Here is a 115,343-nt window from a genome sequence, read left to right as displayed (position 1 = left end):
ACCTACACCCTCGCTATGAGCGGCAACTGGTTGCTGAGCAAAACCCTTGTCAAAACGAAAAATCCGGCAGGGACTATTGGCGTCGCTTTAAAACTGGGCCCGAAAGCGTCGCGAATGGTTGCCAGGGCTTTACCGGTTATTGGCAATGTCGTTGCTATTGTCTCTGGTTTTCTTTCGCTGAACGGTAATGTCGAAAACGCCGATGCGGCAAGCAAGGCTGGCAACCACAAACAGGCGACCCTTTTTGTGGCAATGATGAGCCTGGATTTGATGACGCTTGGCCTTGATGTGCTCAGTACGGCGCTGGACTTCCTCTGTCCACAGCTGGGTCTGCTAGTGGACCTGGTCAGCACACTGCTGGGCTTCGTGCAGACTGCCCTGGCGGCACTGATGCCGCCACCTAACGCCAGGCAGGATTTCGAGGCTTTATTGGCGGGCGACGAATTCAAGAAATACGTTGACGGCAAGGCCGATCAATTTGAGAAAGCGGGCTACAGGAAGTTTCAGCTCTTCCAGGACGCCAGCGATTTTCTTGATCAGGATAAGTATGAGGATAATCTTGAGTCATTGAAGATATCTATTAGCCGAATTCTGAATGGTAAAAGAGACAAGGGACTTGCTCTTGAAGATAAGCTCAACCTCAGGCGAGTGCTGAGTGGGACGTCTGAGCAGGACTATATGTATGGTGAGAAAGGTTACAAGATATTTTATGGTCTGGGTGGCAATGACACCCTGATCGCTGACCGGGGGGAGCTTTATGGCGGAACAGGCCATGACCAGTTGATCCTTAAGAAAGGTAAAGCAGAAGGAGGCCGCGGCCACGATATTATCCGGATCGAAAAGTCAGGGACGGCGTTTGGGGGCCCCGGTAATGACAGGATCTGGATCGGCGATTCAGGGAGTGCCTATGGCAACCGAGGTAATGACGTCCTCTATCTGCAATATCGCGGGAAAGGCTTTGGCGGACCCGGTGATGACACTCTTTTTGACGGCGCGCTACAGTCCGGCGGCGCTGATAATGACCGGCTCGTAGATGGCCTTGGCGATATCGAACAGTATGGCGGTACTGGCAATGACGTGCTGCAACCGGGTTTAGGCAGAGGAAACATTAGAGGGGGGTATGGAAAAGATACCCTGGTTTTGCCGGCAGAGGTCAGGTTTCCTTACTCCAGAATCAACAACTTCTCGCAAAAGGTTAAGGGTTACCATTACCTTCGCAGGACAGAATCCCGGGCATTCTTCGAGGTTAACTTGGAACAGGGACGCTGGCGTAACCATTTTGCTGAATACCTGCAAGACCACAACCTTAAACGCCTTGCGCCGGATGGCAGGGAAACAGGGGGAACAACCTCTCTTCTGCTCTTTCGCATATCGGAGCGCAGTTTCAGAACCACCGCATCCACCCCCGACGAGGATCTGAATCCAAAGAAATTATACATTGCCCCGCTGTCAGAAATAAAAGCTGACTACCTGCGTGAACAAGACGACAAAGTATTGATATCTGAACATTTACTGACGGGGTACGATCAAAAGCACACAGGCGTAAAACGGATTTCTGATCAGTACAGCAGCCAGACCTTCTATTACGCTGGGAAAATCCTGTACAAATTCGCCAGCAACTGGAGAGGACATACACAAAGAGGTCATGTCTATTTTTCGAATCAGGGCATCTACCTGAAATCAAACGAGGACGTGTATTACTTCAGCAAGCAGGGACTGATAGAACGCAGCAAAAGAGACCAACCCAATGAGCCCACCGTATTTTACACAACCCTCTGTCAGCTGCTGGAAACCGGGGGGACAATTAGCGGTATTGAAAATGTGGTGGGTTCGAAGCAAGGTCTGATAGTAAGGGGAACCGCCGAGCCCAACAAAATTTATTTGCGGGGGGGTAAAAATGTAGCCCATACCCTGGGCGGGAATGATGTTGTCAGTGCTGGCGATGGCACCAACCTGATCCACCTGGGGACGGGTGATGACCTGGCGTTGTTGGGTGAGGGCTCGAACGAGGTGTATGGAGGTCCTGGCAGGGATACCGTTTCTTACCGTCTTAAAAAAAATGGGGTCAGGCTGGACCTCAGCCACCGGAACCCGTCTGATTCGTCGACAGGGCAGCATCTGGAACAGGTAGAGGTCATTCAGGGCTCCCCGAGCAATGACAGGATCTGGGGAGACCACGGCAATACCCTGTTCGTTATCACCAACGGCACCAATGTCGTGGATGTCCGGGGCGGGAACGACACGGTGGTCGCCAACGGCGGAGAAACCTCTATCCGGTTGCGCAGCGGCTTTAACAGGGTGATGCTGGGTGAGGGCTGGCATGAGGTATACACGGGCACTCACTCGGACATCATCTTGCTGCGTCGTGGCAGCGATCTGGGCAATCACAAAATTCACGCTTATCAACACCAGAAGCCTGCAACAGGAAAATGGCCAGTCGTGGTCGTCCGTTGGGAAATAGCCGGTAACTCTTGTGAGCACCGTCAGAAGGCCAGTTTGACGTTTAATCCCTTTGACCAGAGCCTGAACCTGCTTTTTGACGCTCAAAAGCCTGATGAGCATGCGACATTTGTCTTTCATACCCCCGGCTTATCCGACTTCAACACAGTACAGGTCAATACTTGTATTTACTGGGACGACGTGGCGGGCAAACAACCTTCCCGGTCACTGACCGGGGCTCTGACAACCCTTAGGAACACTACCCTCTCGACTCGTGTTAATTCAGGCAGCAGAACATGCCGGATCACAAGAGTAGTGGATGACTATGCCTTTACCCAAGAGGAGATGTTGGCATTTTTAAATCGCTACCCTGAAAAACCGGTAGGTCAATTCCCCCGGGATCAATGGCGTCAAAAGACTGAGCTGGAAAGCCTTGCCGATGAAGGAAAAACCCTCGGCGCTGGCCTGCACAGGATTGCCAGCCAGGAAAGCAATAATATCACGCTGGTGGTTGAGTTTGGTTTCGCCTCTTCCAGATGCAATCCAGGCAGTGGTGTTTTACGGAAGCTGACGTTTAAGCTGAATCAACAGCAGGTGCTCACTGAAGGTTCTGATATTTTGCGGAGTCTCTCTGTTGTGCCCCAGGGTCTTGGTTTGTTGGAGTTATGGCACACACTGACTTTAACATTGTTTGAAACCGGGGCAGACGGTCGCAGAAAACAACATGGCCGCCCTCAGGTGATACCGGGATTCAGGAAGGCGCGCCAATATACCTCGTTGTCTAAATGGACCGAAATATTCCCCGGTCAGCCAATGGCCAAAACCCTGAACATGCTGGAGATGGATTATACCTTCGAGACTCCTTTTATTCGCAAATGCAGTCCCTCCCCTTTATACAACAGCTCGGTGATTATGCCGACGGTTCACCTTGACCTGTCTTCAGACTCATACTCTGGCATCCCCATTATTATTGGCGGCCCGGGCAATGATCAGCTGACGGGCAACCCATCCACGGATAACGTGTTGCTGGGCATGGGAGGTGATGACCGGTTGCAGGATATGGGAGGCAATAACCTGTTCACGGTTGGCCTGGGTAATACGACAGTGATTACCGGCGGAGAGGGACACAACCAGCTGGTACATGACAAGTCTGCCGTCGTTTATAGTACCCGGCTCTTGCGGCGAAGCTCCAGAAGTCTGACCGCCAAGGTGACCCTCTTGAAGTATCAACTGGATGGCATGACCGTCAATGTGACAGAGGGCATCATAAAGACCCGATGGCGAAATACTGACTCAACCGGCAGCTGGCGCTATCACCAGACCCTATTCAATGCTATGGACAAGATTGCCGGGACCTCCGGAGATGATAGCTACTTTGGCAGCAATGGTACGGATATTTTCAGCACCGGGGGTGGCCTGGACAAGGTGAGCATGGGGGACGGAGACGACCGGGTCATCATTGACGCCCCCTGGCAGAAGGGTACCTCGCTGGACGGCGGTAGCGGTGCCAATACACTGGTCTTTGATTTGTCGGTGAGTCGTGATGTGACGGTCGACCTGAAGAATGGTTTAACGGTCGATCACTTTATCCTGGAGGACACCGGGAAGGGCAACATAAGATTTTCCGGTGATGATAACGATAACGTTTATGTGTCCAGAGGTGCCCTGCGCAGTTTTAATGGCCAGGGAGGGGATGACTACCTTTTTGTTCTGAAGCTGCCCGCCTATATCCATTTTAACGGTGGTCCGGGCAAAGACACACTGGACTTAAGCCAGGCAACCCTTGCCCCGGAATTTGTCCGGCTGAAACTGTCGGTGCAAAAAAACTCAGTGCGCCACTCTTGTCCTGTAAACGATACGCAACCCTGCTCACCGGATATAAACATCAAAAGTCGTTTGTTCTTTACGTTCCGGCTGCCCGGATCGCAGGTCACCTATCAGACATGGGATTCCACGGTCAGAAATTTTGAGGTTTTCAATGGCCCGACCAGCGACGATTTTTTCGAAATCCCGGCCCTCGCCGGACTCACCGTCGATGGCAAAGGGGGCGATGATACTTTCATAATTTCCGCTGCCCACATCAGGGGCAATAGTTCAATCACCACCACCATCGGGGGAACAGGATACAACCGACATTATGGTAGCGAAGACGCTGACCGGATGGTGGCGAACCTGGGCCCGGACCTGCTTTCTGGTCACCTGGGTCCGGATACTTACGTTATCCACGCCCAGGCCAATGGCACCCAAATCATAGACCGGGACAACGGGAATAGCCTGATATTGCATGGGGTACAACCGGAAAAGCTGGACTGGCGGCTGACCGAAAACTATACCCTTCTGGAAGTAAACAACGATGGACAAATATTTTTCAGCATCGATTTACGGCACGTTCCCCATTGTGTACGCGAAGACAGCAGTCTGGTTACCGGGCACTTTATTGACAGTCTGGAGCAGCATATTTGGCACCTGACAACGATTGATCCGGTCAGTAACGAAGCCAGAGTTCTGACCGGCCAAAACCTTCGGAGTTACTATCACTCCAGGCTGACTGTTGACAATCGGCTGGACAGCACTTACCAGCTCAGCAATATCACGGCATCGGTGCATGGCGGGCCAGGTGATGACGTGTTCTTCATCTCGGGTACGGTCAAGCCGGAGGCCGGGCTGTTCGGAGAGTCGGGAAATGATATTTTTCATCTTAAAAGCAGTGGTGCCAGCGTATATCCCGGCCCCGGCAATAACCTTGTCAGCCTGGAACTGGAAAATTCTGAGAAAGATGGCAAAGAAAATGGCACGGTGAAGCTGTTCTTTGACCCCTCTTCGTTTAACCGGGTTCAGCTGGAAGGTGTCAGCCTTACGGATTTGCAGGCAGCAAGCTGGCGTCCGCTGGCTCAGCGCAATACCACTGACAGTAGTGACCAGGCTCCTTGTCCAGCCGGCTTATCCCGCCTGCTGCCGCCTCCGGTCACTGGCGGCAGTTTTATCCTGGCAACCTGGATTCGCCAGGACTTGCCCCTCGGCGGGCTAACACGGGCCGGGAGCACGCTGATTCATTTTGCCGATGCTGACGGCTCTGATGCCATCAGCTTGAGCCAGAAACCTGGTGGGCTGGAGATCAGGCTAACGAAGGGCGTCAGGGTCTTTCATAGAAAGGTCATGCCATTTTTTACCTCCCCCCGTCAGCACCTGGCTATGACAATAGATGACAGTGGGTTTCTAACCATCTACCGGGATGGCCGGGTTGTTTTGGAAACCGAGGCCCTCAGGCCACGCAGAAAAATTCGGGCGCTGAACTGTTATGCTGTTGAGAAACTGGTCATCAGTCGGCATCTCCCGTCGCCTGAAGGCATAAACATGATGGCATCCGGTATCAAACATCTGGTGAGGATGGGCAATTGGCAATACCCTCACCTCTTCTATGCCAATGATTGGCCAGACAGTCTGGAGCTGGATGACGGGATTCTGGATAACAAGCAATTCATCCGTCAACGGCTGAAATCTGGCTATTCACTTTTGCATGAAAAAATCCCCGAACATCAGTACCTGATAGATGAAGAGAGCACCACTTACTACTTTGCTGGCGATGACTTCTCTAACACTGACCCATGGGTTCTGGCAAACGCCACTGGCACGGCTGACCAGCTCGAGGTTAATACCCATGACTGCCAGACATTGCACTATCAAAAAGCAGGCGGGGATCTTATCCTGACGGTCTCGCCAAATACTGGCCTGCTAAAAAACAGCGACAATAGCGCTGAGCCGACAAACTCCAGCCAGAGCCTTCGGGTGCAAAATTTTTTCAGCAAGGAAGGCGAGACCATTGAGCGCCTGATCGTCAATAACAAGGTGCTAAACATGAGTGAGGTGCTTGCGCAAGTCGACGCCCCGCAGTCAAATGGCAAACGCCCACTGAATGAGAGCATCCCGGAGGATGCATTGGCTGCTCAGAGTGGAGGCAACGGAACCCTGTCTCTTCTAAACAGGATCATTCGCCGGGGGCAACGGCTGGTTAAATACCTGGGCAGTCTGGCAGGAGTTGAGAAAGACGACGTTGGAGCAGGTGAAGCGGACAGTGAACAACCCGTGGTGGTAAGTCTGAATGACACAAAACTGAACCAACACTACCAGCGCCTGGTTCAGGAGATCAATGCCACGATGGGCAATCGCAGTGGCGAGAGTCCGTCGTATGTGCCGACGGCAAGTGGCAGAATAATTCAGAACCTGACGACGCCGGGAATATAGACGACGGAGGTTAATTAATAAAAATTAAAAACCACTGTCGCTTTTTAGCAGATTCTGGATGAATTAATTAGAACTATTGTCCTTTGAGAACTCTAAAGTCGAGCATGATATCAAGGTTTAGCAAGTAATACCTGCTGGAAGACAGGTATCCCCCGAGTAAATTTTGGCTAATGAGGAAGCCTGCCTGATGGGAGCGGTATGAATCGAGAGGTTCACGTACTGTTCTGAGAGGGGCTGGCGGGGAAGTTCCGCCGGTCTACTCACCAGGTGAAACCCCCGCCAACAACTTTGCACCCCCCTCACCAACTGCTATCCTCAAACCTCGAACAAAAGTGAAACTCAGACCTGCTGGCCGACTTATCCCCAGGGATGGGGGGTATCCACCAAGCGCCTGGAGCGCGACTGGGAGGGAGCGGTTGATGGCTGAAGAATGGTATCCGTTTAATGGAGTGAACATTATGAGTAATTTATACGAAACTGATTATCACCAGTGGTTATCCAATCAGGTAGCCTTGCTGCGAAATCACCACTTTGACCAGTTGGATTTAGAAAATCTGTTAGAGGATTTGGAGTTGGGCATAGAATCAAAAGTCGATAATCTTGAACGTTTTCTAACCAATCTTATTCTCCATTTACTCAAGTGTGATTATCAAACAACAGTATTAAGAGATTCGGTTGCCACGGAAAGGGTTATCAATGGGTGGCTGAACTCTATTGATAATGCAAGGCGTGAGATTAATAAGTTAATGCGGAGGAACGCTTGTTTAGAAAGACGGGTTGAGGGTGCTTTGAATGGTGCTTACCCAGATGCCAAAGAGGGTGCTATCGGGGAAATGAATCGCCATATCCCCACTAAATACCCAAAACTGGACAACAGCAGCTTCCCTGATACCTGCCCATGGTCTTATGAAAAGCTAATGGAAAAAGGCTGGTATCCCCTTAATGGAGTTGAACTCTAACCTTTCTGGCGCTGCTCCATTTTGACTCGCTCCCATGCTTTTAGGCCCTGCGGGTCCCAGCGTGGGAACGAGGTAAAAAAACCACTGTCGCTTAACCCAGGAAAGGGATAGTCCGATCCGCCAGACTCTTCATCCAAGTCCGGTTTTATATTCGGTTTCCTGACGCACAACCTTGAGCATGGCAACCGTCTCGCTTTTTACTGGACTTGAGACGGTTGCTTTTAGCAGATTCTGGATGAATTAAGTAGAACTATTGTCCTTTGAAAACTCTAAAGTTGAGGATGAAGTATACCTCAATTTTGCAGCTCAGTAACCACAGGGGGTTGCCGCTCAGAGTCACTTTTCGTTCCGTTGGTTTTCGAACTCTCAATTTTATTTCGAATCAATGAAGAAGCTTCTTCATTACCAATGGACGTTGCCAAGTCTAAAACCGACTCATTATTGTTATCCGTTAATTGTAAATCTGCACCTTTTTCTATTAAAAATTCTATAGCTTTTTGATTTCCATAACGTAAAGCAACATGTAGAGGTGTCTGTCCTTCATTATTCTGGATATTTAAAGCTGGCTTGTATAAACGAATGAATAATACAGAAGCTTGGTCAAGACCCATTTCTAAAGCAACATGCAAAGGCGTATTACCGGAAAAATCTTGCATATTTTTATCGAAAGACAGGTAGGGATCATGCTCATAAAGTGTTTGAAGAAGTTCTGCGTGGTCAATCCCCTGCAAAACAAACATCCGATGGATAATTGTATGAAATATTTTATTTTCTTTAGGTAAAGTATTATGCCATGTAATCGGGCCCAGAGCTCTTACCATTTTCAATAGCCCTCTTTCAAAGGCAATATCTAAAGGTGTTCGGCCATCTTGCGCACGAATATTGGGGTTGGCAATTTCATCTTTATGTTTATCTTCATTCAGTAGATAATCTACAATTACCTGATTTTCCAGTTGGACTGCAAGATGCAAAGGCGTGTATCCAAGGCCGTTCATTATATTAATACCTGCTCCTGCTGACAAAAGAATTTCAATCATTTCCATATCGTTATTCTGGATTGCATAGTGCAGCGAAGTATTACCTTGGTCGTCCTGTGCATTAATTTTTATCAAACCCACTCTTATTAGAAGCCTTACTACAGAATATGAATTAGCAAGAACCGCCTCATGTAAGACAGTTAGACCTGACTCAGTTTGAACGCAAAACTGGTCCATTGTATCAGGCATGCATGGTTGATAGAACTTAAACCCATGATGTAGACCTCTAATTAGCAAACCTTCCATAAGGGACTCACTATTGAAATTTGCGGCAATATGAAAAAGTGCTGACACTTCATCTTGAGAAATCGCAGATTTCCAGTCTAATAACACTTTTATTGCATCTTGTGTTCCATTAATAGCAGCAAGGTACAGTGGTGTAAATCCATAATTGTTGGATCGTTCCTGGCTAGCACCATTACTAAGAAGTAAAGTCACGACTTTAGTGTTCCTTGCCAATACTGCTAAGTGAAGAGGTGTATTGCCTTGAGAGTCTTCTTGATTGATAATTCTCAATCGTTCAGAAATACGAGCTGGGCTTTCTATCAATAGTTTTACAGCTTCAGGATAATTGTTAATGATTGCTAAGTGCAGTGGTGAGTGTTGCTGATTGTTAAGTATCTCTATATCTGCCCCCGCATTCAAGAGTGCTTCTAAGGTACTTGCGTCCCCCTGTGTTGCAGCTACATGCAACAGCGTATTTCCAAAGGAATCCAATTGATTAATTAAATCCGGAGAAGCATCTAACAGGTTGCCAACTTCTTCAACGTTCCCTTGGCGAACCTCATTTTGCAAATGTGTAAATAATTGCTCTTGCTCAGCGCGATCGGCATCAGTATTAACTTCAGGGTTATCAATAACGGAAATATCAGGCATAACTACAGATGAATCAGGAGGCATGAATAACAAGCTTGTTTGCTGTCTTGCTGCAAAGTAGGATGGAGTTTTCATGTGAGAAGAACCAAGTAGCGAGCAAAACATGGAAATTGTAGCTGATCAAAAGTAGTACCAAGGTTTTTCAAAATAGTTGCTGGCAAAGCATTGGATCAAGAGCCAACGTCTGCGCAGACTTTACCGGGACAGCCTACGCGAGTGTGAAGTTAGACACGATTCGTCGTGCATCCATGGTGACGGCGTAGATAAGAAACCCCGGTCATAACTGACTTGTGGTACCTGGGGAAATCTCTGTTTGGCACCTTCTTCAATAGATACAGTAACTTGGTCGTTCATCTGTTTTCCCATGACCAGATGATGCAGGGTAAAGCCGAACTGATCCTGCAATACGCAGACTCTGAGGCCAGGCTCTACAGGGGTTCCAGCCTTACCTTTGCTGATCCATTCGGTATGACGTTCGAACAATGAAAAAATCTTCTCATTGATACAACCCCAGTGACCAATGCTCTGGGGGTCATAGCCTCTCTGGCCATATTGTTGAATCTATAGCCTGAGTGATTCACCCCCTCGTTTAAAAGAGGCTGTTGCAACGCCCTCGCCCTCTATATGAGCGGCTCAGGAGTCATGGCTAATACCCTGAATAGCAGCACTAAAGAGAGGATTGACAAAAAGATCCGCCTGTTTTCTTGCAACACCATAATCATATTAATGGAAAACTATAAACACAGCGTCCAGGCTTCCTACCGACTTTTCCAAGGAGTCCTGAAAATGATCAAGTTGCAGCACAATTCGGCTCTGTTCATCGCTCCTGTATTTCTGTTACTGCCCCTGACCACTCAATCTACACCCGCTAAAGCGTCAACAGCCCACATAGAAATTAATGATGCAAAAGACCTGGGCAAGATTGGTCGAGAATATCCACTGAACGGTACCTATCAACAGACAGCAGATATTGTTGTCACTAAAGACTATCAATCCATTGGCAATGATACCCACCCATTCACCGGGGAGTACTATGGGCAGTGCCGTACCATCAGCGGCCTGTCTGACTGTTTTATTGACACTCTGAAAGGCAGCATCAGGAACCTTCACTTTACTGGTGCCAGTATAACTTCCCAGAACACGACCGGGTTAGCAGCCTGTGTTGTTGATGATACTGGCACAGTCAGTAATATCTGGGCGAAAGATGTTCATATTCTCACCAATGGTGATAAAAATTACGCTGGCATCGGGGGGGGGGCAGGTAAAAGGAACGGTTGGCAACACCACGGCGGTGAACAGCACGGTCGAAACCTCGGGCAGACTTGCACACGCCGGCATCGGGGGGGTACGTTACAGGTACGGTTGGCAACACCACGGCGGTGAACAGCTTTATCAATGGCAATATAACGAATTCTGGATCTATCTCCAATGATCAGCTTCTTTGCCAAAAAGCCGACCTACGTGTGTTAACAGCCAATTGCTCTTCGAGAACTGAATTTCTGGATGCGCTGGATTTTTCGAATAGTAATGCTTGCCCGGTAAATGCCGCTACAGTGTCAACAGACACTAAAGAGTCAACAGCCACTTCAGCGTCAAGAGCCGCTAAAGAGTCAACACCCACTAAAGCATCAACACCCATAGAAATTAATTATGCAGGAACCCTGGGCAAGATTGGCCTACATCCCGACTATCCAATAAACGGTACCTATCAACAGAATGCTACTGCAGCTCCTGCTAATGCTACTGCAGCTCCTACTACTGCAGCTCCTACTACTGCAACTTCCCCTCCAAGGAAATTATGCAGCTCTCTCAGAGGTCAAACGACGGGGGTTCAAAAACGGCTAATCGACGACAGTGATCTTGTCAGGGAACGACATTGCGATGTTCTCAGTGCCGACCCTGCAGATGACTTAAGTGAGTTGATAAAACAGATTCCTGATAACACTGTTATCTTGCTTTCCTCCAAAACAACTTCTTCAACCGTTGCCCTCGTGACAGGTAAGCCCACTGTTGAATATCTTATCGCCAATGCAATCGTTTTGAAGAGCGGTCAGGACATCATCGGGGCTGCTGATGACGGTTTTGAAATTGTTATCAAGCTTCATGATAACTTTACAAGTAGATACATGATCGGAGTTGGCGTTCAGTACGATGACAAATTCAATTTTGGAGAAACAGCAGACAATCATATAAAACACATTACTTTCCAGCCAACCGGAGTTAATCCAGGTACTCAAACTCACGTTATTGTCCACACAAGCTGCTATTATGGGGCACTATCTATAGAGAACAACGTTTTTTATCTCCCTGTCTGGGCCGCAGTTAACATTCATTGTTCTGCGAATCTGGATGCATCCACCAATGATTTGCACACGGACCCAGGCTTACGTTTCGCTAATAACAAGGTCATTGGTGAAACCATCCACACAACAAAACTCAGTATGATTCCCGAGGAAGCAATATTCATTAATCTTCGCAACATCAATAACCTGTCAAACAAACTCGAAATAATTGGTAACGCATTCCAGGGCAAAATCTCGGAATTGGCTCAGATTGCAATTGGATCCGGAAGCAATATTAATATCTTCAGAAACACTGCTGTTATTGATAAAACAATACAGCCTCCCATCAGTTGGTGATAGTAAGCCTCACTGGCTTTGCCCTTGTTCATTACACAGCAGTCGTCACCGTGCAGCTTTCCGGAGAAAAAAGGTTTGCGTACCATCAACGGCCAGCAGATAGTGGTTTTTAAGGCGTCCAATGCGGAACTCGAACTTCTGCAAGTGCCCGGAACGCTGGAATCGTGAGAAGGGTATTTTATAAGGCTTTTGAAACCAGTGTGGAGAAACCGGGTCAAGAACCTCTCGCTCAGCGAACTTCGCGCACCGGCCATAACCTGTCCTGCCGGAACTAGAAATCAGACACAGGGAAAAAGTAGACAAGTTGGATTGTTTGTCAAATATAAGGGTGTCTTTTTATTTGCTCACTCCAGGCTGACGGTTGATAAACGACTGGATGGCACTTACCAGCTTGGCAATATCACAGCACCAGTGCATGGCGGGCCAGGTGATGACGTGTTTTTCTTCTCAGGTACTGCCAAGCCCGAGGCCGGGCTGTATGGAGATTCGGGAAATGATATTTTCCACCTTAAAAGCAGGGGTGCCAGTGTCCACCCCGGCTCTGGCAATAACCTTGTCAGTCTGGAGCTGGAGAATGCAGAAGAAAATGGCGCGGTAAAGCTCTTCTTCGCCCCTGCTTCGTTTAACCGTGTTCGAATGGCTGGTGTTAGCCTCGCAGATTTGCAGGCGGCAAGCTGGCATTCGCTGGCTCGGCGTAATGCCACTGACAGCGGTGATCAGGCTCGTTGCCCCGCCGGTTTATCCCGCCTGATGCCACCTCCGGTCACTGGCGGCAGTTTTATCCTGGCCGCCTGGATTCGCCGGGGCCTGCCGCTGGGCAGGCGAACACGGGCCGGGAGCAAACTGATTCATTTTGCCGCAGCTGACGGCTCTGATGCCATCAGCTTAAGCCTGAGATCCAGGGGGCAACGGCTGGTTAATTACCTGTGCAGCCTGGTCGGAGGTGAGGAAGGCGACGTTGGAACGGGTACAGCGGAAAGTGAGCAACCAGTGATGGCAAGCCTGAATGATACGGAACTTTACCAGCACTACCAGCGACTGGTTCAGGACCTCAGTGCCCTATCGGGCAATCGCAGTGGCGAGAGCACGTCGTTTGTACCATCGGCAAGCCAGGGAATGATACAAAACCTGACGACTCCGCTACCTTCGACTACGATGAGTCAGGGTTGAAAAACTCAGAAATCATTAACACAGTGATATTACTGATAAACGACATCTGTTGCATTACTCAAATTGGTCTTGCCCACTGTCGTACTTCGGTAGAATTCATTACAGCTCAGGAGAGCTTCCTGCATGCCCGCCAATCTAACTGATACAAATCCTCTCAATTCTACTCCCAAAAGGCAGTGGTTCAAGACCAGCGATGGCTGGTTTTACCCGGCCATTGTTAATACCGATATTTTTAGCATCAGACTGTCAACGGATCAGGCCAGCCCCGGATCAGCCTTTGCCACGCCAGCACACATCAGTACGGTCAGGACAGCCATTGACAGAGCCTTCTGGTTAATCGAGCAGTCCGGTTTTTTTCCCCACTATTTACATCGGAATATCAGTATTATCCTGTCTGACTCTGATTTGCCGGGTCAGAATATCTTTTATGACGACGATGGCGTTACATTGTTAATCGGGCAATCGCTCGGAGCTGACCAACTCGTTGCCAGGTTGCTGAAAAATATGGCAATGGTCGTTTATGAAGCCTGTGACCCCAATAACTTCTGGTCAGAATTTCAGGCTCGCCAGCATGGTTCCGCAGAAAATAGTGGTGGTTTAATCCCGTCTCCCATCAGCCAGACTGATGACGTGGTTTCCGCTATAGCCACTCAAACACAGCTCGACTTTATCTCTGAAACCCTGGCTGCCAAATGGTTGAATCAGAAAGTATCACCGGTTTCACTCTATTGGCTGGAGTCTTTGCTTCCTGATCTGTTCAATGCCCCAAAAAATCCTGAGAAGCCGCCAACTCCTCTAAGTGCCCAACTGCAAGCCAGACACTGGCATTCTAAAAACGATCTTAGTCAAACACTTGCCTGGCTCAAAAGCGAGGAGATCGTCCCAACAGGCAATGTTACCAGACCAGTGCCTGACAGTTATTATGCTTTCACACCCGTCGCGCCTCTTTTGCGCATCGACGAGACAATAGCCTGTCCTGCTTTTGGCGATGGTTACCGCACCCGGGTTAACGGAACAGAAATAGGCATCAGGGTATACCCCCAGGGCGACGCCGCTCCGCCACTGCGACTGGTCGACATCACCCTTGATGTGGAAGGCTACCATTCACTCGGTTACAAGGATCCGGCACAAACGCTCCAGCGGCTGGTTTTTGACCTCAAGAAATTGGCAGGACTGTTTCTATACGGTGGTTTTAACCGGCAATTGCTGACTTTTCTTCACGGACTGCAGATTGCCAGTGATCCGGGTGGCCCGGATAACAAGGTCCCTCTTATCAAGGCAGAGTCCGACCGATTGTTTATTGACAGTGACGCAACCTTCACAAACGACAGTCAGCCACTGATTCGTCTGGGGGCCGCTGATCTTTCCCGGCACTCTGACGAGGCTCTTGGACACGGACTGTCATCCCTGTTGGTACCTGCATGGCGAAAAACCCTGACCGACAATGCCGTGGCTGTGGCCGGTATTGAACAGCTCTGGGGAATCACTGACAACAGGCTGAAAGCACTGCAACCGCATTATGGGCTTGATGAACGCTACCAGGCCCGGCAATGGCCACCAGAGTCCGGCGATCTCTACCAGCGACTGGTGTCAGGCCAACGCCATGATCTCAGGAAACGGGGCGGCACAGCGGAAGACTTTGTTGATGCCGTCCGGGAACTTTATCAGGGTGACGGGCTGGCGCCAGCACTTGCCAGCGTTATGGGAGACTGGCAAGCGTCAGCGGAGAGTAACCGTACAGGCGGGGAAATGGCGGATTTGCTCAAGGCCATCGAAACCGTTTACGACGAACAACCGTTGCGCAGTGAACAATGGTTTTTCCGCAGGGCGCTTGATGACAGTCTGGACTGGCTGATCGCCCGAGATCCCAACAATACGGCTCTGGCAAATCTTCAGCGCCTGAAGAAAAATGACGAAGCACAACAGGATGAATACGACGGTCTGGCCGAGCCGGAGTCGCTCTTAAACAACGGCACCAGCAGCGTTCGGGGCAGATTCCTTACCCTCAAAGCTCTGGGTGAGAGAGTAGGAGTTTACCTGACGCCTGACTACCTGACCCGTTCCAGTAACCAGACCCTCGGCAGTGACCTGTGGCAACTGGTGGATGCCAGCGACCTGTTCAGACACCGGTTGAACAATACCGATGCGTTAAGGATGTTGGCGGGTAACCTAACGATCCCGATAAGACCTGACACCCTTGGTGATATACACGACCAAGGTTTAATGAAAGTCTCTCCCGATGAGCGTAACAGGACGATCCCCGGAGAGTATGTCAGTTTAATTATCCCCGGTCGCAATGGTGCATTACCCGGCAGTAAGTCCGGTCCGCTGACCTACCTGCCGATCAAGCATAGTACAAAAAATGATACCGTTAATGATCTCGTACAGGTTAACCAAACAACCAATAATGATACGTTCATACCGGTTAACCAGACAACCAATGACGGCACATTCACGGTCATCCATTTTGATCCGGACGAGGGAGACCTGCCCTATGGTTTCGGCTGGCTGTCAGGCCATCTTTCGTTCTTTTACCAACTGGGGGAGGCATTGCGGCTGGCCCTTGGGCTGGCACCAGAAGAAGATGCCAATGCGGCCAAAAACCGGATTCGTGCTGAGCTTGATTTGCCACGGCACTATCCCGGACAGGACAAACTGCCGTTACCGGTAGTGAACCCCCGTCAGGTAATGGTCAAAGACACCCTTCCCGTTGAGGTAAGGTTTAATCAAACGACAGAGACAGACAACAGAAAGTCCATGCGTCTGGCGGTAACCGGACACGGCTCTCTGGGGCGTCACGTGGAACTGACGGCAGAACCTGACGGGAACGGCAGCTATCGCCTGCAACTGGCGTCCATTGGCACAATGACACCGGTTAGCACAATGACTCCGATTGGTGGTCTGCAGCCGCCCTTCCATTGGCGCTATCCCACAATCACCGATCCGGCGGCAGCTCGCAGGGTTCGCCGTTCCGATACGGATCCTGCTGAAGGTTCAGCACCGAAATCAATCGGCCAACTGATTCCTGACGCCAAGACGTTCAATAAGGAATTTGGGCCGTTATTAGGGTATCACCGCGTTATGAACGCAGACCTTAACGCACGTTTTGAAGACCTGCTCTCGTCTTTTGTGATGCTTGATAGCCATCGCCATAAGAATGAGCCATTGACATTTGTTTCGGTATTAAAGGTCTCCGAAAAACTCGTCAACCTGATTGGAACTTACCCGCAGGTAACCGGTGTAAAATTTGCGCAACTGGCTTCAGACATCTGGAGCTGGTTAGAAACCAACCTGGATACAGTCCCTTCGCAGCTGCATTTTGTTAGCGTTAACCCAACTGATAGGGAGCTGAAGCGTATCCGGACATGGATTTTGGCCAATTCAGAATCCGCTTTAAGAATAAACCTCTGGTATGACCCCAAGGCAATGCTCGCCGGTGTACTTAGGGAAGCGCTCAAAGAATCAGTGACCAGTAAATTGACCGGCCAACCCAGTCCCGGTAATCCGTCCGATTTTGAATCGAATTTACTGAAAGACCTGATGAATTTACAAGATGAGGCCTGGCAAGCCATAAAACCAAAAATAGAACAGGGCCAGCAGTTTGATCAGGCGGTGAAGGATTTTCTGGTCAGCCGACTCAAGTACCAGACGGACGTTGACAAAAAAAAAGAACAACTGCAAAAACCCTTACGGGAATTTGCACAGGAGATACAGTCTGCTTATCCCAACGCGAAGTTCACCTTAAAAGATATTAATGATATCTGGAGCGATGGTTACGGGAAAGACGGTAAGGATGCCGAAAATTACTATTACAGAGAACTGGGGTTGCGTAATCATGAGCCTGCGGCTAATGCACTGGTAAAACTGAGGATTATTGCCAGTGTTGGTGGCGTTTATTCTGACACGTCGCTTACGCCTGCATTTAATGAGGATCTTTTCAAGGGGCTTGATGATTCAAACGTCAGCAATGCGGATTGGAGCAGGGTAAGGGCAGTACAGACCCAGCTGGTCGTCCAGCGGCTTGGCAAAGAATTCCTTCCTGATAACCAGGATCCCGCCATTACACAGAAGATTTCAGACGATATCGCCTGGTTAGGTGAAAAATACCCCAAGTTGAAGAGCGACATTGAGCGGCGTCTGGCGGCTGCTGATCCCTCGCAACTGTTTAAGCCTTTAGAGAAAATTCAATTCATACCCTATCAGACCTACCTGCCATCAAAAAAAAATCCGGGTTTATTTTTTGCGGCAAAACCAGAAAATCCAAGCATTCAGTTTGCTCTTAACACGCTCTTATTACAATACGAAGAGATTGATCGATTTCAGTTGTACCGCTTGAAAAATTGGCCAGATGCCCAACAAAAAGAATTGTACGTAACCAGTCACAAGGTTGATGGGAGATTACCTTATTATCGATTCGGAGGTGTACAAAGGTTTACGAAAGGCTATCAAGTCTTCAATGGTAATCAGGCTCTGAGGGAAAGCAAAGTTTTAATGAATTGGACGACAGGCTTCGAAGCTTTAATTGATGCTCTTAAACTTTCTGACGGAGCACGCTTTACCATTGCCAGCGAAGCGGTCGCTGGCCTGGTCCAAGAAGACGATATCAGACGCTATGTGTACACCGCTCCACAAAAGCATAGCCAATACAGTCAACAACTGGTTATCCAGATGGAGCCTGGCGATGCTAACCCAATTAGCAAGGCCAGTCGCTACCTGTTTGAAAAATATAAAAACCGCCAACAAACCAGAGAACAAACCAGAGAAAGTTACAACTCAATCCGTTGGCTGGTCATTGGCAGCGATCATTGGTCAGATGGTGAGACCGGTGCAAAGGTTAATAATGCCGACATTCGCAGATTTCTGGACGGTGATAGCCGGATTCATGTGGTAGGTCTGGGCAAATCCAGCGATGGGACATTTACCCTGAGCGGTCAAAGCGCGTCAGATCTGTCTAAAAAAATCAATGAATTGACCGGTGATACGCCGGTTAAAAGCATCAACCTGATTGGCTCAGGCATCGATAACGATGGGCATGTCAGCGATTATCTGAAAGAAACCCTGACAACCACAAAAACCTCGTCAGTAACTGCCCGGGACGGTCTTTTGAGAGTCGATATCTGGGGTCGCCTTTGGGTTGGCCTGCTTTCGGATACCGGTCTGGTAACCTGGTCACTGTCCGACAAATCTGACAAACTGAAAGCAGTGCGCAAGAGTGACGGGAGCGTCAAAGTTGAGCGTTTGCCTGAACAAGACCTGCTCGCTGAAAGCTCTGTGGGATTACGACAAATGTCGTATGTTTTGTCACAGAACAGCGGGTTACTGGGGCCCGTCAATCCCGATGATGCAATACCGACTCTGGCGATGTTCCAGCGCAGCCTGAAGCCCCGTCTGGGTATGCTTGGTTCGTATGATTTAGCGTCGCTGGAGAAAAAAATTGAACAATTTGACCAATCTCTTCGCACGGATGGAACCGCCCTTGAAAAATACGGCCTTGTTTATCAGATGCAGGAAAACCTGCCCAAAACGTTTGTGGGTGAAGGAGCAGTCCCCTACCTGAGCGCCACAATAAAGCAGTACCTGCTGGATACTTTGGTTGAGGTACCTAAAGAGTTTCACACTGTCTGGATTGGTCCGCTCAAAAAAGGTGTTGGAGACTATCTAAAGATCTGGGTTTCACAGTTTCCCTCCTGGTCCATGACGCTCTGGTATGATCCGAACGCGTTTTTAGCCCACGTACTTGCCCGGGAAATGCATAAAACGGTTGCCGCTGAGAAAATACCCGCATCATTCCTGAAAAAAGAAAATGTCAGGGATGAATTTGTGGAACGCTTGAATGAGCTGCAAGATCTGGCCTATAGCACTATAAAAAAAGGCATCGCAGAGGGTAAATCCTTCGACGACATGGCAAAGACGTTTTTAGTCAACCATTTGAGTATGGATCGAAGTGAATTAGAGAAAATAGAAAGTGAAAGCCTGAAGCAAATCAAGGCGCTGGAGGACGAGATAACCAAGCTTAAGGGCAGCTCTGAACCCGCTAAATTCAGGCTGGCAGACATCAATCAACTCTGGCAGACAGACGATCAAGCCAGCCTGAAAGAGTGGTACCAGAAAGAAGTTGCACTCAGGTGGATTTTAGCCGCTGCATCAGATTTGGTAAGAGTGGAAGTACTTGCCAAAAATAAGCAAGCCACAGATAAGCAAGGAGGGGGGGTCTATTTGGATGTTGATATTCTACCTGCTTTTAACAAGGAATTGTTTAAGCACATTAGTTTTCCGGAAAAATTTTTCTTTGACGGCGGTTGGGTCGGTCCGGCTTACCCCATTAACCATGCAATTCTTAATTATCTTTCCCAGGAAGGGCCGGAGCAGCTGCTTTTTGACAGGACACCTGATCCTGAACGCGATAAATACTATGACAGAGTAAGGGAAGAATACCCTGATTTTGTTAAAGCAATCGAAGAAGCCATAGCTAATCACGGCGAAAAACCTCTTTTTGTCTTCCCGGATTCCCTCAGGGTTATTCCTGGTTCAGTGGAAATAAGATTAAAGTATGAAGACAACATATTCGCCAATAATAACTTGATTATCGCGCCACCTGACAGTGAGGTTCTCAATGAAGTTAAGCAAAATATCCTAAGACGTTATCAATTGATTGAACGTTTACATATCGATAAACCATTGGATATTTCCGATGCAGATAAAAACAAACTTGTAAAATCAATCAGTAGGGAATTAAATATTCCAAGAAAAACTGCCAGCACCTATTTTTATTATCGCAGAGATGGAATACTGCGTGATTCCAGATCGGCGATGTATATATCCGGGTCCCGTGTGTTTACAGAGATCACCCGGAGTTATATGTCTACTTTTTTTTCAAGAAAAGACATTAATGATCTTGACGAACAATCCTCTTTCATGCGAATCAATCCTTTATCAAAGATTGATTTAACCAGTGTCGATACTGATGAAAGTCCCAGTAGCTGGGTACCCGATGCTGATAAAACCCAGCGTTATGCCCTGATCGCTGAGCAAGACAGCCATTACAAAAACCAGGTCATTCTGCAACTGGATGACAGCGACAATGAAACCAAAGCCAGCTTATATCTGGCAAACAAATACGAGCCCGATTTCAGCCGCCATATAATTCTGGATTCTGATGGTACCCTGTTCGACCCGGATACAGGCTTCAACACTGAGCTTGAAGAATTGCAAGCTGACTTTATTAAAGACGACACCCGCATTATTGTAGTTGGCCACGGCAGTCAGGTTCCGGGAGATCCGGGGGAAAGAGACGGCTCCGACAAGTTTCTCCTGGGCGGGAAAACAGTTGAGCAACTGGCCGAAGTAATCAAGCGCATAAGCGGTGAGCGGTTTGTCAAAACGGTCAGCCTGGTGGGTTGTGGCGCGGATGCCGGTGGGGAGCATTTCCCCGTGGAAGGTTTTGCCAGGACTCTGTTTGCTGCAATCCGGACAAAACGAATCACTGTCCGTAACGCCCTGGTGGCGGTGGATGAGTTGGGGCGCAAATGGACCGGCATGCTGCCCGCCGACGGCGATGTGCTCTGGTCACAGTCAGACCCTCACGTCAAGCTGGTACTTGAGAAAGACGCCCAGGGGCAGTTAATAACCCGCAAGCTCCCGGTTGCAGAAGGGGTGGTGAAAAAACTCCGGAATTTGCCCGTTTTGCCCACCGGCAGGGATTATGTTCGTCTGGGTAAAGAGAGTGACCCTGATTTCCAACAAGCCAAACGTTTACTGCTTGAAGCGATTATCGAAAACAATGGCAGGCAGAAACTCTCCGATCTGATTGAGGATTACAACCGTCGACTCTATCAAAACACCGGTGATAACCTTTCTCCTTACCAGTTGATGCCTTTGCCGACTGCCGATGTCGAACTCCCTGTTGCCCGGGCCGGGGCTTCAAAAGAGCTTCAGCCACAAGAAAAACGTCAGATGAGCGCCTTTGTCCGCGCAGACTCAATCGGTGACCCGTTTTCCGGGGTGGGTCTGGTGGCCTATGGCGATCCCTTTGCCCGGGAGAATTTTTTCCGGACCCAGCAGGCGGGGTATCAACTGGCCCGGAAAGTCGCAAACCCGCCATCCAAAGAGATGACAGCATTGTTTACTCGCCTGTTGCTTGGGTCTTTGCAGGACATTGTCGCACCTGGTGGCAATGACATAGACCCGTTCCGGATCTCCAGCCCTGACCTGATAGCTTCAGTATTCGAAAAAGATGACCTGCTTGCCCTCTCGGTCCGACGGTCACAAACTAACTTTTCCGACTTGAGCGATTGGTATATCAAGTCTCTGAAAGATTTGCTGGGTCACTATCTGACGGACCAAGCAGACAAAAAAGTACTGAGACTGAACGCCAGAAAAAGGAGCGAACAGAGAAAGTCGCTGCAAGCAAGCCTTTCCCTTGGGATTAACAAAAGGCTGAAGCACGATCCTGATGGCGATTTCAGTTTTACTGATCCTGTGTCTCTGGCCAGTGGCGAGGCGTTTGATAGCGACAAACACAACAAGTACCTGCCTGTTGTCACCGACCTTTCGGGTGAAACTTATGTTCTGGTGGACGTGCCAGAGAGCAAGAGCCTGGCTTTTCCGGATAATCTGCGCAATACCCTGTCTATGCTTCAGTCCTCTGGTCCGCTTGGGTCGCGTGATGCCCGGACACTGATCAATACCATTGAGTCAGCCTTTACCCAACACTCAGACTCCCTGGCAGGACAGCAGCTTGATGAAAAAATAGACCAACTGCCGTTGGCTGATGTAGTCACACTGGCCAATGAAGTCATTAACATGGACACGGAGCCTGATGCTCTGCGAAGCCTGATACGAAGACTGTTGCTTCGTCTGGTGACCAACGCAGAAAAAGCCCTGGACACTGATCAGAAACCCGATCACCAGGAGAGGTTACTGATCGCAGAATTACTCGCCCTGGCCCCCGACGAAAGGGTCTTCATCGTTGAGCTCCCACCTTCAGGAAGCCGTCATCGCAAGGTTTTTCTCGACGATTTGATACCTGTCGACAAGCATCAGCGTTTTACCGCGCAAACCACTCTGGGGGCTCGTTCACCCCTTTTTTTCTCGACCATCCAGCACAGAGCCTATCGCTCTCAGCTGCGTGAGCTGTACAAACTGGATGGAACCCTAGATAGGCTGAAGCCTTTGCTTCGTTATTTCAGCAAACCTAATGAATTCGTCGATGCCCTTTTGGCCTGGCGCAAATGGGAGATAGAGACTGGTTTTGTCGCAAGAAGGGTGCCCATTAGTGTTCGCCCGGAACAAGACCGGTTGCTCGCGGACAGTCGGGTAATTGTCCTGGATTGGGAAATAGCCGGGCCTTTCCTCCAGATTGGATTGAAGGATGTAGAGCATTATTCGTCTGATGCCAACCTGGCCCGGGTGATGACCCAATCCTACGGAATGGCTCTATTCCTGCAACTGCGGTTAATTGGGGCAAACCCATACATTCTCAACAGTGCTTCGGAGATATGGCAAACACAATTCTATAGTGATCCTCTTGGTGAGTTCGGCTTTGACAACAGTATGACAATGCGGCGGTTACCGGATCCCGGCGACCCGCTTTATCGTGAACTGGTCCTTGATAGCAATGACCATGGGCTTAAGTTTGCCGAGGGTACTGTAGATGATTTCCGGCAGGCACTGGAGGTATTGTTTGAGGAAGGAAATCTCTCCCGTTCGGTCAGAAACGTTATTCGTCACCTTGCAAGAGCCCCGGTGGGCTCTGTTTGTACTTTTTCAGAAGGTCTGGTTAAAGTACACGCAGAGTTCTGGAAACAGATGCGGGATTCACAACTGAGGTCTGCACTGCAGTTGCAGGACCCGGATTACCAGATGTTAAAACAACGAATAGCCAGATCTGGTTTATCCGCCAGAAACAAGAAAAGGTTATTTGCAGATCTGGCTAATATTGAAAACCCTTCAGGCAAAACGTTTTCTCATGACACGGACGTCTATAGCAGTGAAATAAAGGAGAACAGCCCCGGAATTATTAGTGAAGTGACACCGGATTCCTATGGCGATAAGGGTTCGGTTTCGAAGATCGCGATCTTGTTCTCTGCCCGGTTTATCAAACATGTTCTTGAAAACAATGCTCTTGAAAACAATGTTCTTGAAAACAATGATCCAGAAAACAATACTCCTTCCAAACAACTGTTTTCATTACGCAATGAGATTATCAAAACCCTTCGATTGCTCAGAACCACCTCTGAATTCAAGGCTTTTTCCGACACCCTGGCAGAGGATCAGAGCCAGGTCTTTGGTGATCTCCGGGCTCTGGTGAATCAGGGCGTTATTGATGGTTCTTTCGGGACAGGCTTCGACCAGGCCAAAATACCCGACTCTGTCCGGCTCTTACTGGTCATTACTCCTCCCGATCCATCCACTACAAAAACGCCACAGCCGGTTCTGGTTGATAATACCGGTTGTATCCTGAAAGTGGATCCGAGCCAGTATTTCACCGAAGATAAAATGCTGGTTGGACACTATCAAAGTTTCTCAAGATCAAGCCTGATAGCAGGTTATATTGTTGCATCAAATCGGCTGAAAGGTGTCAGCAGCGATTTTGAAACTATTCGAAAAAGAATTCTGCCTGAACTTGGCATTAAGGGATTACAAAAAAAGAGCAAAACTCCAGAGACCCGTCGGGACGATTATAGAGGACAGATCGGTCTTGAAATAGAGAATCTCATCACAAAAGTGGATGCTGAAGACGGCGAATTGCTTGCACGCAGTCAATCAAATGCTAATGAGCTTATTAACCCTGATTATCCTGATATGCTCCTGTCTACGGATATCCATGAGGGTCGCTCTATCATTGAAATCATTACCGGGCCCAAACCGCTCTCGGCTTATCTCAGTGAATCCTCAGCTTTATTTCAGGCGACCAAGACAATGGTCTCTGTTTTAAGAAAAATACCTGAGGGTGGTTATACCGTAGGCGATTTAGTTAGGGCTTATAATGACGAGCTACTTGGCAATAACCCCAGAGGTAATTCAGAAGATTTCAGGTTGCTCACCCTTGATGAATATAGAAACAGTCAAGTTTCATTGCTGCCTGACATGATGGAGGCAGCGATAGCGGCAGAAGCACAGATACCGCCTTATCGTATTCATGTCAATATTGGGGTCGATCTTGGTTTGATTGGGGATATTACCTCCTATATTCCCAATCTTTTTGTCTCAAAGACAAAAGACATATTAAGGAAAGTTTTTCATTGGTGCCAGTATAAGGCCTCTGTCATTTCAGAAAGACTGAACCTGAATTCTGACTTGCTGAAATCCATGTTTACCATGCATTTGTACAAGCAGGCATTAGACAGTTCAACCGACAATTTTATGAGGGGGAAAATGAATATTCCAGGTACCCCTATCAATAAAATAAGAGGATTACTGAGACTGGGTACCGCTGATTTTTTAATGACTGTCATCTCCGATTCGGAGGCCGCCCAACTTAAGTCAGCCATCCAGAATTACGGCTGGCAGGCCTTTACTTCGTTGCTGCAGGAAACGGTCAATGAACTGGCCACGGTGGGATCTGAGGCTGAAGGGCTTGGCAGGGCGTGGAAGGTTCCCAAACAGCGATTGCAAGTCAGGTTAAAATTGCTGTTCACCGACCTGTTGGATCATCGTGTCGAACATGGGAAGATGGTTATCCCCCCTGGTGATTTCTCAGGTTATTTCGAATTACCCCAAGGCGAAAACAAAGGACCGAAGCTGGGTTACATAGATGTCATAAGTCCACTCTCAAGACATGATGTCACTTATTATGTCGATGACGAGGGTCAAGAGCATTTCCTCGGTACCATGGAGGTTCGAAAACTCTGGCCCAATCTCGAAAACATGGCTTTTTCCCCTCCCGAGCCTTACACGACTTCGATTATAAAGTCCGTTCAAACCCCGGGGTTACTGGGAGCAGACCCGGAGATTGACGGGGTTTTTTTAACAAAAGCCCAATTCCTGGTCAAATCTGAAAGCGAAACTCCGGATTACCAGCGTTGGGTGAAGCAGTCCATCCTCGACCGTCTGGGTCAACTCAGCCACGCCAGGCTCAAGCATGTAATCCGCACCTTCGTCAACCGTCTGCAGGAAACCCAGGACACAATCCAACAGGACAAATTGGCCCGGTTGCTGCTGACTGCCAATCTAAGGGCAATAACCGGCGGGCCGGCAGGATCAGCCTGGGACACTCTGGCGCAGTTGCAAAAAATGCAGTTGCAAAAAATAGTCCCGGTGGATTTTCAGCGGGTAAGCCAGGATCAACGGCTTCCTTTAGCAACCACTGACAATCAGGCCCGCCGGAAACAGCTGGCAGAGCTTTTTCTGCCCATTGAGTTTTATACAATCCTGGACTTGTTTCCTGCTGATGAAGGTAAAGCTTTTATTATACCGGTGCTTAAATCGGGGGAGATACTGTCCGGGTACGGAATCTCTCTGAGTCGTGTGTTTCAGGAAATAACGATTGTCTTTAACGCCCAATGGCACTCGTACCAGAGTCGCCTGAATAACAATCCGCTGACCCTGACAGTGGGTACAAAAGACTCGCTGCTTGAACACCGTAAAGCGGTTTCCATAGGAAAGCTGTTCGCCATAGCCCTGTTAAATCATCCCGATGTCGCAGTGCTCAAGCAGGCCCAAAAAGCATTGCGGGCGACCTGGGGGTTATCAGCAATCATCACTGGCCGCAGTTATGGCCTGAGCAAAGGACTGACACTGGCTGCTTTGCCAGACCAGCAAGCCCCCCAAGACAGTAACAGCAAGGTGCAAACGGGGCCTGCTCCACTGGTGCAGCTTACCGACATCGGGACGGTGATAAAAGACAGCGCATCGGGCCGGATCATCCTTGAAAAGATAACCGACACTGTTCCCAGACCTGCCGGATCGGACAGCACAATGCACGAGAGTCCGACAAAGGTCAATGGCTCACCATTGACGACTCTGAAATGGCTTGGTGCCGAAGGTCAACCGGGATTGCAATGGCTATCGGCCCCGTTGTCTCTGGATGAACTGGACACCCACAGACTTTCTCTGGAAGCCGACTTTTATGGGAACCCTGAAGGGCAGTCCATTGACTGGACAAAAACCACCGGCGGGGCAGACACCGGAATCATCCTGAGGTTTCCCTTTGAGAATCTGGATACGCCGGTGTTCGCGGCACTGTTTGCTGACAGTGACAGCCCTGAAGGAGAAAGGCTGCTGGCCAGCCTGAAGTCAGCCAGAGTTATCGCGACAGCGGTTATCCCCCCGGCCTCAGGCGATAACAAGGCAATCCATGCTCAGTTAAAATCGCTATTTACCCTGTTATTGTTCCGGCTGTCGGGGGACGACGACTCTCACGAAAAACCCCTGTTTCCGGGAATAAGGCTGGCAGATTATATCCATACCTACCTTTCCGACAGTGCCGTTGCCGCACTCAGTGGCTACATTAAGCGCGTTGGCCTGCAACAGGTCAGCAAAGAACTGGCAGCGAAGCTCACTGTCCTGGCCCAGCGGGATACCCCGGACCTGCAGGCAAGCGTCAGGATCAGAGACCTGCTGGGGATGGCTCTGGATTACCGCCTTGCCAACGGCGCCGGGCTGCTGCCCGGCACGCTGCCGGACGAGTACTCGCTGCCCCTGAAGGATAACCAAAAATCCAGGGAACTCTGGACTGGCCGGATGTCAGCAGACCGCACAGCGCGACCTGTCGCCAAAAACGCCGATGGCCATTATCTTCTGGACCTGGCCCTGCCGGGTCAAACCGGCATGGTGAAACGCCTGTTTCCGGGAACCCCGGCAACCCCCGATAACCTCCAGAGCCGCCTCAGGCTGGCTTTGCAACCAGACCGGCTTGGCCATGATCCGGAAATTACCCGTGCGTTTCTTGAACTGGCGATGTCCAGTGTGGGTAAAGCCGGCTGGCCGTGGTTTTCGGAACACTTTTCCTCATTGCCCCAATTGCAGCGTTTCGCAGTGGTGGAAGCCTTGGGTCAATATCGCTTGCAGTATCCGGAGGAAGATATTAAGCAGCTGGCCCGTGTTCTTACCAAAATCCAGCTGGCTGAGGTGAACAGGCAGATCAGTCAGGATGATCAAGCCGGGACACCGCCGGCTTTTCGCATCAGGAGTGTGCAACCCCTCGCAGATGGAAGCCATCGCTTCAAGCTGGTGACCGACGCGGGGATTATGCCTGTCCTGGCTGACTCTCTGGAGCCAGTGACCGGACTGTTGACTCAACAGCCATCACGCAAACCGTATCCGCAATGGATGCTATTGTCGGCCAGTTCACACAGCAGCCAGTTCCCAGGGGCATTTCTGGATACACACCACAACGAAAGACTGTACCGACAGGCCTTGCGGAACAGCCAGCTGGATCCCTACCGCTACCGTTACCAGCATGATGTCGAGCGGTTTATTAGAATTTTCAGTGATTTTTCACCGGACATCTATCGCCAGCGATTCCAACAGCAGCACTCGCTTGACCTCAGTGTCGGCCTACCTGTTCACTGGCAGTTAAATCCCCATATTATCTTGCAGGCGTCCCGGTTGCAGGTCGGTGATAGCGCTGTAACTATTGAGCTTGGGATGAAGGATAACCCTTCGCTAAGACACGGATTATTTGACTCAGTCGTCAGCATGTTTTACGCCATAGGTCTGGCCAAGAGTGTAGAGGCTGTTGATACTGCCCTGTTCCAGTCTGGCTGGCCTGAGGAAGCCGGGCGACTGGGTCAACTGGGCAACACTATTGGTTATGATTCTGTCCGGCAATGGGATTTCCTGCCTGCGGCAATGAACCGGGATTCAATTGCACTTTATCCTGACCCCGCTGGATCATCCATCACTCGGGAACAAATTAAACAAGAGGTGACATGGCTGTTCAATCAGAAGTCTGAATCATTATCATTGAGACTTGAAGCGCTCTTTGAGTGGATTCAGGGGCATCAGAATGACCAGAGTATTCAAACCTTTACCAGAGCACTCTATGAGTTTGAGCGCGACCTGCCTGATGGTGAAAGAACCCTGTTCAGGAAGGCTTTCACTGATCAGCAGATCAAATTACTGAAGGATGTTCTGACGCAGCAGGCCCCTCACCAGTGGGAACTGATTGACTACGTAGACACACTTAAAACAACGCCCGATTCGCAGGCCCCAACCAATGCCAGCGGGTTTGCTTCATCGGCGTACTGGCTGATTGAGACTGACAGCGACAGTGACAGTGACAGTGACAGTGACAACGACGGTGGCAGGAAGTTGAGGATTGTCATCTGGGACCCTGAGGCGCAAGACAACAAACGCTGCCGACGTGGGGTCGACGGGTGCAGAACTCGCCTGCTATCAGCAGAAAATCTGGCGGACCGCCCCTTTTTGGACATTGACAGCACGGATATCAGTAACACCGATACCAACAAACCTTATTACAAAGTTGAGTTCCTTAACCACAACGATGAGCTGTACCGGGTGCTCAGGCGCTCAGACAAGGATATCACTGCCACCCCCCTGGGCCAGGCTTCCGTTTATGACAGCATCCACGATAGCAACGACTCCCCAGCTGAGCGGGTGTTTTCAGACCCAACATTGGCCACCACGTCGGTGGCGGTCAGGCGTTCCGATGGCAAGGTTTATCAGCTGATTTCGGAAGCTGACGGTCACTACCGGGCAGTGAGTTTGCAATCCGGAGATAAGCTGTTAGCGTCGTACGACAGTAACAGTAAAACCCTTATTCCGGTACTGGAAAAAAACGACCATGGAAAGACGATTTATGGCGTGAAACTGGACGACGCCGCCGCAGGGACAAACGGGCTATTCAAACTCACCCCGAAGGAATCGCTGAAGGATCAGTTAGCCGCCGCCCGCCACTGGCTGTCAGCAAGCAGTTCCGAGCTACGGACGCTGACGGGCACAGACGACAGGATAGCTGTGATCCTTCCTGCCGACTACCGCCCCGGCCAGAAACTGGCGAATCAGGCCGAACGGCTCTTGTCAGAACTGAGAGTCTTTGTTGCCAGCTCCGCCGGACAGCGTCTGGTCAATGCCCTGGGGTTCCCCGGCAGCTTCATCAAACCCGCCACTATGACTGAGCTGGACAGTCAGCTGCTGCCCGGTATGAAGCCCCCTGCCCCTCTCAGGCTGGTGATCAGGTTCGGCAAACAGGCTCTTGCTGACCGGGTGGTACCCTATCGCTCCGGGGACAGCGGGGACACCAGTGGCAACCGGCTTGTGGTGCTGAAGGTTGACCCGGCGGTGTTGACCGGGCAACGCAGTTCCACCAGTAATTACCTGGGGGCATTGGCCTCTGTCCTGAAGGATTTATGTCGGGCAGCACTGACCAGTACTGACCAGACGAACTCACCAGCCATCGCCATGAGCTGGTTGCAGGGAACCAAAATCACCAGTGACCAGACGCTGCTGCAACTGGAAAACCAGCTTCGTAAGCAGTATGGCCTGCTGCCTGTGCTGGCCACGGCATCAGCCCATACCCCTGTTCAGGAGGTCACCTCAGCGGGCGGGATAACGACTGTGAAAAACCGCCATCGGGTCCGCATTGCCTATCAAGCCATTGCTGAGCCTCTGTCCGGCTTTGGCCGGCTGCTGGGGGATATGGAAACCCGGCTACTGTTTCAGCGGGTTCAGTACCATTGCAACCAACGGGTTGACCGGTTATCCGACGCTGGTCGTGCAGGGCTGGGAAACCTCCGCTCACTGTTAACGCAGCTGGCCTGGAGTGGGCTGGTCAGCCAGCGCATGGTGACATCGCAGCCTGCACTGCTGGCTGATCCGGCGGACGTGGTCACAGCCGTGCTTGATGACAGTGAGCTGAAAGCACTGGCCGGGATCAACAACCTCGCCGGGCAGCTTGAAAAGGTGTTGACCGATGCTCTGAAAGACCGACGGGGCATCGCCTTCACAGCGGCAGAACAACAGGGATTATTGCGCTGGCTAAGCCGTGCAGAGGCGGTTCTTACGGACGCACAGGCCGTGCGCAAGGAATGGGCTGACCCCGGACAACTTCCCCTCGCTGCGGATTCCCGCGGCAATGTACCGGTCACCACTGGTAACCGAAAAACCCTTGCCCTGACCAGCACCGGGCGGCAACCGGTCACCCGGCTGAATGATCAGCCTCTCATTGCTATTGAAAGCCAGAACGGCCCCCTGTCCGCTCCGGCAGGCGATGAGCTTAGCGGTTTGCTGGCCCTGTTGAGACAGGAGTCACCTGACAGCCCGCAGGCTGTCGCTGCTTTAAGGACCGAGCTTGGTTGGGCTCCAGCAGTTACCGACCCCGACTATTACCGGGACGCGATCAAGCGTACTCTGTTATCACTGTCCCCACAGCAGGTCAACAACCTGGACGACACCCTTGTTGATGTGCTCAAAAAGCCATCCCTGACCGACGGTGAGTCGCTGCTGGCAGAGTATTTTTTTCACCGGCGGCTCAGGGGGCTGGAACCCACAGACCCAGCCGGGTTGCGGGCGGATGCCCTGCGGGCCAATAAATGGCTTGATCTCCTGCAAAAAAATCCGCCATTGCTTCCGGGACCCGGCTGGGAGCCCCCGGCTTTCACCCTCGATACCGGGTTGGGCCGTTACCAGGCTCAGGTTCAAACCAAGGACGGGCAAAAAACGTTCACGCTGGGTCGCCGGGATGACCTGGCTTTTTCCAACCGGGGGCCCGGCTACACCCTGACTCACAGCGAAGGCGACCGCAAGCAGGTCTTTCGCCTCCAGCTTCCTGATGGCTGGCCAGACCGTCTTTTGCCGATCAGGCTGGTTGTCCACATGGAGTTTTATCGCAAGCTGCAACGCAAGGGCAGAATTGGCAAAGAGCAATTACAGAACGACATTCAGTTCATTGCCCGGGGGATGGGGGAGCCTCGTCTATCGCAGCTTCTTCAGGCGCTGGTGCAACCCGTCAGGGATGCAGGCATTGCCGATATTAGCCCTTTTAAAATAAAAATCAGCCCCAGGCCGCTCTGGCCGTTGGTGGACAGTCGTGTCGAGGTGAGTGAGGAAAACAGTGCCCACGCCCTGTTATTGCTGGGCACGAAGAACAGGAACAGGCCATTTATTTTCCGGGAAACCCTGACCAACCTGGTGGGTGCCAGTCTGTTGAAGGCCCTTGAAGGTGGTGGAGGGTCGCTGACAGCCTTGCGCCAGCAGGTGCGCCAGCAGTTCGGGATCAACACCGCGACACTGCCTGACAAGGAGTCGCGTCCCTTGGGACTGACCCGTCAATACGCACTGACTCTGGCGGTTGACCCTTCAGGCACAAGCCTCTATCGGCAACTGGTCGCAGGCCATCATAACCTGCTGTTAGCCAAAGGTACGAAAGCCGATTATCGCCGGGCATTGGCGTATTTAGAGTTGCATGATAAGACCAGGATTCAGGCAATAAGGGATAGCCTTGCTAAAGGGGAAATTACAGCCAGTGACCGTGAGAAAAAACTTTTCAACGAGGTTGTCAATGATAAACAATCCTCAGCGCCGCCCCTGGTTCCAGATGGCTCTGATAATACCATTGCCTCCTACAAGGCCTTGCCCTCCACCTCCAAGCTGGTCAACGTGGATTACCGGGCCCTCTGGAGCGTCGGTTCCGGTATAGAATCCCTGCTCGACGCCAGACTGCTGGGGTTAAGTCGGGCGGCGGCAGAAAATTTCCTGTCCCAACAGATAGAGGTCGCTAAAAAGCATTTCAGACTAAAAGTCGTTGCCAGCACTTACCTGAAGTCACTGCTGGTTCATTTTATCTACTGGAAGATGGAGCAGGTTCTGGGTGACACCGGCCAGCCAGCCAGCCGGATACACTTGGGAGTGACCGATGCGGTAACGACCATACTGCCTGACGGCGATATCGATGACATCGCAAAACTGATGTACGTTGATCTTTGGTTGGAGATAAATACGCCAGAGAGTCCGAGGATATCCACTCTCGTCGCATTGGAAAAAGCCTGCACTTTTGTTGCCCGGGGACTCGGCTGGAAGTCTTTTGACACTGGCCTGCTGGCCAATCTGAAGCAAGATGTGGACACCGTATTCCGTAAGGCGGTAGCACTGCGACGGCGCGTCGGAAGGCCGTTCCAGTTGCCTGTTAATCAACAACCGGACGCCCGGGGTAAAGAGCCCACGTCTGTGCAGGCTTTAGCGGGGCAGGATCAGATCATTGAAACCTTCGCCAGCAGCCCTCGTTATGCGGTTATGGCGGATGGTAAAAGGCGTTATCTGAAAATAACTCCGGCGGGCCCGGGCAATCCTTTCCCGTTCATGTCACCCCAGTCACAGGATGGCCTGAAGAGGCTGTTATGGCGGCCTCTTAATCCGGGCAAAAACGCTGCAGCCACTCAGGCTTACCTGTCACAGCTGGCACGCCATTATGAGGCTTTTAGTGAACTGAAGGACATTAACATGACCGGCCAGGTCAATGGCGTTATTGACAAGATGGACCATGTCACCCGGCAGCAGTTTGCCGATGGTTTCCTGCACTATGCCCGGCAGTCAGCCATCCCGGCAGGTCTGGCTGAAACCATCGCCGGGAAGTTACTTGCGGCAGAGGTCAGCGCCCTGGGTTCTCTGCCTGAAACGATTTCTACCGGGCTTTATCAGCGGCTCAACGGGCTGCTGAACCTGACCGGGAAAAAGGAATTTTCACTGACCTCTGGCGACCTGAATATTCGGGTGCTGACCAATCCCTCAATCACCGCCGATGCCTCCTACCTGATGCCTGCCCAAGGCACGCTGATGCTGGGCAATGGTGACCCTGACAGCCCGCTGACCGCCGCCGCAGCAATGGCTCTGCTGCAGGCATGGGAAGCCCGGAAACCGGAGGATCAGGCAAAAACATTCCTGGCCCTGCATCAGAAGCGAATCCGATTGCCAAAGGGTGTGGAAAGCCTGTCACCAGAGTCGCTGGTCAGCGAGTTCACGGTTAAGGAAGGCAAGCTGGCACTCTCCGGCCTGCTGGAACGTCTGACCAGCTTTATCGGGCTGGCGAACGGACTCAAGCGGGAGGGCTCCTCCGGAGCCCTTAATCTGGCCAGAAAGATTCGCCAGAACGTCGCCGACGGCGTTGCCGCACTCAGGCGTGATATTGATTTTGGCCAGATGGCTGAGCTGGTTGATATCACCGAGCGTGATTTTAGGAGGACCTTGCAGGCACTGGACAAGACCGGTTTGCCAGCCGGTCAGGCCACAAGACTGCCTGATGCAAACTGCGTGCTGTGCGACGGCTCCGGACCGGTCAAGACCGCGATGGCCCTGATAGACCGGGTCAGCAGTCACCTGGATGCTATTGAAGCCAGTGATCGCTTCACCCATGTCAAACAGAGTGCCGGTGACAAGGGGTTGCTGGCAGACGCCTTCCTGCTGCTGGAACAGGGACGTTTTGCGGCGGTGGTCACCGAAGACATTATGGACAGCCCGGCGTTGCGCAAGGAGCTTCTTGAACTCTTACGACAGACACTGGCGCAAAAGCAGGAGCTGAGTCCGGAGCAAGTCATTGATCGGGTGGCCACTTTGCTCAATGACTCGGGCTACAGTGTCGACGACACCCGCTTTGTCAAGCAACAGCTGCTTGGCAACCCGGAGTTCATGGCGAGCCTGCGGACCCGAAAAGGCCAGGTCGAGGATGGCCCTGAGCCCGGCAGCCCGGGTGACAACAGGCTGGGAGGCGGGTCGAAAAAAGTGCAAGGGAAGTTCATGCGCATGCTGGATAAGCTGGATCGCAGTACAAAATTCAATGCGGGCAGGGTGATGTTCGGCGGAGCAAGTTCCGTCTATGGCCTGGCCATGGCCTCGGTGTCACTGAATAACCTGGCAAAATACGGAGACGAGATGCCTGCTGGGGCCAGGAACATGGCCTATGCAAGTGCGAGCCTGGGCACCGTCAATTCGGTCTACGGCATTACCATGAGCGCTAACTGGGCGCTGAGCAAAACCCTGGTCAAGACCAACAATCCGGTAGGGGCCATTGGCGTCGCGTTAAAGCTGGGCCCGAAAGTGTCACGAAATGTGGCCAGGGCGATACCCGTTATAGGCGGTGTCGTTTCGGTGATGCTTGGCGCTTCTTCACTGGTCTCCAATGCCAGCAGCGCCGATGCGGCAAGAAAATCTGGCAACCATAAACGGGCGGCTATTTTTGGTGCAATGGCCGCTTTGGATGCCATTACCATTGGCCTTGATGTTCTCAGTACAGCGCTGGACTTCATCAATCCAAAGCTGGGTATTATTGTGGACGTAATCAGTCAACTGCTGGGTTTTCTGCAAACGGCCCTGGCCGCCCTGGCGCCGCCTCCCAACGCCAGGGAGGATTTCAGCGTTGTACTGGAGAGCGATAAATTCAAGGAATATCTTAATGAACAGGCCGCTCACTTTGAGAAACAGGGCTACCGGTATTTTGTGCTCCACCAGGATGCCACGGGTTGGCTTGACCAGGATAATTACAAGGAGAACCTTGAGACGTTGAAGAAATCCTTTCTCCGGTTTTTGGATGGTAGCAAAGGAGACAAAGGGCTTGCCCTTAATGATTTTACCAACGAAAGGCGAACCACAAGAGGAACGTCGCTGACGGACACCATGTACGCCGAGAAAGGGTTCAAGGTGTTTTATGGGCTGGGTGGTGATGACATCCTGATCATTAACGAGGGAGAGCTGTATGGCGGTACAGGCAACGACCGGCTGATCCTGAAAAAAGGCGTGGCAAAAGGGGGCAGTGGCAATGACGATATACGGATTGAAAAGTCAGGTTCTGCCCACGGGGACAGTGGTGATGACGTTCTCCGGATTGAAAAGACGGGTACTGCTTACGGGGGCAGTGGCAACGACATTATCCGGATTGAAAAATCAGGTACGGGTCACGGTGACAGTGGCAATGATGTTATCTGGATTGGGCACTCAGGTAAGGCTTATGGGGGATACGGGGACGACACTCTCTACCTGTCAAAGATCGGTGGCATTGGCTATGGCGGGCCAGGAAACGATCAGATTTATTACGGCAAATCCCAGTATGGCGACTCGGGTGATGACCGGCTTATTGACAAGCTCGGCGCAGTCGACCAATACGGTGGTACAGGTAATGACCGTCTTTCGCCGGGGTTAGGCTATGCACGGCTTTTTGGCGGACCCGGAGATGATACGCTTGTCCTGCCCAGCTTCTCGCTTCCTGTTTTCAGCCAGGGACCAATAATAGGCAATTTCACGGCTCACTATAGTGTTGGTCGTTATACCTTGGGGCTCGGTGAGCAATCATCTAAAACCTCGGGTATCAAGTTTCACTACCGTCATGATTACTCTAAGCCATTAGTCTGGGTTGACTTGAAAAACGGAAACTGGCTTAACCGTTTTTATCGTTATCTCGACTTTCAGGGGTTGGACCGCGACCACCCGGATAGCCAGGAAACAGGCAAAAAATCCGTTTTCGATGTTTTTCATGTATGGCCTTTCGCTAAGTCATCGATGACTAAGGAATTGATGAACCAGCTCAGACCCGACGCCAGTCACACAGGCATCAATCGAATTTCTGATATTTACGGTAGGCAGCCTTACTTTTACCTCGGCAAAGTTCCGTACGGCAGCGCGCGAGAGCAAGTTCACCTCTATTTTTCGCTCAAAGGCGTTTTCGTGATGAAAGCCGACCGTTCCCTGTTGTTTTTCAAAAAGGACAGCCTGCTCAGGGCCAGTGAAAGTAACAAAGCCATTAAATTCTTCGCCACCCTCCTGGACTGCCTGGTGACCGGGGGCCTTGTTCAGGGTATGGAAAATCTGGTGGGTTCCGAAGACGGCTCAGAAGTTTACGGGACTGACCAGCGCAATAACATTTATCTCAGGGGCGATGAAAATAGTAACAACATAGTGAATGCGCGAGGTGGTGACGATTTTGTCTATGCCAGCAATGGCACAGACGTAATAAAACTGGGGGCGGGCAATGACCGGGCGGTGTTGAGCGATCAAAATGCGGTGCACGGTGGCCCCGGCACAGACACCATTTCCTACGTGGTTCGAAAGGAAAATCTTTGGCTGGATATGACCAACCGGGATCCGTCATCGGGAGAGGTGGTGACCGGTGTCGAGGTCATACAGGACTCCCCCCAGGATGACAGGATCAAAGGAAACCATGAGAATACGGTTTTCATGACCACCGGTGGCACCAATATCCTGGACGCCGGAGGTGGTAACGACACGGTCATCACTAACGGCGGAAAGACGTCTGTCTGGCTGAGAAGCGGTTTTAACTCCGTGCTACTGGGCGATGGTCACCACAAGGTTCACACGGGCATTCATGCCGACTCAATCAGGGTGAGTGGCAACAACCTTGTTAACCAACAATTTTACGTCCACAAACCTCAGGAACCTTCGACAGGAAAATGGCCGGTCCTGGTCATCCGCTGGGGACGATTTGGTGCCGGGTGCATCCGGCAGCACAAACAGCTGGCCAGCCTGACAGTCAACCCGTTCAGCGAGCGCATGGATCTGGTTTTCAGCAAACAGAACCCCAATGCTAACGTCACTCTGGACTTTAACACCCCCAATATCCCGTCTGTCACAGTCAGCCAGGTTAATACCCACTGGTACCGGGAGGATTTGGCCAAAACGGGCCGCTGGCAGTTCATTGACGGGGATGTGATGAAGCTGGGCAACACGACCCTAACTGGTTTTGATTCAGGAAAAGATGTTTGCAAGGTCACCAGGGAAGTGGACACCCATACCTTTTCCAGAGCACAGATGCTGGCATTTTTGAATCGCTACCCCGGAAAACCTTTAGGTGAATTCCAGTGGCCTGACAAGACTGAGCTGGAGAGCCTGGCTAACGAAGGAAAAAACCTGGGCGCCGGCCTGCACCGCATTAGCAGTGAGGAAAGTAATAATATCAGCCTGGGTATTGAGTTTCGTTTCGACTCTCCCAGTTGCAACCCGCGTACTGGTCCTTTACGCAAGCTGACCCTGAAGCCGAACCAACAACAGGTGCTCTTTGAAGGCGTAATCCCGGAAGTGAAGAAGCGGGTCATGTCCTTCATGAACGAAGATGCCATTATCGCTTTTAAAGCAAATCACACACTGACTTTAAAATTGGTTAACACCCGTGCAGACGGTCGCAGGCAGCATCTTGGCCGCCATAAGGTATCAGAAATAAAACCGGTCTCAAAACAATGGGACGAAATGTTTCCCGGTCAGCCAGTGGCGAAAGCCTTGAGCATGTTGGAGATACATCATACCTTTCACAGGAATACGACTTTTCTTAAGCTATGTGAAGCCTCCAGGCCGTTTACCAGCTCTGCGATCCTACCGGGTGCTCACCTTGACCTGTCTTCAGACTCACACTCTGGCGTTCCTATCATTATCGGTGGTCCGGGCAATGATCGGCTAACAGGTAATCCCGCCACGGATAACATATTGCTTGGCAAGGGAGGGCGCGACATTTTGAAGGATATGGGTGGCAACAACCAGTTTATTGTCGGCATGGGCAATACCACCGTGATGGCTGCCGGAAAGGGACACAATCGGCTAATACACGACAAGTCTGCCGTACTTTATGGTGCCCGGCTCCTGCACAAAAGCGCCAGGAATCTCAGTATCAAGGTCGTCTCAACGTATGAGCTGGATGGGATGAGCGTCAATGTCACGGGGGGGATCGCACAGACCCGATGGCGAAATAAGGAAACGGACAGCTGGCGTTATCACCAGACCCTATTCAATGGCATCAGCCAGATTGACGGGACTTCGGGAGATGATACCTACTTTGGCAGCAATGGTACGGATATTTTCAGCACCGGGGGCGGTTTGGACAAGGTGCACATGGGGGGCGGAAACGACCGGGTCATCATTAACGCCCGCTGGCAAAATGGTACTACCCTGGACGGCGGCAGCGGTGCCAATACACTGCTCTTTGATTTGCCCAGCAGTCGTCGTGTATCTGTCGACCTGAGAAATAGTTTAACGGTCAGGAACTTTATCCTGGAGGACACCGGGAAGGGCAGGATAAAATTTTCCGGTGACGATAAAGATAACATTTATGTGTCCAGAGGTTCTCTGTACAGTTTTAATGGCAGGGGAGGAGATGACTACCTTTTTCTTCTGGAGCAGCCGAAGGTCACCCATTTAAACGGTGGTCCGGGCACCGACACGATAGATTTCAGCCAGATGACCATCGAGCCGCATTTTGTCCGGCTCAATCTGTCTTTAAGAAAAAAAGCAGTGAGCTTTGCCTGTTATGCAAGCGATTCGGGATCCTGCCCTCCTGATAAAAACGTCAAAGGTCATATGTCTTTTACGGAAAGGTCGCCCAAACCCAAACCCAAATCCAAGGGCATTTTCGAAACATGGTCGACAGCTATCAGTAATTTTGAGATTTTCAAGGGCCCCGATTCCGGCGATATGTTCAACATTCCGGCCCTTGCCGGTATTACCGTTGATGGCGGAGGTGGCAATGATACTTTCAGAATTTCCTCTCCCCGCATCAAGAGCAACAGTTCAATCTCCTCCACTATAGGGGGACCCGGATACAACAGGCATTATGGCAGCCGGGAGGCTGACCGAATGGTGGCAAACCTGGGGCCTGACCTGCTTTCCGGCAACCTGGGCCCGGATATTTACGTTATTTATCCACAGGCCAATGGCACCCGGATCGTCGACCGGGACAACGGAAATAGCCTGATATTGCACGGAGTCCAACCCGAAAAGCTGGACTGGCGACTGACCGGGAATTATACCCATCTGGAAGTGAACAACGACGGACATTTCTTTTTCAGCATCGATTTAGGGCACGTTCCCCACTGTGTGCGCGAAGATGGCAGTTTGGTCACCGGGCACTTTATCAACAGCCTGGAACGGCATATCTGGCGCCTGACAACCATTGATCCGGCCAACAACGAAAGCAGGCTGCTTAACGGCAAAAACCTTCGAGACTACTATCACGCCGAGCTGACTGTGGATAAACGACTGGATAGCACTTATCAGCTTGGCAATATCACCGCACCGGTGCATGGCGGGCCAGGTGATGACGTGTTTTTCTTCTCGGGTGCTGTCAAGCCGGGAGCTGGGCTGTTCGGGGAGTCGGGAAATGATATTTTCCACCTCAAAAGCAGTGGTGCCAGTGTTCACCCCGGTCCTGGCAATAACCTTGTCAGTCTGGAGCTGGGGGATTTAAAGGATAGTGGCAGGGATAGTGGCAGGGAAAGCGGCTGGGAAAACCGCGCCGTGAAGCTGTTTTTTGCTCCCTTTTCGTTTAACCGTGTTCGAATGGCTGGTGTCAGCCTTGCGGATGTGCAGGCAGCCAGCTGGCGTTCGCTGGATCTACGCAATGCTCCTAACAGCGGTGACCAGACTCGCTGCCCAGCGGGCTTATCCCGCCTGGTGCCTCCTCCGGTCACCGGCGGCAGTTTTATCCTGGCAGCCTGGATTCGCCGGGGCCTGCCGCTGGGTAGGCGAACACAGGCCGGAAGCACACTGATTCATTTTGCCGGGGCTGACGGCTCTGATGTCATCAGCCTGAGTCTGAAACCCGGGAAACTGGAGATCAGGCTAACGGAGGCTGCCAGCGTCTTCCATCGAAGGGTCAGGCCATTTTTTACCTCCCCCAACCTGCATCTGGTCATGACTATAAATGACAGTGGTTTTCTAACCATCTACCGGAATGGCCAGATTGCTCTGGCAACCCGGGCCTTCAAGCCAGCCAGGAAAATTCGGACGCTGAACTGTTATGCCGCTGACAAACTCATCATCAACCGGCGTCTGCCGTCGCCTGAAGGGATAAAAATGATGGCGTCCGGTGCCGATCCCCTGGTGAGAATAGGTACTTGGCAGGACCCTGACCGTATCTACGCCAATGGCTGGCCAGACAGCCTGGAACTGGATGACAGCATTCTCGATGACAAGGTAAAAATTGCTCAACGACTCGAGTCGGGTTATTCACTTTCAAAGCAAACCATCCCCGGACATCAGTACCTGATAGATGAAAAAAGCACCGTTTACCACTTTGCTGGCGATGACTTCTCTGACACTGACCAATGGCTTCTGGCAAACGCCACAGGCACGGCTGACCAGCTCGAAATTAATACCCATGACTGCCAGAGATTGCGCTATCAAAAGTCGGACGAGGATCTTATCCTGACTGTCAGGCCTAATCATAACCTGCTGAAAAACAGTGAAAATAGCACCAGGCCGATCAATGCCACCCAGAGCCTTCGGGTGCAAAATTTTTTCAGTGAGGGAGGCGAGACCATAGAGCGCCTGATCGTCAATAACAAGGTGCTCAGCATGAGCGAGGTGTTTGCAAAAGTGGACAGCCCACAGTCACGTGGCAGGCGCTCACTGAGTGAGAGCAGTGAAGAAGGTGCATTGGCCGCTGAGGAAGCAGGCAACGGAACCCAGTCCTTACTGGTCAGGATCATTCGCAAGGAGCAACAGCTGGTGAATTACCTGGGCAGCCTGGCTGGAGGTAAGAAAGACGACGCTGACACAGGTGGAGCCGAGAGTGAACGACCTGAGGTAGCGAGTCTGAATGACACCGAATTGAACCGAAATTACCAGCGTCTGGTTCAAGAACTCAACGCCCTGTCAGGCAATCGCAGTGGTGAGAGCCCGTCGTTTACCCCATCGGCAAGCCAAAGATCGATGCAGAACCTGACGACTCCGCAACCTTCGACTAGGATTGGTCAAGACTAAACGACCTGTTAGTTGCGGAGATCTTCTCTTATGTCTGCAAATCTGACCGACACAGTCCCTCTCAATCCTACTTATAAGCGACAGTGGATTGATACCGGAGATGACTGGTTTTACTCGGCCACTGTTCATACCGATAGTTTTACCATCAGACTGTCGGCGAACCCGGCCAACCCGGAGTCGGTCTTTGCCACACCAGAACACATTCTTACTGTCAGGACAGCCATTGACCGAGCCTTCTGGTTAATCGAGCAGTCCGGTTTTTTTCCTCACTACATGCATCGGAATATCAGTATTATCCTGTCTGACCCTGATTTGCCGGGGCAGAATATCTATTATGACGACGATGGCGTGACATTGTTAATCGGGCAATCGATCATCAATCCGTCATTATTGCCCCAGGCTTCGGGCAAAGCTGCCGGTATAGCCGATGCTCTTGGAACTGACCGGCTCGTTGCCAAGTTGCTAAACAATATAGCAATGGTCGTTTATGAGGCCTGTGATCCCAATAACTTCTGGTCAGAATTTCAGGCACGTCAGAATGGTTCCACAGAAAATGGTGGCGGTTTAATCCCGTCTCCCATCAGCCAGACTGATGACGTGGTTTCCGCTATAGCCACTCAAACACAGCTCGACTTTATCTCTGAAACCCTGGCTGCCAAATGGTTGAATCAGAAAGTATCACCGGTTTCACTCTATTGGCTGGAGTCTTTGCTTCCTGATCTGTTCAATGCCCCAAAAAATCCTGGGAAGCCGCCAACTCCTCTAAGTGCCCAACTGCAAGCCAGACACTGGCATTCTAAAAACGATCTTGGTCAAACACTTGCCTGGCTCAAAAGCGAGGAGATCCCTCCAACAGGCAATGTTACCAGACCAGTGCCTGACAGTTTTTTTGCTTTCACACCCGTAGCGCCTCTTTTGCGCATCGACGAGACAATAGCCTGTCCTGCTTTTGGCGATGGTTACCGCACCCGGGTTAACGGAACAGAAATAGGCATCAGGGTATACCCCCAGGGCGACGCCGCTCCGCCACTGCGACTGGCCGACATCACCCTTGATGTGGAAAGCTACCATTCACTCGGTTACAAGGATCCGGCACAAACGCTCCAGCGGCTGGTTTTTGACCTCAAGAAATTGGCAGGACTGTTTCTATACGGTGGTTTTAACCGGCAATTGCTGACTTTTCTTCACGGACTGCAGATTGCCAGTGATCCGGGTGGCCCGGATAACAAGGTCCCTCTTATCAAGGCAGAGTCCGACCGATTGTTTATTGACAGTGACGCAACCTTCACAAACGACAGTCAGCCACTGATTCGTCTGGGGGCCGCTGATCTTTCCCGGCACTCTGACGAGGCTCTTGGACACGGACTGTCATCCCTGTTGGTACCTGCATGGCGAAAAACCCTGACCGACAATGCCGTGGCTGTGGCCGGTATTGAACAGCTCTGGGGAATCACTGACAACAGGCTGAAAGCACTGCAACCGCATTATGGGCTTGATGAACGCTACCAGGCCCGGCAATGGCCACAAGAGTCCGGCGATCTCTACCAGCGACTGGTGTCAGGCCAACGCCATGATCTCAGGAAACGAGGTGGCACAGCGGAAGACTTTGTTGATGCCGTCCGGGAACTTTATCAAGGTGACGGGCTGGCGCCAGCACTTGCCAGCGTTATGGGAGACTGGCAGGCGTTAGCTGAGACTAACCACACAGCCGGGGAAATGGCGGATTTGCTCGAGGCCATTGTCACAGTTTATGGCGAACAGCCGCTGCGCAGTGAACAATGGTTTTTCCGCAGGGCACTTGATGCCAGTCTGGACTGGCTGACTGCCAGAGACCCCGACAACCCGTTCCTGGCAAACCTTCAGCAACTAAAAAAAAATGACGAGGCACAACAGGATGAATACGATGGTCTGTTCGAGCCGGAGCAGGCGCCGCTCTTAAACAATTCTACCAGCAACAATGCCACCAGCAGCGTTCGGGGCAGATTCCTTACCCTCAAGGCTCTGGGTGACTGGATTGGGGTTTATCTGACATCGGACTATCTGGCCAGTTCCAGTCATCAGACCCTCGCCAGTGACCTGCGGCAACTGGTGGATGCCAGCGACCTGTTCAGACACCGGTTGAACAATACCGAAGGGTTACGGATGCTGTCGGGCAACGTAACAACCCCGATAAGACCTGACACCCTTGGCGATATACACGACCAAGGTTTACTGAAAATACCCCCCGATGAGCGCAACAGGACGATCCCCGGGGAATATGTCAGTTTGATTATCCCAGGTCGCAATGGCGCGTCCACTGCCAGTCAGTCAGGCCCGCTGACCTACCAGCCCATTCGTCATAGTGCGGAAAATGACACCATCCATGATCTTGCTCCGGTTAACCAGACAGTCAATAACGGCACCTTCACGCTTATCCCTTTTGATCCGGATGAGGGGGACTTACCCTACGGCTCCGGGTGGCTGGCAGGCCATCTTTCGTTCTTTTACCAGCTGGGGGAAGCATTACGGCTGGCCCTTGGGCTGGCACCAGAAGAAGATGCCAATGCGGCCAAAAACAGGATTCGTACTGAGCTTGGTTTGCCACGGTACTACCCCGGACAGGACAGACTGCCGTTACCGGTAGTAAACCCCCGTCAGGTGATACTCAAAGAGACCCTGCCGGTGCAGGTAAGGTTTAATCAAACGACAGCGACAGACAGTAGAAAACCCGTACCTCTGGCAGTGACCGGATATGGCTCCCTGGGGCGTCATCTGAAACTGACAGCAGAGCCTGACAGGAACGGCACTTATCGTCTGCAACTGGCTGCCATTGGCACAATGACCGCAGATGGCGGTCTTCTGCCACCTTCCCTCTGGCACCACTATCCCGCACTCACCAGACCGGCGACGAGGCACAGGGTTCGCCGTTCTGATTCTGAATCTGCTCCTGCTCCTGTTGCAAGTTCAGACTTCGAATTAATGAATCAACTGATTCCTGACGTTATCACGTTCTATAGGGAATTTTGGCCGTTATTACAATATCAACGCGCCATAAATGCAGACTTGTACGAACGTTTTGAAGATCTGTTCAGGGCTTTTAAGATATTTGATGGCTACCGTCGTGTGAATTCTTCATCAACTTATGCTTTAGCGGTAAAGTTCTACGAAAAACTCATCGCCCTCAACGAGAGTTACCCGATGAAAGGGGAAGCCGGCGAAAAATTTGCGAAACTGACTACAAACTTTCGTCGCTGGTTAGATGGCGCCATTAGGCCAGTCCCTGAAAAGCTGCATTTTGTCAGCATCGGCCCAACCGTCGCAGAGCTGAACACTATCAGGTTATGGATTGCAGCTAATTCAAAGTCCGATTTGCAGATAAACCTCTGGTATGATCAAAACGCAATGCTCGCCACTCTGCTTTCTGAAGCCCTTAAAAAAGCAGTGACCAGTCAATTGACCCGTCAATCTGGTCCCGGTGATCCGTCTAATTTTGAATCGGATTTAACGAGAGGATTCATGGAGCTGCAGGATCAGGCCTGGAAATCCATAGCGTCAGACATGGAACAGGGCCGGGGATTTGATCTGGCGGTGAAGAATTTTCTGGTAGGCCACCTCAACTATAAATCATCGGATATTGATAAGAAAAAAGCCCAAATGATGTCAGCCTACCGGCGATTTAAAAAGAAGATAGCGTCTTCTTATCCCGGGGCGAAGTTTTCCTACGAAGACATTAATAAGGTCTGGAGCGATGCCTTCGGGGAAAAGGGTAAGGAGGCCGAAAGTTACTATCTCAGGGAGCTGGGGTTGCGTGGCCACCTGCCTGCTGCCATTGCACTGGTAAAAGCCAGGGTAATTGGCGCTCTCGGTGGCGTTTATTCTGACACGAACTTTTCACCTGCCATTATTGAGGATCTTTTCAAGGATATTGACCATTCAGGCCTCATCAAAACAGATTGGGATAGGATACGGATGGCACTGACAGAGCTTGTCATCCGAAGGTTCGGCAGGGAATTCCTTCCCGAAGATCAGGATCCTGCAATAGAACAGAAGGTTTCAGATGATCTCGTCTGGTTCGGTGAAAAATACCCCGAGTTTAAAGGCGATATTGAACGGAGCCTGACGAACTCTGATCCGTCGCAACTATTTAAGCCACTGGGAGAAGTTAAAGTCATTCCCAGTGAGATATACCTGCCATTGGAAAAAGCCCCAAGTTTATTTTTTGCAGCATCACAGGGCAGCAAGACCATGCAGATGGTCCAAAACCACCTTTTAGCCGCTTATCAGACGATTGATCAATATAAGTTGTTCGACGTGACAGATTGGAAAACTATCCAGGATACAAGAACGTTTTTCACCTGGCATAAGATAGCTTCCCGGTTATTGGTTCATTATCGACTCGGGGGTATATCAACATTTGCAGATGGCTATCAAATACTGAGTGGTGATGATGCACTGGAGCAAAGCAATAGTGCAATGGGTTGGACTAGAAGCCATAGAGATTCGCTGGATATTCCTGAATTGTCTTCCCGCGAATACTATACGATTTCCAGCCGGGCACTGGCTGTCCGGAAGCATCAAAACGATATCGCAGTCAATACCAACACCGATCCACAGAGCAGAAGCCAATACAGCCAACAATTGGTTATCCAGATGGAGCCTGGTGATGATAGCCCGATTGCCAGGGCCAGCCGTTATCTGTTTCGCAAACACAACAATGGTCAGCTGGCGGGAGGTAGTTATCGTTCAATCCGTAGGCTGGTCAAGAATAACGATGCCTGGTCAGATGGAGAGACAGGCGCAAAGGTCAACAATGCCGATATTGGCAGATTTCTGGACAGTAAAAGCCGAATTCATATAGTAGGTCTGGGTGACTCAGGGAACGGGGAATTTACCCTGAGTGGCCAAACCGCGTTAGCACTGTCAAAAAAAATCAATGAATTGACCGCTGATACACCGGTTAAAACCATTAACCTGGTTGGCTCAGGCATTGACGACAACGGACTTGTAACCCAATACCTGAAAGAAATCCTGAAAACAACAAAAACCTCGGCAGTGACTGCCCGTGACGGTCTTTTGAGAGTCGATATCTGGGGGCGCCTATGGGTTGGCCTGGTCTCAGAAACAGATCCGGTCACCTGGTCACTGGCCGACCACTCTGACAAGCTGAAAGCGCGTCGTATGAGTGACGGTGAAATCACCGTCGAACGCTGGACTGAAAAAGACACATTGGCTGAAGGTGCCACTGGACTCCGGCGGCTGCCCTCTGTGTTATCACAGGACAGCGGGTTGCTGGGGCCCACCGCCAATCCCGATGACCTGGTGCCAACTCTGGCGATGTTCAGCCGCAGTTTGAAGCCGGGTCTACTGAGTGTTCTGAAACCGAATGATTTACAAGCACTGGAGACGAAAATTGCAGAATTTGACCAACTTCGCCAGGAGGGAAGTGAAAGTGCCCTGAAAAAATACATGCTTGTCTATCGGATGCAGAAAAACCTGCCCGCAATTCTGAGTGGGGAATCAGCGGCTTCCCACTTGGCTGGAGCAATAAATCAGTACCTGCTGGATGCTTTGGTGGAGGTTCCTGAAAAGCTTAACTTTATCTGGATTGGTCGTCTCAACGAAGGGGTCAAAGACCATCTCAGAGTCTGGAGTAAGATGGTTCCCTCCTGGTCGCAAACGCTCTGGTACGATCCACAGGCATTTCTGGCGCCCGTGCTTACCCGGGAAATATATAAGGCTGTTGCCGATGAGAAAATAGCCGAGTCATTCCTGGTACATGAACAAGCCAAAGTGGAGTTTTTGACGCGTTTGTGCCATCTACAAGATCTGGCCTACAGCGCTATAAAAAAAGGCATCGCCCAGGGCAAAACCTTTGACGACATGGCGAAGATATTTTTAGTCAACCACCTGGGGATGGATCAAGAAGAATTAACACAAATACAAAGGCAAAGTCTGCAGGAGTTCACAGATCTCGCCAAAGAGCTGACCGGGCTCCGGGGCAACACCGGATCCGGGGGATTCATGCTGGCAGATATCAATCAACTCTGGCAGTCAGGCGATGAAACCAGCATGAAAGCGTTGTACGTGAGAGAACTTGGCTTGAGAGGGATTTTAGCTGCAGCCTCTGATTTGGTAAGAGTGGTACTGCTGAAGGGGGGAGGTGTCTATTTGGATGTCGACACGCTGCCTCATTATAATGAAAAATTGTTTAAAGGGATTGAAATCCCAAGTGAAATTTTACATTCAGGAAGACTGAATCATTTAATTAACCATATGATTATGGATTATTTTGCTGACCCAGGCCCGGAACAACTGTTTTTTAACAGAACACCTGATCCAGAAATACGGAGAGAATATAACAGATTCAAAGAAATATACCCTGATTTTTTTAAGGCTGTCAAAGAAGCCATCGTTAATCATGGGAAAGAGCCTCTTTTTACTTTTCCAGGCTCAGTCAAGGCTATTCCTGGCTCAATAGAAATAAGGTTAGAATTTGTAGAAAGAATCAATGGCGGCAACTGCTTTATTATGGCGCCGCCAGACAGTGAAGTTCTCGAGGCAGTTAATCGAGAAATAATAAGGCGTTACAAATTGATTGATCGGCTGGGAATAGGCGACACGGAAAACTCTTATGACGACAGTATCGATGTCGATACAGATGAGCAAATAAAAGAGTCAATCGTCAATGAATTGGGGATCAATAACGATTTCGCCAAAGATATAATTAACTATCGAGTTGATGGATTAGTTAGAAGATCTGGATCGACGTTGCATTTAACCGGGCCGGGTTTGATTATTCACGTCATCAGAAGATCTGTCTTTGCTTTGCTTCCAGAAGAGGATCTTTTTGATTACAAATTAAAATCCTATTTCACGCAAATTAACCCACTGGCAAGGATTGATTCAGTGAGTGTTGATACGGATGAACAGCCCAGTAGCTGGCTTACCTTTACTGATAAAATCGTGCGTTATGAACTGACCAATGAGCGAGACAGCCATTATAAAAACCAGGTCATTCTCCAGCTCGGTAACAGCGACAATGAAGCCAGAGCCAGCTCATACCTGAGAAATAAATACCAGCCCGATTTCAGCCGTCTTATACGACTGATGCCTGATGGCTCGCTGATTGATCAGAAAGCAGGTTACATCATTGAATCAAGGATTGTGCAAGCCAGTTTTATTACAGACGACACACGTATTATTGTTGTTGGTCATGGTTCCAAGGTTCAGGATAAAAAGACCGGTTCTGACAAGTTTCTTCTGGGCGGGAAGACAGCTAAGCAGCTGGCCGAAGTGCTTGGGCGCATAACCGGCGATCGGTTTGTCAGGACTGTCAGTCTGGTGGGTTGTGGTGCTGATGCCGGCGGCGAGCATTACCCTGTAGAAGCCTTCGCCAGAACACTGTTTGCTGAAATCCGGACAGAACGAATCACTGCCCGCAACGCACTGGTGGCGGTGGATATGCTTGGCCGTAAATGGACCGGCACCCTGCCCGCTGCTGGCGATGTCCTCTGGTCACAGTCAGACCATCGCCTCAAGCTGGTGCTTGAAAAGGACAAACAGGGGCAGTTCGTGGCCCGCCAGCTTCCGGTTGCAGAAGGACTGGTGAAAAAACTCCACAATTTGTCCGCTTTGCCCCCCGGCAGGGATTATGCCTATCTGGGCAAGAATGACCGTCATTTCGATCGGGCCAGACACTTACTGCTTGAAACGATGATCGAAAACAATGGCAGGCAGAAACTCTCCGACCTGATTGAGCATTACAACCTTCGGCTGCAACAAATCACCCGTGATGACTCTTCCCCTTACCGGTTGATGCCTTTGCCGGTTGCCGATGTCGAGCTTCCTCTTGCCTCAAAAGAGCCTCAGCCAGAAGAAAGACGTCAGATAAGCGCCTTTGTCCGCGCAGACTCAATCGGTGACCCGTTTTCCGGAGTGGGTCAGCTGGCCTATGACGATCCCCTGGCGCAAGAGAATTTTGCCCGGATCCAGCAGGAGGGGTATCTGCTGGCCATGGGAGTTGCAAACTCGCCATCCGAGGTCATGGCTGCATTGTTTACCCGCCTGTTGCTTGGGTCTGTGCAGGACATTGTGGCACCCGGAGGCAATGACATAGATCCGTTCCGGGTCTCCAGCCTTGAGCTGATGACTTCGGTATTGGGAAAAGGTGACCTGCAGGCTCTCCGTGGCCAGCAGTTGCAAAATGACTTTGCCGACTTGAGCCAGTGGTATATCAAGTCTCTGAAAAAGTTATTGGGTCACTTTCTGGCGGACAAAGCAGACGAAAAAATACCGAGACTGAACGCCAGAGAATGGCATGAGCAGGGACAGTGGCTGCAAAAAACACTTTCCCTTGGGATTAATAAAAGAGTTCCCCATGACGCTGTCGGTTTTACAGACCCTGTGACCAGGATTCACGGAGAGGCTTTTGATGACAGCAAATACCTGCCTGTTGTCACCGACCCTTCGGGCGTAACTTATGTTCTGCTGGACCTGCCAGAAAGTAACAGCGCAGCTTTTCCGGATAATCTGCGCAATATCCTGTTTATGCTTCAGTCCTCAGGTCCGCTGGGGCCGCGTAATGCCCAGACGCTGATCAATACCATTGAGTTAGCCTATTCCCGGCATTCAGACTTCCTGGCAGGAGAGCAGTTTGCTGAAAAAATAACCCGGCTGCCGATGGCTGATGTAGTCACACTGGCCACTGAAGTTATTAACCTCGACACGGAGCCTAAGGCTCTTCGGAGTCTGATACGAAGACTGTTGATTCGCCTGGCAGCCAGCGCAGTGACGGCTCTGGACATCGGTCACAAACCGGATTACCAGCAGAAGTTTCTGATCGCAGAATTACTCGTCCGGGCCCCCGAAGAAAAGACCTTTGTCGTCCTGGTCCCAGAATCGGGAAAATACCAACGCACGATTACTCTGGACCCTTTGAAGACCATCGACACGAATGACTATCGTGGCTTGCATTCGCGAGTCACTCTGGGGGCTCGTTCGCCACTTTTTATCTCGACCATTCAGGACAGTACCTATCGCTCTCAGGTGCGTGAGCTGATGAAACTGAATGGAATGCCAAAAAAACAGGGACCTGTGTTTCGTTATTTCGGCAAACCTAATCAATTTGTCGATACCCTTTTGGCCTGGCGAAAATGGGAAATAGAGTCTGGTTTTGAGGCTAAAAAGCCGAACCTTGATATTCGTCTGGAGCAAGACCGATTCATCGAGGACAGTGAGGCAATTGTCCATCCATGGCAATCAAATAAGTCGATCATCGTCCGGGTTGGAGTGAAGGATGTACCAGAAGAGGCGTCTGACGCCCGCCTGGCCCGGGTGCTGACCCAATCCTACGGGATGGCCCTGTGTCTGCGAATCCGGGCAATGGCTCCACATGCTCGCTATCTAATCGGGGCTATGGAGATATGGGAAATGGATTACCGTGATAATCCTGAGGGTGATTACGGTTTTGACAATGCTCTGACACTTCGGAAATTACCGGACACTGGCGATCCGCTTTACCGGGCACTGATCCGTGACAGTAAGAACCATGATCTTAAGTTTGCCGAGGGTTCTGTAGATGATTTCCAGCGGGCTATGGAGGTATTGGATTCGGAAGGGAAACTCAGCGATTCGGTCAGAAACGTTATTAGCCGCATTGCAATGAATCCGGCGACCTCTGTTAATACTTTTGTAGAAGCTCTGGTTAAGGTATACACAAATTTCTGGAAAGAGATGCAGGATGCACAACTGCGGTCGGTGCTGCAGTTGCAGGCATCGCAATACCAGATATTGAAACAACGATTAACCAGCTCCGATTTACCCGTCAATACCAGGAGCAGGTTATTGTCAAGTCTGGGTAATATGGAAAACCCGCCAGACAAAACTTCGTACACCGGCACCCTGCCTTCTCATTACATGGACGTCTATAGCAAAGGCATAAAGGAGAACAGTCCCGGAATTATCAGTGAAGTAACACCAGGCTCCTATGGCGATAATGGTTCGCAGACCAAGGTCGCGATCTTGTTCTCTGCCGGGTTTATCAAATATGTTCGTGATCAGAATGCTCTTGAACAGAATGCTCCTTCCGAACACCTGTTTTCAATACACAGTAAGATTATCAAAAGCCTTAGATGGCTCAGCACCGTCCCTGAATTCAAGGTTTTTTCCGGCGCTCTGGCGAAAGATCGGAGCCAGGTCTTTGGCGACCTCCAGAAGCTGGTGGATCAGGGGGTTATTGATGGTTCTGCCGGTAGCGGCTTCGACCAAGTCAAAATACCCGACTCTGTCCGGCTATTGCTGGTCATTACTCCTCCCGATCCATCGGGTACTCCATCCGCTACAGAAATGCCGCAGCCGGTTCTGGTTAAGAATACCGGTTGTGTTCTGAAAGTGGATCCGAGCCAGTATTTCATCAAAGGACAAATAGAGGTTGAACAACATCAGACCTTATCAGGCCTGATAGCTCGTTATATTGTTGCATCCGGTCTGCTAAAAGGAATCAACAGAGATTATGAAACCCTTCGCAAAAAAATGCTGCGTAAATTTGGCATCAAGGCATTACCAGAAAAGAAAAGCATTATCGTTGTCCCCTTCGACCCTTTCAAGGGACGGGCCGGCCTTGAAATAGAGAATCTCATCACAAGTGTGGACACTGAAGTGAGGAAAAACCTTGCATACTCTCAATTTAATCCTGATGAGCGTATTAACTCTGATTTTCCTAATATACTCCTGTCTACTGATAGCCATGAAGGTCGCGCCATCATTGAAATCGTTACCGGCCCCAAACCTCTCTCGGCTTATCTCAGTGAGTCCTCAGATTTATTTCTTGCAACCAAAACGCTGGCCTCTGTTTTAGCGAACATACCTGAAGGGGGGGTTACCGTCAGTGGTTTAGTTGAGGCTTATAATGATCAGCTACTTGGCAATAACCCCGAAGGTAATTTAAAAAATTTCAAGTTATCCAGTTTTGATGAATTTAAAGACAGTCAGATTTCATTGTTGCCTGGCAAGATGGGGGCAGCGGTAGCGGCAGGAGCACAGTCACCACCTTATCGTATTCATGTCAATATTGGGGTCGACCTTAGTTTGATTGGGGATATAACCTCCTATATTCCCGATCTTTTTGTCTCGGATAAAAGCGACACATTAAGGCAGGTTTTTGAGTGGAGCCAGTATAAAGCCGCTGTCATTTCAGAAAAGCTGAATCTGAATTCTGACTTGCTGAAATCCATGTTTACCATGCATTTGTACAAGCAGGCATTAGACAGTTCAACCAACGATTTCAAGAGGGGGAAAATGAGTCTTGCAGGTACCTCTATCAATAAACTTAGAGGATTACTGAGACTGGGTACCGCTGATTTTTTAATGACTGCCATCTCTGAGTCGGAGGCCGAACAACTTAAGACAGCCATCCAGAATTTCGGCTGGCAAAGCTTTACTTCGTTGATGCAGGAAACGGTCAATGATCTGGCCACGGTGGGATCTGAGGCTGAAGGAATTGGCAGGGAGTGGAAGGTTCCCGAACAGCGATTGCAAGCCAGGTTAAAATTGTTGTTCACCGACATGTTGGATCATCGTGTCGAACATGGGGCGATGATTATCCCCTATAACCATGGCTCAGATTTTTTCGAATTACCCCAGGGCGAGAACAAAAGCCCGAAGCTGGGTTACGTAGATGTCACCAATGCACCCTCAAGACATGGCGTCACTTCTTATGTCGATGAAGAGGGTCAAACCCATTTCCTCGGGACAGTGGAGGTTCGAAAACTCTGGCCCAATCTCGATAAGATGGCTTTTTCCCCTCCCGACTCTTTCACGGTTTCGGTAATAAAGTCCGTTCAAACCCCGGGGTTACTGGGAGCAGACCCGGAGGTTGACGGGATTTTTTTAGGAAAAGCTCAATCCCTGGTCAGCCCTGAAACCGAAAATTCGCATTACCAGAGCTGGGTGAAGCAGTCCATCCTCGACCGTTTGGGTCGACTCAGCCAGGCAAAGCTCGAGCATATAACCCGCTCCTTCGTCAACCGTCCGCAGCAAACACAGGACCCAATCGGGCAGGAACGAGTGGCCCGGTTGCTGCTGACTGCCAATCTCAGGGCAATAACCGGCGGGTCGTCAGGATCGGCCTGGGACACTCTGGTGCAGTTGCAAAAAATAGTGTCCGTGGATCTTCAGCGGATAACCAGCGGGGAGCAACGGCTTCCTGTGGCAGCCAATGACCGTCAGGCCCGCTGGCAACAGCTGGCAGAGCTTAATCTGTCCACTGAACTCAATACACTTCTGAAACTGTTTTCTGGTGATGAAAGCGAAGGTTTTATTAAGCCGGTGCTTAAATCAGGAGAGGTGCTGTCCGAGTACGGAATGTCTCTGCGCCGTGTGTCGCAGGAAATAACGATTGTCCTTAACCCCCACTGGCACCCGTACCAGAGTCAACTGAATAAGGATCCGCTGACCCTGACAGTGGGAATAAAAGACGCGACGCAAGATAACCATAAAGCTACCCCTATAGGAAAACTTTTCGCAATAGCCCTGTTAAACCATCCCGATGTGGCCGCGCTCCATCAGGCGCAAAAGAATTTACGGGCGATCTGGGGATTGTCGTCAATCAAGACTGACCGCAACTATGGCCTGACCAAAGAACTGACTCTGGCTATTTTTCCAGAGCAGCAGGACGCCCTGTACACACAGTTTGTGGATGGAATCGGCAACCCCGATCACAATTGGCAGTATGCTTCCGGCTCGGTTGACGATTTCGCCCGGGTTCTCTACGGGTTGTCCACTCGCTATGATCAGGACAGTCTGACAGAGGCTTTTCAACGGCTTCAGAACTACCATCGTCAAAACACCGGAGTACACCTGGACACCTTTGCCTCAGCACTGGTGAAGACACACAGGAACCTGCCTGACCGGGCAGCACTGACTCTGCGTCAGGCCATCGGGAAAGAGGGCTGCACTTTTCTGAAACAGACCCTGAATGAAAAGCGCGCGCCATTAATCAGTGGCCTGGAGGCAATCATAGATGCCATAGGTCTTGACGCGCTTTATGGTGCTCGCTATTTAAAACGCAGCTTTCCTGGTGTCACACTGAGCAGGGGGATACGGTTAAAGGCGACCCCTGAATACTTCGATTATGCCGGGGCGAATTATCATTTATTACCCGATGCCATCAGGAGCTTCCTGGCAACGCCTCAGGGCAAAGATTACCTGAATAAATTCACAGACAATTTCAAACCTCGTCGTTATCAGGACCTGATTTTTGATGCCCCAAAAGCAAGCGATGGAAAGCAGCAAATCGTTGTTTCGTTAACACTGACTGAGGAAAAAACGGCTGACAGACAAGTGACCATTGATCCCGGTGCCAGTCAAGAGATCCGTTTGTCCAGCTTGATCCCAGTGTTAGTTGACCTGGTTAAATCCGGCTACGACATGGATGATAGCAGTCAGCCTGCCGCCCCGGACGATAAAGACATTGAAACAAGGGTTCGCCAGGAAATGGGGCTGGCTCCCCTGGTGCAGCCTGCCAAAATAGCGGCGGTAAAAAAGGACAGTGCAACTGGCCAGATCGTTCTTGAAAGAGTAACCGACGCTGTCTCCCGACCTGCCGGATGGGACAGCACGGTGCAGCAGAGCCCGACAGAGATCAATGGCTCACCTTTAACGACTCTGAAATGGCTTGGTGCCGAAGGTCAGCCGGGATTGCAATTGGTAACAGCCCCACTGTCCCCGGATGACCTGGACACTCACAGGCTTTCTCTGGCAGCCGATTTTTATGCGCTGGATAAAATGATCTCGACGCTGACTCATCCGGACAATACAAAAGATTTCGATGAGGTCTACAAGGAGTATTTTAGCGACCGGTCAGGCTCTGAAGGGCAGCCCATTGACTGGGCAAAAACCACCGACGGCTCAGATACCGGAATCATCCTGAGGCTGCCCTTTGAGGATCTGGACAGGCCGGTGTTCACTGCCCTGTTTGCTGACAGTGACAGCCCTGAAGGGGAGCGGCTGCTGGCCAGCCTGAAGGCTGCCAAACAGTTCGTGACAAATATTGCCCCGGCCTCAGGCGATTACAGGGCAATCCATGCTCAGTTAAGGTCGCTGCTTACCCTGTTGTTGTACCGGCTGTCGAGGGACGCCCCCCATGGGAAATCCCTGTTTCCGGGAATAAGGCTGGCAGATTATATCCATACCTGCCTTTCCAACAGTGCCGCTGCCTTACTCAGTGACTACATTCACCGTGTTGGCCTGCAACAGGTCACTCAGGAACTGGAAACGAAGCTCACTGTCATTGCAAAGCCGGGTGCCCCGGATCTGCAAGCGGGCGTCAGGATCAAAGACCTGCTGGGGATGGCTTTGGATTACCGCCTTGCCAACGGCGCCATGTTGCTGCCCGGCACGCTGCCGGATTACTACTCGCTGCCCCTGAAAGATAACAAAAAATATCGAGAGCTCTGGACTGGCCAGATGTCAGAGGACAGCACAGCGCGACCTGTCTCCAGAAACGCCGATGGCCAATATCTTCTGGACCTGGCCTTGCCGGGTCAAAGCGGCATGGTCAAACGCCTGTTGCTCCGAAACCCGGCCCCCCCCGATAACCTCCGGAGCCAGCTCCGATTGGCTTTGAAACCGGACTGGCTGGGCAGTGATCCAGAGGTTACCCGTGCGTTTCTTGAATTGGCGATGTCCGGGGTGGGTAAAGCCGACTGGCCGCAGTTTTTGGAGTACTTCTCTTCATTGCCCCAATTGCAGCGTTCCGCAGTGGTGGTGGCGCTGGGTCAATATCGCTTGCAGTATCCAGAGGACAGTATCAAGCAGCTGGCCCTCGCCCTTACCCGACTCCAGCTGTCGGAAGTGAATCAGCAGATCAGTCAGGATGATCAGGACGGGGCACCGCCGACGTTTCGCATCAGGCGTGTGACATTACCCGAAGACGGAAGTCATGGCTTCAGGCTGGAGACTGACGAGGGGATCATACCTGTGCTGGCCGACTCCCCGGAGCCGGTGACTGGAGAGCCATCACTCAAGCCGTATCCGCAAGGGCTGCTAATGCTCGCCAGTTCATACAGCAGCCAGTTTCCAGGGTCGTTTCTGGATACGCACAACAGCGTCAGACTGTACCGGCAAGCGATGCAGGATAGACGGCTGCATCCCGACCGTTACCAGCATGATGTCCAGTGGCTTATTAAAACGTTCAGTGACTTTGGACCGGAAATCTATCGCCAACGACTTCAGGAGGGGGGGGCGCTTGACCTGAGTGCGGGCCGGCCTCTCCACTGGCAGTTAAATCCCCATATTCCCCTGCAGAAGTCCCGGTTGCAGGTCGGGGATGCCGCTGTAACGATTGAGTTTGGGATGAAGGATAACCCTTTGCTGAATTACAGATTCTTTAACGAAGTGGTTGGCCGGTTCTACGCCATGGGTCTGGCCAAGAGTGTAGAGGCTGTTGATGCCAGTCTGTTCCAGTCGGTCTGGCCAGAGGAGGCGGAGCGACTGCGTCAACTGGGCGACACTGTTGATTTTGATTCTGTCCAGCGATGGGATTCCCTGCCTGCGGCGCGGCACCTGGATAATACCCTTCCGAGAGACAACAGCCCGGATTTACCAAAACTTTATGCTGGATCCGTCAGTCAGGAAGGCGTGAAACGGACGCTAAAATGGCTGTTCGGTCAGAAGCCTGAATCAATTTCATTGGGCCTTGAACAGCTCTTTGACCAAATTCAGGGGGACCAGGATAACCCGGCTGTTCAAACCTTTGCCGAGGCGCTGTATGAGTTTGACCGCAACCTGCCTGATGGTGACAGAGTCCTGTTCAGGGAGGCTTTCACTCCCAGGCAGATCAAATTTCTGAAGGGTGCCCTGACTCACCAGGCCCCTCAGCAGTGGGAACTGATTGACTACATAGACACACTTAAAACAACGTTCGATTCGCAAGCCCAGGTAACCGATGCTGACGGGTTTAAGTCATCGACCTACCGGCTGGTTGAGTCTGGCAGCGACAGTGACAGTGACAACGACGGTGGCAGGAAGTTGAGGATTGTCATCTGGGACCCTGAGGCGCAAGACAACAAACGCTGCCGACGTGGGGTCGACGGGTGCAGAACTCGCCTGCTATCAGCAGAAAATCTGGCGGACCGCCCCTTTTTGGACATTGACAGCACGGATATCAGTAACACCGATACCAACAAACCTTATTACAAAGTTGAGTTCCTTAACCACAACGATGAGCTGTACCGGGTGCTCAGGCGCTCAGACAAGGATATCACTGCCACCCCCCTGGGCCAGGCTTCCGTTTATGACAGCATCCACGATAGCAACGACTCCCCAGCTGAGCGGGTGTTTTCAGACCCAACATTGGCCACCACGTCGGTGGCGGTCAGGCGTTCCGATGGCAAGGTTTATCAGCTGATTTCGGAAGCTGACGGTCACTACCGGGCAGTGAGTTTGCAATCCGGAGATAAGCTGTTAGCGTCGTACGACAGTAACAGTAAAACCCTTATTCCGGTACTGGAAAAAAACGACCATGGAAAGACGATTTATGGCGTGAAACTGGACGACGCCGCCGCAGGGACAAACGGGCTGTTCAAACTCACCCCGAAGGAATCGCTGAAGGATCAGTTAGCCGCCGCCCGCCACTGGCTGTCAGCGAGCAGTTCCGAGCTACGGACTCTGACGGGCACAGACGACAGAATAGCCGTGATCCTTCCTGCCGACTACCGTCCCGGCCAGAAACTGGCGAATCAGGCCGAACGGCTCTTGTCAGAACTGAGAGTCTTTGTTGCCAGCTCCGCCGGACAGCGTCTGGTCAATGCCCTGGGGCTCCCCGGCAGCTTCATCAAACCCGCCACTATGACTGAGCTGGACAGTCAGCTGCTGCCCGGTATGAAGCCCCCTGCCCCTCTCAGGCTGGTGATCAGGTTCGGCAAACAGGCTCTTGCTGACCGGGTGGTACCCTATCGCTCCGGGGACAGCGGGGACACCAGTGGCAACCGGCTTGTGGTGCTGAAGGTTGACCCGGCGGTGTTGACCGGGCAACGCAGTTCCACCAGTAATTACCTGGGGGCATTGGCCTCTGTCCTGAAGGATTTATGTCGGGCAGCACTGACCAGTACTGACCAGACGAACTCACCAGCCATCGCCATGAGCTGGTTGCAGGGAACCAAAATCACCAGTGACCAGACGCTGCTGCAACTGGAAAACCAGCTTCGTAAGCAGTATGGCCTGCTGCCTGTGCTGGCCACGGCATCAGCCCATACCCCTGTTCAGGAGGTCACCTCAGCGGGCGGGATAACGACTGTGAAAAACCGCCATCGGGTCCGCATTGCCTATCAAGCCATTGCTGAGCCTCTGTCCGGCTTTGGCCGACTGCTGGGGGATATGGAAACCCGGCTACTGTTTCAGCGGGTTCAGTACCATTGCAACCAACGGGTTGACCGGTTATCCGACGCTGGTCGTGCAGGGCTGGGAAACCTCCGCTCACTGTTAACGCAGCTGGCCTGGAGTGGGCTGGTCAGCCAGCGCATGGTGACATCGCAGCCTGCACTGCTGGCTGATCCGGCGGACGTGGTCACAGCCGTGCTTGATGACAGTGAGCTGAAAGCACTGGCCGGGATCAACAACCTCGCCGGGCAGCTTGAAAAGGTGTTGACCGATGCTCTGAAAGACCGACGGGGCATCGCCTTCACAGCGGCAGAACAACAGGGATTATTGCGCTGGCTAAGCCGTGCAGAGGCGGTTCTTACGGACGCACAGGCCGTGCGCAAGGAATGGGCTGACCCCGGACAACTTCCCCTCGCTGCGGATTCCCGCGGCAATGTACCGGTCACCACTGGTAACCGAAAAACCCTTGCCCTGACCAGCACCGGGCGGCAACCGGTCACCCGGCTGAATGATCAGCCTCTCATTGCTATTGAAAGCCAGAACGGCCCCCTGTCCGCTCCGGCAGGCGATGAGCTTAGCGGTTTGCTGGCCCTGTTGAGACAGGAGTCACCTGACAGCCCGCAGGCTGTCGCTGCTTTAAGGACCGAGCTTGGTTGGGCTCCAGCAGTTACCGACCCCGACTATTACCGGGACGCGATCAAGCGTACTCTGTTATCACTGTCCCCACAGCAGGTCAACAACCTGGACGACACCCTTGTTGATGTGCTCAAAAAGCCATCCCTGACCGACGGTGAGTCGCTGCTGGCAGAGTATTTTTTTCACCGGCGGCTCAGGGGGCTGGAACCCACAGACCCAGCCGGGTTGCGGGCGGATGCCCTGCGGGCCAATAAATGGCTTGATCTCCTGCAAAAAAATCCGCCATTGCTTCCGGGACCCGGCTGGGAGCCCCCGGCTTTCACCCTCGATACCGGGTTGGGCCGTTACCAGGCTCAGGTTCAAACCAAGGACGGGCAAAAAACGTTCACGCTGGGTCGCCGGGATGACCTGGCTTTTTCCAACCGGGGGCCCGGCTACACCCTGACTCACAGCGAAGGCGACCGCAAGCAGGTCTTTCGCCTCCAGCTTCCTGATGGCTGGCCAGACCGTCTTTTGCCGATCAGGCTGGTTGTCCACATGGAGTTTTATCGCAAGCTGCAACGCAAGGGCAGAATTGGCAAAGAGCAATTACAGAACGACATTCAGTTCATTGCCCGGGGGATGGGGGAGCCTCGTCTATCGCAGCTTCTTCAGGCGCTGGTGCAACCCGTCAGGGATGCAGGCATTGCCGATATTAGCCCTTTTAAAATAAAAATCAGCCCCAGGCCGCTCTGGCCGTTGGTGGACAGTCGTGTCGAGGTGAGTGAGGAAAACAGTGCCCACGCCCTGTTATTGCTGGGCACGAAGAACAGGAACAGGCCATTTATTTTCCGGGAAACCCTGACCAACCTGGTGGGTGCCAGTCTGTTGAAGGCCCTTGAAGGTGGTGGAGGGTCGCTGACAGCCTTGCGCCAGCAGGTGCGCCAGCAGTTCGGGATCAACACCGCGACACTGCCTGACAAGGAGTCGCGTCCCTTGGGACTGACCCGTCAATACGCACTGACTCTGGCGGTTGACCCTTCAGGCACAAGCCTCTATCGGCAACTGGTCGCAGGCCATCATAACCTGCTGTTAGCCAAAGGTACGAAAGCCGATTATCGCCGGGCATTGGCGTATTTAGAGTTGCATGATAAGACCAGGATTCAGGCAATAAGGGATAGCCTTGCTAAAGGGGAAATTACAGCCAGTGACCGTGAGAAAAAACTTTTCAACGAGGTTGTCAATGATAAACAATCCTCAGCGCCGCCCCTGGTTCCAGATGGCTCTGATAATACCATTGCCTCCTACAAGGCCTTGCCCTCCACCTCCAAGCTGGTCAACGTGGATTACCGGGCCCTCTGGAGCGTCGGTTCCGGTATAGAATCCCTGCTCGACGCCAGACTGCTGGGGTTAAGTCGGGCGGCGGCAGAAAATTTCCTGTCCCAACAGATAGAGGTCGCTAAAAAGCATTTCAGACTAAAAGTCGTTGCCAGCACTTACCTGAAGTCACTGCTGGTTCATTTTATCTACTGGAAGATGGAGCAGGTTCTGGGTGACACCGGCCAGCCAGCCAGCCGGATACACTTGGGAGTGACCGATGCGGTAACGACCATACTGCCTGACGGCGATATCGATGACATCGCAAAACTGATGTACGTTGATCTTTGGTTGGAGATAAATACGCCAGAGAGTCCGAGGATATCCACTCTCGTCGCATTGGAAAAAGCCTGCACTTTTGTTGCCCGGGGACTCGGCTGGAAGTCTTTTGACACTGGCCTGCTGGCCAATCTGAAGCAAGATGTGGACACCGTATTCCGTAAGGCGGTAGCACTGCGACGGCGCGTCGGAAGGCCGTTCCAGTTGCCTGTTAATCAACAACCGGACGCCCGGGGTAAAGAGCCCACGTCTGTGCAGGCTTTAGCGGGGCAGGATCAGATCATTGAAACCTTCGCCAGCAGCCCTCGTTATGCGGTTATGGCGGATGGTAAAAGGCGTTATCTGAAAATAACTCCGGCGGGCCCGGGCAATCCTTTCCCGTTCATGTCACCCCAGTCACAGGATGGCCTGAAGAGGCTGTTATGGCGGCCTCTTAATCCGGGCAAAAACGCTGCAGCCACTCAGGCTTACCTGTCACAGCTGGCACGCCATTATGAGGCTTTTAGTGAACTGAAGGACATTAACATGACCGGCCAGGTCAATGGCGTTATTGACAAGATGGACCATGTCACCCGGCAGCAGTTTGCCGATGGTTTCCTGCACTATGCCCGGCAGTCAGCCATCCCGGCAGGTCTGGCTGAAACCATCGCCGGGAAGTTACTTGCGGCAGAGGTCAGCGCCCTGGGTTCTCTGCCTGAAACGATTTCTACCGGGCTTTATCAGCGGCTCAACGGGCTGCTGAACCTGACCGGGAAAAAGGAATTTTCACTGACCTCTGGCGACCTGAATATTCGGGTGCTGACCAATCCCTCAATCACCGCCGATGCCTCCTACCTGATGCCTGCCCAAGGCACGCTGATGCTGGGCAATGGTGACCCTGACAGCCCGCTGACCGCCGCCGCAGCAATGGCTCTGCTGCAGGCATGGGAAGCCCGGAAACCGGAGGATCAGGCAAAAACATTCCTGGCCCTGCATCAGAAGCGAATCCGATTGCCAAAGGGTGTGGAAAGCCTGTCACCAGAGTCGCTGGTCAGCGAGTTCACGGTTAAGGAAGGCAAGCTGGCACTCTCCGGCCTGCTGGAACGTCTGACCAGCTTTATCGGGCTGGCGAACGGACTCAAGCGGGAGGGCTCCTCCGGAGCCCTTAATCTGGCCAGAAAGATTCGCCAGAACGTCGCCGACGGCGTTGCCGCACTCAGGCGTGATATTGATTTTGGCCAGATGGCTGAGCTGGTTGATATCACCGAGCGTGATTTTAGGAGGACCTTGCAGGCACTGGACAAGACCGGTTTGCCAGCCGGTCAGGCCACAAGACTGCCTGATGCAAACTGCGTGCTGTGCGACGGCTCCGGACCGGTCAAGACCGCGATGGCCCTGATAGACCGGGTCAGCAGTCACCTGGATGCTATTGAAGCCAGTGATCGCTTCACCCATGTCAAACAGAGTGCCGGTGACAAGGGGTTGCTGGCAGACGCCTTCCTGCTGCTGGAACAGGGACGTTTTGCGGCGGTGGTCACCGAAGACATTATGGACAGCCCGGCGTTGCGCAAGGAGCTTCTTGAACTCTTACGACAGACACTGGCGCAAAAGCAGGAGCTGAGTCCGGAGCAAGTCATTGATCGGGTGGCCACTTTGCTCAATGACTCGGGCTACAGTGTCGACGACACCCGCTTTGTCAAGCAACAGCTGCTTGGCAACCCGGAGTTCATGGCGAGCCTGCGGACCCGAAAAGGCCAGGTCGAGGATGGCCCTGAGCCCGGCAGCCCGGGTGACAACAGGCTGGGAGGCGGGTCGAAAAAAGTGCAAGGGAAGTTCATGCGCATGCTGGATAAGCTGGATCGCAGTACAAAATTCAATGCGGGCAGGGTGATGTTCGGCGGAGCAAGTTCCGTCTATGGCCTGGCCATGGCCTCGGTGTCACTGAATAACCTGGCAAAATACGGAGACGAGATGCCTGCTGGGGCCAGGAACATGGCCTATGCAAGTGCGAGCCTGGGCACCGTCAATTCGGTCTACGGCATTACCATGAGCGCTAACTGGGCGCTGAGCAAAACCCTGGTCAAGACCAACAATCCGGTAGGGGCCATTGGCGTCGCGTTAAAGCTGGGCCCGAAAGTGTCACGAAATGTGGCCAGGGCGATACCCGTTATAGGCGGTGTCGTTTCGGTGATGCTTGGCGCTTCTTCACTGGTCTCCAATGCCAGCAGCGCCGATGCGGCAAGAAAATCTGGCAACCATAAACGGGCGGCTATTTTTGGTGCAATGGCCGCTTTGGATGCCATTACCATTGGCCTTGATGTTCTCAGTACAGCGCTGGACTTCATCAATCCAAAGCTGGGTATTATTGTGGACGTAATCAGTCAACTGCTGGGTTTTCTGCAAACGGCCCTGGCCGCCCTGGCGCCGCCTCCCAACGCCAGGGAGGATTTCAGCGTTGTACTGGAGAGCGATAAATTCAAGGAATATCTTAATGAACAGGCCGCTCACTTTGAGAAACAGGGCTACCGGTATTTTGTGCTCCACCAGGATGCCACGGGTTGGCTTGACCAGGATAATTACAAGGAGAACCTTGAGACGTTGAAGAAATCCTTTCTCCGGTTTTTGGATGGTAGCAAAGGAGACAAAGGGCTTGCCCTTAATGATTTTACCAACGAAAGGCGAACCACAAGAGGAACGTCGCTGACGGACACCATGTACGCCGAGAAAGGGTTCAAGGTGTTTTATGGGCTGGGTGGTGATGACATCCTGATCATTAACGAGGGAGAGCTGTATGGCGGTACAGGCAACGACCGGCTGATCCTGAAAAAAGGCGTGGCAAAAGGGGGCAGTGGCAATGACGATATACGGATTGAAAAGTCAGGTTCTGCCCACGGGGACAGTGGTGATGACGTTCTCCGGATTGAAAAGACGGGTACTGCTTACGGGGGCAGTGGCAACGACATTATCCGGATTGAAAAATCAGGTACGGGTCACGGTGACAGTGGCAATGATGTTATCTGGATTGGGCACTCAGGTAAGGCTTATGGGGGATACGGGGACGACACTCTCTACCTGTCAAAGATCGGTGGCATTGGCTATGGCGGGCCAGGAAACGATCAGATTTATTACGGCAAATCCCAGTATGGCGACTCGGGTGATGACCGGCTTATTGACAAGCTCGGCGCAGTCGACCAATACGGTGGTACAGGTAATGACCGTCTTTCGCCGGGGTTAGGCTATGCACGGCTTTTTGGCGGACCCGGAGATGATACGCTTGTCCTGCCCAGCTTCTCGCTTCCTGTTTTCAGCCAGGGACCAATAATAGGCAATTTCACGGCTCACTATAGTGTTGGTCGTTATACCTTGGGGCTCGGTGAGCAATCATCTAAAACCTCGGGTATCAAGTTTCACTACCGTCATGATTACTCTAAGCCATTAGTCTGGGTTGACTTGAAAAACGGAAACTGGCTTAACCGTTTTTATCGTTATCTCGACTTTCAGGGGTTGGACCGCGACCACCCGGATAGCCAGGAAACAGGCAAAAAATCCGTTTTCGATGTTTTTCATGTATGGCCTTTCGCTAAGTCATCGATGACTAAGGAATTGATGAACCAGCTCAGACCCGACGCCAGTCACACAGGCATCAATCGAATTTCTGATATTTACGGTAGGCAGCCTTACTTTTACCTCGGCAAAGTTCCGTACGGCAGCGCGCGAGAGCAAGTTCACCTCTATTTTTCGCTCAAAGGCGTTTTCGTGATGAAAGCCGACCGTTCCCTGTTGTTTTTCAAAAAGGACAGCCTGCTCAGGGCCAGTGAAAGTAACAAAGCCATTAAATTCTTCGCCACCCTCCTGGACTGCCTGGTGACCGGGGGCCTTGTTCAGGGTATGGAAAATCTGGTGGGTTCCGAAGACGGCTCAGAAGTTTACGGGACTGACCAGCGCAATAACATTTATCTCAGGGGCGATGAAAATAGTAACAACATAGTGAATGCGCGAGGTGGTGACGATTTTGTCTATGCCAGCAATGGCACAGACGTAATAAAACTGGGGGCGGGCAATGACCGGGCGGTGTTGAGCGATCAAAATGCGGTGCACGGTGGCCCCGGCACAGACACCATTTCCTACGTGGTTCGAAAGGAAAATCTTTGGCTGGATATGACCAACCGGGATCCGTCATCGGGAGAGGTGGTGACCGGTGTCGAGGTCATACAGGACTCCCCCCAGGATGACAGGATCAAAGGAAACCATGAGAATACGGTTTTCATGACCACCGGTGGCACCAATATCCTGGACGCCGGAGGTGGTAACGACACGGTCATCACTAACGGCGGAAAGACGTCTGTCTGGCTGAGAAGCGGTTTTAACTCCGTGCTACTGGGCGATGGTCACCACAAGGTTCACACGGGCATTCATGCCGACTCAATCAGGGTGAGTGGCAACAACCTTGTTAACCAACAATTTTACGTCCACAAACCTCAGGAACCTTCGACAGGAAAATGGCCGGTCCTGGTCATCCGCTGGGGACGATTTGGTGCCGGGTGCATCCGGCAGCACAAACAGCTGGCCAGCCTGACAGTCAACCCGTTCAGCGAGCGCATGGATCTGGTTTTCAGCAAACAGAACCCCAATGCTAACGTCACTCTGGACTTTAACACCCCCAATATCCCGTCTGTCACAGTCAGCCAGGTTAATACCCACTGGTACCGGGAGGATTTGGCCAAAACGGGCCGCTGGCAGTTCATTGACGGGGATGTGATGAAGCTGGGCAACACGACCCTAACTGGTTTTGATTCAGGAAAAGATGTTTGCAAGGTCACCAGGGAAGTGGACACCCATACCTTTTCCAGAGCACAGATGCTGGCATTTTTGAATCGCTACCCCGGAAAACCTTTAGGTGAATTCCAGTGGCCTGACAAGACTGAGCTGGAGAGCCTGGCTAACGAAGGAAAAAACCTGGGCGCCGGCCTGCACCGCATTAGCAGTGAGGAAAGTAATAATATCAGCCTGGGTATTGAGTTTCGTTTCGACTCTCCCAGTTGCAACCCGCGTACTGGTCCTTTACGCAAGCTGACCCTGAAGCCGAACCAACAACAGGTGCTCTTTGAAGGCGTAATCCCGGAAGTGAAGAAGCGGGTCATGTCCTTCATGAACGAAGATGCCATTATCGCTTTTAAAGCAAATCACACACTGACTTTAAAATTGGTTAACACCCGTGCAGACGGTCGCAGGCAGCATCTTGGCCGCCATAAGGTATCAGAAATAAAACCGGTCTCAAAACAATGGGACGAAATGTTTCCCGGTCAGCCAGTGGCGAAAGCCTTGAGCATGTTGGAGATACATCATACCTTTCACAGGAATACGACTTTTCTTAAGCTATGTGAAGCCTCCAGGCCGTTTACCAGCTCTGCGATCCTACCGGGTGCTCACCTTGACCTGTCTTCAGACTCACACTCTGGCGTTCCTATCATTATCGGTGGTCCGGGCAATGATCGGCTAACAGGTAATCCCGCCACGGATAACATATTGCTTGGCAAGGGAGGGCGCGACATTTTGAAGGATATGGGTGGCAACAACCAGTTTATTGTCGGCATGGGCAATACCACCGTGATGGCTGCCGGAAAGGGACACAATCGGCTAATACACGACAAGTCTGCCGTACTTTATGGTGCCCGGCTCCTGCACAAAAGCGCCAGGAATCTCAGTATCAAGGTCGTCTCAACGTATGAGCTGGATGGGATGAGCGTCAATGTCACGGGGGGGATCGCACAGACCCGATGGCGAAATAAGGAAACGGACAGCTGGCGTTATCACCAGACCCTATTCAATGGCATCAGCCAGATTGACGGGACTTCGGGAGATGATACCTACTTTGGCAGCAATGGTACGGATATTTTCAGCACCGGGGGCGGTTTGGACAAGGTGCACATGGGGGGCGGAAACGACCGGGTCATCATTAACGCCCGCTGGCAAAATGGTACTACCCTGGACGGCGGCAGCGGTGCCAATACACTGCTCTTTGATTTGCCCAGCAGTCGTCGTGTATCTGTCGACCTGAGAAATAGTTTAACGGTCAGGAACTTTATCCTGGAGGACACCGGGAAGGGCAGGATAAAATTTTCCGGTGACGATAAAGATAACATTTATGTGTCCAGAGGTTCTCTGTACAGTTTTAATGGCAGGGGAGGAGATGACTACCTTTTTCTTCTGGAGCAGCCGAAGGTCACCCATTTAAACGGTGGTCCGGGCACCGACACGATAGATTTCAGCCAGATGACCATCGAGCCGCATTTTGTCCGGCTCAATCTGTCTTTAAGAAAAAAAGCAGTGAGCTTTGCCTGTTATGCAAGCGATTCGGGATCCTGCCCTCCTGATAAAAACGTCAAAGGTCATATGTCTTTTACGGAAAGGTCGCCCAAACCCAAACCCAAATCCAAGGGCATTTTCGAAACATGGTCGACAGCTATCAGTAATTTTGAGATTTTCAAGGGCCCCGATTCCGGCGATATGTTCAACATTCCGGCCCTTGCCGGTATTACCGTTGATGGCGGAGGTGGCAATGATACTTTCAGAATTTCCTCTCCCCGCATCAAGAGCAACAGTTCAATCTCCTCCACTATAGGGGGACCCGGATACAACAGGCATTATGGCAGCCGGGAGGCTGACCGAATGGTGGCAAACCTGGGGCCTGACCTGCTTTCCGGCAACCTGGGCCCGGATATTTACGTTATTTATCCACAGGCCAATGGCACCCGGATCGTCGACCGGGACAACGGAAATAGCCTGATATTGCACGGAGTCCAACCCGAAAAGCTGGACTGGCGACTGACCGGGAATTATACCCATCTGGAAGTGAACAACGACGGACATTTCTTTTTCAGCATCGATTTAGGGCACGTTCCCCACTGTGTGCGCGAAGATGGCAGTTTGGTCACCGGGCACTTTATCAACAGCCTGGAACGGCATATCTGGCGCCTGACAACCATTGATCCGGCCAACAACGAAAGCAGGCTGCTTAACGGCAAAAACCTTCGAGACTACTATCACGCCGAGCTGACTGTGGATAAACGACTGGATAGCACTTATCAGCTTGGCAATATCACCGCACCGGTGCATGGCGGGCCAGGTGATGACGTGTTTTTCTTCTCGGGTGCTGTCAAGCCGGGAGCTGGGCTGTTCGGGGAGTCGGGAAATGATATTTTCCACCTCAAAAGCAGTGGTGCCAGTGTTCACCCCGGTCCTGGCAATAACCTTGTCAGTCTGGAGCTGGGGGATTTAAAGGATAGTGGCAGGGATAGTGGCAGGGAAAGCGGCTGGGAAAACCGCGCCGTGAAGCTGTTTTTTGCTCCCTTTTCGTTTAACCGTGTTCGAATGGCTGGTGTCAGCCTTGCGGATGTGCAGGCAGCCAGCTGGCGTTCGCTGGATCTACGCAATGCTCCTAACAGCGGTGACCAGACTCGCTGCCCAGCGGGCTTATCCCGCCTGGTGCCTCCTCCGGTCACCGGCGGCAGTTTTATCCTGGCAGCCTGGATTCGCCGGGGCCTGCCGCTGGGTAGGCGAACACAGGCCGGAAGCACACTGATTCATTTTGCCGGGGCTGACGGCTCTGATGTCATCAGCCTGAGTCTGAAACCCGGGAAACTGGAGATCAGGCTAACGGAGGCTGCCAGCGTCTTCCATCGAAGGGTCAGGCCATTTTTTACCTCCCCCAACCTGCATCTGGTCATGACTATAAATGACAGTGGTTTTCTAACCATCTACCGGAATGGCCAGATTGCTCTGGCAACCCGGGCCTTCAAGCCAGCCAGGAAAATTCGGACGCTGAACTGTTATGCCGCTGACAAACTCATCATCAACCGGCGTCTGCCGTCGCCTGAAGGCATAAAAATGATGGCGTCCGGTGCCGATCCCCTGGTGAGAATAGGTACTTGGCAGGACCCTGACCGTATCTACGCCAATGGCTGGCCAGACAGCCTGGAACTGGATGACAGCATTCTCGATGACAAGGTAAAAATTGCTCAACGACTCGAGTCGGGTTATTCACTTTCAAAGCAAACCATCCCCGGACATCAGTACCTGATAGATGAAAAAAGCACCGTTTACCACTTTGCTGGCGATTACTTCTCTGACACTGACCAATGGCTTCTGGCAAACGCCACAGGCACGGCTGACCAGCTCGAAATTAATACCCATGACTGCCAGAGATTGCGCTATCAAAAGTCGGACGAGGATCTTATCCTGACTGTCAGGCCTAATCATAACCTGCTGAAAAACAGTGAAAATAGCACCAGGCCGATCAATGCCACCCAGAGCCTTCGGGTGCAAAATTTTTTCAGTGAGGGAGGCGAGACCATAGAGCGCCTGATCGTCAATAACAAGGTGCTCAGCATGAGCGAGGTGTTTGCAAAAGTGGACAGCCCACAGTCACGTGGCAGGCGCTCACTGAGTGAGAGCAGTGAAGAAGGTGCATTGGCCGCTGAGGAAGCAGGCAACGGAACCCAGTCCTTACTGGACAGGATCATTCGCAAGGGGCAACAGCTGGTGAATTACCTGGGCAGCCTGGCTGGAGGTAAGAAAGACGACGCTGACACAGGTGGAGCCGAGAGTGAACGACCTGAGGTAGCGAGTCTGAATGACACCGAATTGAACCGAAATTACCAGCGTCTGGTTCAAGAACTCAACGCCCTGTCAGGCAATCGCAGTGGTGAGAGCCCATCGTTTATTCCATCGGTAAGCCAAAGAATGGCGCAGAACCTGACGAATCCGCTAAATTTAACGATGATGGGTCAGGGCTGAGTCCTCCGACCACGCCGGTGAAAAGACAAGTATCACAACCGTTCTGATATCACAACCCTTCTGAAAGCCATCTAGATCAATCCATGAGGTGTTATCATGCCAGCTGTACCCAAGGATGTTCATGTTGCTATTGTCGGTCCTGTCGAAGGTTGGGAGTTTATTTGGCTAAAAATATGGGCCAGCTTGAACCCGGACCATACAATCCATGTATGGTCTCCCAAAGCTTTGAGATACAAAAGAATTCTATATTCGTTGCTGTTTTCTGAGAGAATACATCAAACTATTGAAACAGATTATCCCATTGATATTGCGCGGTTGAGGCATAGCATCTGGCAAAAAATCGATACTTTTATGGGGGAGGACGGTGATGTAGAAGGATTGGATATCATGAAATCCCATTTTTCAGACAGTGTAAAGATGTCGTTTACCACCCAATGGAATAAAACCAACGATCTGTTAAATCAAATCCGAAATGAAATTGGCACGGTTTCTGTTAACGAATTAGAGTTTGAATTTGAAAAAACACACAGTGAATATATCAAGTACACCTTAAGCCTTAAAAAAACTGTGATAGCCGAAAGAGCTATAGGGTTTTCTCATCAATTCTCTGATGGAGGGGTATATATTGATCAAGGACTGTTACCACCACTGGACGATGAGACCTTTAAAAAAGGGGGTGTTTCGAAAAATCTTATACCGAGAAGCAGCGGTAAGCCTATTTACACGGAGGAGATAGAAAGAGTTAAGGTGCGTGCTATTCTGATAAAAATGTTTGAAAGTGGAATTATTCCTGATCCTGGACCTTATTTTAAGGTACACCTACAACTGCCAAAAGTAGACTCCGATCGAATTCAAAGAGTCGTAAAAGAAACCAGTATTGACAAACTATTTAAAAAACTAAGTGATCGTGTACTATCGAAAGTTACCTTTCATAAAATATTTTTCGGTAAAACTATAGCTAGAGGCCGGCCTAGAGCTTCATACCTTAGTGATTCAATCAAGCCAATAATGTTCGAAGCTGCCCCAAATAACCGCTTGATCGGACAAATAATGGAAGAAACCATATATTTCCACAGGGTTTTAGAAAATCTTAAAAAAAATGAAATAAGCAAGCAAGAGCGTATACCAAAGTTACAGGAGGCTTTGAAAGCATTCTATATCTCTAGCGATGACGTCGATAAAGTTGCAATGATGTTAACAGAGCTTTCATATCATAATGGGGATTTTGAACACAGGATTCTCGCTAAAATAGGTTATGACGCTTTTGAAAGATTAAAAAATAGCCAATCCGGAGTAAGGACCACAGTTAATTATGATCAAAATTTCTTAGAGTACAATCCCTTCTATTACATGAATTCTTATGACAATGATTTTGACCTGCCAGAATTTGAGCGCAAGCGACCATACAAAAAGTTAATAATGATTAATGTTTTTAAGATTCCAGAGAATAGGGAAGAATCTTTGAGAAAGTCTTACGAACTTTATAATAAGTTACGCACTCAAGATGGCAGCGCTGTTTTGTACGAATTTGTTGAATCTGATGCAGTGCAAAAGCAAGCACTTAGAGTGATGGCAGGAGAATCATTCAAAAATATTGGCGTAGACACTAAAGTCTTCATCACTGGAAGTCTTGATTTCTCTAGTACCGAGTCGAGTGCCGTTAATCACATCAACTCCCGATTCTTAGTGAAAAAGCTATTATCAGCTTTAATTGAAGTGATCCCCAAGGATACCACCATACAAAACATAGCATTCTCTTTTGATAACTCCGCACAAGACATTCCAGGTGTTGAGGGTGTCTTGGATGCTGGTCAGAGAGATTATGTTATACCTGAAGTCCTGAGGGGGCTGGCTAAAGAAGGTATCTATGCAAATTCAGCTGTTGCAGTTCGGGGATACTTATCCGCAGGCGTTCCACGGCAAACCACCGGTGATGATCCTGACAGGCCGTCAACCTCGAGAGATGCGCCCGATTCTGAACTCAACCGTATTGTTTTTACCCGGAATAAAGACGACACCGTTACGTATATAGCCAAGTTCGGGTTGAGCTCGCTTGACCCTGATAATGAGTTTTATCCCACAACCGGCCTTGACACTCGCGAATCCATGTTTGCAGATCAGTTGTTCGAATCCATAGTCGTTGAGGATTCGCAGGATTCGGGCGACCCCAGACCCGGAAAGGAGGCAGCCGAAGCCCTGGTCGAAAAAATGTATGCCGGTGACAGGCAGCAGGATGGTTCTGCCTCTGCCTCTGCCTCTGCCTCTGCCAGACCGGAAAACAGGGTACCCACTTCCACCGTCCACAATGAGGTCGATTATAGAAGAGATGCTGAACAATACTCATTTGCCTCTCAGTTCAAAGATGCGATTTTTTTCGGATTAGACAAAGACTCGACCCCTGAAAAAGTTGCTTTTTTCCATCCGAATTCGAGAGAAACGCGTCGTTTGCAAGACACAATCGACATGGCGAAGGAATCTTCCTCCTACACCGAATGGCTTGACCGCTATGAAAGGCGTTTCCCCGAGTTCAACTACATCACCCAGCTTCGGCAGGAAATGAACCAATATCAGGGTGAAGAAGAGAAGGTCGAGGCCTTCAAAACCTTCAAAAGAAAGGCAGAGACCTATTCATTCGATATCTTCAAATTCAATCCCCTCACTAAAGAGGGGGCTGCCATGCTTAGGGCAATATACAAAAATGAATTCCCCAACTTCAATCTTCTCTCAGGTGAGTTGCCGCTGTATTGTGACCGGCGCCGAAGAGCGGCCAATACCGGCAGCTGCGACGCTCGACGCAAAGAGTTGGCGTATGCGCTCTGGTTACTTTCCGGCCCCAAAACCCAACTCAATCTTGATGGCAAAAAAGACAACAAAGGTAAAAAAACCGATATTGCCCTGATCAAACCCACCAACGAAGGTGAGCGCTGGCTGCAAAATTTTTTCACCCGGTTTCGTCGCCTCGAAGCCAAGGACGCATTAGCTGACACCCGGGGCATGCACTCGGTCATTGCCCTGAACGAAGATTCGTTTACCCGCGCGCAACAGCAGATAAAAGACGGGACCCTGAGTGGTCAGCCCCTGTTGCTGAAAGCTACCCCCGCTGCCGGTTATGCGCTGCTCACACCCGATGGCCGGGTTCAGTCGGCCATCGCCGGGGGAGACGGCAACCGCGTCACCGTTCTCGGTCGGCCAGCCAGACTGATTGCCCATGCTTTGGAGACACTGGTCGACTTTACCCCGGACCGCTACATCGCCACCCTGACCGTCAGCGATCTTGCCAGCAGCAACCAGTCCCGCGGAATCACAGCCCTGAACGCCCTGAAAACCTTTATGACCCGCTCGCCCACCCATGGCAAACCCCTGGTGGGCAAGCTGATTGTCGAACCCAGAAGTGGCAGCCCCCAGGTTTTCAAACGACTGGTGAAAGATATCCAGCATCTGATGCCGAAGGACCGCCCGGCGATTGAAAGCCTTGTGCTGCGCTCACCCGGCACCGGACAACCGGAGTACCGCCTGCTTCCTGGCGAAAAGACTGTGCTGAGGTCGCCCCGGCCATCGGATTCAAATCCCCCGCTCCGCTATTTGCCGCCCAGCCACCTTTCGGTTCCGGTGCCGCTCCGGACTAAAGACAGCCTCTCAGGTGTGGCCTCTGAACGAGCCGAATTCAGGCAGCGGCTGCTGGAGTTTGACACCGCCCTGGGGGACATTAAAGCCCGGCACTCACTCGCCGACAGCATGGTTCCCCAACTGGATACCCTCCGTCGGGATGGCCGTGGCTGGCGCATGGACTTTATGGAACCCGATACCCTGACCCGTAAGAACATCCGCTTTACCTCCGGTGCCTTTGATCGCTTCCGGAGCTTTCTCCAGGGGACGGGTCGTCAGGGATTCCGGGTCAAAGGAAAAAAATCTTCCACCAACGGACTGGAAAAGCTCAGGTCTTTTATAGGCCTTTACGACCTGATAGCAGGGCTTTCCCCTGTGGGACACCATTACAAAAATCCCCCGTCTCAGAATATGACGGACACCCAACAGCAGATTTATACCGGGCGCCAGACGCTTTTTTATACGGCTGTGGCATTGCAAGGGATTGAGATCATCAATCTCGGGCGACAGGGGATCAAGACAATCATCCCGGCCATCCGGTCGTCATTGCCCCCCGGTCAGAAACCACCAAAGCTACCCGATATTCCCGGGTCGGGCAAGTTGCCCGGCGGTCTGAAAAAAGTCGGCAGGCTGGGTAAAAAAGTCGGTCGTTTTGTGCCCATACTGGGTCTCGCCGTGCCGGGAGCCAGTCTCACCCTGACCCTCATTGAGTACGAGAACGAAGAGGACCCGGAAGTCAAGAAACTCATGGAATCCATGGTGACCTTTGAGTGGGTGGATACCTATGTCTCCGTCATTTCAGAGTTCCTCGGGCCAGTCGGGGCATTTATTGACGGGATCATGCACTACGTCAGGGGTATTTTTCAGGAGAACTATAAAAGGAAGTTAGAAAAGCTGGCCTACAAAAAGTTGCAGGATGCCTCGGGTGAGGCTGCCAAAATCTTTGACCTGATCCACGCCCAGCTGGACCCCAAAAGCTTCCTGGCCAACAAGCAGACCCTCAATGCCTTGATGAGCGGGGATGGCAAAAGTCTCCTGACCCTGAACATCCGGTCTATCAACCTGGTGAACCAGACCCTGACCTACGGTGGCGTCTATTCATTCAAGCCCACCTTAATCGCCGGGAAAAAAGACAACTGGAAACAGAAAAACTGTGAGAAGATACCCTATGTACCTAAGGCTCCTTTACGGCACTGCGCCAGCGACATCAACCGGATCGAATACTCCCCTGACACCTTTAACCTGATCGACGATGCCCTGGCGACATTGTGCCGGACGGAGTCGCGTTTAACCGGGTATCAATGCTCAGACGGGGTATTCCGCAACCTGGGGCAGATGAGCGATAAAAAGGTCATTTTCATGCCTTCTGTACCCCCGTGGGAGGTCAAGCTCCTCTACTCTCCCTTTGACCAGCGCGATCCAGGGAGTGCGCCAGACAACAGTTCCCCCGGTGCGAAACTTCTGGATGCTGTCAGCGACAGCAAGCTGAAACGGTTATACCAGAAAAAAGTGAAAGACACCCGGTATACCGAGTGCGACGGGCTTGGCTCATGTGATGACATCAGCTACGACTATAAATACCTTGGCCAGATGTTCACCCATACCGACAGTTTGAAATACCGTCAGTCAACCAGCAGACTGTATCTCGATAACAAGGATCACGTCGTCCTCTTTCGCGAGGTCTCATCGACATTCTCCCGACTTCTGAAGTATGACGTGTATAGTCCTGAAGGGGCCAACAAAACCTACGCCCTGATATCCAACGGTAAACACACTATCCACCTTCACCCCCAGGGGCAGACGGCCTCTACCTGGGTGTTGAACTACGACGGCAAGCTCCCCTATGCCTGCATTACTGAGCGGGATGACCAGGTACAAAACTGTCGGTCCTGGGTGAGCCTGTCCTATGAAGATAACCGGGACTTCAAGCTGGGTGAGACCCTTTTCCGATTTCCTGAACCAAGACCACACTCCTGGTATGAACAGGCTTCCTCGTATAAAGTAGTGGCCCGGGATCCCAACGCACAGTTTGAGTGGCGGCTGCTGGATCAAAAAGTGATTCAACGCTTGTACGACAATAGCGGACTGAATGACGGGCCATCAAGGGCGTCGAAACTGAACAGAATCATGAGCCGTTACAATGCGGCCAGCCGGTTCCTGCCGCTGGAGCTGAAAGACTGCGACTTCTCACCTCAGATCCGTGCACGCTGTATGGCCGGAGCGCCGGAGCAGTGGCTCACAATCTGGCTGGCGCCCGAAAAACCGAACCCATGGGCGATGAACAGTGCCTTTGACCCGCCACCTATGGGACCCGATCGGCCCTCGCGGGTCGAGCAGAACCCGGCCTGGCTGCAACACAAGCAGGACTGTGACCGACAGGCCAATGAGTATCTCAGTAAACCTTACCGCTGCTTCCCTGACAGGCTGGGATTGGCGGAAGCGAACCGGAATCAATTAGACCGTATCCGACTCTGGTACGACACCCTTAACCGTCAGGTAATCCGGCTCATTGCTGCCAGTGCCGAGCTGCAACCGGTCCAGCTGCAACCGGTCCAGGGAAACCCGGCTACCGGCTACTATTTTTTTGACTCCGCCAACGGCCAGGTGTTATTTCAGAATAAAGAGGCACTGACCCGGGAAATCAGGCACTTCGATGAGTTGAATGCCCGCTCGTTTGGCCGCCATGTCTCAAAGATAGTGCCGAACAAAGATGAGTCACAATTGCTGGTATTTGATGCCCCCTATTATTACCTGTTGACGGCCAGCCCGTCCGGTCAGCTGGCTCACCAGGTGATTGCGGCAGAAACCCTGGATGGCCAGCTCAGTGTACCCCCTACCCCACCTGCAGTGGCATCTGACACAACGACATCCGACCATGGGCTGATTCCCTTGCAGGATGTCGATAGCTACGACAGGCGTCATCTTCTTAGGACCGGTTTTTATGACGACGCCACCCGAACCTATATTACCTTCCTGAGCAGCCTGCTGGATGGCGACATGCCAAACAATAGAAACGACGGAAGCCGTTTACGGACGATCAATGAGCGTGTCCGGAGGGCACTGCGTGAAGAGCACCTGCCGGTCCACAAGGTGGTGGTTCGGGGCCAGACTGTTTACTACATTTTGTTCAGTCGGCACTCCGGCAAACTGTATTACTTCAGCACCGACGTGAATCGCCCCGGTGGCATCCAGCGGCTGAACTCCGGTTTCCATTTGATCCGCCCTGCAGGCGAGAAGCAAGCGCTGGAAAAGGCAAAAGTAAAGGCAAAGATAGCCAGCGTCGGCGTCTTCAGGCATGTGCAGGCGCACTCCGGCAGCCTCCTGGCCGATACCAACGGTGGCTACCGGCTGTGGATACCGGACAAGGCCTGGGATAACACCCGGGTGGTCAGCGAAAACCTGTCGGTGGAGTCAGGACCTTTTAAGAACTGGCAGGTGGAAGCCACCGGGCAGATCGTCGCCAAGTCGAACGATACCCTGAGTGTGCACCAGTTCACCCCCCAGTCTGGCCTGATGGTGGACAGCCTGAACCTGGGCAAGGTAGTCAACCTGATCTTCGCCAAACTGACCATAGAACACCCCGGTACAACCTGGACCACCGCCAGTGCCCGTTTTTTCATCCGTGAGCTCAAGAGTTTGCTGCGAGACCGGCTGAAAGGGGCCCGGGAGGGGTTCTCGGCCAAGGTGGGGCTGGTGCCGCTGAGACCCATCACCGCAATCATCGACCACCCCCTGTTCAGCGCGATCAGGCAACTGGACGTCTGGTACTACCTGGACAGCGACACCCTGCTGGCAGCCAACACCCGTGACCAGTTTGAAGTCATGGTGAACGACGACGGCCAACTGCTCGCCCTGTCGGACACTCGCAAAGAGGAGGCTTTCGAGTTTTTCCGACAGCCTGATCAGGGCGCCAAAGGCCATCCCTTTTGTGGTGAGGCCGCCGCCGCTTCGCTGACCGGGGTGCCCAGTGAGTTCGATGACCAAATCTCCGTTCCCTGCCGTTACATGGCTAAGCGTATCGACTTGAGGGGTAGCCACCACTGGGAACAGGGTGCCCGGGCGTGGCGCATCCAGACACCGACGGCCCAATACCTGGCTAACCGGGAGCATCTGGCCCTGGTGGCGCTGGACCTCAGCCTGATGGGACCCAGAAACACCACCGGCGGCCTGGTCTACTGGACCCGGCAAGATTTTAACCAGGCCATGGGATCTCTGCCAGCGGGCATACGCCAGAAGGCTGACACCGAACTGATCGCCCTCACGCTGCGCCCTGGCTATTCCCCAACCCAGGTAGCCTGGATGGATTACCAGGGCCAGAGTTCCCGTAAACAAAGACTGTTGTTCGGTTTGCCTGGCAAGGAGCACGGCGTTCAGCAAGTGATTGGCAGCGTCCGGAAGTTCTCGCTCCCTCCGTCAACGAGCACGGTCGTTTATAACCGGAACAACCAGACGCTGTACCGGGTCACCCAAAAGGGTTACCAATCACTGGGGACCTTTGGCAGGGTCGCCGTGATGGCCGAGGGTCTGCTGCTGTCAGGAACCCCCAGAGCCGACAAGATCAAACTGGAAGCGTTGCGGCTGGACACTTACTACCAAGAGCATCGGGTGGCCTTTGTCCGGAACGGTACCCGACAGCGGTTCGGGATCATGGTGGAGGGCCAGGGTGGGTCCGACGTGATTAAACTGGGTGAGACAGACTTGTCATTTTTTACCCGAATCCTCATCCATCCCGGCCTGGCTGAAGAAAGCATCACCAAGCACGACAGGGCACAAACCCGCATTGAACTGAATGTATCGGCCTTCCTCTTCCTTGTCTGGCGCCGGGGTCAGAACCTGGTGCTGTCCAACCGGTTTACCACCGGCGATGCCGAGATCGAGATTCAGCAGGTCTGGGCCAGACAGCACGACCAGTTCCTGCAACCCACAACGCTGGTGTTCAATGACCTTGAGCTGTCATTATCCGACCTGGCAGCACGGGTGACGGACTCAGGTCAGGGGGTCGTCCTGCCACTCACGGTGAGCAGCCTCGTCAGGAAGGAACGCCTCCGATTCATCAACGCCACAGCCAGCAACCCCCTGTACATCCGGCAGGACCAACCCGTAAAAATCGTCACCTACCAGGCGATGGACGGGATTAAACTGACACTGGAACCCCTGAACGCCACATACGTCAGACGTCAGGTGTTTATTACCGGCACAGGACAGTGGGGCTGGGAGCCGGGCAGTGTTCAGGTGAGCGGGCCGAAACCCGACAGCGGTTACCAGTCATGGCCGTTTCTACCCTCCGTAATCAGCTCGTCCGCCGTCGGTAACAGGACAGCGAGACTCTGGGGCAATAGCCGCAGTAATATTCTGTACCTTGGCGCCGACGCCCGACAGTGGTCACTCCGTGGATGGGGCGGTCATGACCTGCTGCTGCTGGGAACCTCAGGCAACATCGCAGCACGGCCAGAAGTGCTGGCAAACCGGGGCGACCAGTGTGACAACCGGAGGCTGGATACGCCCGGCAACAGCAGCCTGTGGCAGGCCATCCTAGACTGGACCCGCCCGCTGGTCGGCGGTGTTGGCAATGACGTCTATGACCTGCGGGCGTGCAGGCCAGCCCGCACAATCGACAGCCGTGGCAAGCATTATGTTCTACTGTCGTCCGGGTCTAAGGCGGATTTACGACGTTTGTCGGGTGATAACAGCACCGCACTGTTCTTTACCGACCTGACCCCGGAACAGGTGGCGTTCAGCCAGTGTAACCCGCAGGCGCAGAGCAACCTCACCCACAACAACCACTCCCTGCCATTGGATAGCCAAACCTTCAGGATCATCAATACCCGCAACAACCAGACACTGGCACTGGTGAAACCGGACGTGCTGGCCAGCCTGCACTTTAAAGGTGGACAAGTCAGCCTGAACCCTATGGCTATGATCAACAGAAATGACAGTACGTCAGCCATGGACGACAGTGACGGGAGAGAGAATGAAGCCGTGACCTTTCTGAACAAAATCATTCGCAGAGGGCAACGGCTGGTGAATTACCTGTGCAGCCTGGCCGGAGGTGAGAAAAACAACATTGGGTCGGAGAGTAAGCGGCCAGTAGGAACAAGCCTGAATAATACGGCACTGTACCAGCACTACCAGCGACTGGTTCAGGACCTCAGTGCCCTTACTGGCAATCACAGTGTCGAGAGCCCGTCGTTTATTCCGTCAGCAAATCGGGGAACAATACAAAGCCTGACGACTCCTCAACCTTTAGCTACGATAGGCCAGAGCTGAACAACATTTACGACGCATTTATTTTTTGCCTCGTCAGCAAAATCTGTGGGGCATTTCTGGTTCGGGCAGGTTGCCCAGTGCATGATATAAAGCGATTTCTGCACATCTATAGGTTCTGAAACCATACGATTTTCTCGTAGTGAGTTTTATCTTGGTGTTCAGACCTTCCACAATTCCGCTGGAAAATGCTTTTTTTGCCCTGAACCAATTCAGGATCAGTGGCCTGTGCCGCCGAACAGTTTTAGCTACTTTCTTCATCGGCTCTATCTTTGACCGCATGACTCTTGTACACCACCGGTCCAGATACTTTCCTGCCCAGTGTGGTGATATGTAACCCCAGAACACTTGAAACTCCTCTCTGAGCAGATAGCCCCTGACACTTTTGAGATTATACTGAAGCACTGTATTTAACTTGATCTCTTCTTTCTCGGTCAGGTTTTCCTTCCGTTTCAGCAGACACCAACGGGTCTTTTTCAAAACAGGCTCATAGCCATCAGCCTGAAGCTGTTTGTGTTCTGATGCCCTGACCTCATCGATGGCCTTGTTCAGCATGGCCACAATGTGAAATCGATCCAGAATATGCAGCGCCTGATTGGCAAACTCGGCGATCGCCTTTACATAGGGCTTCCACATGTCAGAGCAGACATACCTCAGTTGTTGACTACGCTCAGGGCCAAAAAAGAAGAAAAAGTTTCTAATTGTGGCTTCAGTACGATCCTGACCAACCCATAATAGCCGGGTGCAACTGCGATCAATCTGATAAACCACTGTCAGGTATTTATGTCCGACCTGGTAAGCCACTTCATCAACGCCAATGGCCTTGATATTGTCGAGTGAACGATGCGCTTTGCCCCACTCAACCATGTACTCCACAGCATGAAATACTTTCTCCCATGAGGTATTGAAAGTACTGGCAACCTCTTTCCAAGACAGCTTTCTGGCCCAGTTTGCCAGAAATTGCATATAGGCTTTGGTCAGCTCCTTCTTACCTTCAGCCCATGGGACTTGCTCAACCTTTACGCCGCACGTCTTACATTCCACCCGGCGCATTCTATAGAGCAAGAAAACTCTGATTCCCCAGAGAGGAACAAACTCGAAACGACGCTCAGAAAGATGATCGTAGCCCGGAGCAGGTTTCTGGCATCCTGAGCAGATAGCGTGACTGTTCTTTCGTGGAACAACGGCTACATTGAATACTTCAGAGCCTTGGTAGAAGCCAAGTTTCACATCCTGATAAACAAATGACTTGAGTTTATGAACTTTATTGAGGATAGTTTTTATTAGCATCAGCGGTGTCTCTTGTGGTTATTTTGTCTGCTAACAAAAAAACTATCAAAAATCAGCCGCTGGTGCTTCTACCTATCAAATTGACTCATTTTTACCCACAGATATCCCTGAAGAGCCTATTTTTTTATAAATCCAGTCATTGAACTAAGGATGTAAATCAAGCCACTGCCATAGACCGGAAAGATGCGCAGTTTCCGTGAGGAACATGGTGGAGTTCCGTACTACACTGCAGGATGCGGTTTTTGCGTATTTAGAGCTCTCTGATCACACCGTTGAAAAGTCAGGCATCACACCCGTTCGGGGAACCGTACGGGTTAATCTATCAGGTGTCATCATGCTAATATCCAAGAATATTCATTTCAGTATTGTCGGTCCTGTTAAAGGTTGGGAGATTAGTACTCTAACAATATGGGCAAGGGTGAACCCGCACCATACCCTCCATGTATGGGCCCCTCAACGTTTGATATACCAAAAAATTCTATATTCGTTGCTGTTATCTGAGATAAAAGCAGAAGCTATTGAAAAAGATTACCCCAGAGGTATTGCTCAGTTGAAACGCAGCATCTGGGATAAAATTGATAGCTTTTTCGGTGAAAACCGTGACATAAATAATTTGGATATAATGCATTCTGTTTTTTCAGATGGTGTAAAGAAGGAATTTCTCACCCAATGGAATAAAACCAACCATATATTAGATCAAATTGAAAGATCTATCAGTAAGGCTCTCATCCATAGAAGCCTGGATGATTTTGACGGACCGACCGATAAATTTATCAGGTACACTTTAGGCTTTGACAACACTTTAATAACCGAAAGATTTATAGGACTGCATCATCACTTCAAGCTTGGGGGAACATATATTGATAAAGGACTACTACCAAAAATGGATCCTGAACTCATTCAAAAAAGTAGCAATTTGCTCAACCCTATATCGGGGATGGCAGCAGGTGATGGGAGGGAAAAGCAGATCGAAAGGGCTGTGATACGTGCTCTTTTAGAAAAGATGTTTGCAGATGGAACTATTTCAGACCCTGACCCTTATTTTGAAACATACGACAAAGACCTGCCAAAAAAGGCATTCACTCTAATCAAAAGCATCATAAAACAAAGCAATATTGGGGATGTATTCAATAAACTTGAGGAATACGAACTAACGGACCACACCAGTAATAAATTATTTTTTAGCAAAGAAGTAAATTTTGAAGACAACATTATCCATGGATCTCTTTATGACTCACTCAAACCAATAATGGTGACATCTCGCACAAAAAACCCGGTAATCATACTACAACTCGATGAACTCTGTTTTATTCATAACACTGTAGAAGGTTTAAAAAAATCAAAAATAAACACAAAAGAACTCACAGCAAAGATAAAGGAGTATTTGAATCAATTCTATAGAGAAAAAACAATCAGTGTCTCCAGCGATGACATCAATAAAGTTGCAATCATGGCAACTAACCTTTTATATGATCCCGGGAAGGATGACTACCAGCTTATCGCCCAATTAGGTTATCAGGCCTTTGAAAGATTAAAAAATTACCAAATAAAAATAAAACCGACAATCAAGCTAACTGATGACTTCTCAGCAAACAATCCCTTCTATAACAGAAAACCCTACACCCCGGATATTGTCCAGTCAGTAATAGTACGGCAGCAGCCGTACGAAAAACTAATAATGATTCATGTTTCTGATAATCAGATCGACATGATCGATTCTTTAGAAAAGTGTCGTAAAGTTTATGATAACTACCGCACTGAAGACAGCAGCGTTTTGTACAACGCTGTTAATGTCGATTCAACGGAAAGAAAAAAACTTGAAACAATAAAAGGCGCTCGGATCACAAATATTGGCGAAGACACTAAAGTCATCATTACTGGAAACCTTCACTTCTTTGATACCAAGTTGAATGCAATTTCTCCTCTCTACACCAGGTACTTGGTGGAAAAGCTATCAACAGTCCTGCGAATGGTGATCCCCAGGCATACCACTGTACAAAACATAACGTTCTTGTTTGACAACTCTGCGCAAGACATTCCGGGCTCTGAAGGTTTACTGGATATTAGACAGAAAGATTATGTTGTCCCTGAAGTTTTGAGGGAGTTGGCCAAAGAGAGTATCCGTGCACATTCAGCTGTTGCGGTTCGAGAGTCGATGTCAGCAGGCGCTCCTCAGCAAACCACTAGTCGTGATCCTGATAAGCCGTCAACCTCGAGAGATACGCCCTATCCTGAACTCAACCGTATTGTTTTTACCCTGAACGACGACGATACCATTAAATATAAAGCCAGGTTCGGGTTAGCCTCCATTGACCCCGAAAGTCAGTTGACTTATGCCAGACCCGAAGGTGAGTGTACCGGTACCATAGCCGCAGGTAAGATTGTTGATGTCTTAAGCCAGGATGAGTCTTTTGTTAATTTAGAAGAAGATTCGATCAAAGCCTTAGACAAAATTCCATTTATCGGTGCCAACCCCGAAGGTCATTCTTCCTCTCAAAGACTCGAAGGTGAGCACTATAACGAGATGGGAGATGACTTTAACGATCCCAGAAAAGATGCTCGAGATTATAAATTACAATTTAATTTCCAAGCCGCAATCTCTCATGGATTATGGGAAAATAATGGCAATAAAAAAGTTGCTTTCGTCAATCCGGATCACAGAAAAACTGATCGTTTATCAGACTCACTCTACCTGGCTGAGCATTCTTCCTCGTACAGTGAATGGCTTGCACGCTACAAAAGACGTTTTCCCGAGGCTCACGAAGTCGACCTGCTTGAGCGGGAAATGGACAAATTCAAGAGTGAAGAAGCGAAGGTCAAGGCCTTCGAAACCCTTAAAAGACGGATACAGGCAAAATCATACGATATTCACACTGTCGATCCTTTAACAGTAGAAGGTGCCGCCAGACTTAACGGGAGATACAAAAATGATTTCGACAACATCGATTTTCTCACAGTCGAGCTACCGGGGCCTTGTAACAGGCCTCGAAGATCAGCCGATACCAACAGCTGTGTCATCCGGCGTAAAGAACTGGCAAATGCCCTCCGTTTACTTTCCGGCTCCGATACCCAACTCTATCTTGGCGACGACAACGACAAAACGGATATCGCCCTGCTGAAAAGCTCCAACGAAGGTGAGCGCTGGCTGCAGGATTTTTTCACCCGGTTTCGTCGCCTGGAAGGCAAGGACGCATTAGCTCACACACGGGGCATTCACTCTGTCATTGCCCTGGACGACGCCTCGTTTGATTTCGCCCAAAGGCAAATCAAGAAAGGGACGCTGAGTGGCCAGCCCCTGTTGCTGAAAGCCACCCCCTCTGCCAGTTATGTGCTGCTCACACCCGCTGGCCGGGTTCAGTCGGCCATCGCCGGAGGAGAGGGCAACCACGTTACTGTCCTCGGCCGACCAGCTCGACTCATCGCTCATGCTTTGACGACACTGGTCGAATTTACCCCAGACTGCCGCATCGCCACCCTGACCGTCGGTGATCTTGCCAGCAGCAGCCAGCCTCGCGGAATCAAGGCCCTGAACGCCCTGAAAACCTTTATGACCCGTTCGCCCACCGACGGCAAACCCCTGGTGGGCGAACTGATTATCGAGCCCAGAAGTCGTAGTGCCCATGTCTTCAAACGACTGGTGAAGGATATCGAGCGCCTGATGCCAAAGGACCGCCCGGCGATTGAAACCCTTGTGCTACACTCCCCGGCCACCCGGCAACCGGAGTACCGGCTGCTCCCTGGCGAAACGACTGTGCTGATGTCGCCCCGGCCATCGGATGCAAAAATCTTCCCCCACTATTTGCCGCCCGGCCACCCTTCGGTTCCGGTGCAACCCCGGACTGAAGACAGTCTCTCAGGTGTGGCCAGTGAGCGGGGCGAATTCAGGCAGCGTCTGCTGGAGTTCGACACCGCCCTGAGGGACGTTAAAGCCGGGCACTCACTCCCCGACAGCATGGTCCCCCGACTGGATACCCTCCACAGGCGTGGCCGGGGCTGGCGCATGGACTTTTTGGAACCCGATACCCAGGCCCGAAAAAACATCCGGTTTACGTCCGGAGCCTTTGAACGCTTCCGCAGCTTTCTCCAGGGGCCAGATCATCAAGGGTTCCGAGTCAAAGGGAAAAAAACCTCCGCTGGAGGTCTGAAAAAAGCTGGTCGTTTTATGCCCTTGCTGGGTAGCGGAGTGCCCTTAGCCAGTCTCAACCTGACCGTCAATGAGTACGAGAAGGAACAGGACCCGGAAGTCAACAAACTCATGAAATCCAGGGTGATCTTCGAGTCGGTGGATACGGCAAATTCCACCACTTCTGAGTTTACCGGGCGGTACGGGGTCTTCATTGACAGTTTCATGCACCATGTCAGGGAAGTTTTTAATGGCTATTATAAGGAACAGTTAGAGGAGCTGGCCTCTAAAGGATTGCGGGACGTTCCGGCCAAGACTACACAGATCTTTGACCTGATTCACGCCCAACTAGACCCCGAAAGCTTCCTGGCCAACAACCAGACCCTCAATGCGTTGATGAGCGGGGATGGCAAAAATCTCCTGACCTTGAACATCCAGTCCATCAACCTGGTGAACCGAACCCTGACCTACGGTGGCGGCTATTCATTCCAGACAACCTTAATCGCCGGAAAAAAAGACGACTGGAAACCATGTAAGGACGAATCCGTTATACTTAACCATTTCAAACCATACTGCGCCAGCGACATTAACCGGATCGAATACTCTCCTGACACCTTTAACCTGATCAACGATGCCCTGACGACATTATGCAGGACGGAGTCGCGTTTAACCGGGTATCAATGCTCAGACGGGGTATTCCGCAACCTGGGGCAGATGAGCGATAAAAAGGTCATTTTAATGCCTTCTGTACCCCCGTGGGAGGTCAAGCTCCGCTACACCCCCTTAGAAAATATCCTTTCAAGGAGTGCGCTGGACAGCAGCTCCCCCGGTTTGAAGCTTCTGGATGCCGTCAGCGACAGCAAGCTGAAATGGCTTTACCACAAAATAGTGAAAGACGTCCGGTATACCAAGCTTGAGCGGCGTGGCTCCAGTTATGTCTTCTCCGACCATTTCAGCTACGACCATAAATACCTTGGCCAGATGCTCACCAGTACCGACGGTTTGAAGTTCCGTCCGTCAACCAGCAGTCTGTATCTCGATAGCCACAATCACCTCGTCGTTTTTCGTCAGGTCTCAGACGAATTTTCCAGACTGCTGGGTTATGACCTGTATAGTCCTGCTGAAGGGGCCGGCAAGACCATCGTCCTGATGTCCAACGGTAACCACCTCATCCGCGTTCACCCCCGGGGGCAGACCTCTACCTGGGTGTTGAACTACGACGGGCGGCTCCCCTATGCCTGCATTAACGGATGGGGTGGAGGGGTGGAACGCTGTTCATCCGGGCCGACTGACAACCAAACCTGGACCCTCACACTAGGTGAGACCCGCTTCCAGTTTCCTAACCCGACGCCAGACACACCCTATAGAGTGATAGCTCAGGATACCAACGCCGAGTTTGAGTGGCTGCCGGACCGCAAAGTGATTCATCGCTTGTACGACACTGGCGAACTGAATCACAGTTCGTTAAGGGCCATGAAGCTGGAAGGAATAATGATCAACTACACCGGGGCCAGCCGTTTCCTGCCGCTGGAGCTGAAAGACTGCGACGCCTCACCCCGGATCCGCGCACGCTATATGGCCGTAGCGCCGGAACAGTGGCTCACATCCCGGTTTGCGCCCAAAAAACCGAAGCTGTGGGCGATGGCCGGTGCCATTGACCCGTTACCCATGAAAGCTGATCCGCCCTCGCGAGTCGAGCAGAACCCGGCTTGGCTGCAACATAAGCAGGACTGTGACCGACAGGTCAATGAGTATCTTAAAAAACCTTACCGCTGCTTCCCTTACAAGCTGGGACTGGCGGAAGCGGACTGGGATCAGTTAGACCGGATCCGGCTCTGGTACGATACCCACCACAGCACGGTAATCCCGCTCGTTGCTCCCTCCGATGACGAGGTAGAACCACTCCAGGGAGGCCCGGACACTGGCTACTATTTTTTTGACTCCGCCAACGGCCAGGTGTTACTACAGACCACCGGAGTCCTGAACCGGGACATCAGCCACTTCCATGAGCTTGAGGTCAGCAAACATGGCGCCTTGTTTGGTAACCACGTATCAAAGACAGTGCCGAACAAAGATGAGTCACAATTGCTGGTGTTTGATGCCCCCTATTATTACCTGTTGACGGCCAGCCCGTCCGGTCAGCTGGCTCACCAGGTTATTGCGGCAGAAACACTGGATGGGCAGCTCAGCGTACCTCCTACCCCACCTGCAGCGACACCCGACACAACGACATCTGACGAGGAGCTGATTCCCTTGCTGATGGTCGATGAATACGACAGTCCACGCATACTTAGGACCGGTTTTTATGACGGTGCCACCCGAACCTATATTGCCTTCCTGAGCAGCCTGCTGGATGGCGGCCTGCTGATCAATAAGGACGACGGCAGCCGCTTCCGGCAGATCAATGAGCCTGTCCAGAGGACACTGCGCGAGGAGCACCTGCCGGTGCGTAAGGTGCGGGGCCGGAAGGTTTACTACCTTTTGTTCAGCCAGCATTCCGGCAATCTGTATTACATAACCACTGTCGTCAAAAAGACCAAGAGCGTCCAGCGCCTGAGCTCCGGTTTCCAGGTGATCCGCCCGGCGGGCGAGCGCCGGTCCCCGGCACAGATGGCCGACAACCGGATCTTTGCCCGTGTGCAGGCGCGCTCCGGCGGCCTTTTGGCTGATACCCTCAGTGGCTACCGGCTGTGGATACCAGACCAGGCCTGGGACAACACCCGGGTGGTCAGCGAAAACCTGTCAGTGGAGTCAGGACCCTTTGAGCACTGGGAAGTCAAGGCCACCGGGCAGACTGTCGCCAAGTCGAACGAGACCCTGAGTGTGCGCCAGTTCACCCCCCAATCCGGCGTGGTGATGGACAGCCTGAACCTGGGCCAGATAGTCAACCAGGTCTTCACCAAAGTAACCCTGAGACACCCCGGCACAGCCTGGACCACCGCCAGTGCCCGGGCATTCATCGGTGGGCTTAAGGAACGGTTGCGCACCTTGGTGGCAGAGGCCCGGAAGCAGTTTTCGGCAACGGTGGGACTGGTGCCGCTGAGACCGATCACCCCGATGACCGACCACCCCCTGCTAAGCGCGATCAAACAGTTGGACTTCTGGTACTTCCCAGGCCATGATACCCTGCTGGCGGCCAACACCCGAGACCGGTTTGAGGTCATGGTGAACGACGATGGCCAGCTGCTCGCCCTTTCAGACACCCGCAAACAGGAGGCTTTCGAGTTTTTCCCCCAGCCTGACCAGGGCGCCAAAGGCCATCCCTTTTGTGGCAAGGCTGCCGCCGTTCCGCTGACCGGGGTGCCCAACGTGTTCAACACCCTGATCTCCGGTCCCTGCAGTTACACCCTGCCCTATGACACCCAATTGTCAGGCAACTACCAGTGGGACAAAGAGGCCCAGGCATGGCGCGTCCAAACGCAGCAGGCCCAATACCTGGCCAACCGGGAGCGTCTGGCCCTGGTGGCCCTCGACCTCAGCCGGATGGGGCCCAGGAAAGCTTCCAAGAGCCGAATGCGCATGACCCGGCAGGATTTCAACCATGGCATGAGATCCCTGCCACGAGACATTCGAGAGCGGATCGACACCGGACTGATCGACCTCAGGCTGCGCCCTGGCTATCTCCCAACCCAGACAGCCTGGATAGATTACCGGGGCCGATTTCCCGCACAACAGAGACTGTTGTTCGGCCTGCCTGACAAGGGGCACAGTGTTCAGCAACTGATTGGGCAAACTTCGGCCATCATGAAAGACCATCACTGGTACTGGTTCCGTCATTCAGCAGCTACGGTCGTTTATAGTAAGGATCAGCAAACGCTGTACCGGGTTAACCTCAGAGGTTACCAGTCCCTGGGTACTTTTAATGGGGTAGCTGTGATGGCCGAGGATCTGCTGCTGTCAGGAACCCCCGGAGCCGACAAGATCAAACTGGAAACGTTGCGGCTGGACACTTACTACCAAGAGCATCAGGTGGCCTTTGTCCTGAACGGTACCCAACAGCGGTTCGGGATCATGGTGGAGGGCCAGGGTGGGTCCGACGTGATTAAACTGGATGAGACAGACTTGTCATTTTTTGCCCGAATCCTCATCCATCCCGGCCTGGCTGAAGAAAGCATCACCAAGCACGACAGGGCACAAACCCGCATTGAACTGAATGTATCGGCCTTCCTCTTCCTTGCCTGGCGCCGGGGTCAGAACCTGGTGCTGTCCAACCGGTTTACCACCGGCGATGCCGAGATCGAGATTCAGCAGGTCTGGGCCAGACAGCACGACCGGTTCCTGCAACCCACAACGCTGGTGTTCAATGACCTTGAGCTGTCATTATCCGACCTGGCAGCACGGGTGACGGACTCAGGTCAGGGGGTCGTCCTGCCACTCACGGTGAGCGGCCTCGTCAGCAAGGAACGCCTCCGATTCATCAACGCCACAGCCAGCAACCCCCTGTACATCCAGCAGGACCAACCCGTAAAAATCGTCACCCACCAGGCGATGGACGGGATTAAACTGACACTGGAACCCCTGAACGCCACATACGTCAGACGTCAGGTGTTTATTACCGGCATAGGACAGTGGGGCTGGGAGCCAGGCAGTGTTCAGGTGAGCGGGCCGAAACCCGACAGCGGTTACCAGTCATGGCCGTTTCTACCCTCCGTGATCAGCTCGTCCGCCGTCGGTAACAGGACAGCGAGACTCTGGGGCAATAGCCGCAGTAATATTCTGTACCTTGGCGCCGACGCCCGACAGTGGTCACTCCGTGGATGGGGCGGTCATGACCTGCTGCTGCTGGGAACCTCAGGCAACATCGCAGCACGGCCAGAAGTGCTGGCAAACCGGGGCGACCAGTGTGACAACCGGAGGCTGGATACGCCCGGCAACACCAGCCTGTGGCAAGCCATCCTGGACTGGACCCGCCCGCTGGTCGGCGGTGTTGGCAATGACGTCTATGACCTGCGGGCGTGCAGGCCAGCCCGCACAATCGACAGCCGTGGCAAGCATTATGTTCTACTGTCGTCCGGGTCTAAGGCGGATTTACGACGTTTGTCGGGTGATAACAGCACCGCACTGTTCTTTACCGACCTGACCCCGGAACAGGTGGCGTTCAGCCAGTGTAACCCGCAGAACCTCACCCACAACAACCACTCCCTGCCATTGGATAGCCAAACCTTCAGGATCATCAATACCCGCAACAACCAGACACTGGCACTGGTGAAACCGGACGTGCTGGCCAGCCTGCACTTTAAAGGTGGACAAGTCAGCCTGAACCCTATGGCTATGATCAACAGAAATGACAGTACGTCAGCCATGGACGACAGTGACGGGAGAGAGAATGAAGCCGTGACCTTTCTGAACAAAATCATTCGCAGAGGGCAACGGCTGGTGAATTACCTGTGCAGCCTGGCCGGAGGTGAGAAAAACAACATTGGGTCGGAGAGTAAGCGGCCAGTAGGAACAAGCCTGAATAATACGGCACTGTACCAGCACTACCAGCGACTTGTTCAGGACCTCAGTGCCCTATCAGGCAATCACAGTAGCGAGAGCCCGTCGTTTATTACATCGGCAAGCCAGGGAATGACACAAAACCTGACGACTCCGCTAAATTTGACGTTGATAAACCGGGGTTGAGTAAACAGGCTGATCAAGTCATTACGATAGTCCGGAAGTTTGTGTGCAAATTCTGTGAGGAACATGGCGGAGTTCCATACTACACTGCGTGTTGCGTTTTTTACGCATTTGAAGCCCTCTGTTTCAACATTCCCTGATGTTTATTGATATTGGGTGATGGCTGAAAAAAACAGAAGGGCTTTATTTATTTTTCAAGATCAATTTCCAAGGTTTCAATAATCAAGGTTTTCAATAGATTGTGTTTTTTGATGGGAACTAACCTACAGAAATGACCTTAAGAATAATTTTTTTTCATGCTTTGTTTGTTTACACAAAGCTGGTTTGCACATAGTTCGTTTGCACAAAAAACATTGCAGGCAGTACACAATGGATCAACCCAACACGCACTCGGCAGCAAGTGCACTCGCTCTGCTGCTGAGATTCCATGAAAAAAACGTCGACATCAACTCGCTGATTCATGAGTTATCCGGCAAAGACGTCAGTATCGACTTAAGGGAACTTGTCAGGTTATCCCGACGCCTTGGCATGAAGGCCCGGAAGGTCAGAATTAAAAACAACCTTCATAAAGCCCCTCTTCCCTTTATCGCCCAGGGAAAAGATCACCAGTTTTTTATCATTGCCAATATCGATACAGATAAGCAGAACGCGATGGTACAATTTTTTGGTCAGCAGCCGTGTATTCTGAAACTGCCTGAACTCTGGAAAAAGTGGGATGGCAGCGCCCTTTGGATGACCCGGCGGTTTGATTTAGCTCACACCATGAAACGCTTTGGCATCAGCTGGTTTATTCCGGTGGTGATCAAATACCGTCGGGTATTGGGCGAAGTGGTTCTTGCCTCATTTTTCCTGCAACTGTTCGCCCTGATTACCCCGATCTGTTTTCAGGTGGTTATGGATACAGTGCTGGTGCACCAGGCCATATCCACCTTGAATGTTATTGCCATTGCCCTGCTGGCCATGTCGCTGTTTGAAGTGGCCCTGAGCACCTTGCGGATGTATCTGTTCTCCCACACCAGCTGCCGGGTGGATGTAGAGCTGGGCAGCCGACTGTTCGAGCATCTGTTGAAAATACCCATTGCCTATTTCAGCGCCCGGCCTGTGGGCCAGGTGGTGGCCCGGGTTCGAGAGCTGGAGAACATTCGGGCATTTCTTACCAACAATGCCATGACTCTGATACTGGATCTGTTTTTCACCATTGTTTTATTTATCGCCATGTACTTCTACTCATCCACACTCACCTGGGTCGTACTGGCTTCCATCCCGTTTTACGTTCTGCTTTCCGTACTGATCAGCCCAACCCTGCACAACCGCGCCAAGGAACTGTTTGAGCGCAGTGCCATCAACCAGGCCTTCCTGACTGAAGCAGTTACCGGCATGGAAACCCTGAAGTCAACCGCTGTTGAGCCAAGAATGCAGTCCCGCTGGGAGCGTTACCTGTCGAGCTATGCCAAAGCCAGCTTCAACAGCAGTGTACTGGGCACAGTAGGCAGCAACCTGGTGGAGCTGATTAACAAAATAGTCACCGTAGCCCTATTGTGGATTGGCGCCAAAGAGGTCATTAGCGGGCAACTGACCATTGGTGAGCTGATTGCTTTCAATATGCTTTCAGGCCAGGTCGCCCAACCGATCCTGAGGCTTTCCCAGCTCTGGCAGGAGTTCCAGCAGTTCCGGATATCCATTGCCCGCCTGGGTGATGTTCTGAACACCCCCCAGGAGCCACAGCAGAGTCTGGATAAACCACCCATAGAGGCATTGCAGGGTCATATCCAGATGGAGCGGGTCAATTTCAGCTACAGCTGCGAACTGCAGAATACCCTGAGCGACATCTCCCTGATAATTCCTGCCGGACAAACTATCGGCATTGTTGGCGAGTCCGGCTCCGGTAAGTCGACCCTGGCAAAACTGCTGCTGCGTCTGTATGTGCCAAACACCGGGAAAGTATTAATAGACGACAACGACATTGCGCTTCTTGACCCCTCCTGGTTGCGGCGGCAAATCAGCGTTGTGCTGCAGGAGAACACACTGTTCAACGGTACCATCCGGGAGAACATTGCCCATTCAGACCCCCTGCTACCAATGGAAGCTGTGATTGGTGCTGCCAAACTTGCAGGTGCCCATGAATTCATCACCCGTATGGCCCGGGGCTACGACACCGAGCTGGGTGAGCGTGGTACAGGACTGTCCGGTGGACAAAGACAACGGATTGCCATTGCCAGGGCACTGATCAGCGATCCGAAAATTCTTATTTTTGATGAGGCAACCTCAGCACTGGACTACGAGTCCGAACATGTACTGCAACAGAATATGGACGCCATTTCCGAAGACCGAACGGTGATCACCATTGCCCACCGGCTTTCAACCATCCGACATTGTGACCGAATTATCGTCATGAAAGATGGCAGGATTACCGAGGATGGCACCCACCATAGCCTGATTGAAATGAACGGCTACTACACCAGATTGTGGAACATCCAGTCAGGTAACCAAGATGATTAAACGACTCAAGCGTCTCTTCTCTGCTTTTCGTCCCAAAGAAGAAAACGAGTTCCTGCCCGCTGCGGTAGAAATCCTGGAGACCCCCGCTTCCCCCCTTAAGCACGTCTTAACCCTCGGTATCTGCCTGTTACTGGTGATTGCTCTGGTCTGGGCATGGTTTGGTAATCTTGATGTCGTCGTAGAAGCGGAAGGGCGTGTTATCCCCGACGGGTACTCAAAAAAAATCAGTCCCATACAGGTGGCCAGAGTCAGCACCATTTTTGTCGATGAGGGTAGTCGGGTCAAAAAGGGTGACAAACTTATTGAACTGATCCCCAACCCCACTGACTCAGAAAATAATACCCTGCAAACCGCCCGTGAAATTACCAGTGCCCAGTTGTCTGCCCTTAGAGAAAAAACCCTGCTCAGGATGGTCAACACCCCGGACCTTAACCAGCCGGTTTCCGTTAATCTGGAACAGGAAGCTGCCCTTGCACAGCTGGTTTTTGAGGTCCCCCCTGACGAACAGCGATGGTCGACAGAAAACAGCAACCTGACCAGTGAGCTGGATGCTTTTCTTTCGGCGGATAAAGCTATAGCAAAAACCATTGATGAGTTGTCTACGACCCTGCTGGTTGATACCGAAGAAATTGAACGTCTTCGGCTTCTACACCCTATTCATGACAAGCTGGCCACCATTACCCAAGGCCTCTATCAGAAAAAAATGATGTCCGAAGTGGACTGGCTGACACGACGGGAAAAACAGATTGACACCACTCAGCAACTTAAAGTCATGGTGCTGCGCCATAAGGAACACGAAGCGCGATATCAGGCTTTATTGGCCGAACGACAACAAAAGCGTGAATCTTTTATCTCGAACCATGTTAAGGAGTATCTGGGAGCGATCGAACAACTGGATCGTGCAGACAAGACGGGGCAAAAGGCGAACCAGCGAGAAAAAAACCAGATATTAATCGCACCCATCGATGGCATTGTCCAGCAAATTCAGACCCACTCCTCCGGGGATGTGGTTCAGCCGGGCCAGCCTGTTATGGTGATTGTGCCCACCAATATGCTGCTGATCGTTGAAGCCATCATTCTTAATAAAGACATTCGCTGGGTCAGGCCCGAGCAAAAAGTACAGGTAAAAGTCGAAACCTTTCCCTACACCCGCTATGGCTATCTGGACGGTCATGTCCGAAGAGTATCCAGCGACGCAATTAACGATGAACAAAAGGGCTGGGTTTTCCAAATCTATATTGATCTGGAAAAAGACTGGTTTCAGGTGGAAGATCTCAGGATCAGATTACAGCCGGGGATGATAGTCACCGCTGACGTTATTGTTAGCCAGCGTCGTTTACTGGAATACTTCCTGTCACCCCTGCTGCGTTATCAGAAAGAAACCTTCCGAGAAACCATGTAGGTCAATGTTAATGCAAGACCACAGCACTTCACGGTATTGTTATTGCATTTGACAGCACCTGCCAGCAATGGTTTTCTAGCAGCCTGTCGGACTTAAGCGTCCGTAGCGAGGATTGCAAGAAATTGAGGATAAAAATCTCTGTTTCTGAGGAGAATAGCGAGCTATTTGACGAAGAAACAGGGATTTTTAGACCAATTTATTGCAACCGCAGTAGGACAGTCTTAAGTCCGACAGGCTGCTAGGCGCCGGGAAACAGAAAAGAAGAATATGAAGCCGTTAAAAATGACCACAGCCGGTGCCAGCAGTGCCGGCGTCAAGGAAGAAAATCAGGACGCCTGGGTGGCGGAGGTGCCAGCAAACACCCATGTAATGCATAACAAAGGTGCTGTTCTGGCTCTGGCCGACGGCGTCAGCGCCTGTAGTGAAGCCCGTCGGGCCAGCCATACCTCTATCTCCAGCTTTACCTCTGATTATTACAGTACCCCGGATTCCTGGACGGCCCGTTATTCGGCCGCCAGGATTCTCAGCGCATTGAACCGCTGGCTTTATCAGCAGGGTCATACGGACCCCATGGATAAGGGCAGCTGGTGTACCACTTTTACCGCCATGATTCTGAAGTCAGCGACATTGCATCTGGTGCATACCGGTGACTCCAGAGCCTGGCGGATAAGAAATAATGAGCTGGAATGTCTGACCCGGGATCATACTGCCACTCTGGGTGGACGACAGTATTTAGGTCGGGCACTGGGCATGGCGCCTGATGTGGAAGTGGATTACAGATCAGAAGCTTTGGATGTCGGAGACATACTGCTACTGACTACCGATGGCATTCATGATTTTCTCTCACAGGATGCCCTTAAAAAGTGCTTTTCCGATCAAAGATCACTGGATGAAGTGGCACAACATCTGGTGGACCTGGCATTAAAGAACGGCAGCCATGACAACCTGACCTGCGTCATCGGTCGCATTGATGAAGTCCCTGCCGGAGATGCTGGTGAAAACCTGGAAAGGCTTTCCCAACTGAGATTGCCACCAGATCTCTACCCTGGTCAGATACTCGACGGCTATCGTATTCTTGAAGAACTTCACGCCAGCAAACGCAGCCAGCTTTATCTCGCAGAAGATATTGGGCCTGAGGAAGTCGCTGCCCATCATGTGGTCATCAAAACCCCTTCTATCAACTATGAAGATGACCCCGATTACCTCGAAGGTTTTATGCGTGAAGAATGGATTGGTCGCAGAGTAAAACATCCTTCTATTATGGCAATCATGGCCCCGAGGCCAGGTCGGAAATTTCTTTACCATACCTGTGAATACATAAAAGGTCAGACCCTGCGCAGCTGGATGCAGGAGAACCCCAAACCGACTCTGACTCAGGTCAGGGATATTGTCGCCCAGATGATCACCGCTGTTCGGGGGCTGCACAGACTTCAGATTCTGCACCAGGATCTGAAGCCGGAAAATCTGATGTTTGACCAGAAAGGCCGTCTGAAACTGATTGATTTTGGATCAGCAAGAGTCGCGGGGGATTTGGAAAATCAGCAGGCTCATCACAGCGATTTACCCCAGGGCAGCAAAAACTATACGGCGCCGGAATACTTTCTGGACGGGGTTATCGACGAAAGAGCGGATCAGTTTGCCATTGGCGTGATGGCCTATGAATTGCTGACCGGTAAACTGCCCTACCCGGAACATTCAGGCAGCAGTATCAGGGTCAGACATTATCAGCATATGCAATACCGCCACGCCAACCTGTCTGGCTCATCCATTCCTTCATGGATTGATTCGGCACTGGCAAAAGCCGTGGCTGCTGACCCGGCTAAACGATACCCTGCCCTGTCTGAGTTTTTGCAAGATCTCAAACAACCGAACCGTTCATTCAGGAACCACGACTTTCAGCCCCTGATAGAACGAAATCCGGTGTTGACCTGGCAGTTGATTGCGCTGTTACTTTTTATTGTCAATCTGATCCAGTATTTAAGCAGTTAAACCAGAGCGGGTTTTATACCAATCGAACTTTCTAACTCCCTATTGCGCTGAAGATTTGAGCCTTAATCCTGCGTTGCCGATCGTCGCCATAGCTAAGGCTATGACTCCTCACGCCGCCTTGTCTTAAGGCTCAAATCTCCATGCTCATCACGGGAGTTAGAAAGCACGATTGGTATTACATATGTCCGTGATTGTCTACACAACGCGAGAATGAGGTCTGATCCACTCGAGAGCTTTAAGTACCTGGCCAGTTGGTTTCGCATACCATCATGCATGTACTGACAGACAAAAACTTTGTTAGTTACACTTAACAACTTGTTATGAACTTCTTTTATAAATCTGATTCTAACTTACTCCTTTTATCCTGACTGGGTAAAGATAAATACTGGCTTTGGAGTAATAAGACATGGACGGTATCAATAAAAGAAATGAGTCATTCAATCCATTTCCACCAGAACCTAAGCAAGCTAAAACAGAGGAAACATCCACCGGTGTTATCATGGGTAGGGACGTCACAGTACGTAACAGTAGTGAACCTTCACTGCCTAAATCGCCCCTATTAGCCGATACAGGGAAATCAACTGTAACTCATGGAACATCGGTTGAAGAAACGACGCAAGCAATAGAGCGCTACCTGAAGGACAATTCTGGCAAAGAGTCACTGAACAAGCTTGGCATGACAGCGGAAGGGCGGATTGTCCGTTTGGCAGAGCAGGATGAATGCCATCAACCGAAACTGCGCCGAATGCTGGAACAACGGTTTACGGCCCTGCTACCGACGGCTAAAGGCAAGTCGCTCTGGAAGCCGGAGGTTAAGAACACTTTAAGCACTGAATTTAAGACCCTTTTAAATTTCCGAAACCGAATCCGGCGGGACCGGCAGATCCGAAATCGGCTGATGGAGCTGGAGAAGCAATATGCTTCTGAATTTGAAAAACTCGATAAGCTGACCACAACCAAAATAACCGTCCTCGATGAGGCGATCACTAAAGGCAGCAATCAACCGGGCGAACCTTTTGCGCAATACATGTTTAAAAACGAGTTTACCCAAAGCCGCTGGGCATTTTCAGATAACCGCAAATCCGGGGCTATCAAGCCCAGAGACTTCTATATGAGCAATGTGATTGCCCGTCAGTTTAAGTTGAGTTTCGACAGTTTCGGATGGCTTCTGGAACTGCCAGAGATCATTGACCGGGAAACGATTACGAATCAGAAAACCATAGAGATCCTGTTAGAGCACAAAAAAGATTACGGCTCGGACGCTTTCAAGACAGCCTTCCTGGAAACAACGGTAAACGGAAAGAGTACGGTTAATGTTGCACGGGATCTTGGACTGATTATTGAACGTATCACCGTTAGTTATCATCACAAGCTGGTGGAGAGGATTGATGAATCGATTACCGACAAAGAGGCGTATAAGTGGTTTGATGTGCATGTCCATGTCAGACCTGACGAAGCGCTGTACGACCCAGTATGAAAGTAATTCTCTGGTGCAGGTAGTGCCTTAATATCAGTAATTTTGTTGAGAGTTTTTTTTCTGAGTGGTGTTCATAAGCCCTTGTGAAAAAATAGACACTACAGAAGGACACCGCGCTGGCATTCCGGCGCCAGAGCTACAACACCCTAAACCGGCAGAAACAGCTAAAGCAGTTCGTAAAGATAAAAGTGGCATACGTACATTTGTGCATAGCAAGAAGATCTTTCCTTCGTAGGCAATGAGAATAATGATTTTCATGTGAAGCCCTTCCTGATTTAGAAGCATTTAATGGATGTCCTATTTCCCCTTACTTCCCCCTTCCTATTTCCCCTTTTCGCCGCATGAACGCCTGACTCCAATGCTGCCGTTTCACGATCTCTGGTAGTTTGAAACTATTTCATTTTTTTAATGTCTAATACAATATACACAGTATGGAGATGAAGTTATGTTGCTCAGAATAATAGTTTTATTATACTTATTTCCTTTTTTACTTAGTGCAGGTGCCTCTGCGCTACGACCAACTTACGTAATGGTTTTTCATGAAAATTATTGTAAAAACTATAATAGTGCGATTCAACATTATATGGATAGCCTGGAGTTAAACGGGTATTCCGCATTTCATTTTTGCACTGACACTGTTGATATAAATGAGCTAAAAAAACGAATCAACTATATTACCGAAAAGAGAAAAGTGAGTTTATCCGAGATAAAAGGAATTAATATCTTTGGCCCAATCACTTCCACTAAAGTAATCGATTATCTTAAACCCTATGGCCTCTCATTTTACCCTACCACAACTTTAGCGGCTGATAATATTGAGTTAGTTTTACGGAAAAATACAGTAATCGATATTAAAACTGAAAAGTATAAATCTCCCGTTATTAAACGATGGGTGTCACATATATTTGCATCACCCAGTGAAATTAATACAGATATATCTACAACACTGTATGCTTTTTCAGATAAGCTGGCTCGGCATGGAAGTATTTCCGCTGGAGAAATTTTCAAAAACAATCTAAAGAATAATTTTTCGAATTACAGAACAATCGAGTATTATAGCTTCCCTCGCGGTGAGGGAACTGCAATAATAGGAATGACATCTTTTCCTGTCCTCTGGACCATTTCCGGACTTGCTCGCATGCGAGAAGGTTACGGTTTCTGGAAGCGATATCAAACCTTCGGTGATTATTTTGGCAGCTCTCTTCTTATAGGCTTAATGTTAGGGCTTGAAGCATACTCAATAAATAGTTATTTATATACTCAATATTACCTACCTGATGACAATCGATGGAAAAAAGTCTTATTGACAAAATCGTTAGCTATTGATGGTTTTCTCGATACTTATACCGAGCAACATAACCATTTCCATTATTGACAAATATTACTTTGAGAAGATATGACAAGTACCTAAAGTAATGAAAGGCATTTTTTTTCGCAAGGTTAGGTACTTATGACAATTATTTATTTTTAGCTCATCCTAGCTTAGAAAAACTGATAGCAAACGCCACCAAAGCCAACAGTTGAAAAATCCAGAACAATGGGAGAAAACCGAATGACTCGGTTAGTATTCCGTTGTGATTTACGTATGCACCGACAGAGTAGTAGACGACTAAGCAGCCTATGCCACATAAGCTCAAGATCAGACTTATCTTATATTTACGGAACATAAAAACCTCAACGCTCTAACCTTTCGATGTTTAAGCTTCTGCTCAAAAAAATGATTCTCGATTATCTTAAAGTAGCTATTAATTATGATTCTATCACCAACCATTGTGAACCGCCGGTGTAAAGAAGCTATTATCGGACGCTGTAGATAAATACCAGAAACCTCTGGCCATCCAATTTTTTCGCTTTACTATCTACTTACTCCTCGCTTTTGACAAGAACATCTTTATACTTTTCATGATGTACCACCCTGTGTTTTTAACATCAGAAACTAAAAATAGCTCATTTTTTTCACTTTGCCTTTTAACTTGATACCAGCAGTCATTACCGAAGCAGTTTTTGCATTGAGTGCACCAAAACTTTTTTGGAGTACCAGGCGTGCCGCAGATAACCAGAAGGCTCAGTCATTTCCTTCAAAGGTTATTTGTTTTGAATAATATTCAGGCGCTAATCTAACGATCCTCACTGAGTCTGAAGGGTATGACTCCTGAGCAGCTGACAATGACTGAAAAAATATATCACACACTCCATGTTTGCTTATATACCTTCCATCTCCTATGTAAAAAAGACTATGAACTAAACTTTCACCTGATAATAATTGAACGATGTCTCCCCAGCGTACTTTTTCCTGATCGAATTTTTGAATAGATACAAATGAAAGCTTTTCATACCAGCCATTGAAATTTTGACTTATTTGTTTATCCATCCCAAATGCCAGGTAATTAACAAATTGATGACATAAACCACTCACAACACTTCCCTGATCTTCAAAAAAATAAAAAGTTTTACAAACATTCTCAAAGCCGTGCGTAAAGATATCTGACAATCTTTTTTTTACTTGCTCCCGATAGCATAAATCAAGATTTACTTCTTCGCTCAAAGGCAAAGACACTGAAAAGTCTTTTTCTGAAACAGGGTAATCCGGACTTAATCTATAATGCTTTACCCCATTTAAACTAAACGGAAAAACATGCATTTTTTTAACCCCGGAATTTTTTTCAACATTGAGATTTTCAGCGTAATGTTCTTCAAGATACCACTTTACTACGTAGCGCTCTTCATCAAGAAAACGAAAATCATTAGCAAAATCAACCTTTCTTTCTGATAATAATTTTGTTTCAACCTGTGCCTGGTAACGTTGATCAGAGCTAACTTGATTAACTCCTAACTCTTTAGCGCCTGACTCTTTAGCTTCAGTACTTTCTGATTGAATTGAAGCCAGGTTGAATTGTAATTGCATTTCTGTCATTGAGTTCATTGTTAAGTACCTGTCCAGTTGGTTTCGCATATTCTGGCGAGTGGATTTTTTCATCCTTCAAGGCGCAACGACGGGCGCGTAGCCATAGCTACGCAACCAGAGTTGGAACGCAGAAGGATGGAAAAAGCCGCCGTCCAGAATATGCAAAACCAACTGGTTAGGTACTTGTACATCCATTAGTATTTCATTAAGCACCTGTCCAGATGGTTTATCAAATCTGGATGGCAGTTTTTTTATTCTTCCAGATTAAAAATCTTATTATTCATTTGACAGATAAAACGAATAATAATTTCCTTTTATGGATATTAATACTAACAATAAAGTAAGCCAGCATAACAAATAGCAGGAACTTATCTTCGAACTTTTGTTTCAGACTTTTGCTTCAGACTTTTGTTTCAGACTTTTACGGCTTAGTAAAGCCCGTTCGATCAAGAGCAGCAACTCGCCACAGAGCAAACACAGAGCAATGATAACCAGCGGGGTATTCAACGAGAAGTGCCAGCTTTTTATCATCAGGAACAGATGCTGGGAAGCCGTGACCAGACCGACCACGGAAAACAGACAGGTTAAGAAAATACTGATATAGCGGTAATGAGGCAAAACCATCAGAACACCGAGCAGACCAATGGCAGTTCTTTCCGTGCGGCAGAATGGACAGGTTTTCACGATCTCTGTCAGATCCATCCACCAGGTCACTGCGCAAATCGCAATAGCTATCCAGCCCAAAGGTCTAATGTAGCGGCTCATCACCAGTGTTTTGATCATGTAACCTGTCCCAGTGCACTCATCTGTACAGGTTTATCGTAAGATTCCTGAGACTCTTTATAACGAAGTGATCGTATCGATCTGCATATGAGAAACTAACAAAACTGTCTCAGACCTCCTGAAGATTAAAGCCCAGGGCCTTTAGATGTTCTTGAACCTTAGGCTCACATTTTTTGGCCTGAAGCACCAGAGTGCTGAATTCCCGCCGCTCCCGGTAGTGCTTTCTCATCCGGTCAAATTCGATCGCGCGCGCCTCTTTCTTCATGGTGATGAGACGTCGCATAAGCGCATCGTCACGGCGCAGATCGTAGACGGATTTCATCGCAGTACCTGCGGCCTGGGCAGCGGTAGCTGAGTCATTAAAACCCATTCTCTTCAGTGCAGGCATGGGAGTGATAGCGGCCAGTCTAACCCTGCACGGCAAGCCAAAGGTCTGGCAAAGGGCCTTATAGACCTTCTCGGTACCCGAGATCTTGCCGTCAAGACTATAGCCAGCAATATGGGGGGTGCCGATATCCACGCGAGCCAGCAAATCCAGATTGACATCGGGCTCATATTCCCAGACATCCAGCACCACACTGAGATCCAGACCTTCTTCGAGTAATTCCAACAGCGCCTGATTATCAATGACCGGGCCTCTCCCGGCATTGATCAGAATAGAGCCCGGTTTTATCTTGCTCAGCCTGTCATAATCCAACATATGATAGGTAGGATAATCCACGTCCCGGGTCAGGGGAGTATGCAGAGCAATGACATCACACTGACGTAACAAAGTTTCCAGGGATTCGAACCGAACACCCGCCGTTCGTTCACAAAGTGGATCACAGGCCATGACCTCAACACCCAGCCCTTCAAGGGTTTTATAAAGTTGGCTGCCCACCTGACCATGACCCACAATACCTACCTTTCTGTTCACCAGACTGAAGCCATCCCGATCGGCAAGAATATCGAGGGCACAAAGCACATACTCAACAACAGAACGGGCATTACAGCCAGGCGCATTGGCAAAAGTAATGCCCCGGCCAGCCAGAGTTTGCTGATCGATATGGTCAACGCCCGCAGTACAAGAACCAACAAACCTGAGAGATGAAGCCTGCCGCAGTAGTGCTTCATTCACCACTGTTACTGAACGCACCAGCAGCGCGTCTGCGTCCGCAATATCGCTTGCAGTAATATCTCGCCCGTGTAAAGCCACTACTTCACCCAGTGCCCCGAAGCATTCATGAAGTAATGGAATGTTCTCGTCAGCAACAATTTTCATCGATGGCCGTATTCGTTAAGTCCAGTGATGGCGTGATACTATAGTCCATTCTTAAAATTAACAACTCAGGGCTTATGTGGATCAGTCACTCCTGTTTGAGAAATAAAACCTATACTGCACTCAATCCTGTCAATCACTGCTCATGACTTTGAAAGTAACTGTTCGCTCCCTTGCCTTGCTTTTGCTGATCACACTGGCAGGCTGTGGTTATCGTTCCACAGCTGAATACCAGCTGGAAGAGTATGAAGAAAGAATCAGTAACGTTACCGGACAGCCAATGCCGTCTGCTACGGTCAGTTTTCCTGAAATGCCTCCGTTAAGACAGCGTCAATATCCATTACCGGATATTCGTTTAAAAGCACTGGAAGCCCTGAATCTTCTCGAATGCCCAAGACTTACGCAGCTTATTGCACACCGCAACAACAGTTTAGGTAAGCAGATGCAGCCTTCCCAGTTGCTGCACTACGAAAAAAAACTGATCGTCCAGCTGGAAGACTGCACAAACTATTTACAGCAGCAGAATAAAAAGGAAGAACTAAGAGCCAGATTGAAAGCTATCCTTCAGCGGAAAGAAGCCGCATTGCCTGCCGCCAAATGGAACATGCTGCTGTCTGGAACTGAACTGCCAAGCCAGTTGAGCGGCTTTCAGACCCTGCTTCCTCTCCATGGAGATAATGGCCGTCAGGGAACACTGGAAGCCTTAAACTATCTGAGGCTTTATCTGAAAGATGACCGTTTTGCTCCTCCCTACGATCAACAGTCTCTGGAAATGCAACTGCAACAATTAACCGCTTCTCACTACAGTGGTCAACTACTGGCTGCCGCGTCAGCTATTACCAACACTCTCAACCGTGTTTCAGTGATGCTGGAAAAGAGCGACAATATCTGCCCTCAAGGTCGGCGCTCTGTAAAAATAGAACGACTCAACAATGTCTTCAGACTTTTCTACGTCGACAGTATCCAACCCTACATGGCCAAAGTCGTTTCGGAAGGGAGAGAGTGGCGATCTGTCATGTTGCCTTTACTGCTTGAACTGCCACCTGCTCCAGACAAGGCCATGAAAGACTACCTATTGGCCATTACCGGTTCTGATTACGCCTTTTCAGTTTGGCATCAATTGGACAAGGCCATTCTGCGCCATACCCGAAGTTGGCAAAAAGTGCTGTCTGAATGCCAGATGCAACCCGGACAAATCCCTCCGAATTAACTTCCAGACTCCAGTGCCGATAGACAGCCTTAAGGGCGATTCCTGACTCACACTTAAGCGCCCTGCAGCACGGGAGATTCAATGGATAAAAAGCCGGATGACGAAGGGAATGTGATTGACCTTTTTACCCGCAAACCCGTCAACGAAACCGAAAGTGAAAAAATTATCAGGCTGGCGCCGGAGCAGGATGGCCTGGAAATGCTTTACAGCAACGACGCTAATCCCGGAAAACTGTTCAGTATGAAAATTCTCTGCTGGGCACTGAAAAAAGATGGTACGGTCGATGCTCTGGTGCCATGGCTCAATAAGCTGGTGCCTGCCCGAGAGCTCAATGATCCGCTGAATGGACGCTGGGAAGGCTACTACGACAGCTTTCATGATCACGCCTTTTTTGAGCCTCCCGAATACAAAATAACAGAGCTGGAAACCGCCGCCCTATACTTTCAAACGAAAGAAGAAGACCCCGACTTCGTTTTGCAGGAAATTGGCGACAATATTGGCACTCATGCGATCCTGACAGAAGACAACTTTCACACCCTGATGTTGATTCATGTCACTAGCTGGCGCCTATACAATGACGGCCGAATTCATGCCATGCTGGCCGATGAGAAAAAAGTACAAACCACACCCATTCTGCCCAAAGATGAATGCCTTTTTCCAGCGCAGGAGCATGAAGATTTCAAGTATTTCTTTCACCACATCATTGCCAACAAAATTAAACATGGTGACCCTGATGCCATTGCAGCCTTCACTGAAATGATCGAAGATTAAGCACCTGATGTCAGGGAAGATTTTTTCTAATTATTAAACACCCCCATTTGGAGAGGCTGCGCTACAGGGAAAGTCCCTTGCTAATCTTTGTTATTAACTCTATTTCTTAATATTTTGGTTTTAATACGCACTGATCCCTTCCTTGCCCAGGATTAAAGCTTATGGAATCTACAATCACTTCTTTATAAAATGAGCCTTGGGGATGACCAACAAATATTTGGCTAATTGAATCCAGATCGTACAAAGGTAAAACATGTGCCACAGTCAAATAAAATTGCCCCATCATCACGCCAGTAATTGCTTGATAAATATCACCATCAGTTGTTATTACGATTACTTGCAAAGGAGGATTTAATAAATAAGTTAGTGATTTCACACTGCACTCTTCTTTTTTTACAGTTTTTTTTACAGTTGTGTCCTGGCTGATATTCTTATCAGAACCTGAGTTATCTTCTTCCATCATGCCCCAAGTGTTTATTGAAATAAATTTAACAACAACAAAGAGTAGAACAGAAACCTTCATTACAACACCAACTTAAATAGAACAAAATCAGATTGGGTATTATAGCTTATAGTGAGAGGCTTATAACGCCTGTCGCTTGAGGAGCGCACAGCAGGAATCTCGTGAAAAACCCTGCCAGGTGCATTTTTATTAGTTTGATAATTTTCATCACCAGAACCACTTAAAAGATTCTATAAAATACCTTCTCACAGTTTTAAATTGATTCTAATGTATTAAATTAATGACCATACACCCAAAGAGATAGCTCATAATTATAGGTAGCATTCCTTCTTGAAAAGGCTCTTTTCATTAAAACCCTGATGACATAGTTACCATCTTTCAGTATTTCAACAGGCTTATCATTTTCTAAAGTAAGGTTGACTGGAGAATAAATTATAACTTCAAGGTTTTTTGCTTGAAGATTGGATAAGAGTTTATCATTTTCATATAAATACAATCTATACTCGTCGTATGCATAACCTGAAATACTCCCTCTATAAACGTATTTATGAATATCACCCTGACTGGTATAAAAACAACCAGTTAGAACCACTAACAGAAAGACATGGGAATATTTTTTAATCATCTTTCCTCCACTACCTCTAACTCTGATGCTCTTTGTTCTACTCTTTCCCCCTTATACTTTATATTAAATCACTAACCTATACGCTCGAAATTGTATTCAGGTACGCCGTAGAGCCTGTATTTTTTATGGTCCGATTTTAAAGTATGCTTTTAATCGTCTTGATGAGTTTTATTAAAAGAGTTTCAAGGTTTCACCGTCGTTGAACCTGAATGTGCTGAATTTTCCCATCATGCACAACCACATCTTCCGAACCAGAATACTCTACAATTTCACCAGTGTGTGTTTCACCGACAAAGTTAAAAGTAAAATGAACAATTCCGGGTTTGGTTTCTATGACACTGCTTACTTGCCATTCAAGGCTTGCAAACATACCATGATAAAGTCTCTGCATAGTCATGATGTCATTCACACCCAGAAAAAGCTCACCCTTTCCCGATCTGTAAGTAGTACTTTCACAAAATAGCTTTGTGATCTCATCAAAATTACTGTCATTTGAGAGTTGGAAGTAATACTTTGCTATCTTCAATGGATCGGTCATGCTTTGAGCTCCTCAACTGTACAGAACTGAGTCATAGCATAGACCAGCCCGGGAACATAACACCAGCTTCAGCTGAACCACCGACTGCAGTGAGCAGTCGAACCAAGTCCCGGATAGAATTGGCAGATGCAGGAATTTTCACAAACTAAGCTAATGCATCTTGCAAAATATTTCTATTGACTCTGCCAAGACCAGAATAGTCAGACTTGAAAAACGAAAGCTGATACGAATAATGCTTTTATTTACTTTGCTTTAACCCCATAATTTCACTTTTTAACTCTTGAAGCTCTTCGCTCAAGCCTAAGTCACTACATATGTTGATATACTCTCCACCTTCATTCAAAACATTCAAAACTCCTAGTAAGAGCTCCATCAACTGATCATTTAAGTCTTTATTTTTTTGCAAACCCAGAAAAGTAAAATCAACAAAACCACCTGACGCGGATACAGAAGAAGACTTTATCGGCTGATTAAAACCAGTGCGACCTAAACCATCTTCTGCCAACCTTTTTAATTGCCTCAAATATATTTCTTTTGGTTTTTTTGGATTATATTGAGTTCCAATTAAGACTACTGAAGATATAATTCGAATCATATCAATTATTTCTGCAAGCCCAGATATTTCACAAGCATTCAAAAACATTTGATGACACTCAGCACTTTTTTTATATGATATTATTAATCCTCTGTCGTTAATCGAAAGAAAACGAGAACTGATTGAAAGAACTGTTGCGTACGAATGAAATGAAAGCAAAAATATCAGCAACAATGAGATCGTCTTTTTGAACCTCATAATAAACTGTTCTCATGGTCTATTTACCTTGAAAAATAGCACTGGATATTTCGGAAAACAAAAAAATAGAAACGACCAGGCTGCTGCGAGCACGAGCCCTGGAATAACCAACTAAAACGACAAGAATAGATAAGTACCTAACCAGTTGGTTTCGCATATTCTGGACTGCGGCTTTTTCCATCCTTCTGCGTTCCAACTCTGGTTGCGTAGCTATGGCTACGCGCCCGTCGTTGCGCCTTGAAGGATGAAAAAATCCACTCGCCAGAATATGCGAAACCAACTGGCCAAGTACTTAACAGGATGAAAATTGTTCACCGGTAGATTGGTCAAATTTACGGTTTTGCTTATTATCCTCCTAACTTATTGGTAAGTAATGCTAACAAATAAAGAAACATTTTAAATGTAAAGCACACTAATGTATAAATTCACAATACATTACAGGTTTACCAAAATGCAGCCGACTTCTTCAGCGACCCATGTAAAGGGAGCACAAATACCACCCCCAAACTCAACTAATGAGACAACAGTTGTTTTAGCTAAAGGCCATTATGTAAAAATACAATTGATTGGTTGCGGATCTTATGGAAAAGTTTATTTAGCTAAAAATGAAACAGAATCTACGAACAAAGATAATTTTGTTGCTCTTAAAATAGCACAAAGATATGGAGAGATTGAAATCAACGTATTAAGTAAGCTAAACCCTCATAGAAACATTGTAAATCTGTTAGATTTTTCTATTTCTGATCACAAAGTATGCTTAGCCTTAGAACTTGGAGACTGTTCTCTGGATAAACTTGTTGGTTTATGGGGTAAAGAAAAAATAAAATTATCAATTGGACAACTTGATTTTTTACTTACTGAGTTATTAGAGGCCTATAAGTATATTGAGAGTAAGGGATTATTAAACAACACTGATTTATCTGAAGGCAATGTTCTCTATTTTAAAAGTGAAAACAGATTAAAACTGACAGATTTTGGAATTAACTGGGATGGTAGTACAACACAATCCAAAATCGGGAATCTTGTCTATTATGTTTTAACCCGATTAAGCCATAATTGTGATGCTCTGCCTTATGAGGGAAAAGCTGCTTTTTGTAATGTAAAATGTTTTAAAAGAATTTTCTTCGAGCCTGACTTTTCATATTTAGATTGGAAAAAGGATTTAGATAAAAAACACATAGAATTAATTATTAACTTATCAAAAGGTGTATTTAGTATTCCAGATATCACAACCTTATTGAACAATCTAAGTGAGAAATTAGAGCTTTTACCTGTGCCCGAGAATTTAATCTCAGGAGAAAATATTAAAGCACATATAGACCAAAGGGATATGGAATAATGGATCAAGCGATAAAACCAGACATATCATCATGGGGGTACATCCTGCCATACCCCGAAGTGGTGGCAGACACTCCATCCAGATATAGAGCTGATGCTGAAAAGTATCTTCCAAATCTTGATGAATACACAGAAAATCAATTGCTAAATAAAGACCTTTCATCAAGATGCATTTCTTTGGCTCAAACCGAAAAAAATGATGATAATCACCACCTCAAGCTTTCAAAAAATATAGTCTTTACCCAGGATCGAACTTATTTTGAGTTAATTGATGAAGAGTCCTGGAAAAACATGGCTGACAGTTTAAAATTTTCAGGCATTGATTCATTAGAAAAAGCTATTGCTATGGATTTGAGGGTATGTCCACCATGTCCGGTTTTCCATACATGGGTCGCACTGCATGGTACCAGCATATTTAATGGCTTGAATAATCCTGAAAAATTAGCGGGACTTAATTATGTTCAAAGAATTTTAGAAGAAGGAACCAACCTCAGTAAAAGTGATATACCACTACTAATAGTGTATTCAGATAAAAATCTAACAATATCTCAAATTAATGAGATGAAAGCTGAATTTAAAGATCACGACAATATTTTATGCATCTCTTTTGAAACAGATCTGCAACTAAAATTTCTCGCCCAATTAGAGCGATACGCCTCATCCATGAACTTTCATTTTATGGATTCTATTAGAATTATTGTATCGCAAAACATTACTAAGACTATAAGCTTTTGTATAGATAAGGCAAAGTCTGAAAACAAAACAGAACTGGCTAATCGTTTAGAAAAGCTCGGGGTTAATCATTTATTTTATTCAGATATTGATAATCAATGGTTAACCAGACCACCTTATATATTAGCGAGTCATGGGACTTTTACTCAGCCAATGATTTCAAAAATATTATCACTAACTCACATACGAGAAGGCGTTGTAGAAAAGTTATCTGAAATCAATAGAGAGCTCTTAGGGTGGCATAAATCATTTTTCTCAGAAATGCCTTACTTCAAAAAAAGAAAATCAACAAAATGGTCTGTAGAAAAAGCGAAAAAGTTATTTGATTATATTTTAAGTGGTGACGCAGAAAGTAATTATGAACATTTATCAAAACAGATTGCACATATTTCACCACACCACAATTATCTATTGATTCCTGATAGAGCAGTTTCCTGGGAGGGCGAAAATAGTTGTTGTTTTTTTTCAGAGCAGTCTAAAGATGTTTTTTTAGAAGGCGCTTTGAAAAGGCCTTTCATCATAGACCTTCATCAAATGCCAGATAGTCGACTTGATAATGACTCTTATAATCCAGATCAATATTACAGAGAAGCACACAGTCTCGTTGGGATGCAACTACTCAAATATTATTCTCATGGAAATGATAACACTTGGCACATTGCTACCTGGTAAACTCAAACAGAGTGACCCTGACACCATGTAAATAATATCCATCATCAATGTTTTTATATCTCGACTTCGGCTTTCAATCACACTTTGTCAGAGATACTTACACTCTTGTTAGCAATTAATTAGAACTAAACAAAGTTAAAAGACTCTAAAAATTATTGGGTATCAAAAGGAGCAATGACGTGGATAAAGTTGTAGGAGAGAACATATTTCCAGGAGAATATTCGTCACCATACTCTAAAACCGAGTATGAGAGCCCATCTGAAGCTATGAAATCTCTCTCTGAAGCAAAAAACGATGGAGATTCTCTTAGTTATAAGGACTTATCATCAAGATACGTTGCTCCGGTAACACCCGAAAAAGGTAACGACAACCACCACTTCCAACTGGCAAAGAATATAGTCGCCACTCTGGATCCAGTTTATTTTGATTCCATTGATGACGATTCCTGGAAAAACATGGCTGATAGTTTAAAGTTTTCGGGCATAAATTCATTAGAGAAAGCCACAGCTATGGATTTGAAGGTATGTCCTCCATGCCCGGTATTTCACACATGGGTCGCACTGCACGGCACGACCATATTTAATGGCAAGAACAATCCTCGAACTCAACCAGGAATAAATTATATTCAGAGAATATTAGAAGAAGCAACTAACCTCAGTAGGCATGATATCCCACTGTTCATTGTGTTTTCGGACATGAATCTCACAAAACATCAAATTCAAGAAATGAAAGATGAATTTAAAAACCATGACAATATCCTGTGTATTTCTTTTGAATCAGACCTGCAGTTGAAATTACCCATACAACTACAGAATTATGCTTCATCCATGGGCATAATGTTTATGGATTCTATTAGAATTGCTGTATCTCAAAACATTACCAAGACTATAAGTTTTTGTATAGATAAGGCAAAATCAGAAAACAAAACTGATTTAGTAAATCGTTTTGAGAAGCTCGGGAGCAATCATTTGTTTTATTCAGATATTGATAATCAATGGCTTTCCAAACCACCTTATATACTAGCTAGCCATGGAACATTTACTCAGCCAATATTTTCAAGATATTTGCCACTAAACGAATTAGAACTTGTGATTTTAAACGGATTATCTGATAAGGTTAGAGAGCATTTAAGAACGCATAGATCATTTTTCATTGCTATGCCTCACTTAAATAAATACAATTCAGGAAATTGGTCTATTGAAAAAGCTAGAAACCTGTCTGATTATATTTTATCTGGTGAGGCACAGTCCAACTATGAATATCTAGTAAAACAGATAGCAGATGTTGCATCTCATTACGTTAAGTTATTGAAATACACTAGTTTCGTTTTTTCTAAGGGAGACAATAGTTGTCTGTTTCTGGCGGAGCATTCAAAAGATTTTTTCTTAGAAGGTGCTCTAAAGGCCCCCTGCGTTATAGACCTTCATCAAAATCCAGATATTTATTATTATAATAAAGACCCATATTACAGAGAAGCACACAACCTCGTTGGAATGCAATTACTCAAGTATCATTATCATGGGCATGATAAGACCTGGGTAGGGTAAAAATTCTAAGGACAATGGACTGATATTTCAGGCAGGAGTCGGCTGCTGGTTAATTCTGTATTTTCCTAAATCAGAAATATTTATGCTCATATTACTGATGGCGAGTCCAGCGGAGGCTTTCCGAACAAAAAAACTACACCACTTTGGGAAAAGGTTTTAGATCAGCATTCGCTGATAACAGGAGCCGCAAGTTTTACGGCTTTGTTTTTGGTTTTTTTCTACAGGCTCGTTATATGCTGTAAGTGAATCATACTACTAACGGAATTCAAGTCTTTGCTTCAAGGAGTGAAGTAAAAATGGAATACAAACAGCTACTATTGGGGTTACTATAATGATTGCCACTGAAAATACTGAAGCACTTGCACTAAATAGTAGTTTCACTGCAATATCTGATGGATAAGTTATTTCTCTACTATTACCAATAAGAAACTCACATCGACTACCAGTATAAACTTCAGTGAAAGAAAGCTCCTCTCTTGCATTATTCAGCCCGTCAAAGTTTAAAAGAGATTTATATAAGTATATTTTCCTAAGTGTCCATTTGTTATCTAACTCAGTGGAGTGGATACTTTTTTCCGAAAATACAAGTGTTATATTCTCATTGCTTAGTGTTGTTACAATACCATGGGCAATTGTAATATCATTCTGAGATTGAATATCTGTGATATAGACAGGCTTATCAGTAACTTCGCTAACAAAAAATGTTAGTGGTAATAATTTTCGTATAACACTTACATCTTTAAATTTATCCATAAAAAGAAAAAATTCTTCATTGGGGATATCTCTATTATCATTACGTCCTTCCAAAAGCCCCTTAAAATAGACATAATCATGAGAATATTCTTCCAAGCTTTCATTACTTGCATAGCGAATCATTCTTACATTGTTAAATAACACACTATTTTCGTATCTGCTAATATCTCCGGTAATCGTAAATCCACTTCTGTGCTCTGCAATAAACGGAGTAGAATGACAAACAGATGAAATTAAATTACAAATACATAATGCAATGGCTTGTATATTTGAACATAAAATTTTCATAGTTGATCCGGTTATCCAAAAGTTCACAAGACATAGTGGATAAAAGTAGCAAAGGAGTCAGAGGTTGCACATAAATATCCGTTAGCCGGAGGTCTCTAGCCCCTACACCATGGCAAGCCGGTCCACAGTCGGCAATTCACTGGGGATAGTTAAACCGGATCCATAAGTCTTTCTGAGTAACAAGCCCAAAGTTTGCAAGAAGAGTGTCGTTCAATGCCAGCTCCACCGCAAAAGTTTTGCTCAACCCTTGATCAAGAGCCAGACAGTAGACTTGCTGATGCTTCTTATAACCCAGCCCCATATTACAGAGGGGCACTGCAAAGATACTCATTTCAAAAATGGTAACGCCTTACTAAATATTGTATAAGGTCGTATCGTCCGATCTTTGCAAAAACTTCCAGTAAGTCATCGAAGATAATCCGACCTTTCATTTTTTGCCATTTTTCTATCATTACCCTTGCCTTATCATGATCGTCACCCTTATTAATCTCTCTTAGATGTTCTTCATTAAGAACACCGGTCTGTTTGGCAAATCTTTGCCAATCGATTCCCAGTTTAGAAGCAATAATCAGGAGTTCCTCTTGTGCTACGGTAGAGCTCAACTTTACAGTGCTTTTTCTTTCGACAATTTGGTCAGGATCGATGCCTAGTTTAGAACAAACACCCATCATTTTTTCTAAATGAGGGCTCAAAGTTGCAGGCTGTCGCCTGCTTATTTCTGATTGCTGATACTGTGGATCTGCGGACGCATGTGCAACGGCTTGTGTTGACGGAACAGGTTCAGAATCCGATAGCTCATCAAACGATTGATCCGATGGCTCACCAAATAGTGCCCCAGGGGCCATACCAAAGATCAAAAACATACTATGTATAAACTTGTCTTTTTCTTCTGCTCCCTTCTGTTCCAGAAGCGTAACAAGCTGTTCAACGCCTTTTAAGGCAAAGGTTCTTAGAAGCTCAAGTTGCTTACTTGATACATCTTCCGCAAAACGAACATTTTCATAGAATAGATCTTTTAAACGCTTTCCGTGCATTGATCTTATGAGAACAAAAGCAGTCAATAGAGTTTCAATTTCATAAAAATCTATAAACTGATTGGTACTAATATTTAATGCCAGATCATGAAATGATTGACTATTGCTTCCAGTTAAATAACTTCTGTTACTTGGAGTAATAAAAGAGTATTCACCACCAAACCCAAACTTAAGAATTCTTGTTAACTCCCCACGATTATTGTACGGATCCGGTATACCAAAACCGTACCTATCATAAACATCTCTGCCAAATTTATTGAACATTATTACTATTAAAAAACTTGATGGAAATATTTCAGCTTTTAGCGACCGACTCATTTCTTCAAATATTTTATAAATATAATTGATTAACACTATTTTCTGTTGGCTATCTATTCCTGAATAAAAAACTTGACCCGGATCATCAGAAGCTAAAAAGTCATTACCGGTTAGCTGGTTCAGCAATTCGTTTCCGAATCGATTCAAACTGGTTTCGCTCTCAAACTCATCCCTGTGAATAGCAAGTGTTTTAACAATCCTTGTCACCTCAGCGTAATCTTCAATTCCCTGGGTTTTTGCCAACTCACCGACTTGTAAAATAAGGTGATAAAGAGACAGACTGCCTTTTAAAAATTCAAACCATTTCGGATAAAATTCACTTAACGCATTTTTATCTGACATCAAATTTTGCGTTAAAAGGTTATAAAGTGCCGGTAAATTATAGTAATGATTAATGCGAAAACAATCTTCTCTCTCCCTTTCATTTAAATCCAAAGCTTTGAACCATTGAAATACATCGGTTACTGAAGTATCAGCGTCTTGTGTACCTGACACAGGTTCTTCTTCCCTGTCTTGTGCCATTGCGGAAGGCTGCGCTTCAGTCGATTCCTGCTCAAGTACACCAGATTCACGATCCAGACATTCTTTGCATTTATTAAAGGCGAGTACAGGCTTATTATTATTACAATTCTGGCATAATCTACCGCTTGATGAACCACCTGCCCCATCATCTCCGCCACTCTCTCTTCCACCACCGCTGTCCTGATTTTGACGACCATAGCCACCTTGAAACTGAGTTGGCTGGGCCCCGTTGAGATCGCCCTTTTGACTCCCAGTCTGACCGGTTCCGGTTCCTCCAGGATGGCCGATCCCGGTGGGGATCTGGCCAGGAAAAACGGACACGCTGCGTAATTGTTTGGGACTTAAAATGAACGCTTGCTGTCCATATCGACGGTAGTGTTCTGTTTGTAGCGGTTGTGGCGGGTTACTGCTCAGGTAATGTTCAAATACAGCTTCCGGATTATCAGGATTTCTCGACAATGCCAGAAAAAGCCCTGAACTCCTTTCAAGATTTGCAGCTTTTATTTTATCCCAAAGTTCTTGCGAAATAATAATGGCCTGCTCATTCCAACCCTGCTTGATTTTGAGCACAATCCGGGCATCCCAAATCTGTTTTTTTACGGCCTGGCCGTCAGTGCCAGGCACCAGAATAATCCTGCTGACCTGCTCACTCATCCATTCAAAGGAGTAAAGGGGGCCCATCCCGCCACTCGGCCTCTTCTTGAATAAATCGCCTAAATCATCGCCACTGCCAAAACCGCCTCCGCCAGAGCTTGTGAATGGTTCGCTGTTATCCGCAGTACCCGAGGCTCCGGGTATCGCAAAAGGCCCGCTGACACGACTGCTGTCGTCAGAATGTCCAGACCCATCCTTTTCAGCCGGTTTATCGCGGTAAAAAATATCGACAAATGATATTTTTTTGTTAGCAGACGCATTACTGCCAGGTAAAAACGGTAAAGACCCGTTTTCTGAAACAATACCGCTGCATTCCGGTTCTATAATCCACCCATCATCATTATCTTCAATGGCTAAAACCAACGATTGATGACCTGCCGGTAAACGCCATCTGGCCGAGTACTCGTGTTGCCATCGACCCCTGTCGGGTGTTGAAGCAACCCGTCTTATTCTCCC

The 115,343-nt window shown here is 49.6% G+C and carries 33 protein-coding genes and 1 pseudogene (2 of these 34 running past the window's edge); 19 read left to right on the top strand and 15 right to left on the bottom strand.

Annotated features, from left to right (window positions below):
• Window positions 1-6,681 carry the end of a TcdA/TcdB catalytic glycosyltransferase domain-containing protein gene (locus ACOMG9_RS08650; RefSeq protein ID WP_494530093.1) on the top strand. 21,870 nt of this gene lie to the left of the window's left edge, so 6,681 of the gene's 28,551 nt are visible here — the last part of the coding sequence; its start codon lies beyond the left edge, outside the window; the stop codon is at window positions 6,679-6,681.
• Between the two features lie 419 nt (window positions 6,682-7,100).
• The gene (locus tag ACOMG9_RS08645; RefSeq protein ID WP_448216631.1) at window positions 7,101-7,640 is read left to right on the top strand and encodes a DUF29 domain-containing protein; all 540 of its coding nucleotides are present in this window, start codon (window positions 7,101-7,103) and stop codon (window positions 7,638-7,640) included.
• Window positions 7,641-7,933: 293 nt separating this feature from the next.
• On the opposite strand, the gene ACOMG9_RS08640 is transcribed toward ACOMG9_RS08645, so the two are convergent.
• A complete protein-coding gene (locus tag ACOMG9_RS08640; protein ID WP_494530092.1) occupies window positions 7,934-9,628 on the bottom strand; it encodes an ankyrin repeat domain-containing protein in 1,695 nt (564 codons plus the stop codon).
• A 186-nt stretch (window positions 9,629-9,814) separates the two neighbouring features.
• Window positions 9,815-10,051: pseudogene (locus ACOMG9_RS08635) on the bottom strand (ISNCY family transposase); the annotation flags it as partial.
• Window positions 10,052-10,195: 144 nt separating this feature from the next.
• Between ACOMG9_RS08635 and ACOMG9_RS08630 the strand changes: the two are divergent.
• From ACOMG9_RS08630 to ACOMG9_RS08605, 6 genes are all read left to right on the top strand, one after another.
• A complete protein-coding gene (locus tag ACOMG9_RS08630) occupies window positions 10,196-10,936 on the top strand; it encodes a hypothetical protein (protein ID WP_494530091.1) in 741 nt (246 codons plus the stop codon).
• Window positions 10,933-12,192: a hypothetical protein gene (locus ACOMG9_RS08625; protein WP_494530090.1), complete on the top strand. Its 1,260-nt coding sequence runs from the start codon at window positions 10,933-10,935 to the stop codon at window positions 12,190-12,192. The genes ACOMG9_RS08630 and ACOMG9_RS08625 overlap by 4 nt, the downstream gene beginning before the upstream one ends.
• A gap of 309 nt (window positions 12,193-12,501) precedes the next feature.
• Window positions 12,502-13,362: a hypothetical protein gene (locus ACOMG9_RS08620; protein ID WP_494530089.1), complete on the top strand. Its 861-nt coding sequence runs from the start codon at window positions 12,502-12,504 to the stop codon at window positions 13,360-13,362.
• Between the two features lie 123 nt (window positions 13,363-13,485).
• On the top strand, window positions 13,486-41,013 hold the full coding sequence (locus ACOMG9_RS08615) for a TcdA/TcdB catalytic glycosyltransferase domain-containing protein (RefSeq protein WP_494530088.1): 27,528 nt from the start codon (window positions 13,486-13,488) through the stop codon (window positions 41,011-41,013).
• A gap of 30 nt (window positions 41,014-41,043) precedes the next feature.
• Window positions 41,044-69,414, top strand: coding sequence for a TcdA/TcdB catalytic glycosyltransferase domain-containing protein (locus ACOMG9_RS08610; protein WP_494530087.1), 28,371 nt, complete (start codon window positions 41,044-41,046; stop codon window positions 69,412-69,414).
• Window positions 69,415-69,510: 96 nt separating this feature from the next.
• Window positions 69,511-79,287 carry a hypothetical protein gene (locus ACOMG9_RS08605; protein ID WP_494530086.1) on the top strand — a complete coding sequence of 3,259 codons (9,777 nt, stop codon included), beginning with the start codon at window positions 69,511-69,513 and terminating at the stop codon, window positions 79,285-79,287.
• Between the two features lie 33 nt (window positions 79,288-79,320).
• Here the strand turns inward: ACOMG9_RS08605 and ACOMG9_RS08600 are convergent, their stop codons facing one another.
• Window positions 79,321-80,574: an ISL3 family transposase gene (locus tag ACOMG9_RS08600; RefSeq protein WP_448216754.1), complete on the bottom strand. Its 1,254-nt coding sequence runs from the start codon at window positions 80,572-80,574 to the stop codon at window positions 79,321-79,323.
• A gap of 883 nt (window positions 80,575-81,457) precedes the next feature.
• Here ACOMG9_RS08600 and ACOMG9_RS08595 point away from each other — a divergent pair.
• The 5 genes from ACOMG9_RS08595 to ACOMG9_RS08575 all read left to right on the top strand — a co-directional run bounded on the left by ACOMG9_RS08595 (window position 81,458) and on the right by ACOMG9_RS08575 (window position 97,683).
• Window positions 81,458-90,319: a hypothetical protein gene (locus ACOMG9_RS08595; protein ID WP_494530085.1), complete on the top strand. Its 8,862-nt coding sequence runs from the start codon at window positions 81,458-81,460 to the stop codon at window positions 90,317-90,319.
• Window positions 90,320-90,685: 366 nt separating this feature from the next.
• Complete coding sequence (locus ACOMG9_RS08590; RefSeq protein WP_448216622.1) at window positions 90,686-92,815, top strand: type I secretion system permease/ATPase; 2,130 nt, start codon at window positions 90,686-90,688, stop codon at window positions 92,813-92,815.
• Complete coding sequence (locus tag ACOMG9_RS08585) at window positions 92,808-94,217, top strand: HlyD family type I secretion periplasmic adaptor subunit (protein ID WP_448216621.1); 1,410 nt, start codon at window positions 92,808-92,810, stop codon at window positions 94,215-94,217. The genes ACOMG9_RS08590 and ACOMG9_RS08585 overlap by 8 nt, the downstream gene beginning before the upstream one ends.
• Before the next feature lie 267 nt (window positions 94,218-94,484).
• Complete coding sequence (locus ACOMG9_RS08580) at window positions 94,485-96,206, top strand: bifunctional protein-serine/threonine kinase/phosphatase (protein ID WP_494530084.1); 1,722 nt, start codon at window positions 94,485-94,487, stop codon at window positions 96,204-96,206.
• 406 nt (window positions 96,207-96,612) lie between these two features.
• Window positions 96,613-97,683 (top strand): hypothetical protein, encoded by a 1,071-nt coding sequence (locus ACOMG9_RS08575; RefSeq protein WP_494530083.1) that lies wholly within the window; start codon window positions 96,613-96,615, stop codon window positions 97,681-97,683.
• A 33-nt stretch (window positions 97,684-97,716) separates the two neighbouring features.
• On the opposite strand, the gene ACOMG9_RS08570 is transcribed toward ACOMG9_RS08575, so the two are convergent.
• The gene (locus tag ACOMG9_RS08570) at window positions 97,717-97,941 is read right to left on the bottom strand and encodes a hypothetical protein (RefSeq protein ID WP_494530082.1); all 225 of its coding nucleotides are present in this window, start codon (window positions 97,939-97,941) and stop codon (window positions 97,717-97,719) included.
• A gap of 187 nt (window positions 97,942-98,128) precedes the next feature.
• On the opposite strand from ACOMG9_RS08570, the gene ACOMG9_RS08565 reads away from it, so the two are divergent.
• Window positions 98,129-99,058, top strand: coding sequence for a hypothetical protein (locus ACOMG9_RS08565; protein ID WP_494530081.1), 930 nt, complete (start codon window positions 98,129-98,131; stop codon window positions 99,056-99,058).
• 97 nt (window positions 99,059-99,155) lie between these two features.
• On the opposite strand, the gene ACOMG9_RS08560 is transcribed toward ACOMG9_RS08565, so the two are convergent.
• The 4 genes from ACOMG9_RS08560 to pdxB all read right to left on the bottom strand — a co-directional run bounded on the left by ACOMG9_RS08560 (window position 99,156) and on the right by pdxB (window position 102,632).
• Window positions 99,156-99,350 carry a DUF3955 domain-containing protein gene (locus ACOMG9_RS08560; protein ID WP_494530080.1) on the bottom strand — a complete coding sequence of 65 codons (195 nt, stop codon included), beginning with the start codon at window positions 99,348-99,350 and terminating at the stop codon, window positions 99,156-99,158.
• 398 nt (window positions 99,351-99,748) lie between these two features.
• Window positions 99,749-100,606 (bottom strand): hypothetical protein, encoded by an 858-nt coding sequence (locus tag ACOMG9_RS08555; protein WP_448216616.1) that lies wholly within the window; start codon window positions 100,604-100,606, stop codon window positions 99,749-99,751.
• Between the two features lie 369 nt (window positions 100,607-100,975).
• On the bottom strand, window positions 100,976-101,371 hold the full coding sequence (locus ACOMG9_RS08550) for a disulfide bond formation protein B (RefSeq protein WP_494530079.1): 396 nt from the start codon (window positions 101,369-101,371) through the stop codon (window positions 100,976-100,978).
• A gap of 109 nt (window positions 101,372-101,480) precedes the next feature.
• Complete coding sequence (gene pdxB, locus ACOMG9_RS08545; RefSeq protein ID WP_448216614.1) at window positions 101,481-102,632, bottom strand: 4-phosphoerythronate dehydrogenase PdxB; 1,152 nt, start codon at window positions 102,630-102,632, stop codon at window positions 101,481-101,483.
• A 142-nt stretch (window positions 102,633-102,774) separates the two neighbouring features.
• Between pdxB and ACOMG9_RS08540 the strand changes: the two genes are divergently transcribed.
• Both ACOMG9_RS08540 and ACOMG9_RS08535 read left to right on the top strand, forming a co-directional pair.
• On the top strand, window positions 102,775-103,839 hold the full coding sequence (locus ACOMG9_RS08540) for a DUF3080 family protein (protein WP_494530078.1): 1,065 nt from the start codon (window positions 102,775-102,777) through the stop codon (window positions 103,837-103,839).
• Between the two features lie 81 nt (window positions 103,840-103,920).
• Complete coding sequence (locus ACOMG9_RS08535) at window positions 103,921-104,610, top strand: hypothetical protein (protein ID WP_422133253.1); 690 nt, start codon at window positions 103,921-103,923, stop codon at window positions 104,608-104,610.
• A 106-nt stretch (window positions 104,611-104,716) separates the two neighbouring features.
• On the opposite strand, the gene ACOMG9_RS08530 is transcribed toward ACOMG9_RS08535, so the two are convergent.
• The 4 genes from ACOMG9_RS08530 to ACOMG9_RS08515 all read right to left on the bottom strand — a co-directional run bounded on the left by ACOMG9_RS08530 (window position 104,717) and on the right by ACOMG9_RS08515 (window position 106,879).
• Window positions 104,717-105,133 carry a hypothetical protein gene (locus ACOMG9_RS08530; protein ID WP_448216612.1) on the bottom strand — a complete coding sequence of 139 codons (417 nt, stop codon included), beginning with the start codon at window positions 105,131-105,133 and terminating at the stop codon, window positions 104,717-104,719.
• Window positions 105,134-105,350: 217 nt separating this feature from the next.
• The gene (locus ACOMG9_RS08525) at window positions 105,351-105,698 is read right to left on the bottom strand and encodes a hypothetical protein (RefSeq protein ID WP_494530077.1); all 348 of its coding nucleotides are present in this window, start codon (window positions 105,696-105,698) and stop codon (window positions 105,351-105,353) included.
• 190 nt (window positions 105,699-105,888) lie between these two features.
• Window positions 105,889-106,236 (bottom strand): hypothetical protein, encoded by a 348-nt coding sequence (locus ACOMG9_RS08520; RefSeq protein WP_448216610.1) that lies wholly within the window; start codon window positions 106,234-106,236, stop codon window positions 105,889-105,891.
• Between the two features lie 238 nt (window positions 106,237-106,474).
• Entirely contained in the window at window positions 106,475-106,879 is a 405-nt protein-coding gene (locus ACOMG9_RS08515; protein WP_448216609.1) for a hypothetical protein, read from the bottom strand.
• Between the two features lie 601 nt (window positions 106,880-107,480).
• Here ACOMG9_RS08515 and ACOMG9_RS08510 point away from each other — a divergent pair.
• The 3 genes from ACOMG9_RS08510 to ACOMG9_RS08500 all read left to right on the top strand — a co-directional run bounded on the left by ACOMG9_RS08510 (window position 107,481) and on the right by ACOMG9_RS08500 (window position 111,318).
• Window positions 107,481-108,368, top strand: a complete 888-nt coding sequence (locus ACOMG9_RS08510) for a protein kinase domain-containing protein (RefSeq protein WP_448216608.1) — start codon at window positions 107,481-107,483, stop codon at window positions 108,366-108,368.
• Window positions 108,368-109,771: a hypothetical protein gene (locus ACOMG9_RS08505; RefSeq protein ID WP_448216607.1), complete on the top strand. Its 1,404-nt coding sequence runs from the start codon at window positions 108,368-108,370 to the stop codon at window positions 109,769-109,771. The genes ACOMG9_RS08510 and ACOMG9_RS08505 overlap by 1 nt, the downstream gene beginning before the upstream one ends.
• 179 nt (window positions 109,772-109,950) lie before the next feature.
• Window positions 109,951-111,318 carry a hypothetical protein gene (locus ACOMG9_RS08500; RefSeq protein ID WP_494530076.1) on the top strand — a complete coding sequence of 456 codons (1,368 nt, stop codon included), beginning with the start codon at window positions 109,951-109,953 and terminating at the stop codon, window positions 111,316-111,318.
• Between the two features lie 255 nt (window positions 111,319-111,573).
• Here ACOMG9_RS08500 and ACOMG9_RS08495 read toward each other — a convergent pair whose 3' ends face one another.
• The 3 genes from ACOMG9_RS08495 to ACOMG9_RS08485 form a co-directional block, all read right to left on the bottom strand.
• Complete coding sequence (locus tag ACOMG9_RS08495) at window positions 111,574-112,359, bottom strand: hypothetical protein (RefSeq protein WP_448216605.1); 786 nt, start codon at window positions 112,357-112,359, stop codon at window positions 111,574-111,576.
• Between the two features lie 136 nt (window positions 112,360-112,495).
• Window positions 112,496-112,690 (bottom strand): hypothetical protein, encoded by a 195-nt coding sequence (locus ACOMG9_RS08490; protein WP_494530075.1) that lies wholly within the window; start codon window positions 112,688-112,690, stop codon window positions 112,496-112,498.
• Between the two features lies 1 nt (window position 112,691).
• On the bottom strand, window positions 112,692-115,343 hold the 3' portion of the coding sequence (locus ACOMG9_RS08485) for a death domain-containing protein (RefSeq protein WP_448216604.1). 396 nt of this gene lie beyond the right edge of the window; only the last 2,652 of its 3,048 coding nucleotides appear in the window; its start codon lies off the right edge, out of view; its stop codon occupies window positions 112,692-112,694.

This window comes from Endozoicomonas sp. PH6C, assembly GCF_059322965.1.
Note: the sequence above shows the minus strand (reverse complement) of the source record. Positions and strands in the feature narration are given on the sequence as shown.

Excerpts from the sequence above, each read along its gene's own strand:
- ACOMG9_RS08645 (WP_448216631.1), top strand. The coding sequence starts at position 7,101 with ATGGCTGAAGAATGGTATCCGTTTAATGGAGTGAACATTATGAGTAAT.
- ACOMG9_RS08640 (WP_494530092.1), bottom strand. The coding sequence starts at position 9,628 with ATGAAAACTCCATCCTACTTTGCAGCAAGACAGCAAACAAGCTTGTTA.
- ACOMG9_RS08630 (WP_494530091.1), top strand. The coding sequence starts at position 10,196 with ATGGCTAATACCCTGAATAGCAGCACTAAAGAGAGGATTGACAAAAAG.
- ACOMG9_RS08615 (WP_494530088.1), top strand. The coding sequence starts at position 13,486 with ATGCCCGCCAATCTAACTGATACAAATCCTCTCAATTCTACTCCCAAA.
- ACOMG9_RS08610 (WP_494530087.1), top strand. The coding sequence starts at position 41,044 with ATGTCTGCAAATCTGACCGACACAGTCCCTCTCAATCCTACTTATAAG.
- ACOMG9_RS08605 (WP_494530086.1), top strand. The coding sequence starts at position 69,511 with ATGCCAGCTGTACCCAAGGATGTTCATGTTGCTATTGTCGGTCCTGTC.
- ACOMG9_RS08600 (WP_448216754.1), bottom strand. The coding sequence starts at position 80,574 with ATGCTAATAAAAACTATCCTCAATAAAGTTCATAAACTCAAGTCATTT.
- ACOMG9_RS08595 (WP_494530085.1), top strand. The coding sequence starts at position 81,458 with ATGGATCCTGAACTCATTCAAAAAAGTAGCAATTTGCTCAACCCTATA.
- ACOMG9_RS08590 (WP_448216622.1), top strand. The coding sequence starts at position 90,686 with ATGGATCAACCCAACACGCACTCGGCAGCAAGTGCACTCGCTCTGCTG.
- ACOMG9_RS08585 (WP_448216621.1), top strand. The coding sequence starts at position 92,808 with ATGATTAAACGACTCAAGCGTCTCTTCTCTGCTTTTCGTCCCAAAGAA.
- ACOMG9_RS08580 (WP_494530084.1), top strand. The coding sequence starts at position 94,485 with ATGAAGCCGTTAAAAATGACCACAGCCGGTGCCAGCAGTGCCGGCGTC.
- ACOMG9_RS08575 (WP_494530083.1), top strand. The coding sequence starts at position 96,613 with ATGGACGGTATCAATAAAAGAAATGAGTCATTCAATCCATTTCCACCA.
- ACOMG9_RS08570 (WP_494530082.1), bottom strand. The coding sequence starts at position 97,941 with ATGAAAATCATTATTCTCATTGCCTACGAAGGAAAGATCTTCTTGCTA.
- ACOMG9_RS08565 (WP_494530081.1), top strand. The coding sequence starts at position 98,129 with ATGTTGCTCAGAATAATAGTTTTATTATACTTATTTCCTTTTTTACTT.
- ACOMG9_RS08560 (WP_494530080.1), bottom strand. The coding sequence starts at position 99,350 with ATGTTCCGTAAATATAAGATAAGTCTGATCTTGAGCTTATGTGGCATA.
- ACOMG9_RS08555 (WP_448216616.1), bottom strand. The coding sequence starts at position 100,606 with ATGAACTCAATGACAGAAATGCAATTACAATTCAACCTGGCTTCAATT.
- ACOMG9_RS08550 (WP_494530079.1), bottom strand. The coding sequence starts at position 101,371 with ATGATCAAAACACTGGTGATGAGCCGCTACATTAGACCTTTGGGCTGG.
- pdxB (WP_448216614.1), bottom strand. The coding sequence starts at position 102,632 with ATGAAAATTGTTGCTGACGAGAACATTCCATTACTTCATGAATGCTTC.
- ACOMG9_RS08540 (WP_494530078.1), top strand. The coding sequence starts at position 102,775 with ATGACTTTGAAAGTAACTGTTCGCTCCCTTGCCTTGCTTTTGCTGATC.
- ACOMG9_RS08535 (WP_422133253.1), top strand. The coding sequence starts at position 103,921 with ATGGATAAAAAGCCGGATGACGAAGGGAATGTGATTGACCTTTTTACC.
- ACOMG9_RS08530 (WP_448216612.1), bottom strand. The coding sequence starts at position 105,133 with ATGAAGGTTTCTGTTCTACTCTTTGTTGTTGTTAAATTTATTTCAATA.
- ACOMG9_RS08525 (WP_494530077.1), bottom strand. The coding sequence starts at position 105,698 with ATGATTAAAAAATATTCCCATGTCTTTCTGTTAGTGGTTCTAACTGGT.
- ACOMG9_RS08520 (WP_448216610.1), bottom strand. The coding sequence starts at position 106,236 with ATGACCGATCCATTGAAGATAGCAAAGTATTACTTCCAACTCTCAAAT.
- ACOMG9_RS08515 (WP_448216609.1), bottom strand. The coding sequence starts at position 106,879 with ATGTTTTTGAATGCTTGTGAAATATCTGGGCTTGCAGAAATAATTGAT.
- ACOMG9_RS08510 (WP_448216608.1), top strand. The coding sequence starts at position 107,481 with ATGCAGCCGACTTCTTCAGCGACCCATGTAAAGGGAGCACAAATACCA.
- ACOMG9_RS08505 (WP_448216607.1), top strand. The coding sequence starts at position 108,368 with ATGGATCAAGCGATAAAACCAGACATATCATCATGGGGGTACATCCTG.
- ACOMG9_RS08495 (WP_448216605.1), bottom strand. The coding sequence starts at position 112,359 with ATGAAAATTTTATGTTCAAATATACAAGCCATTGCATTATGTATTTGT.
- ACOMG9_RS08490 (WP_494530075.1), bottom strand. The coding sequence starts at position 112,690 with ATGAGTATCTTTGCAGTGCCCCTCTGTAATATGGGGCTGGGTTATAAG.